This window comes from Pseudorhizobium flavum (genome assembly GCF_044142885.1).
Taxonomy (GTDB): domain Bacteria; phylum Pseudomonadota; class Alphaproteobacteria; order Rhizobiales; family Rhizobiaceae; genus Neorhizobium; species Neorhizobium flavum.
In genome coordinates this window covers 7,501-122,015 of the sequence record NZ_JBIOKZ010000003.1, presented here as the reverse complement: position 1 = coordinate 122,015, position 114,515 = coordinate 7,501, and the positions used below count along the sequence as shown (strand labels likewise).

The window sequence follows — 114,515 nt, the reverse complement described above, 5'->3', positions numbered from 1 at the left end:
GGCGCGAAGTCGGGGTTCTGGAGCGGTACTCGAACGGACTCGACGATCTCGCCGCCTTCCTTCTTGTACTGGTCGACGAAGCCCTTCTCGATGTCGTGGCCGGGGCCGTAATCGGTGACGAGCGTGACGACGCGCTTCAGCCCGTTCTCAACGGCCCAAGTTGCCACTGGCAGTGCGGACTGCGGGCCGCCCATGCTGGTCCGGACGAAGTAGTCGGACTGCGTCATGATCGCCGAGGTCGTTGCGGATGTGATGATTGCCGGGATCTTCGCCTGGTTCAGGACAGGAGCCACGGACATGGCAAGCGGCGTCAGACCGAAGCCCATCAGCATACTCACGCCTTCATTGACCACGAGTTCCTGCGCGATCCGGCGCGTCTGGTCGGCAGTTCCGGCATCATCCCGCAGGACGACCTCCACTTTCTTGCCGCCGGCCGTATCGCCGTTGATGGCCATGTAAGCCTTCACACCGGCTTCAACCTGCCGCCCCGTCGAGGCGAAGGGACCGGTCATCGGCAGGACGAGGCCGATCTTGACGACCTCCTGCGCATAGGCCGGCAGCACGGCCATCGCGCCTAAAGCGACGCCGGCTGCGGCAACGAATGTTCTTCTCGTGATCATGCCTTCTCCTCCTCTGGATCATGCGCGCGCCGGTGCGGCTGCTGCGAGCGGTTCACCTGTGTATGTCATCTGCCATGCGCACTCCTCCTGCACAAGGCAATGCACGTCCTGCAACTGCGGTCGGTCAGGTTGCCAACCCTTCCTCGATTTCGTGGCGGGGCTGGATGTATACAAAAGGTGCTGTCAGGATTTTCGTCGGGCGAACAGGGGTCCGCCGTCATTCTGTCAGCTTTACCTCCCAGCCAGCTGCCATTTCGCCGTCCCCAGCAATGCCCGACCTCCCGGGCCGGATCTGTCAGGGAAGGATTCAAACGTAGTTTCTGTATACAGCTGCTGTCAATATGGAGCTGCATCAGGCATCGTTCATCTTAAGGTGTATACGGAGGCGTCAACGGCTCCAGCCGCCGTATGCCATCGGGGCAGGCAGCCTGGCAGCCTTCCCGCGAGAACAGGAGCCGGGTCCCAGGCAGGTCTGTTGGTTGCAAGTTCGATTTCCTTGACGGCAAGTCGTCGGCAGCGATTGGGCGGGGGATCAGTTGCGAGAGGTGTATAGGCCCGCGTAGGTATCTCTCAACACATTCTTCTGGACCTTGCCCATCGTGTTGCGCGGCAGCTCATCGACGAAGATGACCTGCTTTGGCTGCTTGTACCGCGCTAGCCGATCCCCGAGCCCGTCCAGAATATCCCGCTCGGTGATATTTGCATGAGGCTTCCGTACCACGATGGCCGTCACGCCCTCGCCGAAATCGGGATGAGCCACGCCGATGACCGCGCTCTCAAGCACCCCGTCCAACTGGTCGATCTCGGTTTCGACCTCCTTGGGATAGATGTTGTATCCGCCGGAGATGACGAGATCCTTCCCCCGGCCGACGATGTGGACATAGCCTTTCTCGTCGATCCTGCCGAGGTCACCGGTGATGAAGAAGCCGTCGCTACGAAATTCCGCTGCTGTCTTCTCCGGCATCCGCCAGTAGCCCTGGAAAACATTCGGGCCCTTCACCTCGATCATCCCCGTATCGCCGTCAGGAAGGATCCTGCCCGTTTCCGGGTCAGTGATCCGCAGCTCGACGCCAGGGAGCGGGAAGCCAACCGTCCCCGCGATCCGCTCGCCTTCGTAAGGATTGGAGGTATTCATGTTCGTCTCGGTCATGCCGTAGCGCTCGAGGATGGCATGGCCGGTGCGCTCGAAAAAGCTTCGGTGGGTCTCCGCAAGAAGTGGCGCCGAGCCGGAAATGAAAAGACGCATTCCGGCCGTCGCCTCCTTTGTCAGGCCCTCGTGCTGCAGGATGCGGACATAAAAGGTCGGCACGCCCATCATCACGGTGGCCCGCTGCATGCGCCGCAGCACCTCGTCGGGGTCGAACTTCGGCAGGAAATCCATGGAGGCGCCCGAAAGGAGAACGACGTTCGACGCCACGAAGAGCCCATGAGTGTGAAAGATGGGCAGCGCATGGATCAGGCGGTCGGATGAGGTGAAGCGCCAATAGTCGCAGAGGGTTCGTGCATTCGACAGGAGATTGTCATGGGTAAGCATGGCGCCTTTGGAGCGGCCGGTCGTCCCGGACGTGTAAAGGATCGCAGCCAGATCATCCGGTCCCCTTTCGGAATCGCTGAACGCACTGCTTTCCGCCTTGGCGCGTTCCATCAGCGTTCCATTCCCCTTGTCATCCAGCGTCTCGACCAGCGCTCCATGCGCGTCGGCGACCTTCGCCATGCCTTCCCGTGTCCGTGGATCGCACACGACGAGTCGCGGCTCCGCATCGCCGACGAAGTAATCGATCTCAGCCAGTGTATATGCCGTATTGAGCGGAAGGTAGATCGCTCCCGCGCGGACGCACGCGAGATAGAGCATCAGTGCCTGCGGGCTCTTCTCCACCTGAACGGCCACCCGATCTCCCGGGCGCACGCCGAGCTTGTCGAGGGCGGACGCAATACGGCCTGACTCCTCGAGCATGTCTCCATAGCTCCACGTCCGACCATCGAGCGCTTCCAGGAAGAGGGCATCGGGATCAGCGGCTGACCGGATGGCGTCGAAGAGGTGATTGGTCATGATGCGGACTCCGTCGGGGCCTTGTGCTGTTTTTCATGCTCGTGCGGGTTGGAAGAAGCCCCCGGGGCTGGAAGGAGGCCGCGGGATCCGCGATCAGCGGGGATCATCCGCCGTATCGCAGGCGTCGTGACGACCTCGCCTCTGGCTGCGAACGCCTCGTGGTTGGTCTCGATCTCGTCGAGCTTGTAGAGATAGTTCACCATGAGGCCGCGGGCTTGGCGCATGGCGCGTGGGGACCGGTCCGCCAGATAATTGATGCGCTCCAGTCTGGCGCCGTTGCCGAGGTGGAAGCGGGCAACAGGATCAACGACTCTTCCCTGGGGATCACGGGCACGCAGGAAGTAAGAGGCCGCGGCAGTGGTGAGTGCCGCCTCCAGGACATCTGCCCCCTGCTCTCGCTCTTCCCATCCGGGCTCCTCCGTCTGGCGGAGAACCTCCCGGGCGGCATCCGGCAGCGCGTCGGACACTTCATTGCGAAGCTCTCCGGAGAGCCATCTCGCAAAGCCCGGAACGGGTGAAAGCGTGACGAAGGTCTGGAGCCTGGGATGATCCCGCCTCAGGTCCTCCACGACCTGCTTGATTAGGAAGTTGCCGAAGGACACGCCGCGAAGGCCCGCCTGGCAGTTGGAGATTGAATAGAACACTGCAGTCGTCGCCTCTCCGGCGGGAAGAATCGTCCGATCCTCGCGCAGAAGCGAATCGATGCTTGAGGGCATGTCGCGGGTCAGGGCGACCTCGACGAAGATTAGCGGATCGTTCGAAAGTTGCGGGTGGAAGAAGGCGAAGCAGCGGCGATCTTCCGGCTCCAGCCGCCGCCGCAGTTCATCCCAACCACCGATGTCGTGAACCGCTTCGTATCGGATGATCTTTTCCAGGACATTGGCCGGCGTCGACCAGTCGATCGGCCGCAGCAGCAGGAAGCCGCGATTGAACCAGGAGCCGAAGAGATGGGCAAAATCCGCATCGACAGCCGCGAGCTCCGGAGCAACATCCTTGAGCTTGAGAAGGGCTTCGCGCATTTGCACGAGTGTCCGGATACCGTCGGGCGCGAGGTTCAGCCGGCGGATCAGTTCCTGCCGGCGGGGCTCGGCAGCAAGATGAAGTTCGAGCAGGGCCTCCGGTCCCTGGTCTCTTCTATACTCCTCGATTGCCCGTTCCAGCCTCCCTAGGTCGGGGCCGAAATCTTGAAGCAGCAGCAGCATGAATGCGCGCTGCTCTTCCTGCGAAAATCCCTGCCAGCGTCGCAGGATGTTCTGCGCCAGTGCCATGCCGGAGGCTTCTCCCCGGCTTGACAACAGGGTCTCACAAAGGCTTGTCGTGCCCGCCACCGGGTTCTCGTCATCGCGGGGGGCGAGCGACAGGAAGCGCCGCCCCCTGTCGGCAATCGCCTGCAGCATGTCGGCGAACTGGAATGTTCCGGTCATTCCACCACTCCAAGCATCTGGTTGGGAAGCCAGGTCGCGATATCGGGGAAGAGGCACAGGATGAGGATGGCGAGGAACATCACGAGGACATAGGGGAGCGAACCCCACAGGATGTCCCTGGTCGGCACTGTCGGCGCGATTGCGTTGATGACGAACAGGTTAAGCCCGATCGGCGGGGTAATCAGCCCTACTTCCATGTTGATGGTCAGGACGATGGCGAACCAGTAGGGATCGAAGCCCGCCTGGGTGACGATCGGAAACAGCATGGGTGCGGTCATGACGATGACTGCCACCGGCGGCAGGAACATGCCGCACACGAGCAGGAAGACATTGATGATCGCCATCAGCACCCAGCGGTTGACGTCCATGTCCGCGATCACCGTCGCGATCGTCTGCGTGATGAAAAGCGACGAGAGCGCAAAGGCAAAGAGCTCGGCGGCGGCCATGATCATCATGATCATGACGCTCTCCCGCATGGCCGAGGCGAAGATGCCGCTCACGGCGCGGAACCTGAAGAGCCGGTAGGCGATGATCACTACGAGGAGGGTAAGAAGAGCGCCTGCACCCGCGGCTTCCGATGGCGTAGCGATGCCCCCGTAGAGCACGTAGAGCGTGCCCGCGATGATCAGTAGGAACGGCAGGATGCGCGGCATCGCCGACAGCCGCTCCTTCAGGGTGTAGCGGACCGAGCGGGCTGCGAATTCGTAGCCCTTGCGCTTGCAGTCGATGATGGCCCAGACCATAAACATCACCGTCAGCATGATCCCGGGAATCACGCCCGCCATGAACAGCCGCCCGATTGAGGTCTCCGTAGCAATGCCATAGACGATTAGGGTGACGGACGGCGGAATGAGTATCCCGAGCGTGCCGCCCGCAGCAATCGATCCGGTAGCGACGGAATTCGGATAGCCCCGCCGCAGCATTTCCGGGATGCCCATTTTCCCGATCGCGGCGCAGGTTGCTGGCGAGGATCCCGTCATTCCGGAAAAGATCGCGCAGGAGCCGATGTTCGACAGGACGAGGCCTCCGGGAACTCGGTTCAGCCAGCGGTCCAGCGAGGTGTAGAGATCAGACCCGGCTGGCGAGGAGGCCACGGCTGCACCCATGAGGACGAACATGGGAATCGAGACATAGGCAAGGTTGGCGATCCCGGAAAACATCGTGTCCCCGAGAATGTAGAAGATATTGAAACCGTCCTGCAGGAAGAGCGCCACGAAGGCGGCAAGACCAAGCGCGAAGGCGATAGGCATTCCTGTCGCGAGAAGACCAAACAGCAAGGCGATGATCAGAAGACCGGCACCGGTGGCGCTCATGGAAGGTGTCCCTTCTCGTTGGCTCCGGCGCTTGTGGCCGGAAGGGGAAGTTCGGGACTGGGGATACTGCTTGTGTCGACCGGCTGCTCAGCCAATCCCAACAGGACCAGGATGTTGGCTGTGTATTGAAGGCACAGCAGGAAGAAGCCTATCGGGAGAGCGGCCAACGGTATCCAGAGCGGTGGGGCCCATACGCTGGAGTGCTTCCAGTTACCGGTCCAGGCCTCCTCGAATTGCACCCAGGTCGCCGCCAGCATGACGATGCAGAATACGAGGCCCAACATGGCTCCCAGGATCCGCAGCCTCTTGCGGTTTTGCTGGCCGAGCAGCAGCTCGACGACATCGACACCGACATGACCGCCCTTGAGGAGCACGTAAGGAGCACCCAGAAATATGGCGGCGGTCGCGGAAAAGATGACGAAGTCCGTCTGCCAGATGGTCGGCAGACGGAAGACGTATCGCATGAGGATCATCTGGCAGACGACCAGCATGGCGATTACGATCAACGCGGTGGCCATCACCGCGAACAAGCGGGACACCCTGCCCACCCAGAGGATATAGGGGTTCAGCATCGCAAGAATCTCCAGTGGAGACGGACGGCGCGCCAGTGCGCGCCGTCTTTTACTCATTCGACTGCGAGCGCCTTCTCGATCAGCTTGTCGCCTCCGGAGACCTTCTCGGCAAAGTTCTTGTAGGAGGACTCCTTGGCGAGGGCGAGCCAGGCGTCATAGTCTTCCTTGGACATCTCGACCACTTCGACACCCGCCTTCTTGTAGGTATCGATCATCAGCTGGTCGCCCTTGCGGACTTCGGCGTCGAAGAAGGCTTCCGATTTCTCGCCTGCAGCGAGGATGGCTTTCTGTTGTTCCTCGTTCAGCCCCTCAAAGACCTTCTTGGACATCAGGACCGGTTCGTACATGAACCAGAGCGCGTTCTCCCCGGGGGCGGTGAGGCATTTGGCATGCTCAAAGAGTCGATAGGAGACGAAGCTCGCCGAGGATGTGTTGGCGGCGTCGAGAACCCCTGTCTGCATTCCGCTATAAATCTCGGACGAAGGCATCGAGGAAATTGACGCCCCCGCGGCGACCAGCATTTCCTCGAAGGCCGGGCCGGCGGCGCGGATGACCTGCCCCTTGACCGTCTCAGGCGAGGTAATGCAGTTCTTCTTTGATGCAAATGCGCCCGACAGCCAGGCATCGGCGATCACCATGGCGCCGGCATCCTCGATCACCTTCTTGATATCAGTCATGAACTCGGAATCGTTCAGCCGCTTGGCGCGGTCGAAATTGCCGACGAGTCCGGGCATCAAGGTCGCCGAGAACTCCGGATGCCGCCCCGACGCATAGTCCAGGGGGAAGGATGTCATGTCGAGAATCCCGCGCGTCACGGCGTTCCACTGATCGTTCGGCTTGTAGAGCGACGATCCGGGATAGACCTGGATTTCCAACCCGACGTTTGCGGCAGCGACTTCGCGGGCGATGATCTGGACCATCTCGTCACGGATGTCTCCCTTGCCGCCGGGGAACTGGTGCGATGCCTTCAGGACAGTCTGTGCCGATGCGGTCGATGCGACCAAGCCGCCGATCAGCACTGCAGCTGAGAACCTCAGCGCTCTGGTGAACCTAATCATTTCATTCCTCCCTTTGCCTCGACCCTCCTGTCGAAGCCTTGGAATGATGAAATCAGCTTGCGCACAATGTCAACTATTTTGTATACAAGAATGAAGATTGTGCATGAGGTGGGACGTGAGTGCCAATACGCATCAGAAGCTGAGGGATGAGATCGAGAACTGCATCCTGACCGGCGAGTTTCATCCCGGCGAACGTCTTGACGAGGTTCAGTTGGCTGGTCGGTTCAACGTTTCGCGGACACCCATTCGCGAGGCGCTGCTACAGCTAAGTGCGATCGGGCTCGTGGAGATCCGCCCGCGGCGCGGCGCCATCGTCGTCGATCCGGGACCGGAGCGGGTGTTCGAGATGTTCGAGGTCATGGCCGAGCTGGAAGCCATGGCCGGTGCTCTTGCGGCTCGTCGACATCAGGAGCAGGACCGGTCCGCAATCCTGGAGGCGCTTGAACGCTGCCAGGAAGCTGCAGAAAGCGACGATACCGATCGGTATTATTACGAGAACGAGGTCTTCCACCGGGCCATCTACGCGGCCAGTCACAGCGGCTTCCTTGAGGAGCAATGCACAAGCCTGCACCGGCGCCTGCGGCCCTACCGCCGCCTGCAGTTGAGGGTGCGCAACCGGATGACCGTGTCGCTTGCCGAACACAGGGAGATCGTTGAAGCCGTCTTGGCAGGGGATGCGGATGCTGCCCGCATGAGCCTGCGCCAGCATGTTGCGGTGCAGGGCGACAGGTTCGGGGACCTGGTCTCCGGACTTCAGAAGATGGAGCGTAGACGAGCCTGATCGAACCCACTCAATGGATCCGGTCCCATCGAAACACCGGCGCACCCTCGGAAGGAGGCGTCGCCCGGAATGCCATGGGGCTCCGGGCGCCGGATTGCTTTACTCGGCGGAGTCCGCGGACTCGGCATTGAGGAGGCCATAGCGCTCCTCGCCGATCTTTCCAAGCAGATCAAGCTGGGTCTCGAGGAAGTCGATATGACCTTCCTCGTCGGCCAGCAGTTCTTCGAAGAGTTTCATGGAGACATAGTCTCCAGCGGCATGACAGACATCGCGGGACGCCTTGTAGGCGGTGCGAGCGTCGTATTCGCCGGCAAGATCTGCCTCGAGCACTTCCTTGACGTTCTGGCCGATGCGCAAGGGAGCGACCGTCTGGAGATTGGGGTGGCCTTCCAGGAAGATGATCCGATCGATCAGCTTGTCGGCGTGATGCATCTCCTCGATGGATTCTTCCCGCTCTTTCTTGGCAAGCTTGGTGTAGCCCCAATCCGATAGAAGACGGTAGTGGAGCCAGTACTGGTTGACGGCGCCGAGTTCGAGGAACAATGCCTCGTTAAGCCGCTCGATGACGCTGCTGTCGCCTTTCAATGTCCGCTCTCCTGTTTTCTTCGTGGAACTGTTTCAGGCGGGACATATAATCGATTACCTCAGCCGTCGTCGAGTGCCGCTCGGCGTGATAATCCTCGGTGGTCTTGATGATGATGTCGACGACGTTGGGGAAGCAGCCACAGCAACGACCGCGCTTGCCCATGGCATGATAGACTTTCGCGGGAACGATCAGCTGCCAGCAGTCCTCATTGAGAAGCTCGACGATGACTTCGCGGATTTCGTTGTCAGTGATGTAATTGCAGCTGCAGACTAGCATTCTCGGTCGACCCGTCAAACATGACCAGTAACGTCCGCTTTTTGCGAAACAGGATGGCTTCTGTCAAGATAGAATCATCCGGCTATTAGCGTTCGCTTGCGCTCGCGACCCGACTGCGCCGACTTGCCACACCTCCTGCGACCGCGCCGGTTAGTGGAAGTTGCGTCCCTTTGGCATGACATCCTGTGGGCGTGGCTCCTCGGAGAAAAGGCTGCTCCCCTTTCCTTTCGTGATATCGCGTCCGTCCCGCTCAGGTCCCCTTGGTTTGCGATAGCTGCCGCAGCCTGAACCCAATGTCTCGTCCGAGCCCGGGCGAGGCCCGCCGAACCGCCGCACCTCCTTCTGGAGCAGACCGAGCATATGCGTGATATCCTCGATATGCTCCACGACCGTATGAATGACACCCTGGGCGCTCTGCAGCCGGCCACGGATCTTCACCATGCGCGCGCCCATCACCACGGGGCGATATTGCTCGAACACCTTCGGCCAGACGATGGCGTTGGCCACCCCTGTTTCGTCTTCCAGCGTCATGAAGATCACGCCTTGCGCCGATCCCGGGCGCTGGCGCACCAGGACCAGCCCGGCAATGATGACCTTCCGCCCGTTCGGCACCGAAAGAAGGTCCACGCTGCGGCTGACACCCATCCGGACGAAATCCTCGCGAAGGAAGGACGTTGGATGGGCCTTCAGGGAAAGCGTCAGATGGCGGTAGTCTTCGATAACCTCTTCTCCCGGCAGCATGTCGGGCAGCTTTGCAGCCGGCTCCACCTGGAGTTCTCCCTGCTTCACCTGATCGAACAATGGCAGCTTGTCGGCAGCCTTCCGAGCATCGAGGCCGCGCACCTGCCAAAGCGCGGCGCGGCGCGAAAGGCCGATTGAGCCGAAGGCATCGGCATCCGCAAGCCGCTCGAGATCCGCCTTGTCGAGGCCGGAGCGTAGCCACAGATCGCGAACGGAAGCATAGCCGCTGCCGCGGTTCTCGAGCAGCCGGTCGCGAATGGACCGCTCAGACAGGCCCTTGATCTGGCGAAAGCCCAGTCTCACAGCCGTGTGGGTGCGGATCACCCGGCGCATCTCGCTATGCCTCGGATCGATATCCTGCGGCCGGAACGGCGCCTCCTCCAGGCTGCTGTCCCAGTCGGACAGGTTGATGTCTACCGGCCGGACCTCGACTCCATGTTCCCTGGCATCGCGGACGAGTTGGGCCGGCGCATAAAACCCCATGGGCTGGGAGTTCAGAAGGGCAGCACAGAAGACATCCGGATAATAGGTCTTGATCCATGAGGAAGCGTAGACCAGCAGCGCAAAGGATGCGGCATGGCTTTCCGGAAAGCCGTATTCGGCAAAGCCTTCGATCTGACTGAAGCAGCGCTCGGCAAATTCCCGGCTATAACCGTTTCTGGTCATTCCGGAGACCAGGGCCCTCTTGAACTCCACCACCCGGCCCGATCGCTTGAAGGTCGCCATGGACCGGCGCAGCTTGTCGGCTTCCGATGGCTTGAACCCTGCCGCAGTGATAGCAATCTGCATCACCTGCTCCTGGAAGAGCGGAACGCCGAGCGTCCGCTCCAGAACCACCCTGAGCTCCGGCTTCTCGTAACGGATCTCCTCGCCCTTGAGCGCCTTCTCACGGCGCTTCAGATAGGGATGCACCATGTTCCCCTGGATCGGTCCAGGCCGGACGATCGCCACTTCAATGACGAGATCGTAGAAGCGCCGCGGCCTCAGCCGCGGCAGCATGCTCATCTGTGCCCGGCTCTCGATCTGGAAGACGCCGATCGTGTCGGCGCGGCAGATCATGTCGAAGACATTCGGGTCGTCTCCCTTGGTCAGCAGGCTCGCCAGCGTTTCCTCCTGCCCGTAATGATCCTGCAGGAGCGCCAGACCTCTCCTCAGGCAGCTCAGCATCCCGAGCGCCAGCACGTCGATCTTGAGGAGCTTCAGCGTATCGAGGTCATCCTTGTCCCATTCGATCATGTAGCGACCGGGCATGGCGGTCTTCATGATCGGGACCACCTCGTCAAGCCTGTCGCGCGTGATCAGGAAGCCGCCGACATGCTGGGTCAGGTGGCGGGGAAAGCCCATCAGCTCCCTGGCATGGGCAATGACCTTCTGGGTAGTGGGATGGGCAAGGTCGAGGCCGGCCACCTTTGCTTCCCGCTCCGAAAGCCCTTCTTCAGACCAGCCCCAGACGGTGCTTGCCAACGCCGCCTGCACGTCTTCGGAAAGACCGAAGGCCTTGGCCACTTCCCGCCCTGCCATGCGGGTGCGGTAGCTTGTCACCGCTGCCGTCAGCCCCGCATGGCGGAAGCCGTAATGTTCGTAGATATATTGAATGATCTCCTCGCGCCGCTCGTGCTCGAAATCGACATCAATATCCGGTGGCTCGTTCCTCTCTGTCGAAATGAAGCGCTCAAACAGAAGCGTGCTGTGCTGGGGATCGACCTCGGTAATTCCAAGGCAGTAGCAGACAGCGGAATTGGCCGCCGAGCCCCTCCCCTGGCAGAGGATGTTCAGCTTGTGGCGGGCATGCCAGACGATGTGGCGCACGGTGAGGAAATAAGGCTCGTACTGCATCTCCTTGATGAGATCGAGCTCATAGCGGATCAGATCGGCAACCTTCTCCGGCACGTTGTGGGAATATCGCTTCTCGGCTCCCTCCCAGGTCAGGCGCTCCAGCGTTTCCGCCATGGTCTCACCCGGCACGCTCTCGTCCGGATAATTGTGCTGCAACTCGTCCAGAGAAAAATGAAGCTGGCTAAAGAATTTTCCCGTATTGGCCATAGCCTCGGGATAATTGTTGAAGAGGCGTGCCATCTCCCGTCCCGTCTTCAGGTGCCGCTCACCGTTTGGCGCCAGTCGGAAACCGGCTTCGGCAATGGCTACATGTTCACGGATTGCAGTCACCACGTCGGAGAGGGAGCGCCTTTCCGGAAGATGGAAAAGCGGCTGGTTGCTGGCCAGAAGCGGGACGAGGTGCGTGGCGGCGACGGCCGCAAACGTGGCGAAGACAAACCTGTCCTGTCCGTCATAGCTGGGAGACAGTGTCAGATAGACGGTCTTGCCGAACGTCTGGCGAAGCAGCTTCAGAACCTCTCCGAGCTTTTGCAGATAGGCATGATCGGAAGCGCAAGCGGGATCAGGCGTCACCGCCAGCATCATCTCGTGCCCCCATTCCACGAGATCCCATTCCTCCAGGATGCAGTTTCCCTTTTCCGTCCGAAGGTTGCCGCGGCTGAGGAGGCGGCAGAGATTGCCCCATCCCTTCCGGCTCACCGGATAGGCCAGGACGTCAGGCGTCGCGTCGGAGAAAACGAGCCGCGCGCCGGGCTGCATGCGGCAAGGAGACGGAACCTCCTTGTCGTCGTCAGGCCCTTCCTTTCCTCGCTGATGCCGTTCGGAAAGATCCCTGACATGGCTGTGGGCACGCACCACCCCGGCCACCGAGTTCCGGTCGGCAATACCAAGCCCCCCCAGCCCGAGCAGGGACGCTGCCAGCACCATCTCCTCCGGCTTCGATGCCCCTTCCAGGAAGGAAAAATTGGTCCGGGCGCCGAGCTCGAAGAAAGCGGGATCCGACATCACGCGAAGATCCCATGCATGTGCCATGTGGGGCGATAATCGGAACTGTAATGACCCTGGCGATAGACCCAGAACCGGTGTCCGGATGCGACTTCAAGTTTGAAGTAGTCCCGCTCCTGCCCCGCTTCCTGGTCCAGCCACCATTCCGGCGAGATACGCTCCGGTCCTTCCGCCCGCGCGACATCGTGAAGAACGCGGCGCCAGCGGAAGCGGCTCGGCGGCCCGTCCGGAACGATTGCGGCAAAAGCCTCCACGGGCTCCGGTCTTGGAAGCAGCCGCAGTGGCCTTTCCCGTCCCGTCGTGACAGCTGGGTTCTGCCTCCCCTCATTTCTCGCATCATGACCAAGAGCGGGGTACGCGAAAACGGCGCGTTCAGGGATATGGCTTTCCCGGAACTGGAATGCCTGGAGCACGTCGTCCCCCAGCCTGGCCGATACCCGGTCGATCAGATCCGCCAGGGGCGCTTCTCCAGACGCTTTTCCCAGAAGATTGTCCTGGCTCGCCTCGTAAGGATCATGCTGAAGGACGTTGAGCCGCAGAAGCTCGAAGCCAAAGCCTGCATCCAACTCGTCATGAACGGATTTCAGTTTCTCCGCGAATAGTCCGGCGATCCTCTGCGGATTCCGCAGAGGGCGGGATGCGCCGGCGACGATGCGGAACACGCGGCCATCCACCCGAAAGAGTACTAGTTCGAAGACCCGTCCTCCCGCCCCGCGCGCCTCCAGACTGGAACAGAGCGACTGGGCAATCCGTGAAGCCAGTTCCAGTATGTCCTCTTCCGCCTGGATCGCTTCCGCCAGCTTACGCTCGACCGACAGGAAAGCGACCGGACGCCGGGGGGAGATGGGCTCCTCCTCATGCCCGAGCGCCTGGTCGAGGCGAAGCAGGACTTGGCTGCCGAACCGGCGGGCCAGTGGCGCCCGTGGCATGGAGATGAGATCTCCCACCCGCTTCAATCCGAGCTTGTTCAATGCGGCTATGGTGTCGGCCTCGATACGCAGACAGGCCACGGACAGCGCCTCAAGCACTTCCTGCGCCGCACTATCAGCAATCACCCCGCCGGCTCCGAAACGGGATGCAGCCCAGGAGAGGCCTGGGGATCCCGAAATCGCTCCCTGAACCTTGAACCCCATCTGGAAGAGGCGCAGCAGGATATCGTCGAGCAGAACCTGCTCCCCGCCGAACAGATGCGCGCAACCGGTGATGTCCAGGAACAGGCCGTCACTCCCGTCAAGGGCCACCAGCGGCGTATAGCGATCGCACCAGTCGGCAATTGCCTCCAGGAGTGCCCTGTCGGCGGCGGGATCTTCCTCGGCGACATCGATTGCCGGATGTATGGCTCGCGCCTCGGCAAGACCCTGACCCTGCCGCAAGCCCATTTCCACCGCCAATTCATCCAGCGCCGTGAGGCGCACGGCATTGTCGCGCCGGCCCGAGCAGAGCAGCGGAGGATGGTCAGGACGCCCGGCCAAACGCCACGAGCCGCCCCAGCGCCGGCGTGCGATCCGGTCCGTCGGCAGGTGCGGGAAGACCAGTGCCAGAATGCGTTGGCCCGCTGATGGAAAGGCGAGACGGCTCTGGTGGCTGGGCAAGTAAGAATAGGCGGTCACGGGAATTCCACTCCAGGGTAAAAGAGAGCGGAGCCGGGTTGCGGCTCTTCTCAAGCGTCAGACGGAAGACTGGAAAGCCGATGCTGCCGCCAAGCATGGCTCCATTGGGAAGGACCCGCTCCGAAGCGGAACCCGGTTCGGCACGGAAGCGGAATACGGCGCTGCTCGCCTCCTCCTCGCCCGCATGCCGCAAGAGCAAGATCGGCCGCCTCGCCGCCTTTGCCCGCAAGCTGAGCCTCCGGCTCTCGGACAAGCCGAATGCAGAAGGATTGCCTCTGATTTCGAGAATGGTCGCGGCCAGCGCACCGCTCGCCGCCGCCGTTTCCGCCAGCCACAACGCCTCCTCCAGCTTTCGAGGCGTGGCCTGGAGGAAGTGCTTTATCTTGAGACCATATTGCGCAAGCCCCACCGGATAAGGCAGTCCAGTCTCGCCATTGGAGAACCTGTCGCTGATCCACAAAAGGGCAGAGGCTTCAGCCTGCCGCTGGATAAGAGCCGCCAGCGCCAGAACAAAACCACTGCCTGCTCCGGCATTGCGCATGGCAGATGTCCGAATCTCCGTTATCCCATCCAGGGGCAAGCCACCCTCCAGTGCTGCATCCATGTCTGGAAGGCCGATCTCAAGGCGATGGGGAAATCTGATATGGTGGATTTTCTGTTCACCCCGCGCCTGCTCCTCGCCTACCAGCGTGGGAGCCTTGCCTTCCAGTTTGGCAATCGTCTTACGCAGGGCAAAAAGTCTCTCCTGCGCCGTGGCATGCTTGGCCATGGCGTCAGCTCCATTTCAATGTTCACTTTATGTTCTAATGGATTCCAGAGCTCTCCAGAAGAGTCAACAGCCATTTTAAGAGAAGAGCCGGCTTCCTCGGGAGCTCTATGAATCCTCTCGAAAATTTCCGGAAATGGATTATATGAGCTTCAACAAGGAGCATCTATGGCCCGTATAGACCAAACCGACGATTGGCGAGATCGCCACGCGCCGACCCTCAGCGCTTTTGAATCGTTGGCCATCGAAGCCTATGGCAACCTGCCGGAAGAATTTCGGGCGCTGACGACCAATCTGACCATCGAGATCGAGGATTTCCCGGATGACGAGATCTTCGAGGACATGGCGCTGGAAACGCCCTTCGACCTGCTCGGCCTCTTCGAAGGGCGCGGCATTTCCGAGCGCTTTTCCATGGAGACCGGCGAGTTGCCGAACCGCATCCGGCTCTATCGCCGTCCGATCCTGGACTACTGGGCCGAGAACGAGGAAACGCTGGGCGATATCATCACCCATGTGCTGATCCACGAGATCGGCCACCATTTCGGTCTGAGCGACGACGATATGGAGCGGATCGAGGCGAGCGCCGAAGAGGCGACGGATCGCTGATCCGCCCCTCTTCTTGAACCGGCTCTACTGCTCGCCGAGCTTCATGTCCGGATGATAATCCTTCCCTTCGACGGTCTTCGTGACCGCCTGCCCGCAATACATCCTGTTTTCAGAGGCATTGAAGCTGTGGCTGGGTGATCCATGCAGTTCCCAGCCCTTGTTCAAGGCATCGGTCACACGGTGGCAGAAGGAGGCGTCGTCGGGTCCGGTCAGGAAGCGGTAGAGTTTCATGCTTTCATCTTTCTCTCAGAGATCTGTCGTGCCTTGGCCATGAGCCGTTCGGCCTGTTCCAGGTGAAGCCGCTCGACCATTTTCCCGTCCATGTTGATGACGTTGAGGCCCTCCGCGGCCGGATCGGCAAAGGCGTTGATGATTGCTTCGGCCTCCGTGACCTCCTCATCCGACGGTCCGAAAGCACGGTTAGCAGCCTCTATCTGAGCGGGATGGATCAGCATCTTTCCATCGAAGCCCATGGCGCGGCCTTCGGCGCATTCGACCGTAAACTCCTCGGTATCGCGGAAATCGTTGAAGACGCTGTCGATCACATCCAGGCCGTGGGCCCGAGCCGCCAGCACCACCTGCATCATCCACGGCACCAGATAGGCTCGCCCAGACTGGGGCAAAACGGCTGTTTCCTTGCGCAGGTCGTTGAGGCCAAGCACGAGACAGTCCAGCCGCGCATCGGCCGCGGCGATGGCCGCCGCGTTCAGCACGCACCCTGCCGTTTCCATCATCGCCCAAAGCCTTACGCCCGGCGAGGTTGCGGCAAGAGCACCCGCAGCTTCATGGATATCCTGCGGACCCTCCACCTTGGGAAGAAGCAGTGCATCCGGCTTGAGCTCAAGGATCAGGTCTAGATCCACTATCCAAAAATCAGAGCCTGGGGCATTGATGCGGATTATGGTCTCCCGCCCCTCAAGTGGCGCCTCCCGAAAATGGCGGCGCAGGTTTTCCCGCGCTTCCGCCTTCTTCTCCGGGAAGACCGAATCCTCCAAGTCGAAGATCACCCCGTCGCAGTTCAGGTCCTGAACCTTGTCGAGAGCCCGCTGGTTGATGGCAGGGACACTCAGTAGGGAACGTCTCGGCGGCGAATGCTTCGGGGAAGTGCTCATCGCGATTTTGTGACAAGCTTTTGCATGCGCCGCAATACGCCAGCCATCGAAAAGCCTTGCAAGCCTGATGTTGAACGACCACATTTCCTGGAGAGAAAGGTTCGGCCCATGCAAAACATTCGTTCATTCGTCCTGTTCACCAGCGGTGTCGCCCTCTTTGCGCTGGCTGCGCTGTTGACCGCTTCGCTCACAGTGGCCTTTGCGGGTATTCTCGGCGTGCTGGCAGCTGGACGTCTCCTGTCGGCACGTCTGAAGCCGATCCCGGTGAAGACGAAAGCCCGCAAGGATGACATGCGGGTCTGGAACGACGGTCGCGGCACGATCATCGATCTCTGAACCTCGCATCTCCATCGACGCGAGCGCCTGATTTTTCGGGCGCCTGCCGTACCGCGCAAAGCCAAACGGTTCTTCAAATCCACCTGGATTTGCGTTAAGGGCTTCCGCAGATAATCCGTGCGGAGGCAGATCATGGAAAAGTTTACCAAGCTCACCGGCGTGGCAGCGCCGCTTCCGGTCGTCAATGTCGACACGGACATGATCATTCCGAAGGACTACCTGAAGACGATCAAGCGCACGGGCCTCGGCAAGGGACTTTTCGCGGAAGCCCGCTACAAGGAAGACGGATCGGAAAATCCGGATTTCGTGCTGAACAAGCCCGCCTACCGCAACGCCAAGATCCTCGTGGCTGGCGACAATTTCGGCTGCGGCTCCTCCCGCGAGCACGCGCCTTGGGCACTCCTCGACTTCGGCATCCGCTGCGTCATCTCCACGAGCTTTGCCGACATCTTCTACAACAACTGCTTCAAGAACGGCATCCTGCCGATCGTCGTCAGCCAGGACGATCTCGACAAGCTGATGGACGATGCTTCGCGCGGTTCGAATGCCGTCCTGACCGTTGACCTTGAAGCTCAGGAGATCACCGGCCCCGACGGTGGCTCAATCCATTTCGACATTGATCCGGCGCGGCGTCATATCCTTCTTGAAGGCCTGGACGACATCGCCAGCACGTTGAAGAACGAATCCGTCATCGGCAGCTTCGAGCAGAAGGTCAGCGCCGAGCGGCCCTGGCTCTGATCGGGCCCGCCGGTGATGGTCAGGCGCGTCTCGTCCGGGTCCCCTTTCGAAGCCAGCATCGGCTATTCCCGCGCCGTCGTAGATGGCGACATGGTCTATGTCTCCGGGACCACTGGTTACGACTATGCGCGGATGGAAATGCCCGAGAATGTGGCCGATCAGACGCGCAACGCTCTGGCGACGATCGACCAGGCCTTGAGGGAGGCGGGAAGCGGGCTGAACGACGTTCTTCGTGTCCGCTACTACCTGACCGACATGGCCGACTACGAGCAGATCGTTCCGGTTCTTGGGGCGGCGTTCGGTAAAATCAGACCAGCAGCCACCATGGTGGTTTGCGGCTTGATCGCGCCCGAAATGAAGGTCGAGATCGAGGTAACGGCACGCATCGGCGCCGGTACATCCTGACAAAACTTGGCGGCCTTCTCCTCTCGGCAGGCTCGGAGGAGGTCTCGTAGCACGATGGTCGTGCGGAGGTGAGCCTGCCACCGAGAGGAATAACGAATGACGAAGTCTCTCTTCCTGCTTCCCGGCGACGGCATCGGCCCGGAGGCCATGGGCGAGGTCCGCAAGATCATCGCCTATATGAATGCCGAGCAGGGCGCAGGCTTCGAAACCGATGAGGGGCTTGTCGGCGGTTGCGCCTACGACGCCCACGGCGCGGCAATCTCGGAAGGGGACATGGCCAAGGCGATGAATGCCGATGCGGTGCTGTTCGGTGCCGTCGGCGGCCCGAAGTGGGACGACGTGCCTTACGAGGTTCGTCCCGAGGCCGGCCTGTTGCGCCTGCGCAAGGATCTCGAACTCTTCGCCAACCTTCGCCCGGCAATCTGCTATCCGGCACTGGCCAACGCCTCCTCGCTCAAGCCCGAGCTTGTCGAAGGCCTCGACATCCTGATCGTCCGCGAACTGACCGGCGGCGTCTATTTCGGTGAGCCGAAGGAAATCATCGATCTCGGCAACGGCCAGAAGCGCGGCATCGACACCCAGGTCTACGATACCTATGAAATCGAGCGGATCGCCTCGGTGGCGTTCGAGCTTGCGCGCACCCGCAAGAACCGCGTGTGTTCCATGGAAAAGCGCAATGTCATGAAATCCGGCGTGCTCTGGAACCAGGTGGTGACCGAAACCCATAAACGCGCATTTTCGGACGTCCAGCTCGAGCACATGCTTGCTGACGCAGGCGGCATGCAGCTTGTGCGGGCGCCAAAGCAGTTTGACGTCATCGTCACCGACAACCTCTTCGGCGACATGCTGTCCGACGTGGCCGCCATGCTCACCGGCTCGCTTGGCATGCTGCCCTCCGCCTCCCTTGGTGCTCCCGACGCCAAGACCGGCAAGCGCAAGGCGCTCTACGAACCTGTCCATGGCTCCGCACCGGACATTGCCGGCAAGGGCATCGCCAACCCGATTGCCATGATCGCCTCCTTCGCCATGTGCCTGCGCTATTCCTTCAACATGGTCGCAGAAGCCGAGCGGCTGGAGAAGGCGATCGCCAATGTCCTCGACCAGGGCATCCGCACCGGCGACATCATGGCCGAAGGTTGCCGACAGGTCGGGACGTCCGAGATGGGCGATGCCATCCTCAAGGAATTCTCCGACCTTTCTGCCTGAAAAGATCTCAGTGGCGCTTCAAACGGAGCGCCACTGATTTGAGGACTCCGGCTTCCGACAGGACGGCCTCAACAGCGGTCGGCGCTTGACTCCACATCAGAATCTTCTAAACACCACGTCGAACGGGAAAGCATCCTATGAACCGCCGCGAGTATTACATCGCTGCAGACTTCCAGCCGGCACATGGTGCTGGGCTGCATTCATGCTTTTCCGCCTCCAGCAAAACCACGGCCAAAACGACGACGAAAACCGTCTGACGTCTCTGGCCCGCCGCTCTCTCCCCGGTTAGGCCGGGGACAAGGAAACCCGCGATCCGTCGCGGCTTCCCCCTCAACGGATCGAGGAGAGGCAGAAAGAGAGCAAAATCATGGGTTTCAAGATTGCAGTCGTCGGTGCTACCGGCAATGTCGGGCGCGAGATGCTCAACATCCTGTCGGAACGGGGCTTCCCGGCTGACGAAGTGGTGGCACTTGCCTCCGCCCGCTCGCAGGGCACGGAGGTCTCCTTCGGAGACAAGGTTCTGAAGGTCCAGAACCTCGAAAACTACGACTTCTCCGATACCGATCTCTGCCTGATGTCAGCGGGCGGCGAGATCTCGAAGAAGTGGTCTCCGAAGATCGGCGCGCAGGGCTGCGTCGTCATCGATAACTCATCGGCTTGGCGCTATGACGCCGAAGTTCCGCTGATCGTTCCCGAAGTGAATGCGGATGCTGTCGAGGGCTTCCGCAAGAAGAACATCATCGCCAACCCCAACTGCTCGACCGCCCAGCTCGTCGTTGCGCTGAAGCCGCTTCACGACGTCGCCAAGATCAAGCGCGTCGTCGTGTCGACCTATCAGTCCGTTTCCGGCGCCGGCAAGGAAGGGATGGATGAACTCTTCACCCAGACCCGCGCCGTCTTCGTCGCAGACCCGGTCGAGTCGAAGAAGTTCACAAAGCGCATCGCTTTCAACGTCATCCCCCATATCGATAGCTTCATGGAAGACGGCTACACGAAGGAAGAGTGGAAGGTGCTGGCCGAAACGAAGAAGATGCTCGATCCGAAGATCAAGGTGACCTGCACCGCAGTTCGCGTTCCCGTCTTCATCGGTCACTCCGAATCCGTCAACATCGAGTTCGAAAACGAGATCACCGCCGATCAGGCACGAGATATCCTGCGCGAGGCGCCGGGCTGCCTCGTCGTCGACAAGCACGAAAACGGCGGCTACGTCACCCCCGTCGAATGCGCCGGCGAAGACGCGACCTACATCTCGCGCATCCGCGAAGACGCGACGGTAGAGAACGGGCTGAACATGTGGGTCGTCTCGGACAACCTGCGCAAGGGCGCAGCGTTGAACGCCGTGCAGATTGCAGAACTCCTCATCAACCGGGGCCTGATCAAGCCGCGCAAGCTCGCGGCCTGAAGGGAATGAGAACACTACCGGCGTAGATCGCGCCGGTAGCCAGCTTCGACCTTCACGAAGAATTTTAGTGAGGACGAGTTGAAGCGGGCGGCAAGAGTCCCATAAAGCTCCACTCAATGGAAATAGGGCAACCAGCCCCTCGGAACCGGATCAACCATGCTGAACACCTTGCGTCTCGCCACTTTTGCGGCTGCCTTCATGTCCTTGGCCATGCCTGTTGCGGCAGCTCAGTGCGGCAACGACAGTTCCGGCTTCTCGAACTGGGTCCAGGCGTTCAAGCCTCAGGCGGTCGCCAATGGCATAAGCCCGCAGGTCGTGGAAACTGCGTTCGCGAACATTTCCTATAACCGAGAAACCATCCGCGCCGACCGAGGCCAGAAGAGCTTCAAGCTCTCCTTCGAGCAATTCATGGAAAAGCGCGGCGGCGCAACGATCATTGCGCGCGGCAAGAAGATGAAAGCAGGCAATGCCCAACTCTTCGCCGCAATCGAGCGCCGCTATGGAGTACCGGCCGGGCCGCTCCTCGCGATCTGGGGAATGGAAACGGGCTTCGGCAACTTCCTGGGAAATCAGCATACGTTGTCGGCTGTCGCCACGCTCGCCTACGACTGCCGCCGCTCTGCCTACTTCACCGAACAGCTCTACGCTGCGCTGACGCTTGTGCAAAGGGGAGACCTGAGCCCTGCCGCGAAGGGTGCCGCCCATGGCGAGATCGGGCAGACGCAGTTCCTTCCGGTCAACGTCGTGCGCTATGGCGTGGATGGCGACCGTGACGGACATGTCGACCTTGTGCGCTCACGCGCCGATGCGCTTGCCTCCACCGCCAACTTCCTCGTTGGCCATGGTTGGCGACCCGGCGCCGGTTATCAGCCGGGTGAACCGAACTATGTGGCGATCCAGGGCTGGAACGCAGCAACCGTTTATCAGAGGGCGATCGCCCACATAGGCGCGGCAATCGACGGCCAGTAGACGTCACCCCTCAGGCGGCAGGTTCGGAATCTTCCAGCGGCGCAGCCGATCGATCGCTTGGCCGGACGAAATCCCCGGTCTTTGCGTCCATGATCCAGAGTTCGCCAGTCGAGATATCGAACCACGCGCCGTGAAGAAGCACCTTCCCCTGCTCTTCCAGTGCACGGACATAGGGAAACGTCCGAAGGTTGCTGATGGAATTGCGGATCGACACCCGCTCCAGTGCCGTCTGACGTTCGCTCGCGGTCATCAGGTCATTGCTCTGGATCTGATCCGCAGCGGGGCGAACCAGCCCCATCCATTTTCCGATGAAGTCGCCGGGCGACAGCGGCTCCATGTCGGGGTCGAGCGCCGCCTTGATGCCGCCGCACCGCCCGTGACCCATGATGACGATGTTCGGGATCTTCAACGCCTGCACGGCAAACTCGATCGCTGCGGAGGTCGCATGATACTGGCCATCCGGTTCATAGGGCGGGACCATGTTGGCGACATTGCGCACGACGAAGAGTTCCCCGGGCCCGCAGTCGAAAATCGTCTCTGGCGCCGCTCGTGAATCGCAACAGGCGATCACCAGGGTGTGCGGATTCTGCCCAGCTTCCGCCAAGGTCCGGTAGCGGTCGCGTTCATCGTTGTAACGGCCGCTCATGAAGTTGCGGTAGCCGCTCAGGAGGTGCTCGGGAAATTGCTGCATGGCTTGGGATTCTCCTGAAAGTGCTGCGGGATCTGTAACCGCGGATGTCATCGTCTTACCCGCTGAAGCGGATGGATCAGCCGGCGCATGTGCACCATTGCCATGGGACTGGTCAAACTGGCAGCATCGGTCTCTAGCGTAAGCTCGTCGCTGCCGCGCTTGGCCGTCCGGGCGAGGATCTCATAGACGCTCGCCGTTGCCAGCTGCAATGCCCTCTCCTCGTCTGCTCCCGTCATCAGGCGGGCGAGGAAAAGCGCCGAAAGAAGATCACCCTGCCCGTTCGGCGGATTGTCAATCAGGCGGTGTTCAGCAAGAAGAGCATGTGTGCCGGTGAGATAAAGATTGCCGGTCCCACCGGCCATCATCGGTATGGCGGAGGTCACTAACATCCGCGATGGACCGAGCGCCAGCGCCGCCTCCATGATCGCGGCATTGCTGTCGAGCTCGCTTCCGGCGAGCCATGCAAGCTCGTATCGGTTCGGGGTTGCGACACTGGCCAGTGGCAGGAGCTCGTCGCGGATTGCCTCCGCAGTCGACTGCGGGATGTAGAGCCCACCGACGTCACCTATGACGGGATCGCAGACGTAGAGGAGGTTTGGATTTCTCTCCTGTAGCGCGCGGACGAGCCTCGCAACCGCCTTCGGTTGCCGCTCGTTTCCGAAATAGCCTGTCAGGACGGCACTGACCTCGCCGAGCCAGCGCGCGTTGATGAGATCATCTATCGCCTTGTCGAACTCGTCGGCAGCAAATGTCAGGCGAGTCGAAGGACCGTGGCCGGGATGCCAGGGCAAGACAACCGTTGGCAGCGCCCAGACTGGAAATCCCAAAGTTTCCAACGCGAAGACAGCCGCGCGATTCCCGACGGAACCGCGTACAACATGGCTGGAGATGACGATGACGGCGCCGGAATTTTGCATGTTCTTGCGTTTCCGTTTTGCCTAGCTTGATGGTTTCTTCGCGCCTGCTTGTCAATAACAGGCTTTGGAGGCGTCGATGCAAGATTGGTTGCCACACGGGTCGGCACGGTCGCGCACTGTTGACGGATCGGGTTTGGCGACAGCATGGTGGCGGCATCATATGGAGAGTGACATGGGCAGGCAGAATCCGAAGCGGGACAAGCAGATCGAGATGGCGCACAAGGTGGCAGCCGAAGGCAAGGGCGCCTTCCTGGACCCGGCTATCCTGTTCGGCCGCGCCAGCTCCGACGATCTCGAGCACTACACGCCCCGCATGCTCGCAGCCTCTGCGGTTCACGCGGCAGAATGCCTCAAGAACTGGACCAGGGTCCGTCCCTCCATAACTCTCCAGCCGGTGGAAGGCGTCGACCCGCAGGGTGCGACAGCGCATGTGTTGATGGTTATCGATCGGAACATGCCGTTCCTCTTCGATTCAGTCATGGGAGAGGTCACAGCCTCCCATCGTGAGCTCTACCTCGCCGTCCACCCGATCCTGCTTCTGGAGCCCGGGAAGGATCCGGCCCTCCGCTCGGCGGACCAGCCGAGCGATCCCGCGCACCATGTCAGCCTGATCCAGGTTCACCTCCCTCCGCTTCCCGACGCCGATGCAGAGGCCCTTGTCGCGCGCATCCGCTATGTTCTGGACCAGGTCCATCTCGCAATCGCCGACTGGCGACCGATGCTCGATCTCCTTGAAGGTGCGGCAGAGCAGTTGCGCACCTACTCCGCAAGCCGGAAAAAAGCAGACAGGGATGAATCACTCGCCTTCCTCGACTGGCTCCGGGGTGACAACTTCACATTCCTCGGCATGCGGGAGTACGTCTATTCGGGAAAGGGAGACGACGCCAAGGTGGAGCGCAGCAAGGGGCGGGGGCTGGGCATCCTGTCGGACCCGGATGTCCTCGTCCTGCGCCAAGGCAAGGACGCGGTGACCACCACACCGGAAATCCTTGAATTTCTGGACGGCCCTGACTTTCTGATCGTCACGAAGGCGAATGTGAAGTCGGTCGTCCATCGCCGCGCCTACATGGATTATGTCGGGATCAAGCGCTTCGACGCGGACGGCCGGGTGACCGGAGAACTGCGCGTCGTCGGCCTCTTCACCGCCACGGCCTATACCCATTCGGTACGCGATATACCCCTGCTTCGCGCCAAGGCGCAGCGGGTCGAGGAACAACTGGCCTTCGACCCGAACAGCCATTCGGGCCGGATGCTGGCGAACACGCTGGAATCCTACCCGCGCGACGACCTCTTCCAGATCGACGTGCCGACACTTGCGCGCTTCTGCGAACAGATCATGGAGCTGAGCGAGCGCCCCCGGGTGCGGGCTCTCCCACGTATCGACCACTTCGACCGTTTCGTTTCCGTAATCGTCTACGTCCCCCGCGAGGATTATGATTCGCAGGTGCGAGAGAAGGTAAGCGAGTACCTTGCGCACGTATACGAGGGCCACGTGTCCGCCTACTACCCCGCCTTCCCCGAAGGGGGGGTTGCACGCGTCCATGTCATCATCGGACGCCGCGGTGGGCGTACCCCACGCATTCCCCAGCCGAAGCTGGAGGAGGCCATCCGAGCCATCTCTACGCCTTGGGAGCAGAGCTTCGCAGCACTTGCTGGCAGGCAGACCGGCCTTACCGTCAACAAGGCCTTCCAGGAGGCTTTTGCGCCCGAGGAAGCCTACGCGGATCTTCATGACATCTCGGCCTGTGCGGAAGGAGCCCCGATCCGCATCGCGTTCTACACCCGCCCGGAAGATCCGGCTGAGACCCTGCGGCTGAAGATCTTCCATCAGCCGCAACACCTGTCGCTGTCACGCCGCGTACCGCTTCTGGAGAATCTCGGCTTTCATGTCGTCAGCGAGCAGACCTTCGACATTGATGTCCAAACCGACGACCACACTACGCCTGTCGCGTTGCACGACATGGAGCTCGAACTCCATCCCGGGACGCCCTTCAATCTCGAGCGTGATGCCGATCGTTTGGAGGAGGCCTTCCTCGCCGCCTTCCATGGCGGGTCGGACAATGACAGCTTCAACCGGCTTGTGCTCCTGTCGGGTCTGAGCGTCCGGGAAACGACGGTATTACGGGCCTATGCACGCTATCTCCGGCAGGCCGGAATCGTCTACTCCCAGGCGCTGATCGCCGATACGCTTGCCCGTTACCCGGCGATTTCGCAGGCGATCTGGCGGCTTTTCCACGACAGCCTTGATCCCGAACTGGGTGAGAGGGCGCGGGTGAAACGCCTCTCGGCTCACCACGTCGCGCTGGAAGAGGCCCTTGCAGACGTTCCCAGCCTCGACGACGACCGGATCTTCCGCCGCTACATCAACGCGGTGGATGCGACGCTCCGCACCAATTATTTCCAGCGCGATGAAGAGGGCCAGCCTCGCGCAACACTCGCGTTCAAGTTCGACCCCAAGCTGCTCGACGGCCTGCCGCAGCCACGTCCATTCCGGGAAATCTTCGTTTACGGCACCGAGGTAGAGGGTGTGCATCTTCGCTTCGGCAAAGTGGCGCGTGGCGGACTGCGTTGGTCCGATCGCGCCGAGGACTACCGGACGGAGGTGCTTGGCCTGGTGAAGGCGCAACAGGTTAAAAACGCCGTCATCGTCCCTGTCGGGGCCAAGGGCGGGTTCGTGCCCAAGGCGCTTCCGTCTGGCGGTTCGCGCGACGAGATCTTCGCTGCAGGCCGGGACGCGTACAAGACCTTCATACGCACGCTGCTCTCCATCACCGACAACATCGTCGATGGGGAGGTCGTGGGACCCCGGAACACCGCCCGCCCCGATGGCGACGACCCCTATTTCGTCGTCGCTGCGGACAAGGGGACGGCAACTTTCTCCGATACCGCCAATGCGCTGGCCCAGGAAGCGGACTTCTGGCTCGATGACGCCTTTGCCTCTGGGGGATCGGCCGGCTACGACCACAAGAAGATGGGCATCACAGCACGCGGCGCCTGGGAAACCGTCAAGCGACACTTCCGTGAACTGGACATCGACATCCAGACCACGCCCTTCACAGTGGCGGGAGTTGGCGACATGTCGGGCGACGTCTTCGGCAACGGGATGCTGCTGTCGAAGCACATCCGGCTCGTTGCTGCTTTCGACCATCGGGATATTTTCGTCGATCCCGATCCGGATACGGCGCGCAGCTTCGCCGAGCGCCAGCGCCTCTTCGCGCTGCCGCGATCAAGCTGGCAGGACTACGATCGCACCTGCCTGTCCGAAGGCGGCATGATCATTTCCCGCACCGAAAAATCGGTGAAGCTCACGCCACAGGCGAGGACAGCCATCGGTCTAGACAGGGATATCGCGAGCCCCTTTGAGATTATGACCGCCATCCTGAAGAGCCCGGTCGATCTGCTCTGGTTCGGCGGCATCGGCACCTACATCAAGGCCGCTTCCGAGACCGATGCCGAGGTTGGGGACCGGTCTAACGACCCCATCCGTGTGGTCGCCGCCGATGTACGGGCCCGGGTCATCGGCGAAGGCGCCAACCTCGGTGTGACCCAGAAGGGACGCATCGCCTATGCCATGCATGGTGGCCGACTGAATTCGGATGCGATCGACAATTCCGCCGGAGTGAATTCTTCCGATGTCGAGGTCAACATCAAGATCGCCTTCAGTTCCGCCATGCGCTCCGGCCGCCTGACGCGCGACAAGCGGAACCAGATCCTGTCTTCGATGACCGACGAGGTGGCGGAACTCGTCCTGCGCAACAACTATCTGCAGTCGCTCGCCATTTCCCTGACGGAGCGGAAAGGCGCCGATAACCGAGAAGAGCTGTCGCGGCTGATGTCGGTTCTGGAGACGCAGGGGCATCTAAACCGCACGGTCGAAACCCTCCCTTCCGATACCGAGCTCGCAGAACGCTATCTCGCCGGGAAGCCGCTTACCCGGCCGGAGATCGGCGTCCTGCTTTCCTACGCCAAGCTGACCCTCTTCGACGAGATCCTTGAGAGCGCACTTCCGGACGACCCCTACTTTGCGGAGGTCCTCCGGAACTATTTCCCGTCGAAGATGCAGAAAGGGTTCGCCGCCGACATAGAGGGCCATCGTCTGCACCGCGAGATCATTTCGACCGTCCTGGCAAACGAGGTCATCAACCGGGGTGGGCCGGGCTTCATCCAGGCGATGATCGACGCGACGGGAGCCTCTCCATCGGAAGTAGTCAAGGCGGCCTATCTCGCCCAAGAAGGTTTTGAACTGTCCCGCCTGTGGGCTGCCACCGATGCCTTGGACGGAAAGCTCCCAGGCGGGACCCAGAACAAGCTTTATGCCCGAATCGGAGAGATATTTACGGACGCGACGCACCTCATCCTGATCACGCGATCGGGCTTAGGGCCAATGGACACGGCGATCTCAAGCCTCAAGGCGGGTGCAAACAAGCTGCGCGGAGCGATGGATACGCTGGGCTTGGCCTCCGAACTTCGTGAACGTGCCGAGGAGATGGAGGCAGAAGGTGTGCCTACCGCTCTTGCGAGGGACATCAGCCGCCTGCCGACGCTTTCCCTCGTCCCGGAGATCCTGTTGATCGGCAGCCGTACGGAGAGTGATCTCGGCCGTGTTGCTCAGACATACTTTGCGGCGACCGACACCTTCAGGATAGATCGTCTGCTGAGGCTCGGGGAGGCGGTCAGTCCTGGAGACCATTATGAAAGCGTCGCGCTTGGCAGAAGCCTTGCACAGATCTCTTCAGCCCGTCGCGACATCGTCTGCTCCGCGCTCACGTCGCATCCGCGCGACAAGAAACCCCTGGAGCTCTGGTACGGCGACAGGCGTCAGCAGGTGAACAGGCTCGTCAACGAAATCCTGGCCTTGAGCGAGGCGAGCGACTTCAACCTGGCAAAACTGACGGTGGCCGCAGGCCTGCTTGGAGATCTTGCAGCCTCGAGGCCGACGAGTTGAGTGCCGGGTTCATTCCGGGAGAATACCGGTGACCGGTCGCGCGCCGTCCGAAATCCTGCACCTACCCGGCGCGTCTCGGCTTGGCGTCCGCGGTTGGATGCTCTTTGACTGGGCGGCACAACCTTTCTTCACCGTCATCGTGACCTTCGTATTCGGCCCCTATTTCGTCTCCCGGCTGACGGAGGACCCGGTTTCGGCGCAAGCGGCCTGGGGCAGTATGGCCACCATTGCATCGATTGTTATTGCGGTCCTGTCACCGGTGCTCGGCTCGATCGCCGACCAGTCCGGCCCGCGCAAGCCATGGATCGCAGCCTTCGCCGCCGTGAAAATCCTGTGCCTCTCGCTGCTCTGGTTTGCAGCCCCGGGCACAGTCATGGTCTGGCCCCTTCTGCTGATGACGTTCGCGATGATCTCGGCCGAGTTCTCCATCGTCTTCAACGATTCGATGATGCCCCGGCTGGTGAGCCAGCAGGAGGTCGGCAGAGTATCGAACACCGCCTGGGGTCTCGGCTATCTCGGCGGCATGCTGGTGCTGATCCTCGTCGTCGCCTTTCTTGCCGGCAGCCCGCAGACCGGGCTGACCCTGATCGGCATCGAGCCGCTGTTCGGCCTCGACCCTTCTCTCGGAGAAGATGCACGCATTACTGGGCCGATAGCAGCGGGCTGGTACCTAGTCTTTATCCTGCCGATGTTCCTCTTCACGCCGGATGCTGCCCGAGGCCTTCCAATGAGAGCGGCAATCCGATCCGGTCTGGGGGAGTTACGGGGGACGATCCGGGAACTTAGGCAAAGACCCGGCATCACCCGATTTCTCATTGCGCGGATGCTCTATCAGGATGGCGTAAATGGCCTGCTGATCCTGGGTGGCGCCTTCGCGGCCGGCATGTTCGGGTGGGCGACCATTGAGATCGGCGTCTACGGCATCCTCCTGAACGTCGTCGCCATATTCGGCTGCCTCGTCGCCGGCCGCCTGGATCTGAGGCTGGGCTCGCAGATCGTCGTCCTGGTGGGGCTGGTCCTGCTCATAGCCGCAACGGCAGGGATCATCTCCACCGGTCCCGGCTTCGTCTTCTTCGGTCTCGTGCCTCTTGCCATTGAAGACAGCGGCGGACTTTTCGGGACGGCGGCGGAAAAGGCCTACGTGTTCTTTGGCCTCTTGATCGGCCTCGCCTTCGGCCCTGTACAGGCGTCGTCACGCGCCTATCTCGCCCGCAGCGTCGATATTGCCGATGCCGGACGCTACTTCGGAATCTACGCGCTTTCCGGACGCGCAACCAGCTTCATGGCAACGCTGCTGTTTTCGCTGGTTACCTATGCCACCGGCTCTTCACGCATCGGCATGGCGACGCTCATCCTGTTCCTGGCGGCTGGGCTCGTGCTTCTCTTGAGGACGCCCTATCCAGCCAACCGAACGGCCGGATGACACCTAGTGGCGGAAGTGGCGCATGCCGGTGAAGACCATGGTGACGCCATGCTCGTTCGCGGCATCGATCACTTCCTGGTCCCGCATCGAGCCACCGGGCTGGATGACTGCGGTAGCCCCGGCAGCAATCGCGGACAGGAGACCGTCCGCGAAGGGAAAGAAGGCTTCGGAGGCGACCGCAGATCCCTTCGTCATCGGCTCGGACCATCCCATTGCCTTGGCCGCTTCCCCCGCTTTGATCGCTGCAATGCGAGCGGAGTCGATGCGGCTCATCTGCCCTGCCCCAATACCGGCCGTCTGGCCGTCCTTCGCATAAACGATCGCGTTGGATTTGACGTGCTTGGCCACCTTGTAGGCGAACTTCATGTCTTCCAGCTCCCGGTCGGTAGGAGCCCGGGTCGTGACGACGCGAAGATCGATGTCCTCGATCATCCCGTTGTCGCGTGTCTGGACCAGCAGGCCGCCGGCCACGGTCTTCGCCGTGATGCCGCGGGAGCGCGGGTCAGGCAGGCCGCCGGTTTCGAGAAGCCGCAGGTTCGGTTTCTTTGCGATCACCGCCTTCGCCTCTTCGGAGACTTCAGGTGCAATGATTACTTCCGTGAACAGCTTGACGATCTCCTCGGCCGTTTCTCCGTCCAGTAACTGGTTGAAGGCTATGATCCCGCCGAAGGCGGAGGTGGAATCGCAGGCAAGCGCGCGAAGGTACGCTTCCCTCAGCGAGGCTCCTGTGGCGACGCCGCAGGGATTGGCATGCTTGATGATCGCACAGGCAGGACCCTGCTCCGGAGCGAACTCCCCAATAAGTTCGAACGCGCCGTCCGTGTCATTGATGTTGTTGTAGGAGAGCTGCTTGCCCTGCAGGAGCCTTGCGGTGGCTACACCCGGGCGGTTCTCGCCGGTGATGTAGAACCCCGCACTCTGGTGCGGGTTCTCGCCATAGCGCATCTCTTCCTTCAGAACGCCGCCGATCGTCCGGTAGCACGGGATCTCGATATCGAGCGCTTCGGCGAACCAGTTGGAGATTGCTGCATCATATGCGGCGGTCCGTGCATAGGCCTTGGCTGCCAGTTTCTGGCGGAAGGAATAGCTGGTCTGGCCATCATTGGTGCGCAAGGCCTCTATCAGGGCAGCGTAGTCGGACGGGTCGACGACGATGGTGACGTAAGCATGGTTCTTGGCCGAGGCACGGATCATCGCCGGTCCGCCGATATCGATGTTCTCGACGGTCGTGGGATAATCTCCGCCGACAGACCTTACCTCCTCGAACGGGTAGAGGTTAATGACCGCGAGGTCGATCGCCTCGATCCCGTGCGCCTTCATCGCCTCCACGTGCTCCTGATCGTCGCGGATAGCCAGGAGACCGCCGTGGACGTTCGGATGCAGGGTCTTGACCCGCCCGTCCATGATCTCCGGAAACCCCGTGATGTCGGACACATCCGTCACCTCGAGCCCGGCGGCGGAGAGCGCCTTGTGGGTTCCACCCGTCGAAAGGAGCCGGACGCCCTGCGACGCAAGACCGCCTGCCAGTTCGACGATGCCGGTCTTGTCGGAGACCGAGAGAAGCGCCGTGCGGATCTTGACGTTGTCGGGAGCGGGGATCTTTTTGGAATCGACGGCCATCGGGCTCTCCTGCGAACGCGCGCTTCAGGCGCTGGGGCGGTTGCGGCCCGTTAGCACAGCTTCGCCAGAGAGGAAACGCCTATTCGACCCGCTTCAGCATCCATCTGATTTCTGAAGTCTCGGGCAACGAGAAGTGGAGAACGAGCTGCCGGCTGGCACGCATGCCTGAGACATCGGCGAAGAAGATGTCGTCCTCGATCTCCACCGCGTGACCCGGCACGTTGAACTCCCAGGCCTCGCCATCCGGTGCTACGAGCAGCACCCTTTCTCGATCTTCCCTGGACATAGTGATGGCCGGATGAATGTGGAACCGGGCGGCGGCCGATACGGGTGCGCGAGGCGGCTTCGCATCCTCCGGCACGAACAATCTCTCATGGCCCTTGATCTTGTTGCCCTTGCCGCTCAATCCGATCGATCGTTCGTGGCAGTAGCCGAACGGCTTCAGATATCCGTCATGGACCGCACGGACCCAATCGCCGCCGTGCTGGTCATCCCATCGTTCGACATCCACCTCGTTCACCCCCGCGAGGATCGACGAGCGGCAGAGGTGTGACCGCAGAAGGCGGCTCGAGGAGGTCTCGTTGATCGTGATCGTCGAGTGGGCCGCCGTCGAACGGGCGAGCCCTCGGAAATCCCCGGAGGCAAATTTCGGTGCGCCGCAGTTGACGATGAAGCGATGGCGCCCGGACGACATCTCGAATGCCAGGCATCCCGCATGGCTTCGCCGCGAGAGCTCGGCCGAACGTGGCTTGCCGGTATCGACAATGACCGTGGCCCCCTCGGCCGATAGCCGGTGGTATCGCATGTGAGGGAGCGACTTGAACGGCTGGCCCGCTGTTTCGTCGTAACGCAGGACGGACATCAACTCGCTTGCCGGGGTGGAGGTGGCACCGTTGAAGAGCGCCAGGTCTCCGTCCTGGTGGCGGAAGAATCGCAGCGCCGGATACATGCGGTCGATGGTCGGAATCAGCTTGGCCGGCACGTCGTGCCCAAGATTGATATAGGTCTGGCGTAGCGGCAGAAGGTCAAGCAGCAGGTCGAGCAGGATGCGCGGATTGCGAGAGACATGCCCTCCGTCCGGCAGGATCTGGCGCTCGAGTTCACGGTCAAGACGGCTGCCTTCGCGACGAATGAAAGCGTTGCGCGTCGGCATCGCGACAGAGGCCATGGCAAGGGCGATCCGGATGCGGAGACGCGTTTCGTCCATCGGCAGACCGCGAACGATCCGGCGCAGGTATCGCACCTGGTAGGTGAGGCTTCTCATGAACCGGCGGTAGAAGCCAGCCTCGGCGCCCTGCAGGACGATGGTGGAGTGTGAGAGCCAGGCGATCACCCGCTCCGCTGCGACATGCGGTCGCCAAGCCAGACCTCGCGCCCTGCGCCCGTGATTGTTTATCCAGCTTGAGGTGATCGCCCGGGCCCTGGCACAGGCCTCTGCGCTGCGGTCCGCCCGGATGTGACGGAGCCAGGCAAAGGAGTGCAGCCGTTCGGCTAGCGCCTCCGTCGGCGCTTCCACCTCAAACGGCGAGTAGCCTTCGGTATCGAAGGACGTACCGGCAAGCGGGAACCGGCCTTGGGCGATCTCCTCTGCCACGAAGGGGTCGATGGCACGAAGATCGGTCGGTGCAACGATCAGCCGGTCGGCCACGCCGGAAGCGGACGAGGTCAATGCAAGCCGCAAACCGGCTGTGCGCCGGTAGAACCGGCGGCCGATTTCCCGCAAGCCGAAGGCCACAAGCCGTCGACGATCCGCGAGTTGCATGATCAATCTGGAACACTCCGCAGGAGCAGTCGCCCGCCAGTGCAGACGGATCGCCCTTTAGTCAATTCGAATACAATCTGCTGGGACGGTAAAGAAAATCTTACCGGCGGCGCAGCACGCTCGCGAAGAAGCCATCGAGCCCGCCCGTCATGCCGTCGCTCGCGGGCAGCATGGCAGGCGTGGTCCGGAATTCGCCCAGTGGAGAAATGGCATCTTCCAGTCCCGGCCAATCGGACGGCGAGACTGGAACCCGCTCCAGTCCGGGATCCTGCGAAAGAAGCTCGGCGACGACCTGCTCTCCCTCGAGCGGATCGAGCGAGCAGTTTGAGAACACGATCAGGCCGCCGGGCTTCACCAGCGAGACGGCATGGCGCAGCATCTTCGCCTGGAGTGCTGCGAGCTTGGCGATATCGGCCGGTCCCTTGGTCCACAACACATCGGGGTGGCGTCGTGTCGTTCCGGTGGAGGAGCAGGGTGCGTCGAGGAGAACACCGTCAAGCGGCTCCGCCGGCTTGAACGCAAACAAGTCCCGTTGCACCAGATCCGCCTGCAGTTTCAGCCTGGCCAGGTTCTCCTTCAGGCGCGCAATGCGGTTGGAGGACTGCTCGACCGCCACCACGTGTGCGCCGGCCGCCACAAGTTGCGCGGTCTTGCCTCCGGGCGCGGCGCAGAGATCGGCGATATGCCGGCCCCTGACGTCGCCGAACAGACGCGCCGGGATGCTGGCGGCTGCGTCCTGCACCCACCATTCGCCCTCCTCGAATCCCGGGAGGGAGGAAACTGCCCCCTCGAAGGAAGGAAGACGAACGCTGCCGGTCGGGAGCAGTCTGCCGTTCAGCTGTTCAGCCCAATTAGCCGCCCCGGATTTGACGGTCAGATCGATTGCAGGCGGCGTGAGCTGAGCCTCCGCGATGGAGCGTGCCGCATCAGCGCCGTAAGTCGCGGTCAACCGTTCCAGAAACCAGCCAGGAACTGGCGAAACGGAGCGGGTGGCATCGAGAACCTCCTGCTTTTCGCGCACCAGCCGCCGGAGGACCGCGTTGACCAGTTTTGCGAAGCGGCGATTGCGGGGGTCACGATTGGCCTGCTCGACGGCAACATCCACCGCCGCATGTTCGGGCACATCGAGGTGCAGGATCTGTGCAGCAGCGACGATCAGAACATGATGGAGGGCACGCGCCCCTTCCGGCAACGGAGTATCCAGCATGGCAGCCAGTGCCGCCTCGAGGCGGGGCAGGTGGCGGAGAGCGGTCACGAGAATGGCCCGGACAAGCGCCCGGTCGGGCTCGCTCAGCTGCTTGTAGGCCGGATTCCCGTGAGCAGGGTCGAGAATGCCATCCAGCGAGATCTTTCTGTCGATCACCGCCGCAAGCAGCTTGGCTGCCGTCGTGCGCGCCTCAAGGCCTGCCTTGGGTGCGCCTCCCGGATGTTTCGTTTTGTCGGTCGCGGATTGCTGCGGCCGCTTGCCGTTCTTTCTTCCTTGGCTCAACTCCAGGGCCCCTTGCGCGGTTCGGATGAACCGCGACCCCACCCGGTTTCGGGGACGGAGCGCGCGGTGCGCGTCGGTCTAGCAGCACCGGGCACGGTCGTCGACCCGCTACCGAACTCGCCAGCCATCTGCTGAAGCGCCGAAATACGGTTTGCTGTATTGGGGTGGGTGGAGAATAGATTATCCATCCGCTCGCCCGACAGCGGATTGATGATGAACATATGCGCGGTGGCAGGGTTGCGCTCGGCGTCATCATTGTGAACCACCTGAGCTGCGCCGGCGATCTTGCCAAGCGCCGAGGCGAGCCACAGCGGATTGCCGCAGATTTCCGCGCCGCGTCGGTCGGCGGAATATTCCCGTGTCCGGCTGATCGCCATCTGCACGAGCATCGCCGCAAGGGGCGCAACGATCATGGCAACCAGCACGCCGATGAATCCCAGCGGGTTGTTGTTGTCGCGATTGCCGCCGAAGAAGAACGCGAAGTTACCCAGCATGGAGATGGCGCCGGCAAGCGTCGCGGTGATCGTCATCGTCAGCGTGTCGCGATTCTGGATATGGGCGAGTTCATGCGCCATCACACCCGCCACTTCCTCCGGCGTCAGGCGTTGCAGCAGACCCGTGGACGCGGCAACCGCTGCATTCTGCGGATTGCGGCCTGTGGCGAAGGCATTCGGCTGCGGGCTATCGTAGACATAGACCTTGGGCATGGGCAGCCCCGCATTGGCGGAAAGCTGCCGGATCATCTGGAAAAGCTCCGGAGCGTTACGTTCGTCCACCGGCTGGGCCCGATAGGCCGAGAGCACCATCTTGTCCGAATTCCAGTAGGAGAACAGGTTCATGCCCGCCGCGAGCAGAAAGGCGATCATCATCCCGCCTCGGCCTCCGATCAGAAATCCGACCCCCATGAACAGGGCCGTCATGAAGGCAAGAAGCATGGCGGTGCGAATCATGTTCATGGTCGGTCTCCAAACGGCTTTATTGCCGGGGTTGAACGCCCTATGATGTGGTCTATCACCCTTTTCTTTTCAATATTCCGCACAGGCGGAGCGAATGATGCAGCACTCGGATAACGACAACAGCAATACAACGCCGGAAGATATGGCAGCCAGGAAACCGCTTTCCCCGGCCGCGAAGCGGGCGCTGGAGGAGGCTGAGCAACGCCGGCAGGGCGCAAAGGAGAAGGATATGCCCACCGAGATCGGCGGCCGTGGCGGCGCCGATCCCGCTCGGTTCGGGGACTGGGAGATCAACGGCCGCGCAATCGACTTCTAGAGGCAGATAATCCTATTGACTACAGCATCGAGAAGGAATTTATTCCTTTTATGCGCTACCTGCTTCTCTTCATCGTCCTGATCTTGTTCCCGTCGTCTGCTAATTCGGCCGGTAGCGAGATAGCAGGTCCTGTGGAGGCTGAGGTTCTTCGCGTCATCGACGGGGATACGCTGCTTGTCGAGGCAAGGCCTTGGCCGCAGCAGAAGGTTGAGGTCTATGTCCGCATCCGCGGCATCGATACGCCGGAGCTTCGTTCCTTCTGCCCGAGCGAACGACAAGCAGGAGAGGCGGCCAGACGGGCTCTCGAGTCGTTGACGGAGCATGCGGCCTCGCTTCAGCTGAGCCGGATCTCCGGCGACAAATACTTCGGTCGTGTTGTGGCTGACGTGACAGTGCCCGGAGGAGGCAACGTGGCGGATCACCTTCTCCTCGCGGGCCTCGCCGAGGGCTATGATGGCGGCCGGAAAGCGGTCAGGTCCTGCGCGGTACCCTAGCACCTGCCAGGCCTCGGAGGGTGGAGGAGCGAATGATCGACAATCTCTGGACGATCGAGGAGAGCCTGTGGCTGGACGGTCCCGAGACCTACCGGCGACAGCTCCATCCCGACTGCGTCATGGTGTTTCCATCGCCGACCGGCATTCTTTCCGTCGAGCGGGTACTGGCAAGCCTGGAGGGCGTACCACGCTGGAAGAACGTGGAGATGAAGCAGCGGACCGCTAAGCAAATGCGGCCTGATATGGCGCTTCTTAACTATGAGGCGCTTGCAGAACGTGAGCAAGGCCCGCCCTACCACGCATATTGCAGCTCGGTCTATTGTCTTGAGGACGACCGCTGGCGCATCCTATTTCACCAGCAGACTCCGGTTTAGGAGAAAGGCCCGCCATAGCTTATGCGGCGGGCCTTATTTAAGGCCTCAGGGCGCCTTGTTCTGGCGGTTCTCGATCAAGTCCTCGACCACGCCCGGATCGGCGAGCGTCGAAATATCCCCGAGCGCACCAAAATCGTCCTCGGCGATCTTGCGCAGGATGCGGCGCATGATCTTGCCCGAGCGCGTTTTCGGCAGGCCCGGAGCGAACTGGATCTTATCCGGCGTGGCGATAGGTCCGATTTCGCTTCGGACGTGCTTAATGAGCTCCTGGCGGAGCGCATCGTTGCCCTCGTGGCCCGACATCAACGTCACGTAGCAGTAGATGCCCTGCCCTTTGACGTTGTGCGGGTATCCGACGACCGCCGCCTCCGACACATGGTCATGCGAGACGAGGGCGGACTCGACTTCCGCCGTACCCAGCCGGTGGCCCGACACGTTGAGCACGTCGTCGACGCGGCCGGTGATCCAGTAGTAGCCGTCCTCATCGCGGCGGCAGCCGTCACCGGTGAAGTACTTGCCCTTGTAGGTCGAGAAATAGGTCTGGATGAAGCGCTCGTGGTCGCCATAAACCGTTCGCATCTGGCCCGGCCAGGAGTCGGCGATGCAGAGGTTGCCATCCGCCGGTCCTTCAAGGACGTTTCCTTCATTGTCGACGAGTTGGGGCTTGATCCCGAAGAACGGCACTGTGGCAGAACCCGGCTTCAGCGCCGTGGCGCCCGGCAGCGGGGTGATCATGTGCCCACCGGTTTCGGTCTGCCACCACGTATCGATCACCGGGCATCGGCTATCGCCAACCACGCGGTAATACCACTCCCAGGCTTCCGGGTTGATCGGCTCGCCCACCGTTCCGAGCAACCGGAGGCTCGAACGGGAGGAGCGTTTCACGTACTCGTCGCCGGCCCCCATCAGCGAGCGGATCGCCGTCGGAGCCGTATAGAAGATGTTCACGTTGTGCTTGTCGATCACTTCCCAGAAGCGTCCCTGGTCGGGGAAGTTGGGCACACCCTCGAACATCAGCGAGGTCGCGCAGTTCGCCAATGGACCGTAGACGATGTAGGAGTGGCCGGTGACCCACCCGACATCGGCCGTGCACCAGTAGACGTCGCCGTCGTGGTAGTCGAAGACGTATTCATGCGTCATTGCCGCATAGACGAGGTAGCCGCCTGTCGTATGCAGAACGCCCTTCGGCTTGCCCGTCGAGCCGGAGGTGTAGAGGATGAAGAGGGGATCCTCCGCCTTCATCTTTACGGGTTCGCAGTGGCCCTTCACGCTGGCGATTTCCTGATGGTACCAGAGATCGCGGCCAGGTGCCCATTCGATCTTGCCGCCGGTGCGACGCACGACCAGAACATTCTTCACCGTCGCATACTGGCGCGCAGCGATATGGATGGCCTTGTCGGTATTTTCCTTCAGCGGCACCGGCTTTCCGCCGCGCACGCCTTCGTCACAGGTGATCACGAAGCAGGACTGGCAGTCGACGATACGGCCAGCCAGGGCCTCCGGCGAGAAGCCGCCGAACACGACGGAATGGACGGCGCCGATACGAGCGCAGGCCAGCATGGCATAGGCCGCTTCCGGGATCATCGGCATGTAGATCGTAACGCGATCGCCCTTCTTGACGCCGTGCTTCTTCAGGACATTCGCCAACCGGCAGACCTGGTCGTAGAGCTGGTTGTAGGTGATCTTCTTGTCGATATAGGGGTTGTCGCCTTCCCAGATCAGCGCCGTACGTTCGCCATGGGTCTTCAGGTGGCGATCGATGCAGTTGTAGGAGACGTTCGTCAGCCCGTCCTCGAACCACTTGATCGAAACCCTGCCCTTGAAGGAGGTATTCTTGACCTTCGTGTAGGGCTTGAACCAGTCGATGCGCTTTCCGTGCTTGCCCCAGAACTTGTCTGGATCCTCGACGCTCTCCTCGTACCACTTCTCGTATTTGTCCTTGTCGATCAGCGCCATGCTCTTGGTTGCGCGTGACACAGGATATACCTTCTCGGACATGGTCTCCTCCCCATTACGTCGCGAAAGCCGGATCAGCTAATCCGGATCATGTTCCCTTCATACCAGTTGAAACAGGCCCATCAATTAGACAAACGGTTCATGCTGCGCGATATTTGCAATTTGACCGCTTTCCGGTTATAGACGCATCGAATTTCCGGAAATTGTGGTTGATACCCACGGCCCGCGACCCCGGCGCGGACGGACAGAGGAACTATATCCATGGCTCAACAATTGCTCATGCCGAAGGCGACGGCTGTCTGGCTGGTCGACAATACGGCGCTTTCCTTCGACCAGATCGCGCAGTTCTGCAAACTGCACCCGCTCGAGGTCAAGGCTATCGCCGACGGCGAGGCGGCACAGGGCATCAAGGGTCTTGACCCGATCGCGACCGGGCAGCTCTCTCGCGATGAGATCAAGCGCGGCGAAGGCGACGTCAATTACAAGCTGAAGCTGCAGGAGCCGAAGGTCCGGGTTCCCGAATCGAAACGCCGCGGCCCACGCTATACGCCGGTTTCGAAGCGCCAGGATCGTCCGAACGCCATCCTCTGGCTCGTGCGCAACCACCCGGAACTGAAGGACGCACAGATCTCGCGTCTCGTCGGCACGACGAAGTCGACGATTGAGCAGATCCGGGACCGCACCCACTGGAACTCGGCCAACCTGACCCCGATGGATCCGGTTACTCTCGGTCTCTGCAGCCAGATCGACCTGGACCTCGAAGTCGAGAGGGCCTCGAAGGGTCGCCCGCTTCCGACCGCCGAGGAACTGGGAGCAACGCTCCAGTCGGCGACCGAGACCGAGAACCTCGGCTTCGACTATCGCACGGAGCGCGAGGAGGAAAAGGAGATCGACGCCGACGCCGTCTTCGCCAAGCTGAGCTCGCTCAAGTCCGCACCACGCGACGAAGAAGAAGACGATCAGTACTAATCCTTCGGCCATTCAAAGTTCTGCTGATGCTAAGAAGCCCGCCGGATCAGCGGGCTTTTTCTTTGCATCGCGGACAGTTCAGGCCGCCTTCAATGAAGCACCCAAGGGAATTTCGACATCGATCTCGAGCATCGAGAATGTCTCCTCCCGGTCAACCTTGATCTTCACCCGGTCGGAATCGAGATCGACGTGCTTGGCAATCACTGCAAGTATTTCCTCGCGGAGCACGGCAACAAGGTCGGAACTCGTGGACGCACGCTCATGAGCGAGAAGTACCTGCAACCTCTCCCGCGCCATCGGCGCAGAACGCTGCTTGCGGAACAGATCGAAGATGCTCATGCCGCCTTCCTTCCAAAAATCTTGCCGAAGAGGCCACGCTTCTCACCCGGAACGGTGATTGGAAGCGCCTCCCCGCAAAGCCGTCGGGCGGCATCGAAATAGGCCTGAGCCGGGGCGCTGCGAGCATCGGCCAGGGTCACCGGGGCCCCGATATTCGAAGCGCGAAGGACGTCCATGCTCTCCGGAATGATGCCGATCAGCGGAATGGATAGGATTTCCAGGACATCATCGACCTTGAGCATGTCGCCGCGCTCGGCACGGAGAGGATCATAGCGCGTCAGGAGAAGGTGTTTCTCCATCCGCTCTCCGCGCTCGGCCTTCAGCGTCTTGGCGTCCAGAAGCCCTATGATGCGGTCGGAATCGCGAACAGACGAAACTTCCGGATTGGTAACCACTACGGCTATGTCGGCATGGCGCATGGCAAGGGTCGCACCGCGCTCGATGCCGGCAGGGCTGTCGCAGATCACCCAGTCGAAGACGCGCTTCAGTTCGGTGATGACAGTTTCGACGCCCTCCGGCGTCAATGCGTCCTTGTCGCGAGTCTGCGATGCAGGCAGCAGGAACAAGGTCTCCAGCCGCTTGTCGCGGATGAGTGCTTGCGGAAGCTTGGCATCACCCTGTATCACGTTGACGATATCGTAGACGACGCGACGTTCCGCACCCATCACCAAGTCGAGGTTGCGCAGTCCGACGTCAAAGTCGACGACCACAACCTTTTCGCCCTTCTGGGCCAGGGCCGCGCCGAGCGCCGCAGACGATGTCGTCTTGCCGACACCGCCCTTGCCCGACGTCACTACGATGACTTTCCCCATTGGTTTTCTCCTGTATTTCCGGCCTTTAGGCTCAGGCGAGTTTCTCTGCCATTATTGTATCGTTTTCGAGCCAGAGCTGTACGGGCTGGCCCTTTAGGTTGGCTGCCATATTCTCGGCAACCTGGTAGATGCCGTCGATCGCAAGCAGTTCTGCATCGAGCTTGCGGCAGAAGATGCGCGCCGAGGAATTGCCGACCGATCCCGCCATGACCCGGCCGCGAAGAGTGCCGTAGACGTGCACGGAACCGCCCGCGATCACTTCCGCGCCCGAGGCGACGGATCCGATCACAGTGACATCACCTTCCGGGAAGATGACGGACTGTCCGGACCTGATCGGCTCCCGGACGATCATCGACTGTAGCGCGGGACGAACGTCCCGGACGACTTCCGGGGCGGCACTAGCGGCGGGTAGCTCGACGGCTGGCTCCCTCGCCATGCTGTCCTCGGAAACGGGGCGGCCGCCCTTTAGAGCAGGCGGCATGCCCGGGCCGAGCAGCGAGGGCCGTGCGCCCTCGATGCCCATTATGCTGACATTGCGTTCGGCGAATGCGGCAAGCAGTTCCTTCAACTGCCCGCGATCAATGTCGAGATCCGTGACGTCCAGGACCACCGGACGCCCGAGGAAGAACCCGGCGGAACGCGCGGCGAGGTCGTCGAGCCGCGTCAGCCACTCCTCAAGCGGCAGGTCGGGCGACAGGACGACCGCAAGAAAGGAGCGGCCCTTGATTCGGATAGAGCGAGCGTCTGTTATCACTTTGGTCATCTACGTAAAGAAATGGTTAGATCGGTGTAGCGTCGGCATGGTTAACAATATGTTAACTGGCTGGTGCGGAGCTTAAGATGCGCACATGCTGAAATGCGAAAAGCCCCCGCTTTCGTGGGGGCTTTTCTGCAAATGGCTAGGTTGCGGTCAGGCTGCCGTCTCGGCAGCGCCCTTGGCATATCCCTTGGACTTGAGGATCTCGATGATCTCGTCGAGGATCACCGGGTCATCGATGGTGGCAGGCATCTTCCACGGCATACCGTCGGCGATCTTCTGCATCGTTCCACGGAGGATCTTGCCCGAGCGTGTCTTCGGCAGTCGTTTCACGACCATCACGGTACGGAAGGCGGCAACTGGCCCGATCTCGTTTCGGACAAGGTCGACGACCTCCTTCTCGATAAGCTTCTCGTCGCGGGTGACGTTGTTCTTGAGGACGAGGAAGCCGCAGGGGATCTGCCCCTTGAGGGAATCCGCGACGCCGACCACGGCACACTCCGCGACATCCGGATGCATGGCGCAGACCTCCTCCATCGCACCCGTGGAAAGCCGATGGCCGGCGCAGTTGATGATGTCGTCCGTCCTCGCCATCACGAAGAGGTAGCCATCGTCGTCGAGCATGCCGGCATCCGCCGTCTTGTAGTAGCCGGGGAACTCCTCAAGGCACCCCTGCCGGAAGCGCTCGTCCGCATTCCAGAAGCTGACGAGGCAACCGGGCGGCAAGGGCAGCTTCACGACGATATTTCCGAGCGTGTTGGCCGGAACCGGATGACCCGCATCATCCAACACTTCGATCAGATATCCTGGCATAGGCTGCGTCGGCGAACCTGGCTTGAACGGCAGGAGCCCTAGGCCCACCGGATTGCCGACCATCGGCCAGCCCGTTTCGGTCTGCCACCAGTGGTCGATCACGGGAACCTGCAGCACCTGCTCGGCCCATTTCAGCGTCTCCGGATCGGCCCGCTCGCCTGCGAGGAAGAGGGCACGCAAGCCGGATAGGTCGTATGTTTCGACAAGCTTTCCCTCCGGATCGTCCCGGCGGATGGCCCGGAACGCCGTGGGGGCCGTGAAAAGGACCTTCACGTCATATTCGGACACGATTCGCCAATAGGTTCCGGCATCGGGAGTTCCGACCGGCTTTCCTTCGAACAGGACGGTCGTGTTTCCAGCAAGAAGCGGGCCATAGACGATGTAGGAGTGCCCGACGACCCAGCCGATGTCGGAGGCGGCCCAGAACACCTCGCCGGGTTCGACCCCGTAGAGGTTCTTCATCGTCCAGTTGAGCGCCACCATGTGCCCGCCATTGTCCCGGATCACTCCCTTGGGTTGACCCGTGGTTCCAGACGTGTAGAGCACATACAGGGGATCGGTTGCCGCTACCGGCTCGCAATCGACCACCGTGCCGTTGACCTTCTCGATCTCGACCGCCTGGCGGAAATCGACGTCGCCATGCTCATAGCGTAGCGCCGCATGCAGTTCGTCCCGTTGCAGGATAAGGCAAAAATCCGGCTTGACCTTTGCTATATCGAGCGCGTGATCGAGCAGGGGCTTGTAGGCGACCACCCGGCCGGGCTCCAGTCCGCAACTGGCGCTGATCACTACCTTGGCACCGCAGTCGTCGATCCTGGCGGCAAGCTCATGCGCGGCAAATCCCCCGAATACCACGGAATGGACCGCCCCGAGGCGCGCACAGGCCAGCATCGAGAAGACAGCTTCGGGAACCATGGGCATGTAGATGACGACCCGGTCGCCTTTGCCCACGCCGTGATTGCGCAACACGGCGGCGATTGCCTGCACCTCGACGAGCATCTCGTCGAAGCTGTACTTCCTCTTGTCGCCGTTCATCGCGCTGTCGTAGATCAGCGCCGTCTGGTCGCCGCGTCCCTCGCTCACGTGCCGATCTATGCAGTTGTAGCAAGTGTTCGTCTCACCGCCGACGAACCAGCGTCCATAAACGCCCTGGTCCTTGTCGAAGACCTTTTCGATTGGCTTGAACCAGTGAAGCTTCTCCGCCTGACGGCGCCAGAACTCCTCCGGAGCCGCCTGCCATTCCCGATAGATGTCGAAGTATGTGCTCTGCATCTGCTCCTCCCGTGGTCCCAGCGCAGCATTTGGAACCAGTCTAGGATGATGCAGACGGCGACGGAAAGCCAGACTAAAGCTCTAAGGGAACCTTAACGATTGCCAAAAATGGCCGATCCCACCCGAACGCTGGTAGCGCCGAACTCAATCGCCGTCTCGAAGTCTCCCGACATCCCCATCGAGAGCTTCTGCAAGCCGCATTGCTCGGCCAGCGTGGCCAGAAGTGCAAAATGCGGACCGGGATTTTCGTCCGCGGGCGGTATGCACATCAAGCCTTCGATCGAAAGCCCAAGCTTGTCCCGGCAAAATTCCACGAATGCCGCCGTCTCCCTCGGAGCGATACCAGCCTTCTGGGGCTCCAGCCCTGTATTGACCTGCACATAGAGACGGGGTTGGCGGCCCTGCGTCTGCATTTCGTCGGCAAGCGCCCGTGCGATCTTCTCGCGGTCGACGGTCTCGATCACATCGAAGAGTGCCACGGCATCGGCGGCCTTGTTGGATTGCAGCGGACCGATCAGGCGAAGTTCAAGGTCCGCGAACTCTTCCTTCAATGCCGGCCATTTCCCCTGGCTTTCCTGGACGCGATTTTCACCGAATACGCGCTGTCCTGCGGCGATGACCGGACGGATCGTATCCGCATCGAAGGTTTTCGACACAGCCACCAGAGTCACTGACTGCGGCTGCCGCTTTGCCCGTCGCTCTGCGTCCCCGATCCGTGCCAGCACATCCTGCAGCCGTTCCTCTGATGTCATCTCATTTCCCTCGCGCTCGCTATCAAGGTCGCACACCGCTTAACGGGCCCCCAGCCGCCTGCCAAGCCGCGCTTGTGCTCGGCGCCAAACTTTACCAGGCGAGATGCCCGGAAAACTTGACGCTTGCAGGGTTTCATGATGAAGGTCTGACCAATCCCAGTCTGCATTTATCCCGGAATATCATAGAAATGGCGAGTGAACGTTATAATCCGCGCGACGCCGAGCCGCGCTGGCAGAAGATCTGGAGCGAGGCCAAGGTCTTCGAGACCGACAACGCCGACCCGCGCGAGAAGTATTACGTCCTCGAGATGTTCCCCTATCCGTCGGGCCGCATTCACATGGGCCATGTGCGCAACTATGCCATGGGCGACGTGGTGGCGCGCTACAAGCGGGCGAGGGGCTACAACGTCCTCCATCCTATGGGCTGGGATGCCTTCGGCATGCCCGCCGAGAACGCCGCGCGCGACAACAAGGTTCACCCCAAGGAATGGACCTATCAGAACATCGCGTCCATGAAGGCCCAGTTGAAGGCAATGGGCCTTTCGCTTGACTGGTCGCGCGAGTTTGCTACGTGCGACGTCGACTACTACCACCGGCAGCAGCATCTTTTCCTCGACATGATGGAGAAGGGGCTCGTCTACCGGAAGCTCTCCAAGGTCAACTGGGATCCCGTCGACCACACCGTGCTTGCCAACGAACAGGTTATAGACGGGCGCGGCTGGCGATCCGGCGCTCTCGTCGAGCAGCGTGAGCTGGTGCAGTGGTTCTTCAAGATCACCGACTTCAGCCAGGATCTGCTGGACGCCCTCGATACGCTCGATCAGTGGCCCGAGAAGGTCCGCCTGATGCAGAAGAACTGGATCGGCCGGTCGGAGGGAATGACGATCCGTTGGGAGCTGGTGGCCGACACCGCACCGGCAGGCCAGTCCGAGGTCACGGTCTACACGACCCGTCCCGACACCCTCTTCGGCGCGTCCTTCCTGGCGATCGCTGCAGATCATCCGCTGGCAAGGGAAGCAGCGGCCGGGAATCCGGCTATCGAGGCCTTTGCCGACGAGTGCCGCAGGCAGGGTACTTCGCTGGCAGCGCTGGAAACGGCCGAGAAGAAGGGCATGGACACCGGCATCCGGGTCAGGCATCCGCTCGACCCAAGCTGGGAGCTACCTGTCTACATCGCCAACTTCGTGCTGATGGACTATGGTACCGGCGCGATCTTCGGCTGCCCCTCGGGTGACCAGCGCGACCTGGATTTTGCACGCAAGTACGATCTCCCCGTAGTGCCGGTCGTCATGCCGGCAGGCGACGACGCAGGGAGTTTCAAGATCGGTGACACCGCCTACGATGGCGATGGCGTGATGATCAACTCGCGCTTCCTCGACGGCCTCTCAACGGAAGAAGCGTTCGAGACGGTCGTCAGACGGTTGTCGGAGACGATGCTTGGCAACAAGCCTCAGGGCGAGCGCAAGGTGAACTTCCGCCTGCGGGACTGGGGCATCTCGCGCCAGCGTTACTGGGGCTGCCCGATCCCCGTGATCCATTGCGAGGTGTGTGGTGTCGTCCCGGTGCCGAAGAAGGACCTGCCGGTCCGGCTTCCCGACGACGTAACCTTTGACCAGCCCGGCAATCCGCTGGACCGACATGCCACATGGCGCCACGTCGCCTGCCCGCAATGCGGCGGTGACGCCCGTCGTGAGACCGACACGATGGACACCTTCGTCGATTCCAGCTGGTACTTCACCCGCTTCACGGCACCTTGGCAGGATGAGCCGACGGATCCGAAGGCGGCTAACCATTGGCTGCCGGTGGACCAGTATATCGGCGGCATCGAGCACGCCATCCTGCATCTTCTCTACTCGCGGTTCTTTACCCGCGCGATGAAAGAAACAGGTCATGTCGAAGTAAAGGAGCCATTCAAGGGTCTTTTCACTCAGGGCATGGTCGTCCATGAGACCTACCGCCGCGGCAGCGGGCCGTCGGGGGAATGGGTTGCGCCCGCCGATATCCGTATCGAGGAAACCGACGGGAGGCGCCGGGCAACATTGCTCGCGACGGGCGAGGAAATTGCGATCGGCTCGATCGAGAAGATGTCGAAGTCGAAGAAGAACGTGGTCGATCCGGACGACATCATCGCGTCCTACGGGGCCGACACCGCCCGCTTTTTCGTACTCTCCGATTCACCGCCGGACCGCGACGTCATCTGGTCGGAAGCCGGCGTGGAGGGCGCACACCGCTTTACTCAGCGTCTTTGGCGTCTGATCTCGGAAGCTGCCGACATTCTCAAGGGAGTGGCGCCAGCACCGGCTCGTGAAGGCGAGGCGCTGCCCGTTTCCCAGATCGCCCACAGGACGCTGAAGGCGGTCCAGGATGATTATGACAAGCTGTCCTTCAACAAGGCCGTCGCGCGTATCTACGAACTTGTGAACGCGCTCGCAGCACCCTTGGCGCGGGTCGCCGCTGGCGAAGGTGACGCCTTGTTCCGTGGCGCCGTTCGGGACGCCGCAGAGATTCTCGTTCAGATCGTCGCGCCAATGACACCACACTTGGCCGAGGAGTGCTGGGCAGTGCTCGGCAACGCCGGAATGCTGTCGCAGGCCGCATGGCCACGCTATGATGATTCACTGGTGGTCGAGAACGAGATCATGCTTCCGGTGCAGATCAACGGCAAGAAGCGGGCAGAATTGACAATCGCTCGTGACGCAGAACAAGATGCCGTCCAGGCAGCGGTTCTGCAACTGGATGCGGTGCGCTCCGCCCTGGATGGCCGGCAGCCGAAGAAGATCATCGTCGTTCCACAAAGGATCGTGAACATTGTCGTCTGACATCCTACGCACCCTTCGCCGGATCGGCACCGTCGTTTCGGGCATCATCCTCGTAGCCGGGTTGACCGCCTGTCAGGTGCGTCCACTCTATGGTGAAGCGTCCGGCAGCGGCGCCGCACTTGCAGGTGTCGGCTTCTCCGATGCTGGAACGCGGGTAGGGCAGGTTGTTCGAAACCATCTCATCTTCCTCACATCTGGAGGCAGTGGGGAAGCAGCGAATCCCTCGTATCAGGTAGAGCTGAGTGTTTCGTCTAGCTACAGTGATATTTTAGACGATGAAGACGCTGGACAGCTTCAGCCAGGGCGTGTCATCGTGGCAGGATCCTACACCTTGTCCCGCGTTTCTGATGGAGAGATCCTCAAGAGAGGCAGCAGGACGGCCACTGCGCTGCTGGACGTCTCGCGCCAAGAGTTTGCTGAGCTCCGTTCAGTTCGGGATGCGGAAAACCGGGCAGCACGAGAGGTGGCCGAGTTCATCCGCGCCGATCTCGCCATTGCCTTGGCAAACCAGCCGCCACCGCAGGTGACATGGCAGAAATAAAGTCACACGAGTTCGATCGTTTCGCCGAAAAGGCGCATGAACTTTATCGCGTGTTCGTCATCTACGGCCCCGATCGCGGCCTTGTATCCGAGCGTGCTGCGCTGCTTGCCCGCAAGACTGGAATCGTTCACGACGATCCCTTTGCGACGCTAAAGCTCGACGTTTCAGACCTGCAAAGCGATCCGGGCCGCCTGCTCGACGAAGTGAACTCCCTTGGTCTCTTCGGCGACAAGAAGCTTGTCTGGCTTCGAAATGCCGCCAACGAGAAGGCGGTGGTCGATGCTCTCGCTTTTCTTGCCGGGGGGAGTCCCCCCGCCAATACCCTGATTATCGAGGCAGGCGACCTCAAGAAGGGCAGCGGCTTGCGGAAGATTGCAGAGCCTGCAAAGACGATCGCGATAACACCCTGCTACCCCGACGACGTCAAGGCGCTGAACGCCCTCATCGATACTTTGCTGGCGGAGGATGGCCTGTCGATCTCGCCTGCAGCACGGCATCAGCTGCTCGATTTGCTGGGCGGCGACCGCGTAGCGTCGCGCAACGAGGTCCGGAAACTTGCGCTCTACTGCCGGGGAAGGGGCATGGTCGAGGAGGAAGACGTGACTGCGATTATCGGTGACGCGAGTGGCGTATCACCGGATGAGGCGGTCGACGCCGTCCTTGCAGGTGATCTGGCAGCGCTCCGTCATGCGCTGCAGAAGATCGAAACCTCGCGAACACCGGTGTTTCTCGTCCTGCAATCCTGTCTGAAGCAGTTCCAGATGATGGAACTCATGCGCACCGAAATGGACGATAAGAAAGTCCAGGCATCTCAGGTCATGATGACGCTCGGGCGGCACATCCACTTCAAGCGCAAGCCGCTGATCGAAAGGGCGCTTGGACGCTGGCGCGCGGAAGCGCTGTCTCGAGAGGGACATCGCCTCCAGTCTGCGATCCTGCATTCCCGCCAGAGGCAAAGCTTGGAGCAGAGCATCGCGTTTCAAACGCTGATGGCGATTGTGCTACAGTCTGCTCGCCAGCAGAGATAATCAGCGCCGCTCCAGGAGTCGGCAGATCTCTTCCAGTTGATCGAGCGTCCGATAATTGATGCGGATCTGGCCAGGCCCACCCTTGTGGTTAATCCTGACCTCCAGGCCAAGCGAGTCCGATAACGTCCGCTCCAGTGCGAGTGTATCGGAATCCTTTTTCTCTACCTTGGATTGATTGGGCTGAGACTGTGCCTTGATGTCATTCTGGGCTAGCCGCTCCGCATCCCGAACCGACATTCCCTTGGCTACGATGGTACGAGCTAGGGAAACCGGATTGGACGTCGTAACAAGGGCCCTAGCATGGCCGGCAGACAATTCGCCGGAGGCGAGCATGTCACGAACAGGCTCCGGGAGCTTCAGGAGCCTTAGGCTGTTGGCCACATGGCTGCGGCTTTTGCCGATGATCCCGCCGAGGTCATTCTGAGTATACCCGTATTCTGCGATCAGTTGATCGTAACCCAACGCCTCTTCCAGGGGATTGAGGTCGGCACGCTGGACGTTCTCGACAATCGCGATCTCCAAGGCCGTCCGGTCATCGACGTCCCTCACAATGACGGGGATCTCGTGAAGCCCAGCGAGCTGTGCAGCGCGCCAACGCCGCTCCCCAGCGATAATCTCATACCGGTCGCCGGCCGGCCGAACGACCACCGGCTGAACGATCCCATGCTGGCTGATCGAACTGGCGAGATCCTGGAGCTCCGCCTCATCGAAGTGGCGCCGCGGGTTTCGCGGGTTTCGGCTGACATACTCTATCGGGACCATCCGGTCGGGACTGATCTCCTTTGGCGCGGCGTCGACTGGCAGCGGCTGATCCATCTGACCGATCAGGGCAGCAAGACCCCGACCAAGGCGACGCTTCGAAAGATCATCACTCATACTTGGTCCTTCCGTTAGGCCGCTTTTCGCCGACGCTCACGCTGAATCACTTCCGACGCCAGCTGCAGATACGCTTGGCTGCCGGCGCATTTCAGATCATAAAGGATCGCAGGTTTTCCATAGCTTGGAGCTTCGGAAACGCGGACGTTGCGCGGGATTAGCGTATGATAGACCTTGTCCCCCAGATAGGTACGGACGTCGTTCACCACCTGCTGCGCCAGATTGTTCCGGGAGTCGAACATGGTCAGCACGATGCCCTGGATGTCGAGGGTGGGATTAACCGTCTGGCGAACCTGATTCACCGTCTCAAGTAGCTGGCTCAAGCCCTCCAGTGCAAAGAACTCGCACTGCAGCGGAACGAGAACGGATTGCGCTGCGGCCATGGCATTCATGGTCAGCAGGTTGAACGACGGCGGGCAATCGACGATTATGTAGGTATAGGGCAACATTGCGGCCGAGAGTGATCGCTTGAGCCTGAACACCCGATCAGTTTCTTGCGATATCTCCATCTCAAGCCCGAGGAGATCCATGGTCGAGGGGACGATGGAAAGGTTGGGCACAGCCGTCGGCAAGACGGTCTGTTCGACGGAATGAGTACCCATCAGAAGGTCGTAGGATGACAATTCCCGATCTCTTCGATCTATTCCAAGGCCCGTACTAGCATTTCCCTGTGGGTCCAAGTCGATGATCAAGACGGTTTCACCGATCGCAGCAAGTGCCGTGGCGAGGTTGATGGCAGTCGTGGTCTTGCCCACCCCACCCTTTTGGTTGGCGATTGTGATGATACGATTGCCGTTAGTCATGCCGCACCTGACGAGGCTAGATCAAACCTTTGGCCGGAGTCCGCTGATCTCGAGGATCACCGAGTCGTTCTCGACGGCGCTGGGATGTATTATCAGATCAAAGTCCCAGTCGCTACGCGCTTTCTCTACCTCGCGCTGGTAATCCCGGCCTTTATGAAAAAGGGCGCGGCAAGATTTGTCGATCATCCAGGAGGAGGAGTAGCGAAGCAATAGGTTGAGCTCCGCCAGTGCGCGGGCGGATATCATGTCGCAGTGGAGAATCTCTTTCTGAGCCTCTTCGATCCGGACGGGATGGGCAGAGCCCCGTGCCTCGCACTCCAGGAGCGCCACCCGTAGGAACGCCGCCTTCTTCTGATTGCTTTCGACCAGATGCACGAAGCCCTCATTTCGCTCAGCAAGCATAATGGCCGTCACTATGCCAGGGAATCCACCGCCCGAGCCGAGATCGACCCACTCGGCTGACTGCGGATTGATGTGAAATACCTGGGCACTGTCTGCTATATGACGGCTCCAGAGTTCTTCCAGGGTCGATGGCGCAACGAGATTGATGCGCTTTGCCCACTTTCGGAAAAGCTGTGCGAAATGCTCTAGCCGCTGATGCGTTTCACGTGAAACAGGTCTGCCGTTCAGCAACATTATGATACGCGGCCTTCTTTCCCCTGCCTACGAAGATTGGCAAGCAGAAGGGCGGACGCGGCTGGAGTCATACCCTCAATTCGGGAAGCTTGCGCCAGATTCGCTGGTCTTTTGCTCGATAGCTTCGTCTTCAACTCATTCGAGAGACCAGACAGTACATGGTAGTCGAAGTCTGGTGGTATGGAAACCCCTTCCTCACGCCGGAGAGCCAGGATATCGCTCTCCTGCCGCTCAAGATAAACTGCATAACCGGCTTCGATCTTAAGAGCAGCCGCAGTGCGTTCCGACATCGCATGCAGTTCCGGCCAGATCGCGCGGATCCTGTCGGGATCGATATCAGGATACGCAAGAAGGTCCATGGCCGTGCGGCGTTGTCCATCCCGGTTAAGGTTTATACCGAATCGTTCCGCTTCGTTTGGCGTCAGCGAAACACCTGCCAGCTGGCTCCGCCAATCCGCAAGATCCTTCCGGTACCTCTCAAATCGTTCCTTTCTTGCTGTCGACACCAGGCCGAGCTCAACACCCACCGGCGTAAGCCGCTCATCAGCATTGTCTGCTCGCAGCGAAAGCCGGTATTCGGCGCGCGAGGTGAACATCCGATAGGGCTCGGTGACCCCTCGGCTAGTCAGGTCGTCGATCATGACGCCGATATAGGAGCTGGAACGGCTGAAGGTATGCGGATCTTGGCCACCTGCGAGACGAGCGGCATTCAGCCCCGCCACAAGCCCCTGCGCGGCGGCTTCCTCATACCCTGTTGTTCCGTTTATCTGCCCGGCAAGGAAGAGTCCCGGCATCTTCCGGAGTTGCAGAGACGCCGAGAGTTCCCTGGGATCGACATGGTCGTACTCAATAGCGTAGCCCGGCTGCAGGATCCGAGCATGTTTGAGACCCGGTATGCTATGAATGAATGCTTCCTGCACGTCGGCCGGCAGGGAAGTGGAAATGCCGTTGGGATAAACGATATGGTCGTCAAGTCCCTCTGGCTCCAGGAAAATCTGATGACCGTCCCGCTCGCCGAAGCGAACGATCTTGTCTTCAATTGACGGGCAGTAACGCGGTCCCACACCCTCGATCTGCCCGGAATACATAGCCGACCGGTGTATATTTTCTTCTATGATCCGATGGGTGGCGCTGGTCGTTCGGGTGATACCGCAAGCAATCTGCGGCGTCACTATCGCTTCCGTGAGGAACGAGAAGGGGACAGGATCCTCATCTGCCTCCTGGCGCCCGATACCGTCCCAGTCGATTGTGGTTCCATCGAGCCGGGCGGGCGTGCCGGTCTTAAGCCGACCAAGGCGTAAACCGAGTCGTTCGAGGGTTGCCGATAGCCCGACTGACGGTCCTTCCCCCATTCGCCCCGCCGGAACGCGTTCAGATCCGATATGAATGAGGCCGCGCAGGAAGGTGCCGGTTGTCAGAACGGCCGCCGCACATGCGTATCGTTGACCATCCGAGAGGATCACGCCCGCAACTTTCCCTTCCGTGACGTCCAGGTTAAAAACATCGCCCTCGACCACATCAAGATTGACATGATCGAAAATCTCGCGTTGCATTGCTTCACGATATAGCTTCCGATCAGCCTGTGTACGCGGCCCACGAACAGCCGGGCCCTTGCGCCGATTCAGCATGCGAAACTGGATACCGGCTGCGTCTGCGACGCGACCCATCAGGCCATCCAGCGCATCCACTTCCCGAACCAGATGGCCTTTGCCGAGACCGCCAATAGCGGGATTACAAGACATCACGCCGATCGTATCTCGGCGATGGGTCACAAGCGCCGTCCGCGCTCCTATCCGTGCTGCGGCGCTGGCCGCCTCGCAACCGGCGTGGCCCCCGCCAATTACAATCACGTCATATCGCTTGTTCATGGTCCACCTGCGGTGAGTGTTTCACGTGAATCACGTTACTTGCCGATACAAAACTGTGAAAATATGACGTCGAGTAGCTGCTCCACGTCCACCTGGCCCGTAATCCGCCCCAAAGCGGTCGCTGCTCGCCGCAGATGCTCTGCTCGCAGCTCCAGCTCAGTTTCCTTTAGCGCTGATCGGAGATGAAGGGAAGTATCTCGCAGCAACGCTATCTGTCGTCCGCACATCGGTGCAACCGAGCCGTCCCAAGCGGACTGAATCCGGCTAATGATAGCTTTACGAAGTAATCCGACTCCTTCACCCGTCACGGTTGACAGGCATATGTCATAGCTAGGCGCGCGCCGGTGAATGTCGAGCTTTGTCCCGACACGGAGCGCATGCGGCGACAGAGGAGCCTGCAAAGATTCCCAACCGATTTCCTCAAGGTACAGAACCAGATCAGCCGTGTCGATCAACTGCCGCGCTCGGCGGATGCCCTCTTGCTCGATTACGTCCGAGGATTCGCGGATACCGGCCGTATCAAACACGCGCACCAGATATCCCTCGAGATCAAGATCAACGTGCAACACATCGCGGGTGGTTCCCGCCAAACCGGTGACGATCGCCACGTCTCGCTGCGCCAGGTAGTTCAGCAGGCTCGATTTTCCCGAGTTCGGCGGCCCGACGATCGCGACCTTGAAACCATTGCGAACAATCTCCCCTCCTTTTGCCGATTCCAGATGCTTCTCCAATTCAGTGTGAACTGCGGCGATGTCCGCCGTGACGCGTTCTCCAACGGAACCGGGTACGTCGTCTTCGTCGGCGAAATCGAGTTCTGCTTCGATCATTGCCCGTGCATGGGTCAGCCTGAGGGTCCAGTCCTCATACAGATGAGACTGCCGACCGAAGCTCTGTTCCACCGCGAGGCGACGTTGCATCTCGGTCTCTGCCGCGATTAGTTCCGCCAGGCCTTCCGCCTCTACCAGGTCTAGACGCCCGTTCTCGAAGGCCCGTCGCGAAAACTCACACGCTTCCGCCAACCTCAAGCCGGGTAACGCCGCAAGTTGCGAGCATACAGCGTTTACCACAGCTCTGCTTCCATGCAGTTGGAGTTCGACGACGTCCTCGCCGGTGAAGGAATGCGGTGCTGGAAAGGTCAAGACAAGCGCTTCGTCGATCAGTTGCTCTTCCCGGTCCAGTATCTTTCGAAGTGCCGCCTTGCGTGGGGGAGGTTGTGTCCCTCTCGTCAACTGCATCAATGCGGGGAACGCCGCCGGGCCGCTGATACGCAGGACAGCGACGCCGGCTGGCAAGCTACCGCTGGAAAGCGCGAAGATCGTATCTGTCGTGACACTCATCCTGGCTGCCTCGACCGGAAAGCCAAAAGCGCCCGGCCGGGCCGAGCGCTTCGTAAGCGTGAATCCGGCTAAAGATTAGGTGTTCATCGAGTCGAAGAAATCGCCGTTGTTCTTCGTCTGCTTCAGCTTGTCGATAAGGAACTCGATCGCATCGGTGGTCCCCATGGGCGCAAGGATGCGGCGAAGCACGAAGATCTTCTGCAGGTCCTGGCGCGGCACGAGGAGGTCTTCCTTGCGTGTACCGGACTTGAGAATGTCCATGGCAGGGAAGATGCGCTTGTCGGCAACCTTGCGGTCCAGGACGATTTCGGAGTTGCCGGTTCCCTTGAACTCTTCGAAGATGACTTCGTCCATACGGCTGCCGGTGTCGATCAGCGCCGTCGCGATGATCGTCAGCGATCCACCTTCCTCAATGTTACGGGCGGCACCGAAGAAACGCTTCGGGCGCTGCAGCGCGTTGGCGTCGACACCACCGGTCAACACCTTGCCGGATGACGGTACCACGGTGTTGTAGGCGCGGCCGAGACGGGTGATCGAATCCAGCAGGATGACGACGTCGCGACCGTGTTCCACAAGGCGCTTTGCCTTCTCGATTACCATTTCGGCAACCTGAACGTGGCGCACAGCCGGCTCATCGAAGGTGGAGGAGACAACCTCGCCCCGGACCGATCTCTGCATGTCCGTCACTTCTTCCGGACGCTCGTCGATGAGGAGGACGATCAGATAGCATTCCGGATGATTGGCGGTGATGGAATGCGCGATATTTTGCAGCAGTACCGTCTTGCCCGTCCGCGGCGGGGCAACGATCAGGCCGCGCTGACCCTTGCCGAGCGGTGCCACGAGATCGATCACACGCGCCGACAGATCCTTTGATGTCGGGACATCGAGTTCCATCTTGAACCGCTCATTAGGATAGAGCGGTGTCAGGTTGTCGAAGTGGACCTTGTGACGGATCTTCTCCGGATCGTCGAAATTGATCGTGTTGACCTTCAGAAGCGCGAAATATCGCTCGCCTTCCTTCGGGCCGCGGATCGGCCCTTCGACAGTATCGCCTGTCTTCAGCGAAAACCGGCGGATCTGGGAGGGTGAAATGTAGATGTCGTCTGGACCAGGAAGGTAGTTGGCGTTCGCCGAGCGAAGGAAGCCGAAGCCATCCTGCAGGACTTCCACCACGCCTTCGCCGATGATTTCCACATCCTGGCTGGCCAGAACCTTCAGGATCGCGAACATAAGCTCCTGCTTGCGCATCGTGCTAGCGTTCTCGACCTCGAGCGATTCGGCAAAGGTCAGTAGGTCGGTTGGCGACTTGCTCTTAAGTTCTTGAAGCTTCATTTCAGCCATGAAGGGACCACGTTAAAGGCGATGAGGGGAAAGGGCGTGCCGGTGAAAATCTCGCCGCGGAGGTTTCCGGGGAGGAGTGGGATTACGAGCATGCCACGAGATGAGATGGCAGGAAAATAGCGAGTCATGCCGGCCCTCGCAAGGGGAAACGTGCAGGTAGCGGCAGAAACCCACAATCAGAAGGGCTTCACGACGACCAGTATGACGATCGCGATCATCAGCAGGGTAGGCGCCTCGTTCATCATTCGCCAATAACGGGCGGTACGACGCGGCCCGTCGGCAGCAAAGGCACGCACTGCGCGGCTGAACATGACGTGCACTACCGTCAGGAGAAGCACCAGCGCGATCTTGGCGTGCAGCCAACCTCCATGGAAGGCAAAGCTCTCCCAGGCGAGGTAGAGGCCCAGCAGCCAGGTAATCATCATCGCCGGGTTCATGATCACCTTCAGCAGGCGACGCTCCATCACCTTGAAGGTCTCCGACTGGACGGAACCCACCTCGGCGTCAGTATGGTAGATGAACAGGCGCGGAAGGTAGAACAGGCCTGCCATCCAAGAGATCACCGCAATGATGTGCAGGGCCTTCATCCAGAGCCCGAAACTGTCCGGCTGAAGAACATAAAGGACGGCGATCAGCGCGACGAAGACGCCGATCGCTACAAGGGCTTTCCGTGACGCTCTCCGTCCGACAGCTTCACTCGTTTGCCTATCCACATCCATCATGGTTTGTATCCTCGGACCCGATGGACCAGATCGCTCACATGCGCGGGATCCGCCTCCGGCGTAATGCCGTGGCCGAGATTGAAGATGAGCGGCCCATTTCCGAGTGCCTGCAGGATCGCATCGATACCCTCCTCGAGGGCCCTACCACCCGCGACAACACGCATCGGATCGAGATTTCCCTGTACGGGACCATCCTTCTGCAACTCCGCGGCAAAGGAGAGGGGAACGCTCCAGTCGAGACCAATGGCATTCGCATCGGTATCTTGGCGATAAGACCTCAAGTTCACGCCCGCGCCTTTGGCGAAGGCAATGATCCTAGCCCCAGGACGCGCTGCTCGCACGGTTCGGATCATGCGCGCCACCGGCCGAACTGCATAGGCCTTGAACTCACGTTCACCGAGAACTCCCGCCCACGAGTCGAAGATCTGCACCGCATCCGCACCGGCATCGATCTGCGCTATCAAGTACTCCGCCGAAACATCGGCAAGAAAGTCCAGAAGCCGCAGAAACACGTCCGGATTGCGGTAGGCGAATAGCCGCGCCGGCGCCTGGTCCGGCGTCCCATGGCCCGCGATCATGTAGGTGGCCACCGTCCATGGCGCACCACAAAAACCCAGAAGCGTCGTCGCCTCCGGTAATTCGCAGCGAAGGCGCCGGACAGTTTCAAGCACCGGGGCAAGATGCGAGAGCACGCCCTCCGCATCCAGCTTCTCGATGCCTGCGACATCGATCGGGTCCATCTGCGGCCCCTCGCCCTGCACGAAGCGGACATTGCGATTCAAGGCATCCGGAATGACGAGGATATCGGAGAACAGGATTGCCGCATCGAAACCATATCTGCGGATTGGCTGTAGGGTCACCTCGACCGCATAGTCCGGAGAATAACAGAGATCCAAAAAGCTTCCGGCCTTCGCTCTCGTTTCCCGGTACTCGGGGAGGTAGCGGCCTGCCTGCCTCATAAGCCAGATGGGAGGAGGCGTGACCGTTTTGCCTTCCAGCACGTCGACAATCTTCCGGGATGGGCCGGGCACGTGTTTCTCCTAAATGATAAAGATCTTTATAGGGTTTCTATTTCTTAGAGTCGGTGGGTATCAAGGATTAAACGTCATCCACCATTGCCGCGACGATCCGCCGCCGACCATGAACGACCGGAAGAGACTCGTCCACATTAGACGCCCAGCGCGTGGATAAACGGATTCGTGATATGAAATCAGGATGATGCCAATCTCACAGAATAACCTTGCCTGTGGAAAACCTGTTGACTTTCTTCATCGAACCAAGGCTTGTCCACATTGCCCACATACAACCGCGGACGTTCTTCATACGCCATCGAGGTGTGAATAAAACGGAGGTTATCCCGCGCCTCGGGCTCCGCCTGGCTGAACCCCACCCGCTCTCCCGGTTTATCAACAGAGGGACAAGAACAGCGTGGAGAACCGCAAAAACTACTTTCATCTGCACCTGATTTCTGACTCGACGGGGGAGACTCTGATGTCGGCGGGCAGGGCGGTCTCGGCGCAATTTCAGGCCTATGCGGCCATCGAGCACATCTACCCGCTGGTCAGAAGCCGCCGCCAACTCGCCTCCGTATTGGAATCGATCGACCGCGAACCTGGCATCGTTCTCTATACGATCGTGGACGAGGAACTCGCCCGCCTGCTCGACCTCCGCTGCCGCGATCTCGGCACCCCGTGTGTCAATCTGCTCGAACCGGTAATGACGACCTTCCAGACCTATCTCGGCTCCCCCTCCCGTCGGCGGGTCGGGGCTCAACATGCCCTCGACGCCGATTATTTTGCTCGGATGGACGCGTTGAACTTCACCATGGATCACGATGATGGCCAGTTGCCGGAGGATTATGATCAGGCAGACGTGGTGCTGATCGGCATAAGCCGGACGTCGAAAACGCCCACGAGTATCTATCTCGCCAATCGCGGCATCAAGACAGCGAACCTGCCTGTCGTCCTCGGGTTGGAGCTTCCGGACAGCTTGCTTAAGGCAACGCGACCGCTGGTCGTCGGCCTCATCGCGACGTCCGACCGCATTGCCCAGGTGCGTGAAAACCGCGAGCTCGGTGTGACGCAGGGCTTCGATCGTCGGGACTACACCGATCGGGCCAATATCCAGGAGGAGCTGAAATATGCCCGCAGCCTTTGCGCCCGCCACGGATGGCCGTTGATCGACGTCACCCGGCGATCGATTGAAGAGACAGCGGCGGCTATCGTTGCGTTGCGACCCCGCCTCAGGTAAGCGAAACGAACGATACCCGGACCCCTCTTCCATGACGTCTCTCATTCTCGCCTCGGCCAGCCCCTTTCGCCGCATGCTGCTGCAAAATGCCGGGCTTGCATTCGATGCTCACGCGGCAACCATTGATGAGCGAGCCATTGAAGAGCGTCTGCAGGAGATACATGCTACCCCGGAACATGTCGCTGTGGAGCTTGCAAAGGCGAAGGCGCTCGATGTTAGCCGCCATTTCCCGGGGATGCTGGTCCTGGGCAGCGACCAGACCATGTCGCTGGGAGAGCGCGTTTTCCATAAACCCGCCGACCTTGACGAAGCCCGCAGCCACATCGCCACCCTTGCGGGAAAGACCCATAGGCTGAACAGCGGTATTGCGTTGGTTCAGGACGGAGTGGTGCTCTGGGAGCACGTCTCTCGCGCAGACATGACGGTCCGCCCCCTGAGCGAAGCATTCATCGAACGTTACGTCGAGCGGTGCGGCGAGAAGCTCCTGTCGAGTGTCGGGGCATACCAACTCGAGGGGGAGGGTATTCATCTCTTTTCGGCAATCGACGGCGACTACTTCACAATCCTAGGGCTTCCCATGTTGCCACTCCTCGCAAAGCTGCGGGAACTTGGAGCCATCGATGGCTGATTCACGTGAAACAGAGATCACGGCTTTCGTCGCCGGTTGGCCCGTGAAGCATTCACGCTCGCCGCTTATCCATCGGCACTGGCTGAAGACCTTCGGCATTGAGGGCGACTATCGGCTGGAGCCCGTAAAACCAGAAGACTTTCCGGCTTTCGTTGCAAAACTGAAATCCGGCGGTTCGATTTATGCAGGCGGAAACGTCACGATCCCCCACAAGGAGGCAGCCAGCGCGCTGGCGGACCGTTGCGATACCGTCGCCGAGGAACTGGGAGCCGCCAATACGCTCTGGATGGAGGACGGACAGCTCTGGGCAACCAATACCGATGTCCACGGCTTCGCTGCGAACCTAGATGAGCGCCATCCCGGATGGGATAGGGTCTCCAGGGCGGCCGTTCTCGGTGCAGGCGGCGCCAGCCGAGCTGTCATTCGAGCACTTCGTGATCGCGGCATCTCCGAAATCAACGTCGTCAACCGCACGCTCTCGCGGGCTGTCGAACTTGCAGATCGGCTTGGACCGACCATCCATGCCCATTCTATGGCGGCGCTACCGGAAGTTATTCAAGGCGCTGGTCTCTTCATCAACACGACGTCCCTCGGCATGGACGGACATGATGTTCCCCAGATCGACTTTTCAGCCATGTCGACTGGAGCACTCGTCACCGACATCGTCTACGTTCCGCTACAGACACCGATCCTGGAACAGGCCGAAGCCCAGGGCATAGCAACGGTGGACGGACTGGGAATGCTGCTTCATCAGGCTGTGCCTGGCTTTGAACGGTGGTTCGGGATCAGGCCTCAGGTCGACGAGACCTTGCGTTCAGTGATTATCGCCGACATGGAAAGGCAGCCATGATCGTCGTCGGCTTGACAGGCTCCATTGGAATGGGAAAGTCGACCACGGCGAGGATGTTCGCGGAAGCGGGAGTCCCGGTCAACGACGCCGACGCTGTAGTTCATGATCTCTACCGGTCCGAGGCCGTCACGCCGATCGGCGACGCCTTTCCGGGAAGTATTAGAAACGGTATGGTCGACAGGCAGGAGCTTGCTCGGCAACTCGTGGAGAATCCGGCTAAGTTTCGTAGTCTGGAGGCGATCGTCCATCCTCTTGTTCGCAGGCGGGAAGGTAAGTTCGTTGAAGTCAATCGAGTAGCGGGCGCCGAGATGGTGGTGCTCGACATCCCCTTGCTCTTCGAGGTCAGGGGTGAGGATCGAGTAGATGTTGTGGTGGTCGTGACATGTGATCCACAGATACAAAGGGCGCGGGTTCTTGCGCGACCTGGCATGACCGAGGAAAAATTGGACATGATTCTGTCCCGGCAGATCCCGGATCAGGAAAAGCGCCGTCGAGCGGATTTCCTCATTGATACCGGAAGGGGACTGGAAGCAGCCCGGCAGCGCGTCGACGAAGTCATCGCAGCCCTGCGATCCGGAAAGAGAAGCGAGACAGCCAGTGCGTGAAATCATCTTCGATACGGAAACGACCGGTCTGGAAACCAAGCTCGACCGTATCATCGAGATCGGCGGGATCGAACTCATCAACAATTTCCCGACCGGACGATCGTTGCATCTCTACATTAACCCCGGTGATCGCAAGGTTCACCCGGACGCGCTGGCGGTCCATGGGATCACCGATGAATTCCTGAAGGACAAGCCGAGTTTCGCCGAGGTGGCAGAACAGATCCTCGAGTTCTTCGAAGGCGCGAAGTGGATCGCCCACAACGCGAACTTCGACATGGGCTTCATCAACGCCGAGTTTGAACGCTTGAAGCTTCCGCCGGTGTCCATGGAGCATGTTGTCGACACGCTTGCACTCGCACGCCGCAAGCATCCGATGGGGCCCAACTCGCTGGATGCGCTCTGCCGCCGATACGGAATCGACAACGCTCACCGCACCAAGCACGGCGCACTGCTCGACTCAGAACTGCTTGCGGAAGTCTATATCGAGATGACCGGGGGCCGGCAGGCGGCGCTCGGCCTCGTCGGCATCGAAACCTCGGCGACGATCATTGAGATCGAGGAGCATGTGGTCGGGATCTCTGGTCGTCCCCGGCCACTGCCGTCGCGCGTGAGTGCGGCCGAACTTGCGGCGCACCGTGTCCTGGTCGGTTCGCTTGGCGCAAAGGCAGTCTGGGCACGCTATGAATCAGAAAGCCCGGACATGGCGATCCGGGCTTCATGAATTACGAACTTCAGCGCGATTAGCTATTGAGCGGCTGGACCTGCGACTTCGCGCGTTCGGCGGCCATGCGCTGGGCGAACATCTGGGCGAAATCGATCGGATCGATCATCAGCGGCGGGAAACCGCCATTGCGGGTCACGTCGGCGACAATCTGGCGAGCGAACGGGAAAAGCAGGCGCGGGCACTCGATGAAGAGAACCGGCAGCATGTGTTCCTGCGGGAAGCCGGCAACGCGGAAGACACCACCGTAGACCAGTTCGGCCGCGAACACCACCTTGTCGCCGTCCTTGGCTTCCACGTTCAGTGACAGCACGACGTCGAAATCCGTCTCCGACAGCGGATTGGCGTTGACGTTGACATTGATGTTGATGGCGGGAGCCTTGTCGCGCGACTGAAGCGAGCGCGGTGCACCGGGGTTTTCGAAGGAAAGGTCTTTGGTGTACTGGGCCAGAATGTTGAGAGACGGGCTCTGAGCACCCTGTTCGTTTTCGGTTACCATGGGTTTCCCTCGGATATTTGAACGGTTGCTGGCGTCTAGCACTTAGACCGGAGCCTTACAACCCTGGCCCCGGGAGCCATACCAGAGGCTAATCCTCGCCCAGACGACGGTCAGACCAAGGCGACCCTGGCTTCGGCTCGCGGTGGAAATCCTCTTCGTCGAGGTCGACCACTCGTTCATCCCGCGCGGGATCCCTTCGACGGGTATAGGTACGCCACTCGGTGTAGGATGCCGCGTTAACCACCACGAAACGGCGGCCGATGAATGACCAGAGCAAGCGACGGATCGAGGGAATGAAGAGGGCGATCCCGATGATATCGGTTATGAAGCCGGGAATGAGCAGCAGGACCGCAGCAACGACGATCATCGCACCTTGCACGATTGCATCCCCCGGAACCCGTCCGTCGCGACCTTCCTCCGTAAGTCTCCTGAGCATCTGCAGACCCTGAAGACGCAGGAGAATCAGCCCCGCGAGGCAGGATAGCAGGACAAGGCCGAGTGTGCCCCAGACACCAACCATTTGGCCTACGACGACGAAGCCCGCAATTTCCGCGAGCGGCAAGAGGAGGATGAGTATGCTGATGAAGGGTGTTCGCATCTACGCTCGATCTGCGCGGCGTCCGCTCGCGCCTTCGCTATTTGAATGATCCGGCCTTGCGGACTATATGAGAACTTGCAACAAGAATTTAAACGGCATTGCGGGACAAGATGGGCTCCAACGACTTCATAACCTTGTTTTTCCTCGTCGCTGCAATCCTCATATTTCTGCAATTGCGGAGTGTGTTGGGCCGGCGGACGGGTAACGAGAAGCCGCCCTTTGATCCCTTCAGTGCGCGTGAGGCCAACAAGGCACCCGCGAGCGATGACGGCAAGGCCGTGACACTGCCGCGCCGGGAGGTCTCCGACGAGGACCGGTTCGCAGAGGTCGACGCGGTCGCCAAACCCGGTACCCCGGTCAACGACGGTCTGCGTCAACTGTTGGAAGCAGACCCATCCTTCCGGCCACGCGAGTTTCTCAACGGCGCCCGTATGGCCTACGAAATGATCGTGATGGCCTTCGCTGACGGGGACCGAAAGAGCCTCAAGAACCTCCTCTCCAAGGAGGTTTACGAGGGCTTCGACGCCGCCATCTCCGACCGTGAGTCGCGCGGGGAAGTGGTCAAGTCGACCTTTGTCGGCATCGACAAGGCCGATATCACCCAAGCGAGCGTGCGGGGGAATGAGGAGCAGGTGACGGTTCGCATCGTCAGCCAGTTGATCTCCGCAACCTATGACAAGAGCGGTGCAGTCATCGATGGTGACCAGGAAGCTGTCGCGGAAGTCATAGACATCTGGACCTTTGCTCGCGACGTCCGCTCCCGGGATCCGAACTGGAAGCTTGTCGCGACCGAATCCGAGCAATGAACGAGGGCTCGTCGGGTTTTTCGCTTCGGCGGGTCGCCTTCTCTGATCTACCCCGGTGGAGCGAGGACCATCCCGGCCTGCTGCTGGAGGGTATCCGCAACTGCCTGATCCACATCCGCTCGGGCAAGTCCTACCGAACAGGAGACCTGGGGCTGTCATGCGACGACATCCTGCCTGTCTATGAAGCGGCTCTCCGTGCCGATCTTCTTGACGCCGGGTCTGCTCGGCAATTCTTCGAGCAGCATTTCGAACCGTTCAGGATCTGCCGCGACGACGGCTCGCAGGGTTTCGTCACCGCCTTCTACGAGCCTGAGGTTGAGGTTTCGGACACCCCGTCAGGCGAGTGGGCCTTTCCGTTTTACCGTCGCCCGGCGGATTTGATCGATCTCGATGCCGCCAACCGTCCGGCGGGCATGGACGCTTCCTACCGGTTCGGCCGGTCCGCTCCCGCAGGGATTGCGGAGTATCCCGACAGGCGTGCAATCGACCAAGGCTGCCTGAGCGGACAGGGATTGGAAATCGCGTGGGCCCGCTCCAAGGTCGATGTCTTCTTCGCCCATGTTCAGGGTGCTGCACGCTTGAAGTTTCAGGATGGCAGCATCAAGCGGATAACCTATGCGGCTAAGGCAGGCCATCCCTTCAGCGCCATCGGCAAGCTGCTGATCGAGCGTGATGAAATCGATGCGGCAACGGTCTCCATGCAGACCATCCGCGCCTGGCTGGAAGCAAATCCGGATCGGACGGACGAGGTCCTCTGGCACAACCGTTCCTACATCTTCTTCAGGGAGGCGGATGTTTCGGATGACCGGCTCGGTCCGATCGCAGCTGCGAAGGTGCCCCTCCTTCCCGGGCGCTCGCTTGCCGTCGACCGGCTCATTCACACCTTCGCATACCCATTCTTCATCCACGCGCCGTCACTGACCCATCTCGACGGTGGGCAGGCCTTCGCTCGGACCATGTTGGCGCTCGATACCGGCAGCGCCATTGTCGGACCGGCGCGAGGTGACATCTTCACAGGTTCCGGTTCCGCTGCAGGAGAACTGGCTGGAACCGTGCGAAACAAGGCGGACTTCTATATTCTCGTCCCGCGCTCCGCATCAGCGAGGATGGCTGGATGAGTAGCGGTCGAAGGCTCAGTCCGGAAGAGCGGATACTTTGGGGGAAGGTGGCGAAGTCGACGCGCGCCTTGCCCGGTCGACAGGCGGATGCTCGGGAGTTCGCGGAGGAGATCGCTGCCATGCTGGCGGCGGAGGAGGCAGCGCTGGCGCAGCCTCTGCCGACAAAATCCACCTCCGATGCCCGGGCAACCGACCATCGGCCGGCGGACGCTCCACGGCCGCCGCCGAGCCATCAACCACTGGAAAAGCCTGTCCATCGCAAGCTGGCGAAAGGGCGTTTGCCCATCGAGGCCCGGATCGATCTCCATGGGCTGTTTCAGGACGAGGCGCATGATCTTCTCCTTGATTTCCTCTATCGCGCCCATGATCGCGGCATGCGTCACGTGCTGGTGATCACCGGCAAGGGCAGTTCCCTCGGTAGCGAAGGGGCGCTGCGACGTGCAGTACCTCTCTGGTTCTCCAAACCCGAGTTTCGCTTCCTCATCTCGTCTTACGAGTGGGCAGCTCGTCACCACGGTGGAGAGGGGGCCCTCTACGTCCGTCTCAGCCGCCCGAGGCGCCATCCATGACACCCTTCGCACAGGCCCTTTGCGAACTGCGCCGGCGCAGGGGCGTGACCCAGAGGGACCTTGCCGCTGCAATCGGGGTCTCGCCTGCCTATCTCTCGGCGCTGGAGCATGGCCGGAAGGGCAAGCCTAGTTTCGATCTTCTGCAGCGGATTGCCGGCTACTTCAATATCATCTGGGACGAAGCCGACGAACTCTTCATGACGGCAGAAGCCTCGCATCCGAGGGCTGTGCTGGATACCGCAGGTCTCCCGCCGCGCTACACCGCTTTTGCCAATCGTCTGGCGCGCGAGATTCGCGCACTGCCGTCGGATGTGATAGAGGCCATGGACAAACTGCTGGACCAGTCTCCGCCCAAGGGTTGATTGTTGCGAAATCCCCTGATTTCAAGCTTTTCCGGCGTGGCATGAGCTTTAGAATCCGTCCCAAACTTCCTATATCTGGGGGTGGATGCGCGGGTGATTCGCAGTGTCCTGCCCGCTGACGGACAATTGGAAAGATCTTTGATGACCGACACACCCGTGAACGAAACCGGCGCGAGTGCAGAATATGGCGCAGACTCCATCAAGGTCCTGAAGGGGCTGGATGCGGTTCGCAAGCGGCCTGGCATGTATATCGGCGACACGGACGATGGTTCCGGGCTCCATCACATGGTCTACGAGGTGGTCGACAATGCGATCGACGAGGCTCTGGCGGGGCACGCCGATCTGGTAACGGTCACGCTCAATGCCGACGGTTCCGTTTCGGTCACCGACAATGGCCGCGGCATTCCAACCGACATCCATACGGGTGAGGGGGTCTCCGCCGCTGAAGTCATCATGACGCAGTTGCATGCCGGCGGAAAGTTCGACCAGAACTCCTACAAGGTCTCCGGCGGTCTCCACGGCGTCGGCGTCTCGGTGGTCAACGCGCTGTCCGTCTGGCTCAAGCTCCGCATTCGTCGGAGCGGCAAGGTGCACGAAATCTCCTTCACACATGGCGTGGCGGACGCGCCGCTGAAGGTCGTGGGAGACTACGAGGGTCGGTCCGGCACGGAGGTGACCTTCCTCGCCAGCCCCGAAACCTTCACGATGACCGAGTACGACTACAACACGCTCGAACATCGGCTTAGGGAGCTTGCCTTCCTGAACTCCGGCGTCAGAATCCGGCTAACGGATCGGCGCAAACCCGATGTCCGCGAAGAGGAGCTTGTCTATGACGGTGGCCTCGAAGCCTTCGTTCGCTATCTCGACCGCTCGAAGAAGCCACTCGTCGACAAGCCGGTGGCCATCCGTGGCGAGAAGGACGGTATCAGCGTGGAGGTGGCTCTCTGGTGGAACGACAGCTACCACGAGAATGTCCTCTGCTTCACCAACAACATTCCCCAGCGCGACGGCGGCACGCACATGGCCGGGTTCCGCGGTGCCCTGACGAGGCAGGTCACCTCCTATGCCGACACATCCGGCATCACCAAGAAGGAAAAGGTCTCGCTCACTGGCGAAGATTGCCGCGAGGGCCTGACTGCGGTCGTTTCCGTCAAGGTTCCCGATCCCAAGTTCTCGTCCCAGACCAAGGACAAACTTGTCTCGTCCGAAGTCCGGCCGGTGGTTGAGAGCCTCGTCAACGAAGCACTCGGCACCTGGTTCGAGGAGCATCCGACGGAAGCCAAGGTCCTTGTGGGCAAGGTGGTGGAGGCGGCCGTCGCCCGCGAGGCTGCGCGCAAGGCTCGCGAACTGACGCGTCGCAAGGGCGCGCTCGACATCGCCTCGCTTCCCGGCAAGCTTGCCGACTGCTCGGAAAAGGATCCTGCCAAGTCTGAGCTTTTTCTCGTCGAGGGCGACTCCGCCGGTGGCTCCGCCAAGCAGGGCCGCTCACGTGAAACCCAGGCGATCCTCCCGCTGCGCGGCAAGATCCTCAATGTCGAGCGCGCTCGCTTCGATAAGATGCTCTCCAGCCAGGAGATCGGCACGCTGATCACCGCGCTGGGTACCTCAATCGGCAAGGACGAGTTCAATGCCGAGAAGCTGCGCTACCACAAGATCATCATCATGACCGACGCCGACGTAGACGGCGCCCACATCCGTACGCTGCTGCTCACTTTCTTCTTCCGTCAGATGCCGGATCTAATCGAGCGTGGCCACGTCTATATTGCCCAGCCGCCGCTCTACAAAGTGACCCGCGGCAAGTCGGTACAGTATCTCAAGGACCAGAAGGCGTTCGAGGAGTACCTGATCAGCAGCGGCCTTGAGGATACGAGCCTGAGGCTCGCGTCCGGTGAGGTCCGCACGGGCCAGGACCTGCGGGAAGTGATCCATGACGCGATGCGACTGCGCAACCTCCTCGACGGGTTGCATTCGCGTTACAATCGCGCGGTGGTCGAGCAGGCCGCCATCGCCGGCGCGCTGAACCCCGATCTGACGGACAATCCTGAACGCGCACAACAAACCGCGGATGAGGTTGCACGTCGCCTGGATGTCATCGCCGACGAGACCGAGCGTGGCTGGAGCGGCCATGTCACGGATGAGGGTGGTCTTCGTTTTGAACGCATGGTGCGTGGCGTCAAGGAAGTTGCGGTGCTGGATGTGGCGCTGATCGGCTCGGCGGATGCCCGTCACATCGACCAGATGACACCCCGCCTCAACGAGATCTACGCGACGCCCCCGATCCTCCGTCGCAAGGAGGAAGAGACCGAGATGTCGGGCGCGCTGGCGCTGCTCGAAGCGATCTTCGCCGCTGGTCGCAAGGGCATCTCGATGCAACGCTACAAGGGGCTGGGCGAAATGAACGCCGAGCAGCTTTGGGAGACGACATTGGACCCGAATGTCCGCTCCCTGCTGCAGGTCAAAGTCAACGACGCAACCGATGCCGACGGGCTCTTCTCCCGCTTGATGGGCGATGAGGTGGAGCCACGCCGCGAGTTCATTCAGGACAACGCGCTGAGCGTTGCGAACCTCGATATCTGAGAAGATGCTGTTTCACGTGAATCGCCGCTTGCGCTGATTCACGTGAAACTATTCTTGCCCGACGAAGCGTCCTTCGAACGCCACTTCCGAGAGCGGCTTGCGCTGGCTCTGGACCTCCCGCTCACGCAGGTCGTCTGGAAGCGTCTCCTTCGCAGCGAGCCGCCCGATCGCGCAGGCAGCCTCCACCCGATAGCCATCGGGTATGCTGAGAACCCGCACTGCCTTCTCGCGGTCCATGCCTTCCATCCCATGGGCGTGGTAGCCGAGCTTCATTGACTGGCACGCGATTGAGAACCACGCCGAACCGGTATCGAACGAATGGGTGTATGCCAGCTTTCGCTCGCCATCCTTGGAAATCCGGTAGGTGCGTGAGACAAAGATGATCAATGCCGATGCGTTCTGCGCCCAGCGCTGGTTTCCCGGTGACAGGATATCCAGGAGCACAGGCCAGCTGGCTGTCTCCCGCAAGGCATAGATGAAGCGCCAGGGTTGATTGTTGCCGGAAGAGGGCGCCCAGTGACCTGCATCCAGAATGGTCAGCAAGCCATCCCGGCTCATCGCTTCGCCGGTGAAGGCGCGTGGTGACCAGCGGTCGAGAAAGAAGGCATCCACCGGGTGTTCGGACTGACGGTTGTTGCTTTGGGTCATGGGCGCCGGCTCCGCTGCAAATGACGATCTTAGAAACATAGGGTGAGCGGCGGGCAACACAACGCAGACTGTGGGCAAAGGGGATGACAATGAGCCTGCCATCCTCCATAAGGCAGTTGTCAGACAAGTGGAGGCATATCCGTGAAACTCATGCGTGTTGGTCAGCCGGGCCAGGAAAAGCCGGCAATCCTCGATGCGACCGGCAAGGTCAGGGACCTGTCGCAGCATGTCGCCGACATCAGTGGTGCGGCCATCTCGCCGGAGGGTCTTGCCAGGATCGCAGCTCTCGACCTGCAGAACCTGCCCGAGTTGCAGGTTGACCGTATCGGCGCGTGCGTTGCCGGCACCGGCAAGTTCATCTGCATCGGCCTGAATTTCTCCGACCACGCTGCCGAGACAGGCGCCGCCGTCCCGCCGGAGCCCGTCATCTTCATGAAGGCCACCTCCGCCATCTGCGGCCCCAATGATGATGTCGTCATCCCCCGCGGCTCGGAGAAGACCGATTGGGAAGTGGAGCTCGGCGTCGTCATCGGCAAGACCGCCAAATATGTCAGCGAAGCCGAGGCCATGGAGTATGTGGCCGGCTACTGCGTCTCGCACGATGTATCGGAGCGCGGCTTCCAGACGGAGCGCGCTGGTCAGTGGACCAAGGGCAAGTCCTGCGACACCTTTGGTCCGATCGGCCCGTGGCTGGTCACGAGGGACGAGATCGCTGACCCGCAGAACCTCGGCATGTGGCTGAAGGTCAACGGCGAGACCATGCAGAACGGCTCGTCGAAGACCATGGTCTATGGCGTGGCATTTGTCGTCTCCTATCTCAGCCAGTTCATGTCACTGCAGCCCGGTGATGTCATCTCCACCGGCACGCCGCCGGGCGTGGGCATGGGCATGAAGCCGCCGCGCTACCTGAAGGCCGGCGACGTCGTCGAACTTGGGATCGAGGGGCTGGGTACGCAGCGCCAGACCTTCGTGGCAGATCGTTAACCAGCCGAACGGACGGAACCTTAAGGCGCTTCATGCCATTCTTGATGCCAGGCCTTCGCGCCTGGCATCTTAATTGGTTAATGAATGGTCCCGCCTGATGTTGCACTGCAATCCAAACATGGTAGCCTCTCCCATTGCTCCCGAAGCAGCCGGTCGGCTCCGACCGCCGGTGCCGGTAGCCACGAAAGGCGGCGCATCGATGATCTACCAGTTTTACGAGATGAACCACGCGGCGGTCGCACCTTTCCGTGCCGCTGCCGACGCCATGAGGCTGTTCCACACCAACCCGCTCAATCCGCTCTCCTATACGGCCATGGGGCGGAGCATGGCGGCTGGCCTCGAGCTTTTCGAGCGGGTGACGCGCCGCTACGGCAAGCCGGAATTTGGTCTGCCGACCACTGTCATTGATGGGACTACTGTCCGCGTCACCGAGGACATTGTCTGGTCTAAGCCGTTCTGCAACCTGATCCATTTCCGCCGAGACCTTCCAGCCGGTCGTGCACCTGACCAGAAGCTCCTTCTCGTGGCCCCGATGTCGGGCCACTACGCGACATTGCTGCGCGGCACGGTTGAGACGCTGCTCCCCAACGCCGAGATCTATATCACGGACTGGATCGATGCGCGTGTGGTGCCGGTGACGGACGGTCGCTTCGACCTTGATGACTACATCGATTACCTGATCGAGATGGTCCATCACATCGGCCCGAATACGCATGTGATCGGCGTTTGTCAGCCATCTGTCCCCGTCCTGGCTGCGGTTGCTCTGATGGAGTCGGCTAAGGATCCGCTGGCGCCAGCCTCCATGATTCTCATGGGCGGACCGATCGACACGCGCAAGAACCCGACGGCGGTGAACCAACTGGCCCAGGAGAAGCCGCTCGAATGGTTCCGCGACAATGTCATCATGAACGTCCCGTGGCCGCATGCGGGGTTCATGCGTCCGGTCTATCCGGGCTTCCTGCAGCTTTCGGGCTTCATGTACATGAACCTCGACCGCCATATTACGGCACACAAGGAATTCTACGAGCATCTGATCAAGAACGATGGTGACTCGGCCGAGAGACACCGCGATTTCTACGACGAGTACCTGGCGGTCATGGACCTCACCGAGGAATTCTATCTGCAGACGGTCGACACGGTCTTCATCAAACACGCCCTGCCTGAAGGCAAGATGATGCATCGCGACCGCCTCGTCGACACGAAGGCGATCCGCAATGTCGCGCTGTTGACGGTGGAAGGGGAAAACGACGATATCTCCGGCCTCGGCCAGACCCAGGCTGCGCATAAGATCTCGCCGAACATCCCGGATCATATGCGGATGCATTACATGCAACCCGACGTCGGCCACTACGGCGTCTTCAACGGCTCGCGCTTCCGTCGCGAGATCGCCCCGCGGATTCTGGAGTTCACTGCACGCCACGCCCGTGGTGATGAGCGCCCCAACCCGGTGAAGCGCGTCATCAAGGGTGGCAAGGCGGGATGAATTCCCGCCGCTAATTCAGGTGGTTCTTGAAAACCGGATAGGTTCTTCTTGAAGCGGCCCGGCCGACTCCCCAAATCGATTCCGACGGGCTGGCATGTGGCTGCCCGCGGAAACGAAGGGTATGTCATCGATGAACCAGTCAGCATTGATCCGTCCGGATTGGACGCCGGCCACCATCGCATTGATGGTGCTGGGCTTCGTCGTCTTCTGGCCGCTCGGCCTTGCCATGCTCGCCTATATCCTCTTCGGCGAACGGCTCCAGGGCTTCAAGCGCGATGCCAACCGCAAGGCAGATGGCATGTTTGCCGGCTGCCGCCGGGCCAAGTCGCGCTACAACACGCATTTCTCCACGGGAAATGTTGCCTTCGACGATTGGCGCAAGGCCGAACTTGATCGCATCGAGGAAGAGCGCCGCAAGCTCGACGAGATGCGGGAGGAGTTCGACAGCTATATGCGCGAATTGCGCCGTGCCAAGGATCAGGAGGAGTTCGACCGCTTCATGCGCGAGCGCAAGAACCGCTCCACCGGCCAGGGCGACGTCGTAGATCTCTGAGGATTCACGTGAAACATCGGACCGGCGCCGTCAGGCGCCGGTTTTTCTGTCTCTGCGTTTCCGCGAATCGGCTAGATAAAGCCTATGTTCGCGCTCCTCAAGAAACCGGTCCGTCCGCGCCGCAAGCCCTTGGCTCCGGAGACGCGAACGCTTGAGGTCGGCAGCCGCGCCATGCCGCTCACAATCCGGGAACATCCGCGCTCGACCCGTATCACCCTTCGGATCGAGCCGGGCGCGCGTGGGCTCAGCCTGACAGTTCCCGTCGGCCTGCGTCGGTCCGAGATCGACGATTTCCTTGATCGCCATCAGGGCTGGCTCCTCACCCGGCTCGCTCGCTTTCCGCAGTCCGAGCCGTATCTTCGTCCGGGCTCCGGCATCATGCTGCGCGGCGTGCGCCACGATATCGAACACACGGGCAGCCTGCGCGGCGTGACGGAGGCTGTCCTTCGTGAGGGGAGGGCGGTTCTGCGTATCAGCGGCATGGAGGAACATACCGGTCGGCGCATCGCAACCTTTCTGAAAAAGGAAGCTCGTCGCGATCTCGAAGCAGCGGTCCGGCTGCATGCGCAGGGCGTGCGGAAGCCGGTCAGGTCGATCGCCATGAAGGACACCCGATCCCGCTGGGGCTCCTGTTCATGGGACGGCAATCTGAGCTTCTCCTGGCGCATCGTCATGGCACCACCTTTTGTCATCGATTACCTCGCTGCCCACGAGGTCGCTCATCTGGACCAGATGAACCATGGGCCGGAGTTCTGGGCGCTTTGCCGTCGTCTCTGCCCGCGCACTGACGAGGCCAAGGCCTGGCTGAAGCGCCACGGCTCGCAACTCCACGCAATCGATTTCGGCTGATCTGCGAGCGTCGAACATCGACGAGCAACGGAGAAGCGCTTTTATCTCGACTCCGCCATGATTTCATGCGAACTCGCAGGGCATGAAGCCGGACATCAAGATTTGCGGGTTGAAGACGTCAGAGGCCGTCGACCGGGCGCTCGCACGCGGTGCGACCCATATCGGTTTTATCTTCTTCCCCAAGAGCCCCCGCCATGTCGATCCCGAGATCGCTGCCGAACTGGCCGAGCCGGTGCGCGGCCGGGTAAAGATCGTCGCGGTTACGGTGGATGCAAACGACGAGGAGCTGGACGACATCGTCCACCTGCTGAAACCGGACGTCCTCCAAATGCACGGCCATGAGACGCCGGAGCGCATCCTTCAGGTCAAGGCGCTGTACGGGATACCTGTAATGAAGGCCTTCTCTGTTCGCGAAGCCTCCGACCTCGAGCGCATCGACCCCTATGTCGGTGTCGCCGACCGGTTCCTGTTCGATGCAAAGGCCCCCGCCGGGTCAGAACTGCCCGGTGGCAACGGCGTGTCATTCGACTGGAACATCATGGCCTCGCTTGACGCAAGCGTCGATTACATGCTTTCCGGGGGCCTGAACAAAGACAATGTCGGTCTTGCGCTCGCCTCCACCCGGGCCCGCGGAATTGATGTGTCCTCCGGCGTCGAAAGCGCGCCGGGCATCAAGGACATCGTCATGATCGACGCCTTCTTTGACGCTATCGCAGAGGCCCGCTCCGTCGGAGCCTGAGGGAGTAGAGAGTGAATCAGACGCCGAAACCCAATTCCTTCCGCTCCGGGCCCGATGAGGATGGCCGCTTCGGCATCTTTGGCGGCCGGTTCGTCGCCGAGACCCTCATGCCTCTGATCCTCGACCTGCAAGCCGAATGGGAAAAGGCGAAGACCGATCCGGAATTCCAGGCAGAGCTCCAGCATCTCAACACACACTATACGGGTCGTCCGAGCCCGCTCTATTTTGCGGAGCGCCTGACGGCCGAACTCGGCGGCGCCAAGATCTACTTCAAGCGCGACGAATTGAACCACACCGGGTCTCACAAGATCAACAACTGCCTCGGCCAGATCCTGCTCGCGCGCCGCATGGGCAAGACCCGCATCATCGCGGAAACCGGCGCCGGCCAGCACGGGGTCGCCTCGGCCACCGTCGCCGCCAGATTCGGCCTGCCCTGCGTGGTCTACATGGGTGCCACCGACGTCGAGCGTCAGGCACCGAACGTGTTTCGCATGAAGCTTCTGGGCGCCGAAGTCAGGCCGGTTACGGCCGGCCACGGCACGCTGAAGGATGCGATGAACGAGGCCCTGCGCGACTGGGTCACCAATGTCGACGACACCTATTACCTGATCGGCACGGCTGCGGGCCCGCATCCGTATCCGGAACTGGTTCGCGAATTCCAGTCGGTGATCGGCAAGGAAACCCGCGAACAAATGATGGCGGCGGAAGGCCGCCTGCCGGACATGCTGGTGGCGGCCGTTGGTGGTGGCTCCAACGCCATTGGTCTCTTCCATCCGTTTCTCGATGATGAGTCCGTCAAGATCGTCGGTGTCGAAGCAGGCGGCAAGGGTCTGGATGGCGAGGAGCACTGTGCCTCGCTGACAGCCGGCTCGCCGGGCGTCCTGCACGGCAACCGCACCTATCTACTGCAGGACGGTGATGGGCAGATCAAGGAAGGCCACTCCATCTCGGCCGGCCTCGATTATCCGGGCATCGGCCCCGAGCATTCCTGGCTGAAGGATATGGGCCGCGTCGAATACGTCCCGATCATGGATGACGAGGCGCTTGCCGCCTTTCAGATGCTGACCCGCACCGAAGGCATCATCCCGGCACTGGAGCCGAGCCATGCGCTCGCGGAAGTCATCAAGCGCGCGCCGAAGATGGACAAGGACCAGATCATTGTGATGAACCTCTGCGGCCGGGGCGACAAGGACATCTTCACCGTCGGCAAGATTCTCGGAATGGGCCTCTGACATGACCGCACGCATGGACAAGAAATTCGCTGACCTGAAGGCCGAGGGCCGCCCGGCGCTCGTCACCTATTTCATGGGCGGCGATCCGGACTATGATACGTCGCTCGCGATCATGAAGGCGCTGCCGGCGGCCGGCGCCGACGTGATCGAACTCGGCGCGCCATTCTCCGATCCGATGGCCGATGGCCCGGCGATCCAGCTGGCGGGCCAGCGGGCGCTCAAGAATGGCCATTCGCTGAAGAAAACGCTGCAGATGGCCCGCGATTTCCGCGAAGGCGACGACACGACGCCGATCGTCATCATGGGCTACTACAACCCCATCTACATCTACGGCGTCGACCGCTTCCTGGAAGACGCGCTGGAGGCGGGGATCGACGGTCTTATCGTCGTGGACCTTCCGGCGGAAATGGACGATGAGCTCTGCATCCCAGCGCGCAAGAAGGACATAAACTTCATTCGCCTGACGACACCGACCACCGACGACAGGCGCCTTCCGAAGGTGCTGACCAACACCTCCGGCTTCGTCTACTATGTCTCGATGACCGGCATTACCGGCTCTGCTCTGCCTGATCCGTCGAAGATTGCAGGTGCCGTTGAGCGTATCAAGAAGTCCACCGACCTGCCGGTCTGCGTCGGATTCGGCGTCAAGACAGCCGAGCATGCGCGGCTGATCGGTGCCTCGGCGGATGGGGTCGTGGTCGGTACGGCGATCGTCAACCAGGTCGCCACGTCGCTCGACAAGGATGGCCGGGCCAGTGCCGACACGGTGGAATCGGTCACGACTTTCGTTCGAGGCTTGGCAACCGGCGTGCGGTCAGCGCGACTTGTAGCCGCCGAATAGTTTCCCACATAGGGCGCAGTTTATCAGGAGTAACCCACGTGAACTGGATCACCAACTACGTCCGGCCGCGGATCAATTCTATGCTTGGCCGCCGTGAGGTTCCGGACAACCTCTGGATCAAGTGCCCGGAAACGGGTGAGATGGTCTTCCACAAGGACCTGGAAGAGAACAAGTGGGTGATCCCCGCTTCCGGCTATCACATGAAGATGCCGGCCAAGGCGCGCCTGACCGATCTCTTCGATGGCGGCGTCTTCGAATCGCTTCCCCAGCCCAAGGTTGCCCAGGATCCGCTGAAGTTCCGCGACTCAAAGAAGTACATCGACCGTCTGAAGGACAGCCGCCTGAAGACCGAGCAGGAGGACACGATCCTCGCCGGCCTCGGCCAGGTGCGCGGCGTGAAGCTCGTCGCGGTGGTTCACGAGTTCAACTTCATCGGCGGTTCGCTCGGCATGGCAGCGGGCGAGGCGATTGTGAAGGCGTGCGAGCGTGCAGTCGCTGAAAAATGCCCGCTGGTGATCTTTCCGGCCTCCGGCGGCGCCCGCATGCAGGAAGGCATCCTGTCGCTGATGCAGCTGCCGCGGACCACAGTCGCGGTCGACATGCTGAAGGAAGCTGGCCTGCCGTACATAGTCGTGCTGACCAATCCCACCACCGGTGGCGTCACTGCATCCTACGCCATGCTCGGCGACATCCATATTGCCGAGCCGGGTGCCGAAATCGGCTTTGCCGGCAAGCGCGTCATCGAGCAGACGCTCCGCGAAAAGCTGCCGGAGGGCTTCCAGACGGCGGAATACCTGCTGGAGCACGGCATGGTAGACATGGTCGTCAACCGCCATGATCTGCCGGATACGCTTGCCACGCTTCTGAAGATCCTGATGAAGGCGCCCGCAGCCAACGATGATTCGGCTGAAGTCCTGGCGCTTGCCCCCGTGGCAGCGAGCGCCTGAGTCGATAGAGACGCTGGATCGGCGGGATGAGTGCAATGAATATTCCCGCCGTCAGCGCGGCCGAGCAAGAGATCGAGAAGCTGATGACCCTTCACCCGAAGGGTTTCGACCTGTCGCTGGACAGGATCAGGCGGCTTCTGGAGGTGCTGGAAAACCCCCACCGCAAGCTGCCGCCGGTGATCCATATCGCCGGTACGAACGGCAAGGGCTCTGCAACGGCCTTCTGCTCCGCCCTCCTGGAGGCGGCTGGTCTTGCCGTCCATGTCCACACCTCTCCGCACCTCGTCAACTGGCATGAGCGCTATCGAATCGGCGTCAAGGGCGGCCGGTCGCAAATCGTGGAAGACGAGATGTTTGCCGAAGCCCTGCAGCGGGTGGCGGCCGCCAATGCCGGCCAGACCATCACCGTTTTTGAGATTCTGACCGCGGTGACCTTCCTGCTCTTCTCCGAGCAACCGGCCGATGCCGTCATTCTCGAAGTTGGTCTCGGCGGTCGCTTCGACGCCACCAACGTCGTCGAGAGACCGGCGGTTTCGGTGATCATGCCCATCTCTCTCGATCATCAACCCTATCTGGGAGACCGGGTCGAACTCATCGCTGCGGAGAAGGCCGGCATCATGAAGCGCGGCTGTCCGGTCGTGATCGGCAAACAGGAATACAGCCCGGCGCTGGACGTGCTGGTCGAGAGCGCCGAACGGCTTTCCTGTCCCATGGCTGTCTACGGGCAGGACTTCTCAGCCCACGAAGAGTTCGGTCGCCTGATCTACCAGGATGAGTTTGGTCTCGCCGACCTGCCGCTGCCGCGGCTTCCGGGGCGTCATCAGATCGCCAATGCAGCCGCCGCCATTCGCGCGGTGAAGGCAGCGGGTTTTGTACTCACGGATGCGATGATCGAGAAGGCCATGGCAACCGTCGAGTGGCCGGGCCGCCTGCAAAGGCTCACAGAGGGCCGGCTCCTGGAACTGGCGCCGAAGGATGCGGAAATCTGGGTTGATGGTGGCCATAACCCCGGTGCCGGCGAGGTCATCGCCGAGGCGATGGCAGGACTCGAGGAGCGGCGGGCGCGCCCCCTCTATCTCGTCACCGGCATGATCAACACCAAGGATCCCGTCGGCTATTTCCGTGCCTTCGCCGATATTGCCGAGCATGTCTTCACCGTTCCGATCCGTGGCTCCGATGCCGGCCTCGATCCGGTGGCGCTCGCTGAATCTGCCTTTGATGCGGGATTGGTGGCAGAGCCTGCCGGATCGGTAGCAGAGGCATTGGCAGAAATCGTGCGCCGCCAGCTGCCGGAGGCGGTACCGCCACGAATCCTAATCGGTGGCTCGCTCTATCTAGTCGGCAATGTCCTTGCCGACAACGGCACTCCGCCAAAATGAAGAAAGCCCGGCGCGACGGCCGGGCTTTCTTCATTTTGAACCGATTTCCCTGCCTCAAGCGGCGCCGGAGATCCAGGCGGAGAGAGCAGTCTTTGGGGCGGCGCCAACCTTGATGTCAGCCACTTCGCCACCCTTGAACATGGCGAGGGTCGGGATGGAGCGGACGCCGAATTTCGCGGCAAGCTCCGGGTTTTCGTCGATGTTGAGCTTGGCGACCTTCACCTTGCCGGCCATCTCGTTGGAGATTTCCTCAAGGCTCGGACCGATCATCTTGCACGGGCCGCACCATTCTGCCCAAAAGTCCACGACCACGGGTTGGGTCGAGTCCAGAACCTCGGCCTGGAAATTGCTGTTGTCGACTTTCACGGTCGCCATAGGGCTCTCCTTGTGAAGAATGTGTTGCGCACAATGTGAGGCTGCGGCCGCCTCTTTTCAATACTGCTATCTCACTTTGGCCGAAGCTCGGCAAGCGAACGGTCGAGGATCTCCGGCGACAGCGACACCACGCCGCCCGTCTCCGTATAAGCGAGGACGCAGCGAAAACGGTGCCTTGGATAGAGTGGCCGCAGGATCTCGCGGTAGAGGGCGAGCTGTGCCCGATGGACGAGGGGCACATCCTCTTCGCGATCCGGCGGCTTCCGGTTCGTCTTGTAGTCGAGGACCGTAACCTCCTCGTCATCCACCGCCATCCGGTCGATGCGGCCCGAGATGGCATAGTCCTGCCCGCCCAGGCGGAGCGTCCCCATGATCGATACCTCCGCCTGGCTGTGGCCGGAAAACACAGGCTGGAGATCCGGATGGTCGAGCACAGAAAGCACGCAGTGAACCAGGGTCTCGCGCTCCGCCGACGGCCAGAAACGTGCCGCCCGCTCCGCATATCGCCGCGCCGCCTCGGCCCGTTCGCCTGCCGGGAAATCCGGAAGAATTTGGAGCATGCGGTGCACCAGCCGGCCCTTCTGGAGGGACAAGCCATCTGCGGTCCTTTCCCCAAAAAGCGGCGAGGCCGTCAGAAGATCGTCTGCCTCGTCTTCGACCATGGTGCCGGCGCCGGACGGGCTGAGGGGGCGTGGAAGCGAGACCTGTGGCGGAAGGGCACGGCCGAGTGCCGCCGGCAGAGACTGAGCCTGATCCGGGCGTTCCTTCGCATCATCCGCACGCGTGGCAGTATAGACCCCTGCCGGAAGGCGCCAGCGGAAGCCGCCCCATTCCCCGTCCGGGCCGGAAAAACGAGCGGCGCTGCAATGCTCGGGGTGGCCGCAGAGGGCGTTTGCGATCATGCTGTTCCAAGTGTCGGGATTGGCATTCTTGCCGCGATAACCGCAGACGATCAGCCGGTCTGCAGCTCTCGTCATGCCGACATAGAGTAGCCGCCGATACTCCTCCTCGGTCGCCTGCCTCAGCCGTTCGTCATCGGCACTCGTCAAGGAATTGGCGAGCGTCTTTGTCGGCACCCATGCCGGAACTTCCAGCCCATCCTGCGGCAGAAGGCGCAGTTTCGGCACATGCGAGGAAATGAAGGCCTTCGACCCGCTGTCCACTAGGAAGACGATCGGCGCCTCCAGACCCTTGGAGGCATGCACGGTCATGATCCGCACCTCGTTACGGCCGCTGTCCTGTTCGCGCTTGATCTCCGGTGATTCGATCTCCAGCGTCGAAACGAAGGACTGAAGGCCTGGCAAGCCCTTGGCTTCGTGATCGAGGGCGAACGTCAGGAACTCGTCCAGGATATCGCCCGCTTCTGTGCCCAGTCTCCCCAAGAACTGGCGACGGCCCCCTAGTTGCCCGAGAACCCGCGCATAGAGATCGTGTGGGCTCATCTGACGTGACATCGACAGGAGCTGCTTCAGTTTCTCTGTCGCCGTTGCAAACCGCAGCGGCTGCTCGTCTGCAAGCCGGCACAGGTGCTGCCAGACGCCGCTTCCCTCCGGCCGGAGTGCTGCCACTTCGAAAACGTCTTCTTCCGACAGGTTGAACAGCGGGCTCTTGAGCAGGGCTGACAGCGACAGGTCGTCCTGGGGCAGCACCAGGAAACGTCCGAGCGACAGGAGGTCCTGAACCGCAATGTGACTGGTGAGGCGAAGTCGGTCGGCACCGGCGACAGGGATGTTGCCGCGCCGCTTGAGGGCCCGGGTCAGCGCATTCACGAAGGCGTCGCGCTTGCGTACCAGGACGAGCACGTCTCCCGGCTCGATCGGTCGTTCGATGCCCTTCTCGATGATGGTCTCGCGTCCAATCATCTCGCCGATCGAATGGGCGATGCGCGCCGCCAGGATCGCCGATGGCGCCTTGTCGGGCGTCGCATCGAACGGCGCCGTCCAGTCGTCGCCTGCATCGGCCACCTCCGGCACCACCACGTCCCACAGGTCGACGGCGCCAGGATGACCAATCCTGTTCGAGCGGTGGACGATAGCCTCGTCCTCGAACGTCAGTCCACGTGCGTTCTCGGGCAGCGAGAAGACCTGATCCACCGCCGACAGGACATCGGCGGTGGATCGGAAGGACAGCGGCAACCGCACCGGATGGAAGCGTTGGCCGCTCGCTTCCACATCCTCGCGTGTACGAGTACGCTCCGCCGCGAAGCGTTCCGGCTTCGCGCCCTGGAAGGAGTAGATGGACTGTTTCGCGTCTCCGACGGCAAAGATCGTCCGTCTCGTCGTCCGGGCACTGCTGCCGGAATAAAAATCCTCGGCCAGCGACTTGATGACCTCCCACTGTACGGGACTGGTGTCCTGTGCCTCATCCACGAGGATGTGGTCGATCCCCTGGTCGAGCTTGTAGTGCACCCAGGCCCCGACGCCGTCCCGGGTCAGAAGATCTGCCGTTCGCGCTATGAGGTCTTCAAAGTCGAGCAGGCTGCGCTGCTTCTTCAGATCCTCGTAGTCGTCGTTCAGCCGCTCGGCGAGCACCAGTGCGGCCGCCGTTGCCCTTGCCATGCGCATGACGCGCAGCCGATCGCGGCAAGTGAGAACGTGGTCGCGGGCGAGATCGACGGCGCTGGCGAGCGCGGGCGCTGCGTCGAGCATCTTCTTCGCCAACAGAGAACTGTCCGCCTTCGGCTTGCCGACGCTGGTGAGAAACAGACCTTCAAGAATCTGGACGCGCCGATGCGCGTCGCTCTCCGTTTGGCAAAGACGCAGACCGTAGGCGACCTCCTGCACCTTTGAGCCTCCCTTCTCGTCCGCAAGCTGCAGATATGTCGCCAATGTCCCTCCCGAAAGGCCGGGAAGTGGCCAGTAGCTTTCGACGACGGAGGCTTCCGTCGCGGCTTCTGGCAAGCCGAAGGCCTGCCGCAGGAGGCGATCGACGCCTCCTTGCCGGTCTGCATGGGCGAGAAACTGCCGGATCGCCGTGCGGTGTGCGACAATCTCGCCGAGTAGGTTCTCCAGCCCGAACTCATCACCGAGGTCAAGCACATGGGCAAATGCCTCTGCCAGCACCGGGTCGTCTTCCGCCGAGGTCGCGGTCAGCAGCGAACGGCGCGCCTCGGCAAGGAGGGCCGAGGCAGCACGATCATCCAGGACGGAGAAATGCCCGGCCACATTCGCCTCCAGCGGAAACTGGTGGAGGAGCGCTTCGCAGAAGGCATGGATTGTCTGGATCTTCAAGCCGCCCGGTGTCTCAAGCGCCCTTGCAAACAGCCGCCGAGCCTCCGCAAGCTTCAGCGCATCCGGCTCCGCACCCTCGATCGAGGCGATCCGCTGCTTCAGGTCGCGGTCATTGAGGACGGCCCATTCCGCCAGCCGCTGGAAAACGCGGTTCGACATCTCAGAGGCCGCGGCCTTGGTATAGGTGAGGCAGAGGATGGAGGAAGGGCGGCAACCCGAAAGCAGCAGCCTGATCACCCGCTGGGTCAGCACATGCGTTTTTCCGGAGCCGGCATTCGCCGAGACCCAGGCGGAACTCGTAGGGTCGGAGGCGAGCGACTGTCGCATCGCTGTCCAGTCCAGCCAGTCGCGGGGATCGTCCCCCTGGGGCAGGGCGTCATTCATCGGCCTCGACCTCCTCGGCATCGGCGGTCGACCATTCGGCGACACGGGCGAGATGGTCGTAATCGCCGCCATAGTCGCTCTGCATGAAGGGTACGAGGCGAGAGGCAAATCCCATCCTGCCGCTCCGCAGATGCGTCACGAATTTCGTCAACTGCTCGATCGACTCGTCGGCAAGGTCCGTGGCCGACTTGCCGTCCTTCTTGGCTTCGTTGTTGACGCATTCCGGCTTGAAACGGTCGCCCGGCTTCAGTCGGACGTAAAGAAGCTCGTCTACGTCGACCGCGCCGACGGATTTGAAGGCACCGGCGCGTAGCGCGGCTGCCTCCAGCGCCAGTTGCGGGTCGAGAAGCGAACGCGCCTGCGAGCAGGATGGGCTCGAACCGGTCTTGTAGTCGATGATGGTGGCCAAGTTAGAGCCCTTGATATCGATACGGTCGGCGATACCCGTCAGCCGGACGTCCAGGCCAGGAATGTCCCAGCCGGCGCCGCATTCGGTGGCCGTCGTCCGGATGTCGGGCGCGCGGCGTGCCTCCCATTCAAGGAAGGCACGGCCGACCTCCACGAAACGAGGCCGCCAGACACGGTCGATATGCGGCGGCAGGCGCTCCGCGTCGAAAAGTTCGTCAGTGATCCGGCGCATCGCCTCCAGAGATGCCGGTGTGCCGGCGACGTGCTTTTCCCTTGTATAGCGGTCGATGATGGCGTGATAGAGCGTGCCGCGGTCGGCTGCGCCGGGATCGGCGTTGAACGGCGCGACCGGATCGAGCCTCAGGATTCGGCGGGCATAGATCGCATAGGGGTCTCGTCGCAACCGTCCGACTTCGCTGAAGGAATAGCGCCTTGGCTGCAGGTCTGCCGGCGGTTTCGGCGCGGGACGTTTCGCCGGCGCCTGGTTCTCGCCGGCATCGATCTCGCTCGCCCAACGCCGGTACTGATCGCCACGCGTTCGGAGCTGCCGCGCGAGGTCCTCCCCTCCGAGCGCCAGCAGTCGCTGCAGCCACCGCGAGGCAACGGTTGGCGTGGACCCCTGTCGAAGCGAGCGCGAATAGATCAACTGCCGCGTACCGCTGGCCATGACGAAGTCATGCGCCAGTTGCCCGATCCGCCGCTCCGGCGGCTCCAGTCCCATCTCCGTTTTCATCGTCCGCGAGAGGAAGGGGTTGTTGACGGTCTGCCCCGGCCACGAGCCTTCGTTCATTCCCCCGAGGATCATCGTGTCCACGGTCTGCAGCCGGGCTTCCAGCGTGCCGAAGATGAACACCCGCGGATGGCTCAGGGAACGCGGCTTGACGGCCTCGCCGGTCGTCAGAGCCTGCATGATGTCGATCCACTGCGGGCCATCCGCCTCCATCTGTCCGTCGGTGTCGATCACCTCGCCGAGAAGGGAGGTGAGCCGCTCTCCCGCTTCCCCCGACCAGAGGGAGGAGAGGTCGCCTCCTTCATCGGCGCAGATGGCTTCCAGCGCCCGTCCGGTGCGGGTTGCCCAATCGGCGAGGCTCAGTTTGGACGTCAACCCGCGCCCATCGGCCCGACGGGCGAACAGTGCGCTGGCAAGCGGTTCAACGGCTTCACCCAGTCGCTCTGCCAGCTCGAGTGCCTCGGCGAAGGCCGTCTCAGAGAGGGTGGAACGCCATGCTGGCGGATGGCGATTCTCCCGCTGTGCCTCCCGCTGCTCCTCGAGAAGGGGTGCAAGCGCCGAGATGTCCATGTCCCCCCGACCACCCCTCAAGGCGATGAGCTCAAGCGCTTCCGCCGCCTCACGAAGCGTTTCCCTCTCCATGCCGAGGCGCATCAACGGATGCTTCAGGAGCGAGGTTATCGCCACCGGATCGCCGGGCTGCAGCGTTGCCTCCAGGAGAAGCTGGAGCAGGGTTCCCTGCGGCGTCGCGGAAAGGGGTGTACCTGCCGTGTCGTCGGCCGTGATTCCGAAGCGCGCAAGCTCCGCTGTCACCCGCCGCGCAAGTGCGCGGTCGGGCGTGATCAGCGCCGCTTGTGACTCACGCCCCCCCTGTCCCGGCTGTTCAAGTGCGAGACGCAGTACGATGGCGATCGCCACGGCCTCTTCCCGCTCGTTGGCCGCTTCGATGAGGGCCACGCCCTTGAAGGCATCCTCAAGATCCTGAGGGCTCGTCTCGCTGCGCCAGGTGCTCCATTCATCCGTTGCAGCCGACGGAGCAAGCGCTTGGGAAATGGTCCGGTTGCGAAAACCGAGGTCGGCCGATGGTGGCTCCAGCACGGTCACCTCGTCCCGATCGACGCCGAGCTTGAGGAGCAGGCGGGACAGTGCGAATTGCGAATGACTGCGGCTTGCCGGCTCTATCCGGCCCGACGGGGCTTCGTTGCTGATCGCCTGCCAATGGTTGGAGGGCATGGCGCAATCCAGCCCGGGCAGGACGACCGCCCCTTCTGGGAGGCCTGCGATTGCAGCAATGAGATCCGCGGCGGCCGGGATGGAGCCAGTCGATCCGGCGACAATCACCGGTCCCTTGTGCTGGCGCTCGCCAATCCGTCGTGCTTCGCCGCGCAGGAGGGCTGCCTGGTGGCGGGCGGGTGAGGAGCGGCGCAGTTCCTCAAGCCGCCCGGGCCAGAACTCGCTGGCGATGCGAAGAAACTGGGCGGTGAGCTGCCACCAGATTGCAAGGTCGGCGGTCCCGAGCTTATCCAACTCCGCCCAGTCCCGCTCCTCCGTTTCAACGGAATCGATCAGTTCGGCCAGCGATCGCGCAAGCCAGATGGCATCCGCCGGACTCGCCGGCGCAATCAGCGGCGAGTCCGAATGGATGTCGATTACCACCTGCGGTAACCTGTTGCGCCAGGCGAGGATCAGCCGGCCGAGTTCCAGAAGCCGAGCCACCCCGCCGATCGGCGTTGCGAGGTCCATCTCTTCAGGCGCAGCGAGATCGAAATAGCCACTGTCGTCCTCCGTCTCGCCAAGCGGTCGGATGACGGGAAGAATGGCGGAACCTCCACCCAAAAGGTCCACAAATTCAGAGCGTAGCACGCGGGCCGCGCGTCGCGTCGGGACGAAGATGGTGACATTGGCGAGCGACAGCGGGTCCCGTGGGTCGTGATGGAACCCCTCGTGCAGTCGGCCGCCACAAAGTGCGGCGGCGACTGTCCTCAGGAACGGCGTGCCCGGCGGGATGGTGAAAACCCGCTTGTGACGGCGGCCCTCCATGGTCACGCCTCGGCGTGGAGACGGGAGAGAACCTCTTCCGCCTCGACGAGCGCGTCGGGTGTTCCGACCGTCAGCCAGTGACCTTCGAGCACGAGGCCGAAGAGCCGGCCCGCGGCAATGGCTTTGTCGAAATAGAGATTGAGGTTGAAGGCTTCGTGTGGCGCGTCGTCCAGAAGGGAAGCGTGCATCGCAATGGCTCCTGCATAGACGAGCGGCTGGGCTCCGTCGCGATAGCGCGTCAGGCGTCCGTATTCGTCGAGCTCAAAATCCTTCTTTCCGTTATGGCCCGTGGTCCGCTCCAGAGGTACGCAAAGGAGTACCATATCCATCACGGCAGGGTCGAAGAAGGCGGCAAGACGTTCCAGGTTCGTGGGCTGACCCGATTTTTCCTCTACCCAGAACAGATCCGCATTCATCACGAAGAGCGGGGCACGGTCCAACAGTCGGACGCCCTTGGCGAGTCCGCCGCCCGAGTTCATCAACTCATCGCGTTCGTCAGAAATCACCACGTCCAGCCGCGGATAGGCCTTCAGATGCATCTCCATCTGGTCAGCGAAATGATGGACGTTGACAACTGCCCGACGGACCCCTGCATCGGCGAGCGCATCCAGCGCGTAGTCGATCATCGCCTTGCCGGCGACCGGCACCAGGGGTTTCGGCATGGTATCGGTGATTGGGCGTAAGCGGGTTCCAAGACCCGCTGCGAGCACCATGGCCTGGGCGATCTTCATGTCCTGCTTTCTAAAGCAGGGCTCATGATTCGGGTAGCTCTATTCCGGTCTCCAGGCACCAGTGGCGAAGCGGAGCGAGCGCTTCGTGCTTTAGGGCTTGCGCGAGGTGGGCGAGGGTGCGCGGCATATGCTTCATATAGCCGGGCTTGCCGTCGCGCTTCCACAGCCGCACCCAGAGCCCGGCAAGCTTGCAATTGCGCTGCGCCGACATGATCGCGAACGCCTTTAGGAAGACAGCTTCATTGAACGGCCCGAGTGACCGGCGCAGGGCGAAGTAGTCACGCATCATCTGCTCGGCTAGTTCAGGGGGAACATCGACCCTGGCATCCTGGACAATCGAGGCGAGGTCATAGGCGGTCGGGCCGATCATGGCATCCTGGAAGTCGATGATCCCGACCCGGCGGACGCCGGATTCGTGGGCGCGCCAGATGATGTTTGGGGAGTGGAAGTCGCGCAGCAGCAGATTTTTCTCGGCGGGCGCGAGTTCGGCAATCAGATCGTCCCAGACGGCCAGATAGGCCTGCCTTTCCTCCTCGGTGGGGTCGGTGCCGCGCTTCCAGGGAAGGTGCCAGTCGAGCAGGAGGCGGGCCTCGATCTTCATCGCGGTCGTGTCGAAGTCGGGGACATGATGGACGCGGCCATCCACCGGAAGATCCTGGCGCGGCGGGTGGCCGTGCAGATAGGCGAGGCAGACGACGCTTTCCCGATAGCGATCCGGAATCGGCCGGCCGTTGTCGTCAAGGACGCCTTCCTGCCCGAGGTCCTCAAGGAGGAGGATCCCCTGGTCGTAGTCGACCCGCAGGACCTCCGGCGCAGCGAGGCTGAGCTCCCGGAGGTACCGGGAAATCGCCACGAACGGGTACGCGTCTTCGGCAAGGTGGACAACTTTCGGATAGGGCTTCCCGTCGTGCACCGGCGGCCCGTCGGGCTGGCGAGGCCAGTTCATCAGGATGAGCGAGCCGCCCTGATCTAGAGCAACAGTTTCGTAGGCACGCACCGAGGCATCGCCGGTCAGGTACCGCCGCCTCGCGTCTAGGTATCCCCACTTGATCAGCGTTGTGCGAATGGCGAGGGATCGCCGAATCCGCTCCAGCGCCGGCGCTGGCCCCGAAATTCTTGCGGTTCGGCCGGCACCATCGTGCTCCAGCCGCATCGTCAGCCGATCCGGAGGGAGAAGATCCCAAGCCATCTCCGGCCATTCGACCAATGCGATGCCCGTGGCGAGGGTTTCGTCCAGGCCGAGTTCATCCAGCTCGGATGGGTCTCCAAGCCGATAGAGGTCGAGATGGGCAACGGGAATGCGCAGTTCGTAGTTCTGCACCAGTGTGAAGGTGGGCGAGGGAACCTCGAGGGCGTCCTCATCCGCCATGGCGCGCAGCAGGGCGCGTGCGAATGTCGACTTGCCGGCTCCGAGATCCCCCGATAGCGCCAGGCAGTCCCCCTGCCGCAGCGCAAGCGCGAGGTCTTCGCCGAGCCGGATCGTCGCCGCTTCGTCCGCAAGGGTGACGACGATCGCCGGATTGTCGCTCATTCTGCGGCGGCGATGGTACGCATGGCTGATCCGGTCGGGATGCGGCAGGTAACGGTCGTTCCGCCACCGGGGCGGCTGTCGATACGCACATCGCCGTGATGGAGGGTGACGAAGCTCTCGACGATGGAGAGGCCGAGGCCCGCGCCGCTGCGCTTGCCGCCTTGCGGGCTGGAGGAGAAGCGGTTGAAGACGCTATTCAGCATCTCCGTCGGGATGCCGGGACCATTGTCCGAGACAGAGAAGTAGACGTCCTGGTCGTCCCGCCGGCAGGTCAGGGTGATGGTGCTGCCTTCGGGCGCGAAATTTGTGGCGTTCGTGAGCAGCTTCAGAAGGATCTGCTTCAGTCGCTGCTGGTCCGCAATGATGCTCCCCAGGCCTCTTGGAGCTGTGATCTCCAGCGTCACGGCATTCTCGTGCAGACGGTCGGCGATCTGCATCGCCACGTCGTCCAGGAGGTCGTCAAGACCAAGCTCCGTGTAGTTGAGCTCCATGATACCGGCATCGACCGTGGCAAGGTCGAGGATGTCGTTGACGATGGTGAGCAGCAGCGAGGAAGAGGTCGAGATGTGCTCGACATACTCCGCCTGGCGTTCGTTGAGGGCCCCGACGCCGGGGGTCTTCAGCAGATCGGTGAAGCCGATGATGTTGGTGAGTGGCGAGCGAAGCTCGTAGGATACGTGCTGGACAAAATCGTTCTTGATCTCGTCTGCCTTGCGCAGCGCCTCGTTCTTCTCCATCAGCGCACGCTCGGCGCGGGCACTGGCGGTCATGTCGACGAAGGTGAACATCGTCTGGGCATTGGGCAGCGGCGTTACCGCATAGTCGAGGATCAGGCCGGAATAAAGCTCGAACGTCCCCTGCAGCGAGGGGCGCGCATCGTCGCCGCTGGTCAGCATCTGGCCGAAACGGCGCCAGCCGTCAGGCTTGTCGTAGGAGGGGCTGCAGGCTTCCTCGATGGCCCTGATATGCGTGCCCGGCTTTGCCTGCTCTGCCGTGATTCCCCAGAGCGCGCGGAATGCCGGGTTGGAAAGCTGGATGCTGCCGTCGGGGCCGAACACCGCCACACCTTCCGAAAGGTGATCGATCGTCTCCCCCTGGACCTGCAGAAGCGTGTTGTAGCGCGTTTCCAGGTTGACCTGCTCGGTCAGGTTCTCGAAGACCCAGGTGGCGCCACCCTGCGGATGAGCGGTGGCTACCACGCGCAATGTCTCTCCGTTCGGCAGATGCCAGAGCTCATCCTTGGCATCGAGCGCCTGGTAGATGGAAAGCGCCGACTCCTTCCAGCTCCGCCAGTTGAGCGGTTCGGGAAGCTTGTTGCTGCTGCGCAGGCGGTCGAGGAGCTCGCTGTTGTCCGGGCGAGAATCAAGGAAGCCGAGATCTAGGCCCCAGAGTGTTACGAAGGCCTGGTTATAGAATTGCAGGCGGCGGTCGCGATCGAAGATCGCCACCGGCGTCCCGAGATTGTCGAGGGTTTCGGCATGGCTACGAAGCGTTCTCTTCAGCTCCTCCCGGACCGATTCGGCCTCGGAGACGTCGAGCGCCATGCCTGCTGACCCTCCGGCGGCGACGACGTCAACGATCTCGTAGATCGTCCTGTTGCCGTGAACAACGGTGGAAACACGATCGTGGAAGGGCGAGGCCGGTGTGGCGTTCGCACGGATGCTCTCGCGGGTGATGGTCCCGAGAAACTCCCGAGCCTCGCCGACCGCTTGATCCGGGCTCGCCGTTTCGACGGCTTCGCTATAGGCGTGGTTGACCCAGACGAGCTTGCCGTCGCTGTCGCGGCGCCACACCGGCTGTTCCAAGGCGTCGAGTAGGGACTGGAACAGGGTGATGGAGCCCCGAAGCCGCTCCCGCTCTATCTTCAGTTCGGCAAGTTCGGCACGCAGGTTGTTGAGCGCGATAAAGCGCACGAAGGCCTTGCCGCCGGAGACCCGACCCTGAACCTCGAGGATTTCGTCCCGGACGGTTTCCGCCACCATGTCGAAGGTGCAGGCGTCGCCCCGAAGTGATTCGACAGCTCGTTCCAGTTCAGCCGCTGATTTGGGTCGCAGCCAGCGCCCGAAGGCCAGAAACTCGCGGTCGTTTTGCGGTGCGCCAGTATCGGCCGGCAGTTGTCCAAGGACCTCGGGACGAGCGATCGAGCCGTCCCAGATGATGATCCTGCGGTTCTTTTCGGCGATCAGGGCCTCGTATTTCGAAATGCGTTGCTGCGCGTCGGAGAGCGCGTTGCGCATCTCCTGGCTTTCCGCCTCCATATTCCCCTTCTGGCGCACCAGCCAGAGAACCGAAAGCAGGGTTGCACCGAGTGCACCGATGACGAGTGAAGAGATGGCGACTTCGGATGAGGAAAACAGCCTGACTGCCGCAGGTGCTTGCTGCTGGGCAAGTGCAGTGCCAGCAAACGCTGCCAGGGTACTGCCCGACAGGAGAGCGGGCATGAGGGAGCGTTTCAGGCTCTTCGACCGCGAGGATATGCGGCGAACCTGCGAAGCGTTCCCGCCCTCGCCGAGGGAGAGCGAAGCACGGCCATCGCAACAGCAAGCCGCCCCTTCCGCTGGGTTCTGTTCGTTCACCGCCATTCCCGGTCTGTCTCCGTCCTTTGCCGCATCTCGACAAGACATCCCACATCGCCCTTGCCCGAAGCAGGAGCGAATCGATGCCTAAGACATTACTTGCTTCGGGAATCGGCGGGAAGGGTGGCGCCAAAAAAGAAGGTCGCGATCCGTCAAGACCGCGACCATCAATATCTTGTGGATCAATTTGCTAAAATCAGTACCTGTAGTGTTCTGCCTTGAACGGTCCCTGCGGAGAGACGCCGATATAAGCGGCCTGTTCTTCCGATAGCTCCGTGAGCTTGACCCCGAGCTTGCCGAGATGCAGGCGGGCGACCTTCTCGTCGAGGTGCTTCGGCAGGATGTAGACCTCCTTCTTGTACTGATCCTGCTTTGTGAAGAGCTCGATTTGCGCAAGCACCTGGTTGGTGAAGGACGCCGACATGACGAAGGAAGGGTGCCCGGTGGCGTTGCCGAGGTTCAGCAGGCGGCCTTCCGAGAGAAGGATGATCCGGTTGCCCTTGGGGAATTCGATCATGTCGACCTGGGGCTTGATGTTGGTCCATTTCAGGTTGCGCAGTGCAGACACCTGAATTTCGTTGTCGAAATGGCCGATATTGCCGACGATCGCCATGTCCTTCATGGCGCGCATGTGATCGATGCGGATGACGTCCTTGTTGCCGGTGGTGGTGATGAAGATGTCCGCACTGTCGACCACATCCTCCAGCACGACCACTTCGAAGCCGTCCATTGCGGCCTGCAATGCGCAGATTGGATCCACTTCCGTGACCTTCACGCGGGCGCCGGCACCGGCAAGCGACGCGGCCGATCCCTTGCCGACATCGCCGTAGCCGCAGACAACGGCGACCTTGCCGGCCATCATCACGTCCGTGCCGCGGCGGATACCGTCGACCAGCGATTCCTTGCAGCCATACTTGTTGTCGAACTTCGACTTGGTCACCGAGTCGTTGACATTGATGGCGGGGAAGGGAAGCAGGCCCTTCCTGGATAGCTCATACAGACGGTGGACGCCGGTCGTGGTCTCTTCGGATACGCCCTTGATCGCGTCACGCTGCCTGGTGAACCAGCCCGGCGAAGCCTGCAGGCGCTTCTTGATCTGCGCGAACAGGATTTCCTCTTCCTCGGAGGTCGGGTTGGACAGCACATCCTCGCCCGTCTCGGCGCGGGCGCCAAGCAGAATGTACATGGTCGCATCGCCGCCATCGTCGAGAATCATGTTGGACAGGCCACCGTCGGTCCACTGGAAGATCTTGTCGGTGTACTCCCAGTACTCGGTGAGCGACTCGCCCTTTATCGCGAAGACGGGAATACCGGACTCGGCGATCGCCGCGGCGGCATGGTCCTGCGTGGAGAAGATGTTGCAGGAAGCCCAGCGTACTTCGGCACCGAGCGCCTTCAGCGTCTCGATCAGGACCCCGGTCTGGATTGTCATGTGCAGCGAGCCGGAGATCCGGGCACCCTTCAGCGGCTTGCTTTCCCCGAACTCCTCGCGGCAGGCCATGAGGCCGGGCATTTCCGTTTCTGCGATGTCGAGTTCCTTGCGGCCATAGGCGGCAAGCCCGATATCGGCTACGATGTAGTCTTTGTCCGTGCTCATGAAGCTCTCCAGCTGGGTTTGCGCGCCCTGAGGCGTCACCTTCCGCATTCTGGAGGCTGGTGTAGCAGGCTTGCCCTTGGGAAGCAACGACACATAAAGAAGTGCTTATGTCTTTATGTGTTGCTAGATCTCTTCGCCGAACCTGTCGGCTACCAGGCTCTCCAGCGCGCTGAGTACCTCCGCCGCCTGCGGCCCGGCCGCGGTGACCTCGACGCTGCAGCCGGGACTGGCGGCCAGCATCATGAGCCCCATGATCGACATCCCGCCGACGGTCGTACCGTCTTTGGTAACTGTGACTTCGGCGTTGAACTTGGCAACCGTCTGGACGAATTTCGCTGAGGCGCGGGCGTGCAGGCCGCGCTTGTTGACGATGAGGAGCTCACGGGAATGGACTGACATGCTGGGTTTCGCTTACTTGCCGCTCAGGACACGACTTGCGACATTGATGTACTTCCGCCCGGCCTCACTGGCCTCCAGTAGCGCCCGGTTCATGTCGTTTTCGCTGCGGACGCCGGCGAGCTTGATCAGCATTGGAAGGTTGACACCCGCGATGACCTCGATCCGCCCGCCGTCCATGACGGAGATGGCAAGGTTGGATGGCGTACCGCCGAACATGTCGGTGAGGATGATGACACCATGCCCATCATCGGCAACGGACACCGCATCGACGATGTCCTGACGCCGCTGGTCCATGTCGTCTTCGGGCCCAATGGAGACCGTTTCAATGTATTTCTGCGGACCGACGACATGCTCAAGCGCGTGTCGAAATTCCTCCGCCAGCTTGCCGTGGGTGACAAGCACAAGTCCGATCATCAATTCCCCCTGCTCTGGCAACGCGCAGCCCATATCGCACTGCAAAAGAGGCGTCCAGCGGTGGGAAGCCATCTTCGCCATGTAGACATCAAGTGCAAGTCAAAAATCCGTAGCTTTCAGCACGGAAAGGGCGGCGGCAGGCCGATATCGGGGAAAAACACACCGATTATCGCCAGCGGATCGGCGACATGTGCCGCCAACCGGAGCTGCGGCAGCGTACCGACGCCGTCGATGGAGAAGCGTTCGGCTTCCGGAGGTAGCCGCTCCATCCTTTCCACCGGGCCAACCCTGACGGCAAGATGAAGCGGTGCGGAAGGCACATGGGGAACGCGGGCAATGCCGCTGCCACGTATCTCGATCAGCCCGGCGATGGCATCCGGGCATCTTCCCATCAAACAACCGTCTTTTGGCGACAGCAAGACCCGGTCATCGGCAAGTAGCATCGCGGAAATGCCGGCACGCCAGGCGGCCGCAAGGCAGGTGAAGGCCGTCAACGACTTGCCGGCTCCCGACGGACCGATAAAGAGCAGGCCCGTCGTTCCGACCACGATCGCGGTGGCGTGAATATTGACCTGGCCACCTGTCATGCTGGCTCTCCAGCCGGCAGGGAGAGCACAAAACGGGCTCCTTTGACCGTGCCGTTTGTATCAACAATGTTCTCGGCCCTGAGGGTACCGTTGTGAGCTTCGGCAATCTGACGGCTGATCGAGAGGCCGAGGCCTGAGTTCTGGCCAAAGCTCTCCCCTTCGGGCCGGTCCGTATAGAAACGCTCGAAAATGCGGTCGATATCCTCCGCTTGGATGCCGGGGCCATTGTCTTCGACGGTGACATTGACGCGGCCGCGAGACTGGGAGAGGCGTATGGAGATGCGACCGCCGTCGTCGGGTACGAAGGAACGTGCATTCTCGATGAGGTTGGTGATGATCTGACCGAGCCGCAGGTCGTGTCCGTTGACGATGAAGTCTTGCTTGGCCCCCTTGGCATCCACTGCAAGATCGATCTCCACCGGCTTGCGGCCATTGCGGATCTGCCGCGAGATGTCGACGAGATTGCCGAGCAGCACGCGCAGGTCCACCGGCGTGGAATCGGTACGGGCTAGTTCCGCGTCGAGGCGCGATGCGTCGGAAATGTCGCTGATCAGGCGGTCGAGACGGCGTACGTCATGGAAGATGATCTCCGTCAGGCGCCGCTTTGCATCGTCCGATTTCGCCAGCGGCAGGGTTTCCACGGCGCTACGAAGCGAGGTCAGCGGGTTCTTCAACTCGTGGCTGACATCCGCGGCGAAGCTCTCGATCGCATCGATTCGGTCGTAGAGCGCCGTGGTCATCTCCCGAAGCGCGATGGAGAGGTTGCCGATCTCATCCTGGCGATAGGCGAAGTCGGGAATTTCCTCGCGCTGTTTGGCGCCGCGGCGGACGCGGATTGCCGCTGCCGCCAGACGCCGAAGGGGATTGGCTATGGTTGAGGAAAGGAGGAGCGACAGGAGGATGTTCACGAGCGTCGCAACGCCGAAGACCCGCATGATCGCAAGCCGTTCGGCGTGGACGATCTTGTCGATGTCGCCGGCCTGGGTCGACAAAAGCAGCACGCCGAGGACGGCGCGGAAGCGCTGCACCGGAACCGCGACCGAAACGATCAGCTCTCCCTTGTCATTGATCCGGACGACCGCGCCCCGCACGCCCGTAAGGGCATTCATAACCTCCGGATAAATCGACCCGTCGCCGCCGGGCGCTTCCCTGTAAACCGGCAGGTTGCGCTGCTGGAGCATGCGGTTGAACAGGCCGACGATTCGGTCGTTCCAACTCATCGACTCCTGCTCAACCGGCGGCAGGTCGAACCGGAGCACCTGGCCGCGGGAATAGAGATGCCGGGAGTCGAGAAGGAGATTTGCATCCGCATCGAAAAGCCGGGCCCGCGTTCGGGTCGGAGAGATCAACCGCCGCAGGACAGGTGCAACGCGGTCCGGATCGATCGGAAAATCGAGGTCCTCGTCATTGGGAACCGGCGTGATGCTTTGCCCGGCCTGCAGCTCGAGCAACTTCTCCGGATCGATGGTGATGGAGTTCGTATCGACCGAAGCGGAGGCCGAGATCGCTCCGGCGATGATCTCGCCCTGGGTCAGCAGGCTCTCGACGCGTGCGTCGATCAGCCCTTCGCGGAACTGGTTGAGGTACAGGATACCACCCACCAGCACGACCGTGGCTGCAATGTTGAAGAACAGGATCCGCCTTGTCAGGCTGGAGAAGACGGCGTGACCGAAGACACGTCGGATGAGAATGAACGGACGCGACCAGATGCGCCTAGGCTTCCGGCGCATCTCCGCATCGGAGGCGTCAAGCATATCATCGTCGAGCAGTTGGTCTGCCACGCATCGTCCTTTCAAGGGACAGGCCGATCTCCCGTCCTGGCGCGGCTCCTACGGTGAGGCGTTGCCCTGGTCAGGCGGCCTCGCGGAAGCGATAACCCACCCCATAGAGCGTCTCGATCATGTCGAAATCGACGTCGACCATCTTGAACTTCTTTCGCAAGCGCTTGATGTGACTGTCGATCGTGCGGTCGTCGACATAGACCTGTTCATCGTAGGCCGCGTCCATGAGCGCGTCGCGGCTCTTCACCACGCCGGGCCTCTGGGCGAGCGAGTGAAGTATCAGGAATTCGGTCACGGTCAAGGTGACGGGCTCGCCCTTCCAGGTACAGGTGTGACGCTCCTGGTCCATCAGGAGCTGCCCGCGTTCCAGCGTACGGGCCTGCTGGGCCTCTGTTCCCGCCTTGCTACCGACTACCCCCAAGGTCTCCCTGGCGCTCGCCCGGCGAAGAATGGCCTTGACGCGCTCCACCAGCAGACGCTGGGAGAAGGGCTTGGTGATGAAGTCGTCGGCGCCCATCTTGAGGCCAAACAATTCGTCGATCTCCTCGTCCTTCGACGTGAGGAAGATCACCGGTATGTCCGACTTCTGCCGGAGCCGGCGCAGTAGTTCCATGCCATCCATGCGGGGCATCTTGATGTCGAAGATCGCCAGCTGCGGCGGCCGGGCAAGAAGCCCGTCGAGTGCGGATGCGCCGTCCGTGTAGGTCTCGACCTTGTAACCCTCGGCCTCCAGTGCAATCGACACTGACGTGAGGATGTTGCGGTCGTCGTCCACCAGGGCGATTGTCTGCATGCTCTCTGTCTCCACTACCATTCGTGCGCATCTCCAGGAGTATCCCAGCCGCGTCGGTGTTCCGACGATGCGCGTCTTGAGTATAAAGGTGGAACAAATTGTGGCAAGGCAAGGGATCGAGGGGAGGGAGTCACAATCCCTCTATTCAAATGAGGGGGTTTCAGGCCGAGGTTAAAACGCGACCTAAACCGATTTAAGAAGAAATAAATTTTTTTAAATCGATTAATTTATTGATATCGTTGGATTATCGCCCTCCACCCTACTTGCTCTTTATGAAGCCCGGCGCTAGTTGAGGGCCACATCCAACGCCAAGGGAAGGAAGGCGCGCATGCAGGAGCTCGGACTTTACAATCCGTCCAATGGGATAGCGGCGATCGGCTTCCAGGACGTTTCCCGCGTCAATTACAACCTCTCGGAAACGGAACTTTACGAAGAAGCGATCCGCAACCGGGAAGGCGACCTGACGGCGGACGGCGCGCTGCGAGCCGTCACCGGCCAGCACACGGGTCGCTCGCCGAAGGACAAGTTCATCGTGCGCGATGACACGACCGAGGATGTCATCTGGTGGGACAACAACCGGCCAATGTCTTCGGAACGCTTCGAGATCCTGCATCAGGACATGCTGGCTCATGCGGCTGGCAAGACCCTCTATGTGCAGGACCTGATCGGCGGTGCCGACCCGGAAAACGCGCTTCCGACACGGGTGGTGACCGAACTGGCCTGGCACGCGCTGTTCATCCGCAACCTCCTCATCCGGCCGAGCCGCGCTTCGCTCGAGACCTTCGTGCAGAAGCTGACCATCATCAACTTGCCGAGCTTCCGCGCCGACCCGGCCCGTCACGGCTGCCGGACCGAAACGGTCATCGCCTGCGACCTGACCCGCGGCATCGTGCTCATCGGTGGCACGTCATATGCCGGGGAAAACAAGAAGTCGGTTTTCACCGTCCTCAACTACCTGCTTCCGCCAAAGCATGTCATGCCGATGCACTGCTCGGCCAATGTCGGTCCGGGTGGCGATGCGGCCGTCTTCTTCGGCCTCTCGGGCACCGGCAAGACCACCCTGTCGGCCGATCCGAGCCGCACATTGATCGGCGATGACGAGCATGGGTGGGGCGAAAACGGCATCTTCAACTTCGAGGGTGGCTGCTACGCCAAGGCAATTCGTCTTTCCGCCGAAGCGGAGCCGGAAATCTATGCCGCGACCCGCCGCTTCGGCACCGTGCTGGAAAACGTGGTGCTGGATGAAAACCGTGTTCCGGATTTCGACGATGCGTCGCTGACGGAGAACACCCGCTCGGCCTATCCGCTGCATTTCATCCCGAATGCGTCGGCGACGGGGATCGCTCCCCATCCGAAGACGATCATCATGCTGACGGCCGATGCTTTCGGGGTCATGCCGCCGATCGCCCGGCTGACGCCCGAGCAGGCCATGTACCACTTCCTCTCCGGCTACACGGCCAAGGTCGCGGGCACGGAAAAGGGCGTGACCGAGCCGGAAGCGACGTTCTCCACCTGCTTCGGAGCGCCCTTCATGCCGCGCCATCCCGCGGAATACGGCAACCTGCTGCGCGACCTGATTGACCGCCATAACGTCGATTGCTGGCTCGTCAACACGGGTTGGACTGGCGGTGCCTATGGCGTCGGCCGTCGCATGCCGATCAAGGCGACGCGCGCGCTCCTGACGGCGGCTCTGACCGGAGACCTCAAGACCACGCAGTTCCGCACCGACCCGAACTTCGGCTTTGCGGTCCCGGTTGCGGTTGAGGGTGTCGACGCCGCCATTCTCGACCCGCGCTCGACCTGGGCCGATGGTGCTGCCTACGACCAGCAGGCGAAGAAGCTTGTCTCGATGTTCATCGCCAACTTTGAAAAGTTCGAGGACCATGTCGACAGCCGGGTGCGTGATGCCGCCCCCGTGCTATTGAATGCGGCCGAGTAAGCCACTCGAACTGACAGAAATTGACCGCCGGGCCCCAACGCCCGGCGGTTTTCTTTGTCCGTTCTTTATGGGATAGAGGCCACCGGAGGCGAACCATGGCCAGCAACCCGCTCTATATCAACGATCGCATCACCATTGCCGGCTGGGAATTGACAGAGCAATTCGTGCTGGCTGGCGGCGCGGGCGGCCAGCACGTCAACAAGGTCTCGACTGCCGTCCAGCTCTTTTTCAATCTCGCCGATTCTCCGTCGCTGCCGGACCGTGTCAAAGCGGCTGCCATTCGTCTGGCCGGGCGCCGGATGTCGAAGGATGGCGTGCTGATGATCGAGGCTAACCGGTTTCGCAGCCAGGACCGCAATCGCGAGGATGCGAGGGAGAGGCTGAAGGAGCTGATCATCAAGGCATCCGAACCGCCGCCGCCGCCACGACGGGCGACCAAGCCCACCAAAGGCTCCGTCGAACGGCGTCTGAAGGCCAAGGCCGGCCGATCGGAAGTAAAGAAGATGCGTGGAAAGCCGGCGGGAGACTGATCGGATGACAGCTCTGCCCGACGGAGTTCGCTACCTCCCTGAATATCTTGACCGAAAAGGTCAGGAGGCTCTTGTCGACGAGATCAGGCAGGTGGTGACTGAAGCCCCGCTCTATGTTCCCGAAATGCCGCGCACCGGCAAGCCGATGTCGGTCCGAATGACGAATTGCGGCCCCCTCGGCTGGGTGACGGACAAAGGGCGCGGCTATCGCTACCAGGCCTCCCATCCCGTGACCGGTTGGCCGTGGCCCGCGATTCCGTCACGGCTTCTGGAACTGTGGGCGAAAGTCGCCGACTACCCCAAGCCGCCGGAGGCGTGCCTCGTCAACTTCTACGACAATCAGGCACGCATGGGTCTGCATCAGGACAAGGACGAAACGGATCTTACCGCCCCCGTTCTCTCCATCTCGCTCGGAAACACCTGTCTCTTCCGGATCGGCGGAACGGAACGCAACGAACCGACGCGCTCATTCCGCCTGACGAGCGGAGACGTGCTCGTCCTCGGAGGAGCGGGGCGTCTCTGCTTCCACGGCGTGGACCGGGTCTACCCGGAAACCTCGACATTGCTGAGGAACGGCGGACGCATCAATTTGACCTTGAGACGGGTCAATCCCTGATCAGAGCTTGCGCAGTGCGACCGTCTCGACCAGGTGGTTCGAGCCTTTCCGCAGGATCAGGTCCGCACGCGGGCGGGTCGGTAGGATGTTCTGCCGCAGGTTCTTCAGGTTGATGTTCTCCCACAGCCCCTCGGCGATCGCGCGCGCCGCATCCTCGCTAATGGTTGCATAGCGGTGGAAGAAGGAATTCGGATCACGGAAAGCCGTGTTGCGAAGCTTCATGAAGCGCTCGACATACCAATTATGGATCAGCGCCTCGTCCGCGTCGATATAGATCGAGAAGTCGAAGAAGTCCGAAACCATAGGCACGAACTTGCCATCCGCCGGCAGATCGCGGGACTGCAGCACGTTGATGCCTTCGAAGATCAGGATGTCCGGGCGATCGACGACAGTGAACTCGTCAGGCAGCACGTCATAGGTGAGGTGGGAATAGCGCGGCGCCTTGACGTTCGGCTGACCGGCCTTGATCGCCGAGAGGAAGCGCAACAGCGCGCCGATGTCGTAGCTTTCCGGAAAGCCCTTCCGTTCCATCAGGTTCTCGCGCCTGAGCACGGCATTGGGGTGGAGAAAGCCGTCGGTGGTGATCAGGTCCACCTTCGGGCTGGACGGCCAGCGGGCCAGTAGCTCCTTCAGGATACGCGCCGTCGTGGACTTGCCGACCGCCACGGAACCCGCAATGCCGATGACGAAGGGCGTCTTTGTGACGTCGGACAGGCTGAGGAACCGGTTGCGCTGCTGGAACAGCAGCAGCGAAGCCTCCACATGCGCCGAAAGAAGCCGTGACAGCGACAGGTAGATGCGCCGGACCTCGTCGAGATCGATCGGGTCGTCGAGGGAGCGCAGCCGTGCCACCTCGTCGAAAGTCAGCGTCAAAGGCGTATCCGCTCGGAAACGCGCCCACTCAGCCGATGTGAAGACGTGGTAGGGCGAGTAGGTCGCGGAAGAGGATTGCTCGGTGCCTTCAGCCGGTTGCGCTGCCGGGGTCATGATGGACGGTTCGCCTTTTCCTGCAGGCCGGACTGGGTAGTCCGCCGCTGAAGTTCGTCCAGCACATCCTTGAGCGGAATCCCGGCGATATTCAATACGACCATTAGGTGATAAAGGAGGTCCGCGCTTTCGCTGACCAGCTCCGGCCGCCCCTGCGAAACCGCGGCGATCACCGTCTCGACGGCTTCCTCACCGAGTTTCTTGGCGGCCTTTGTTTGGCCGGCGGCCACAAGCTTCGCCGTCCAGGACTCATCGGTTGAAGCCCTGGCACGGATTTCGACGATCCGCTCGAGGTCGCTGAGGGAGAAATCGCTCATCTTCTGTCTCCAGCGACGTCAGTACAGCCGCATCGCGATGCCGTGCTCGGCCATGTAGCGCTTGGCTTCGCCGACGGTATAGGTCCCGAAGTGAAATATCGAGGCCGCCAGAACGGCGGTCGCATGACCGTCCCGAATGCCGGCCACGAGGTCATCGAGCGTGCCGACGCCTCCGGAGGCGACGACCGGAACCTTCACGCTGTCGGCAATCGCTTTGGTCAGCGCAATGTCGTAACCGCTCTTGGTGCCGTCGCGGTCCATCGAGGTGACCAGCAACTCGCCGGCGCCCTTTTCGACAACCTTCGCGGCGAATTCCAGCGCATTGATGCCCGTGGCCTGGCGACCGCCATGGGTGAAGATCTCCCAGCGATCCAGTTCTCCGGTCGAAGAGACCTTTTTGGCATCGATTGACACGACGATGCACTGATTGCCGAATTTGTCGGCGGCCTCGGCAACGAAATCCGGGCTTTTCACGGCGGCGGAATTGATCGACACCTTGTCGGCCCCGGCAAGCAGAAGCCTCCGGATATCGCCGACGCTGCGTACGCCGCCGCCGACCGTCAGCGGCATGAAGCAATGGTCTGCGGTTCGGGCGACGACATCGAAGATGGTCTCGCGATTATCCGACGACGCGGTGATGTCCAGGAAGCAGAGCTCGTCGGCTCCGGCGGCGTCATAGGCCTTGGCCGCCTCGACTGGATCGCCGGCATCGATCAGGTCGACGAAATTGACACCCTTGACGACGCGACCGTCCTTGACGTCCAGGCATGGGATGACGCGGGCCTTGAGGCTCATGCGGCCTCTCCTTTCTGCTTGCGGATCAACCCAAGCGCCTCGTTCGGATCGATCCGGCCGTCATAGAGCGCGCGACCGGATATCGCGCCTTCCAGACGTGCGGCATCAGGCTGCAGCATGCGCCGTATGTCCTCGATCGATGCAAGACCTCCGGAGGCGATGACGGGGATCGAGACCGCATTCGCGAGTTCAAGCGTCGACTCCCAGTTGATGCCGGTCAGGATGCCGTCGCGGTCAATGTCCGTGTAGATGATCGCCGAGACGCCAGCGCCTTCGAACTTCTGGGCGAGCTCGATGACGCCGAGTTCGGAAGCCTCGGCCCAGCCCTCAACGGCAACCTTGCCGCCCTTGGCATCGATACCGACGGCGATCTTGCCGGGAAACTCTTTGCAGGCTTCAATGACCAGTGCGGGATCGCGCACCGCCACGGTGCCGAGGATGACGCGCGCCAGTCCTCGCGACAGCCAGTTCTCGATATGTGCGAGCGTGCGAATGCCGCCACCGAGCTGCACCGGGTTCTTCGTTGCCTTCAGGATCGCGTCCACGGCCGCGCCGTTGACGCTTTCGCCGGCGAAGGCGCCGTTCAGGTCGACCACATGCAGCCACTCGAAGCCCTGGTATTCGAAGGCTTTCGCCTGGGCTGCCGGGTCAGCATTATAGACCGTGGCCTGCTCCATGTCGCCGAGCTTGAGGCGCACGCACTGGCCGTCCTTGAGGTCGATGGCGGGAAAGAGGATCATTCTTCAGGGCTTCCATCGCAGAAAATTGGCGATCAGGGCGAGACCCAGGGTCTGGCTCTTCTCCGGGTGGAATTGCGAGCCGGCCATGTTGTCGCGAGCCACGAAGGCGGTCATTGGTCCACCGTAATCGGTGGTCGCCACGACGTCCTGCGGGTTCCTGGCCGCCAGATGATAGGAGTGGACGAAATAGGCGTGCAGTCCATCCGGTCCGGTCGGGATTCCATCGAAGAGAGGGTGAGGGCGCTTCAGGTCGAGCGTGTTCCAGCCAATCTGCGGGATCTTCAGGTTCGGATCGGAAGGCTCCATTTCCCTGACGTCGCCTTCGATCCAGCCAAGGCCCTGCGTGACCGTCTTCTCGAGCCCACGGGATGACATGAGCTGCATGCCGACGCAGATGCCGAAGAAGGGCCGGCCATTCTTCTCGACCGCCTGAACCAGCGCATCGTGCATTCCGGGAACCGCGTCGAGACCGGCGCGGCAGTCCGCATAGGCACCAACGCCCGGCAGGACAATCCGGTCGGCCGCGGCAACGACATCCGCCTTGTCGGTGAGCTCGATCGTGGCGTTCAGGCCCGCCTCGTGCGCGGCACGTTCGAAGGCCTTGGTCGCAGACCTGAGATTGCCGGAGCCGTAGTCGATGATCGCGACGCGCATCAGCGTCCTCCTTGGTCGAAGAGGCCTATCCCGCCACGGTCCCACCCTGCTGCGGAGGGGGTGCGAACGGAATTCGCCCAGTTGGCAACGGCGACCGGGGCCGTCGAAGCCTGAGGCAGGCCTGCAAAGTAAATTTCCTCGGCGGTATCGAGGTCCGCTGCCATGACAACGTCCTTCAGCGTCCACCCGCGCCGGATGAGGCTCTCGCTATAGAAGTGCCGTCCTTCCAGCGCAACGAGAAGATTGATGGAAACGGCGGCGAGGAAGCCCACCACCGCAAATCCGGAAACCTGCATCAGCTGGCCGGCGGCGATCTGCGCAAGGAAGACAGCCAGTGCCGCAAGCCACAGCCGCTTTGTCAGGAGCCAGATCCAGGGAAAGAATAGCGCAAGCCAGGAGAAGCGATCGGCGAGGATCACGGTCTTCTCGTGATCCGGATCTGTGCCCGGAGGGGTGAGAACAAGATAACTCTTCAACTTTGCTCCTTGGCCGCTCAGACCAGCGTTCCCTTCGTGGAGGGGACACGGCCTGCCTGGCGCGGGTCGATCTCGGTTGCCGTGCGAAGGCAACGTGCCACCGCCTTGAAGCAGGTCTCGGCGATGTGGTGGTTGTTAGCGCCGTAGTAGTTGAAGATGTGCAGCGTGATGCCGGCATTCTGGGCGAACGCCTGGAAGAATTCACGCACCAACTCCGTATCGAAGCTGCCGATCTTCGGGGAGCTGAACTCGACATTCCAGACTAGGAAGGGTCGGCCCGACAGGTCGACCGCTGCCTTGGTCATCGTTTCATCCATGGCGAGATCGAGCGAGGCATAGCGCGTGATCCCGCGGCGGTCGCCGAGGGCCCGGGAGATCGCCTGGCCGATCGCGATGCCTGTATCCTCCACCGTGTGGTGGTCATCGATATGGAGGTCCCCCTCGACCGCGATCTCCATGTCGATCAGCGAGTGGCGGGCCAACTGGTCGAGCATGTGATCGAAGAAGCCTACGCCCGTCGAAATCTGCGAAGCTCCCGTTCCGTCGAGATTGACGGTGACGGAGACCGACGTCTCGTTCGTCTTGCGGGAAACCGAGCCCGTACGTGCGGCGATTTCGGCCATTTTGTGCTCCATGCGAGTGTTGTGCGCTCCATAACAGGCGGACCGCCAAATATCCAGCAAAAGCAGGCATGCATTCGGATACGGTCGGCTTGATTTGCAATCATGCGATCCCCGCTTACATAGGCATCAAAAGGGCGCAAAGCCTCCAACGCAAGGAGCCTTCGAGGCAAACGGGTAAAGAATGACAACGATTATAACAGTCCGGAAGGGCGGCAAGGTCATCATGGCTGGCGATGGCCAGGTGAGCCTCGGCCAGACAGTGATGAAGGGCAATGCCCGCAAGGTCCGCCGCATCGGCAAGGGTGAGGTGATAGCCGGTTTTGCCGGCGCAACGGCGGATGCCTTCACGCTGCTCGACCGGCTGGAGAAAAAGCTGGAGCAGTATCCTGGCCAGTTGATGCGGGCTGCCGTGGAGCTCGCCAAGGACTGGCGGACCGACAAGTATCTTCGCAATCTCGAGGCGATGATGCTGGTGGCTGACAAGACCATCACGCTCGCCGTCACCGGTAATGGTGATGTGCTGGAGCCCGAGCACGGGACGATCGCCATTGGTTCTGGTGGGAACTATGCGTATGCCGCCGCGCGGGCACTGATGGACAGCGACAGGTCGGCGGAGGAAATCGCCCGCACCGCGCTCGATATCGCCGCCGAGATTTGCGTCTACACGAACCATAATCTCGTCGTCGAGACGCTGGACGCCGAGTAACGACATTCAGGAATGGGTCCCCGCCCGGGCTTTCGTGAGTCGGGCGGCAGGAACGCCAAGAGGACATCATGACAAATTTCTCCCCCCGCGAGATCGTCTCCGAACTCGACCGTCACATCATCGGGCAGCACGATGCCAAGCGCGCCGTGGCTATCGCCTTGCGTAACCGCTGGCGTCGTCAGCAGCTCGACGAGAGCCTGCGCGACGAGGTGATGCCGAAGAACATCCTGATGATCGGCCCGACGGGCGTCGGCAAGACCGAGATCTCGCGGCGTCTGGCAAAGCTTGCCGGTGCGCCCTTCATCAAGGTCGAGGCCACCAAGTTCACCGAGGTTGGCTACGTCGGCCGCGATGTCGAGCAGATCATCCGCGACCTCGTCGAGGTCGGCATCGGCCTGGTGCGCGAGAAGAAGCGTGCCGAGGTGCAGGCGAAGGCGCATATGAGTGCCGAAGAACGTGTCCTCGATGCGCTGGTTGGCCCAACCGCGTCGCCGGCAACCCGCGACAGCTTCCGCAAGAAGCTCCGCAATGGTGAGATGGACGACAAGGAGATTGAGATCGAGGTGGCCGACAGCGGTTCAGGCATGCCCGGTTTCGAAATCCCGGGCATGCCCGGCGCCAATATCGGCGTCCTGAACCTCTCCGAAATGTTCGGCAAGGCCCTCGGAGGCCGTACCAAGAAGGTACGAACCACCGTCTCCAAGTCCTATGGCGAACTCATCCGAGATGAATCCGACAAGTTGATCGACAACGAGGTCATTCAGCGGGAGGCCGTACGCGCGGTGGAAAATGACGGCATCGTCTTCCTCGACGAGATCGATAAGATCGCAGCCCGTGACGGCGGTCTGGGCGCCGGCGTCTCGCGTGAGGGCGTGCAGCGCGACCTCCTGCCGCTGGTCGAAGGAACGACGGTCGCAACCAAGTATGGGCCGGTCAAGACAGACCATGTGCTCTTCATTGCCTCCGGCGCCTTCCATGTGGCGAAGCCTTCGGATCTCCTGCCGGAGCTGCAGGGCCGTCTTCCGATCCGTGTCGAACTGCGCCCGCTGACGAAGGAGGATTTCCGCCGCATCCTGACCGAGACGGAGGCAAGCCTTATCCGCCAGTACAAGGCGCTGATGGAGACAGAGCAGCTAAGCCTGGACTTCACCGAGGACGCCATCGATGCGCTGGCCGATGTCGCTGTCCATCTGAACTCATCGGTCGAGAACATCGGCGCCCGCCGCCTTCAGACGGTCATGGAGCGGGTGCTGGATGAAATCTCCTTCAACGCACCTGATCGAGCTGGCAATACTGTGATGATCGATGCCGATTATGTGCGGGAGCATGTAGGAGATCTCGCAGCCGATACGGATCTGTCACGCTATATCCTGTAGCGCGGCAGCAACGCAGGCGAGGGATCTAGTGCATTTGACGTCAAGTTGATGTACACCGCCTCGACATGACGCCGGCCGATCGCTTAAAGGCTGGCGTCAACTCCGATGAAGCGAGCGAGTCGGGCGCGCCGGTCCTGCCGACATGGCCTGCCACGATTGCCCGAGTCTGCAGGTCCGACATCTTGAAACGACTTCTACTCGCCCTTGTCCTGGCGCTGAGCACTATACCGGCGGCTGATGCTGCTGGTCTTCGTGCGGTCCCGGAAGGCAATCGCCACGCCGAACAGCCGAAGGTGCCGGGCGCATCCGTCCGTCGCACCCAGGCCGGCCGCACCACCTTCGACCTCAAGTACGAGAAGATCCGTGACCTGCTGTCCGGAGATCGTGCGTTGATCGCCAAGATCAAGGCCACTGCGGCCGACTACCGGCTGGACCCGATCCACATGATCGGCGCGATCGTCGGTGAGCATACTTACAATGTCGACGCCTACGACCGGCTCCAGTCCTACTACATCAAGGCGGCTGCCTATGCCGGAGATCGCTTCCGCTTCGGGCACGGTGACGAGTCCATCAGCGAGTTCGTTGCCCGTCCTGAATTCCGTCAATGCGAAGGCAAGGCGGATTCCTACAGTCTGTGGACCTGCCGCGAGGTTGTGTGGGAGAAGGAGTTCCGTGGCCGTACGGTCGGCGGCATCGCCTTCCCGGACAACCGTTTCAGCGCCGTCTTCTTTCAACCCTTCTACGCCGGGCAGACTTTCGGCCTCGGACAGGTGAACCCGCTGACCGCGCTGATGCTGTCGGACATGGTAGCCAAGTCGTCCGGTTATCCGAAGCTCGACGAAAACGATGCGGCGGGGGTCTACGAGGCGATCATGGATCCTGACAAGTCCCTGGCCTATATGGCTGCGGCGATCCGCAGGTCCATTGATGATTATGCATCCATAGCGCGCGTGGACATATCGACCAATCCCGGCATAACGGCGACCCTCTACAATACGGGCGGTTCGGCACAGCGTGCCGCGGCGCTGAAGGCGCGCGGCGGATTGCCGGAAGAAAACTACTATGGCTGGCTCGTCAACGATAAGCTCGAAGAGTTGAAATCACTGCTCTGAGTCCTGATATTCCTGGTTTGCCACCAGTTTCAGGAGGGCTTCGATGGATATGCGCCCCGAGCCGTTCGTTCCGCCGGCCCCCATTCCCCGTACGGTACCGCCATCCCGGCTGGAGATCATCCGGACCGTGTTCAACAACCCCCTGGAACTATGGGGGGAACCGTCCTACACGCTGCCATGGATCGAGACGAAGTTCCTCAAAGAACGAACGATCATCGTCAACGACCCGGGCCTGATCCGGCATGTCTTGGTCGACAACGCAGCTAATTACGAGATGTCGGAGATACGCCAGCTCATACTGCGGCCGATCCTGAGGGATGGCCTGCTGACGGCGGAAGGGCCTGTCTGGAAGCGCTCCCGAAAGGCCATGGCGCCGGTGTTCACGCCGCGGCATGCCCGCAGCTTTGCCGACCAGATGCTCCGCAAGTCGGAGGACTACGTCAGTAAGTATTCAGGGGTAGGCGAAGAGGGAGAGGTTTTCGACATCTCGGTCGACATGACCGAGATCACCTTCAACATCCTGTCGGAGACGCTTTTCTCGGGCGAGATCGTCACCGAGAGCAACGACTTTTCGGAGGATGTGGACAGCCTGCTCCACCGTATGGGCCGCGTCGATCCCATGGACCTTCTGCGTGCCCCGCCATGGGTGCCGCGGTTGACGCGGATCGGCGGAAAGCGTGTCCTCGGCAAGTTCCGTGAAATCGTCGCGAAGACCATGGCTCTCCGCCAGAAGAAGATGCGCGAGAACCCCGATCACGTGCCGCAGGATTTCCTCACGCTGCTGCTGGAGCTTGCCGGCCCCGACGGTCTCACCATGAACGAGATCGAGGACAATATCCTGACGTTCATCGGCGCTGGCCACGAGACAACGGCAAGGGCGCTGGCATGGACGCTCTACTGTGTCGCCAACAGCCCGCAGATCCGCGAGCGGATGGAAACCGAGATCGACGAGGTCCTGGCGTCCGGCGCTGAGCCGGTCGAGTGGATGGACCGCATGCCAATGGTGAGAGCCGCCTTCGAAGAGGCCCTGCGGCTCTACCCGCCGGCTCCATCGCTGAACCGTGCAGCAATCGCCGATGATGAATGGACCAGTCCGGACGGAAAGACCGTTCGGATCAGGGCCGGGGTGACGGTTCTCATCATGCCTTGGACGCTTCACCGCCACCAGCTTTACTGGGATAATCCGCGCGCCTTCATGCCGGAGCGTTTCCTGCCTGAGAACCGCGGCAAGATCGGGCGCTTCCAGTACCTCCCCTTCGGCGCGGGGCCCAGGGTCTGCATCGGCGCCACGTTTGCGATGCAGGAGGCAGTCATCGCGCTTGCCGTCCTGATGAGCCGCTACCGTTTCGACATGACACCCGATACGAAGCCCTGGCCGGTCCAGAAGCTGACGACCCAGCCGCGCGACGGCCTGCCGATGCGGGTCACGCGGCGCGTTCGCCCATAGGCGCATTGACAGCGGCGGCTGCCCGCGCAAATTGGCACGGATAATCCAACAAAAATGGCACAGGAGGAGGCCTGCATGGCACGCATCGACAAGAACGGGATCGCAATCGACGAGAAGCTGCACGACTTCCTGGTGCAGGAGGCGATCCCGGGCACCGGTGTCGATGTGGAGCGCTTCTTCTCGCAACTCGCACAGATCATCCACGACCTGGCGCCGAAGAACCGTGCGCTGCTCGCCAAGCGCGACGAGATGCAGGAAAAACTCGACGACTGGTACCGCCAGAACGGCGCGCCGGCCGACCTCGCCGCCTACGAGGCGTTTCTGCGCGAGATCGGCTACCTCCTGCCGGAAGGTCCAGCTTTCACGGTCTCCACCAGCAATGTCGATCCCGAGATTGCGGAGATTGCCGGACCGCAGCTCGTCGTTCCCGTGATGAACGCCCGGTACGCCCTCAACGCGGCGAACGCCCGCTGGGGTTCGCTCTACGATGCGCTTTACGGCACGGATGCCCTTCCTGAGACGGATGGTGCCGAGAGGGGTAAGGGTTACAATCCTGCCCGTGGAGCGAAGGTTATCGCCTGGGCGCGGTCCTTCCTGGATGAATCTGTCCCGCTTTCAGGCGCCAGCTGGAGCGACGTGACTGGGCTCGTCGTGACCTCGGGCAGATTAACGGCGGCGGGACCGGAGGGGCGTACGGTCGAGCTCTCAGACCCCGCTCAGTTTGCCGGCTACACGGGCGAACCGTCACAGCCTCAAAGCCTGATCCTGCGCCGCAACGGCCTTCATGTTCAGGTGCTGATCGATCCGACCACCGCGATCGGCAAGGAGGATCCGGCAAAGATCTCGGACGTGCGGCTGGAATCGGCAATCACGACGATCATGGATTGCGAGGATTCGGTCGCCGCCGTCGATGCCGAAGACAAGGTGCTGGTCTATCGTAACTGGCTCGGCTTGATGAAGGGTGATCTCCAGGAGGAGGTGACCAAGGGCGGCAAGACGTTCGTCCGCAAACTTGAGCCGGATCTTGCCTTCACGGCGGCCGAAGGCACGTCGGCAAGCCTCAAGGGCCGGTCGCTGATGCTGATCCGCAATGTGGGTCATCTCATGACCAACCCCGCCATCCTCGACCAGGAAGGTCGTGAGGTGCCGGAAGGCATCATGGACGCCATGGTCACTGCGCTCATCGCCCTGCACGACATCGGTCCGGAAGGTCGCCGCCAGAACTCGCGCCTCGGCTCCATGTATGTGGTGAAGCCGAAGATGCATGGCCCGGAGGAAGTGGCCTTCGCCTGCGAGATCTTCGCACGCGTCGAGGAGGCGCTCGGCATGCCTGCAAACACGATGAAGATGGGCATCATGGACGAGGAACGACGCACCACGGTGAACCTCAAGGAATGCATCCGGGCGGCCCGCGAGCGCGTGGTCTTCATCAATACCGGCTTCCTCGACCGGACCGGCGATGAAATCCACACCTCCATGGAGGCTGGTCCGATGATCCGCAAGGGTGACATGAAGCAGGCGGCCTGGATCAGCGCTTATGAGAACTGGAACGTCGACATCGGTCTCGAATGCGGTCTTTCCGGCCATGCGCAGATCGGCAAGGGCATGTGGGCCATGCCGGACCTGATGGCGGCCATGCTCGAACAGAAGATCGCGCATCCCAAGGCGGGCGCCAATACGGCCTGGGTTCCGTCTCCGACCGCCGCGACGCTGCATGCAACGCATTATCACAAGGTCAACGTGGCGGAGGTGCAGGCAGGGCTGAAGAGCCGGAGCCGCGCCAAGCTTTCCGACATCCTCTCCGTTCCGGTGGTGCCCCGTCCGAACTGGACGCCGGAGGAGATCCAGCGCGAGCTCGACAACAATGCCCAGGGCATCCTCGGCTATGTGGTCCGCTGGATCGATCAGGGCGTCGGCTGCTCGAAGGTGCCGGACATCAACGACATTGGGCTGATGGAAGATCGCGCGACGCTGCGCATCTCGGCCCAGCACATGGCTAACTGGCTCCATCACAAGGTGGTAGGCGAGGAGCAGGTTATCGAGACCATGAAGCGCATGGCGGCGGTCGTCGACGGCCAGAATGCCGGCGATCCGCTCTATCGCCCGATGGCGCCGAACTTCGATGATTCGGTAGCCTTCCAGGCGGCCCTCGATCTGGTGCTGAAGGGACGCGAGCAGCCCAACGGCTACACCGAGCCGGTGCTGCATCGGCGCCGGCTGGAACTGAAGGCAAAGCTGCAGGGATAAAAAGAGAAGAGGCCGCCGGATCGCTCCGGCGGCCTCTTCGATTAAGACGTGGTCGTTCCTTACTGGATCACGACGACCTTCGAGTTCCGGCCGGGCCGCACGCGATTGTAGAGGTCGATGACGTCCTGGTTCATCAGGCGAATGCAGCCGGAGGAGGCCGCCGTGCCGATCGAGGACCATTCCGGCGTGCCGTGCAGACGGAAGAGCGTATCCTGTCCCTTCTCGTTGAAGAGATACATTGCCCGGGCACCGAGGGGGTTGTTGAGGCCCGGTCCCATGCCGGCCTCCACATAGCGGGCGACGTCCGGCTTGCGCTCGGCCATTTCCTTCGGCGGATGCCAGGTGGGCCATGCCTGCTTCCAGGCGACATAGGCCTCGCCGGACCACGAGAAGCCCTGCTTGCCGACGCCGATCCCGTAGCGGACGGCCTTGCCGCCCGGCAGGACGTAGTAGAGAAAACGTTCTCGCGTGTTGACGACGATCGTGCCTGGCTTCTCCTGCGTGGAATAGGATACGATCTGCCGGTGGAACTTCTTGTCCAACCGGCTGATCGGGATGGCCGGAAGAGCATACCCGGCATCAGTCACCGTGCCGTAGGAATCGGTGAAGATCTTGCTGGTTTCGATGCGGGTAACTTCTGTGGTGTCGGACGTCGTGGAGCATCCGGCCAGGGCAAGGCTTGCCAGGAGGCCGAATACCATCATGCTTGTGCGGCTGCGCATGGAGTTCCCTTGAAAATGGGTGAGCGACGCAGACGAAAACCGTCTTTGTTCCCGCGTTATTTTCGAATAGGTTTGCCTTGGCAAGCCGCGCCGCGCGTTGGAGGGCAGCCAACGCCACGATTGGCGGCGACACTGCCTTTTTTGCAACAAGTTCACCTGCCTAAACGGACCGCATGACCCTCGTCAGCATAGCCAACGACAATCCGCTCATTGATGGCCGTCAATCGGCACGGGCCATGATGGTCCGTCGGGGCCTGCAGATCCTGCTTGACGAGATGCGCCACGCGACGCTGCCGGAACTGGTATTGGCGAACGGACGCCGTGCCGACCTGGTGACGGTATCGGAGAAGGGCGAGATCTGGATCATCGAGATCAAGACGTCGGTCGAGGACTTCCAGGTCGACTGCAAATGGCCAGACTACCGCGCCTATTGCGACCGGCTGTTCTTCGCCACCCATCGGGAAGTGCCGCTCGACATCTTCCCCGAAGAATGCGGGCTCCTCCTCTCGGACGGCTACGGCGCGCACCTCATGCGCGACGCACCTGACCACCGGCTGGCGCCGGCGACACGAAAGTCGTTGATGCTGAACTTCTCCCGCGCCGCCGCCCGGCGGCTTCTGATGGCGGAATGGGCCACCGGCACGAATTTTTACGAGACCTAGTCTCTATTTCGGTGCCCGCTTGGCGAGGATCCGCTGCAGCGTCCGCCGGTGCATGTTCAGCCGACGCGCCGTCTCCGAAACGTTGCGTTCGCACATCTCGTAGACGCGCTGGATGTGCTCCCACCGCACCCGATCTGCGGACATCGGGTTTTCGGGAACATCCGCCTTCTCGCCGGGCCGCTGCGTCAGCGCATGAAAGATGTCGTCCGCATCGGCTGGCTTGGCAAGATAATCGAGAGCGCCAAGCTTCACCGCGGTGACGGCCGTGGCGATATTGCCGTAGCCGGTCAGGACGATTGCCTTGGTGTCCTCCCTGAGTTGCCGGATGGCCTCGATCACATCAAGACCGTTGCCGTCGCCAAGGCGGAGATCGACGACCGCATACTTGGGAGGCCGCGCCTTCGACTTGGCAATGCCTTCGGCCACCGATTCGGCGACCTCGACCGCGAAGCCTCGCCCCTCCATGGCCCGTGCCAGGCGCCGCAGGAACGGGCCGTCGTCATCCACGATCAGAAGCGTCGGATCAGAGCCGATCGCCTCGTCTGGATTGGCAACTGAAGGGGGTGTCTCTCTTTCCATCTCTTCTCTCCAGAAGCGTCACACCGTCATAACGCCTGCAAGCGCGTTACGGACCACGTGCCGCTGCTAACCTTCCTCGAGCATGGCGCGCGGCCATTCGATCCTGATCCGCGCTCCCGGCTCGTTCCCGCTGCGGTTGTCGAATGTCAGTCGGGCGCCGGACCGTTCCAGCAATGTCTTGGCAATGAACAGACCAAGCCCCAGGCCGCCCGCCCGTTCAACTTCCTTGTTTCGTTTTGTCATATAGGGTTCGCCGATGCGAGATAGAATATCCGGCGAATAACCGGTCCCATCGTCCTCGATGATCAAGACGACCCGCTCGCGGTCATGCTCGACCGTCAGCGTCACCTGGCTGCGGGCATAGTCGACCGCGTTCTCGACGAGATTGCCAAGGCCGTAAAGAATGCCCGCGTTGCGCAGGCAGACGGGCTCCGTCGCACGGTCGCCGCGCTCGTCGAGCGCAATCTCGATGCCGAACTGGCGGTGCGGAGCGATCACCTCCTCGATCATGGAGGAAAGCGGCAGGCGCCGCATGTGCTCTTCGCTCGCCGCGGAAAGGGAGGTCAGCCGCTGCAGGATGTCGCGGCATCGCTCGCTCTGGCTGCGAAGCAGCTGGACATCCTCGCGCAGGCGCTCGTCGGTGCCGAACTCCCGCTCCATCTCCTTTGCCACGACGCTGATGGTGGCAAGCGGCGTGCCCAGCTCGTGGGCGGCTGCCGCCGCAAGTCCGTCGAGCTGCGACAGGTGCTTTTCCCGCTCGAGTACCAGTTCGGTCGCTGCCAGAGCGTCGGCAAGCAGCGTCGCTTCGTTGGAGACGCGATAGGCATAGAAGGCCGCAAAACAGGTCATCGAGACGATAGCGCACCAGATGCCGACCAGCATGACCGGCTGGAGCCGAAGGGTCTCGCCTGGATACCAGGGGAGGGGATAGGGGGAGAATGCCAGCGCCGTCGTGCAGGCCAGCGCCAGAAGCAGCAGCGGGATCGCGTGTCGAAGCGGCTGCGAGGCGAAAGAAATGATTACCGGCACGCAGATCAGCGGAGAGAACGGATTGGCGAGGCCGCCGGTGATGAAGAGCAGCGATGCCATCTGCAGGAGGTCAAAGCTCAGCAGTGCGAGTGCCGCCTTCGGCCCCAGACGATGCGTCGAGGGGAACCAGAGCGACAGCATGATATTTGCGAGCGCCAGCGCGCCGATCAGGAATGCTGCCTGCAGCAAGGGCAACGGGAAGGCGAGAAGCAGGTCAACGGCAAGCACGGTCACTGTCTGCCCCGCCACTGCCAGCCATCTGAGCCGCACCAGCGTCTCCAGGCGGAACTTGCGGCTGATGGGTCGCGAGTTGAAATCCCGCGGCGGGGAAATGTCCAGATCCTTGCGGCTTACCGTCGTTGCTGCTTTTCGAATGGTCATCTGCGGCCTTTACGATCTCGCTGCGTCACCGCAGAGGCGGCATACTGTCACGTCCCGCGCGGTTTGGCACGATGGGTAGGCTTCGCTTCGGAAGGATCTTCGGGCCAGGAATGCTTCGGATAGCGACCGCGCATCTCGGCCCGGACATCCTTCCAGGAGCCTCTCCAGAAGCCGGGCAGGTCACGGGTGGTCTGGATCGGACGGTGCGCTGGCGAGGTCAACTCCAGCAGAAGCGGCAGGCGTCCGCCTGCGACCGCCGGATGCGTCTTCAGGCCAAACAGCTCCTGAACGCGGATTGCCAGCACCGGCTCGTCACCGTCATAGCGGATCGGATGCCGCTGCCCGCTCGGGGCCTCGAAATGGGTGGGTGCCAGCGCATCGATCTGACGTTGCAGATCATGCGGGATGAGCGAGCGCAAACCCTCCGTCAGGTTGCCGGGACGGATGTCATCCAGGCCGGTGGTGTCGCCCTGGAAGGGGACGAACCACGCCTCCAGGTGCCCCAGCAGGCCTTCGTCCGAGACATCCGGCCACGGTTCGCCAATCGTCCGGTGCAGGAAGCCGAGCCGCTGGCGAAGATGCCGGGCATCCTTGGAGAAGGGAAGGGCCGCAAGCCCCAGTTCCCGCACGCCTTGTGCCAAGGCCAGCGCGGCCTCCTCTCCTGACGGCCGAGGAAGGGGTGCCTCCTCGAAGATGATTGCTCCGAGACGCGTGACCCGCCGCGCGCGTACCTGCCGGCTCTGCCGGTCGAAGAAGCATTCGTCGTCGCGTATGATGGAAGAGCCGAGGCCCTCCATGACCTCCTTCCGGCTCACGGCCGCCGCAGAGAGGATCCGCCCCCGCGCAGCCCGCCCGGTGAGGTCGGCAACGACCAGCATGGACTCGCCCGCAAGCCGCTCGATCTCCGGCAGCTCCGCACCTCGTCCGCTTGCCATCACGAACCGTCCGCGCCCGCCGCGCTGGAGTGCCACCCGATCCGGATAGGCATACAGGAGCATCCTCCCCGCGGTGGTGGAGGTTTCTATCCTTTCGCCTTGCGGCAGGCTGCCTGCTATGCGAGACGCCAGCCCCCGCGCGGCCTGCGCCCTTGGGCTCCGGTCATTGCGGAAGCGCCGGAGACGCTCGTCGAGATCGATGTCGCTGCCGCCGAGCCCCTGCTCGGTAAGCAGGACAGCCAGTTCGCTCGCCTCCCGCCCCAGACCGTCGCCGGCCGCAGAGATCACCATCGACGCAAGACGCGGCGGCAGGGAAAGCCGGCGCATCAGCCTTCCTTCGTCCGTCAGCGAATATCCTGCATCGATGGCGCCCAGTTGCGCCAGTAGCGTGCGGGCTTCCAGGAGTGCTGCGGCCGGTGGCGGATCGAGGAACCGCAATGTCCCGGCGTCCTTCACCCCCCAGTGGGCTAGGTCCAAAGCCAGTTGCGAGAGATCGCTGGAGAGGATCTGCGGTGGCGTGAAGGCGGGCAAGGCCGCCGTCTGGCCAGCATGCCAGAGCCGGATCGCGATGCCAGGCTCGGTGCGACCGGCTCGCCCGGCCCGCTGGTCGGCCGAAGCACGTGAGACGCGCACCGTCTCCAGCCTGGTGATTCCCGCGGAAGCCTCGAAGGCCGGAAGGCGCTGCAGCCCGCTGTCGATGACGATCCGCACCCCGTCTATGGTGATCGACGTTTCCGCGATCGAAGTTGCGAGCACGATCTTACGGTGACCTGCAACACTTGGACGGA

Annotated in this window: 104 protein-coding genes (2 of these 104 only partly in view); 45 read left to right on the top strand and 59 right to left on the bottom strand. The window is 61.5% G+C overall.

Translation table 11 applies throughout. The annotated features are described in order from the left end of the window. The 6 genes from ACEPP2_RS07510 to ACEPP2_RS07485 all read right to left on the bottom strand — a co-directional run. A protein-coding gene (locus ACEPP2_RS07510; protein WP_395516214.1) for an ABC transporter substrate-binding protein crosses the window boundary here: on the bottom strand, nt 1-620 show its 5' portion. 553 nt of this gene lie to the left of the window's left edge; only the first 620 of its 1,173 coding nucleotides appear in the window; its start codon is at nt 618-620; its stop codon lies off the left edge, out of view. Nucleotides 621-1,152: 532 nt separating this feature from the next. Beyond that, the gene (locus tag ACEPP2_RS07505; protein ID WP_395516213.1) at nt 1,153-2,670 is read right to left on the bottom strand and encodes a malonate--CoA ligase; all 1,518 of its coding nucleotides are present in this window, start codon (nt 2,668-2,670) and stop codon (nt 1,153-1,155) included. Further along, nucleotides 2,667-4,094 (bottom strand): malonyl-CoA decarboxylase, encoded by a 1,428-nt coding sequence (locus ACEPP2_RS07500; RefSeq protein WP_395516212.1) that lies wholly within the window; start codon nt 4,092-4,094, stop codon nt 2,667-2,669. The genes ACEPP2_RS07505 and ACEPP2_RS07500 overlap by 4 nt, the downstream gene beginning before the upstream one ends. Further along, nucleotides 4,091-5,407, bottom strand: a complete 1,317-nt coding sequence (locus ACEPP2_RS07495) for a TRAP transporter large permease (RefSeq protein WP_395516211.1) — start codon at nt 5,405-5,407, stop codon at nt 4,091-4,093. The genes ACEPP2_RS07500 and ACEPP2_RS07495 overlap by 4 nt, the downstream gene beginning before the upstream one ends. Then, entirely contained in the window at nt 5,404-5,979 is a 576-nt protein-coding gene (locus ACEPP2_RS07490) for a TRAP transporter small permease subunit (RefSeq protein ID WP_395516426.1), read from the bottom strand. The genes ACEPP2_RS07495 and ACEPP2_RS07490 overlap by 4 nt, the downstream gene beginning before the upstream one ends. A gap of 53 nt (nt 5,980-6,032) precedes the next feature. Further along, complete coding sequence (locus ACEPP2_RS07485) at nt 6,033-7,037, bottom strand: TRAP transporter substrate-binding protein (RefSeq protein WP_281977009.1); 1,005 nt, start codon at nt 7,035-7,037, stop codon at nt 6,033-6,035. A gap of 103 nt (nt 7,038-7,140) precedes the next feature. Here ACEPP2_RS07485 and ACEPP2_RS07480 point away from each other — a divergent pair, with 103 nt between their 5' ends. Next, nucleotides 7,141-7,818, top strand: a complete 678-nt coding sequence (locus tag ACEPP2_RS07480) for a GntR family transcriptional regulator (RefSeq protein WP_281977008.1) — start codon at nt 7,141-7,143, stop codon at nt 7,816-7,818. A 99-nt stretch (nt 7,819-7,917) separates the two neighbouring features. Here the strand turns inward: ACEPP2_RS07480 and bfr are convergent, their stop codons facing one another. The 5 genes from bfr to ACEPP2_RS07455 form a co-directional block, all read right to left on the bottom strand. Further along, nucleotides 7,918-8,403: a bacterioferritin gene (gene bfr / locus ACEPP2_RS07475; protein ID WP_077548797.1), complete on the bottom strand. Its 486-nt coding sequence runs from the start codon at nt 8,401-8,403 to the stop codon at nt 7,918-7,920. After that, the gene (locus tag ACEPP2_RS07470; protein ID WP_281977007.1) at nt 8,369-8,680 is read right to left on the bottom strand and encodes a (2Fe-2S)-binding protein; all 312 of its coding nucleotides are present in this window, start codon (nt 8,678-8,680) and stop codon (nt 8,369-8,371) included. Before ACEPP2_RS07470 ends, bfr begins: the two co-directional genes overlap by 35 nt. A 150-nt stretch (nt 8,681-8,830) precedes the next feature. Further along, nucleotides 8,831-12,265 carry an error-prone DNA polymerase gene (locus ACEPP2_RS07465; protein WP_395516210.1) on the bottom strand — a complete coding sequence of 1,145 codons (3,435 nt, stop codon included), beginning with the start codon at nt 12,263-12,265 and terminating at the stop codon, nt 8,831-8,833. Next, complete coding sequence (locus ACEPP2_RS07460) at nt 12,262-13,677, bottom strand: Y-family DNA polymerase (RefSeq protein WP_395516425.1); 1,416 nt, start codon at nt 13,675-13,677, stop codon at nt 12,262-12,264. The genes ACEPP2_RS07465 and ACEPP2_RS07460 overlap by 4 nt, the downstream gene beginning before the upstream one ends. 40 nt (nt 13,678-13,717) lie before the next feature. After that, nucleotides 13,718-14,641 (bottom strand): ImuA family protein, encoded by a 924-nt coding sequence (locus ACEPP2_RS07455; RefSeq protein WP_281977005.1) that lies wholly within the window; start codon nt 14,639-14,641, stop codon nt 13,718-13,720. A 165-nt stretch (nt 14,642-14,806) separates the two neighbouring features. On the opposite strand from ACEPP2_RS07455, the gene ACEPP2_RS07450 reads away from it, so the two are divergent. Beyond that, nucleotides 14,807-15,244 (top strand): metallopeptidase family protein, encoded by a 438-nt coding sequence (locus tag ACEPP2_RS07450; RefSeq protein WP_052640745.1) that lies wholly within the window; start codon nt 14,807-14,809, stop codon nt 15,242-15,244. Nucleotides 15,245-15,268: 24 nt separating this feature from the next. On the opposite strand, the gene ACEPP2_RS07445 is transcribed toward ACEPP2_RS07450, so the two are convergent. Together ACEPP2_RS07445 and ACEPP2_RS07440 are read right to left on the bottom strand one after the other, a co-directional pair. After that, a complete protein-coding gene (locus ACEPP2_RS07445; RefSeq protein WP_281977004.1) occupies nt 15,269-15,475 on the bottom strand; it encodes a DUF1737 domain-containing protein in 207 nt (68 codons plus the stop codon). Next, complete coding sequence (locus ACEPP2_RS07440; protein WP_395516209.1) at nt 15,472-16,356, bottom strand: HpcH/HpaI aldolase/citrate lyase family protein; 885 nt, start codon at nt 16,354-16,356, stop codon at nt 15,472-15,474. Before ACEPP2_RS07440 ends, ACEPP2_RS07445 begins: the two co-directional genes overlap by 4 nt. 108 nt (nt 16,357-16,464) lie before the next feature. Here ACEPP2_RS07440 and ACEPP2_RS07435 point away from each other — a divergent pair, with 108 nt between their 5' ends. From ACEPP2_RS07435 to ACEPP2_RS07410, 6 genes are all read left to right on the top strand, one after another. Further along, a complete protein-coding gene (locus ACEPP2_RS07435) occupies nt 16,465-16,692 on the top strand; it encodes a hypothetical protein (protein ID WP_077548792.1) in 228 nt (75 codons plus the stop codon). Nucleotides 16,693-16,824: 132 nt separating this feature from the next. Then, nucleotides 16,825-17,430, top strand: a complete 606-nt coding sequence (gene leuD, locus ACEPP2_RS07430) for a 3-isopropylmalate dehydratase small subunit (RefSeq protein WP_281977002.1) — start codon at nt 16,825-16,827, stop codon at nt 17,428-17,430. Nucleotides 17,431-17,445: 15 nt separating this feature from the next. Next, on the top strand, nt 17,446-17,835 hold the full coding sequence (locus ACEPP2_RS07425; protein WP_395516208.1) for a RidA family protein: 390 nt from the start codon (nt 17,446-17,448) through the stop codon (nt 17,833-17,835). 96 nt (nt 17,836-17,931) lie between these two features. Continuing rightward, entirely contained in the window at nt 17,932-19,041 is a 1,110-nt protein-coding gene (gene leuB / locus ACEPP2_RS07420; protein WP_281977000.1) for a 3-isopropylmalate dehydrogenase, read from the top strand. Nucleotides 19,042-19,408: 367 nt separating this feature from the next. Beyond that, nucleotides 19,409-20,443 carry an aspartate-semialdehyde dehydrogenase gene (locus ACEPP2_RS07415; protein ID WP_052640759.1) on the top strand — a complete coding sequence of 345 codons (1,035 nt, stop codon included), beginning with the start codon at nt 19,409-19,411 and terminating at the stop codon, nt 20,441-20,443. A 156-nt stretch (nt 20,444-20,599) separates the two neighbouring features. Then, the gene (locus tag ACEPP2_RS07410; protein WP_395516207.1) at nt 20,600-21,412 is read left to right on the top strand and encodes a lytic murein transglycosylase; all 813 of its coding nucleotides are present in this window, start codon (nt 20,600-20,602) and stop codon (nt 21,410-21,412) included. Nucleotides 21,413-21,422: 10 nt separating this feature from the next. Here ACEPP2_RS07410 and ACEPP2_RS07405 read toward each other — a convergent pair whose 3' ends face one another. Both ACEPP2_RS07405 and pdxY read right to left on the bottom strand, forming a co-directional pair. Then, on the bottom strand, nt 21,423-22,103 hold the full coding sequence (locus ACEPP2_RS07405) for a carbonic anhydrase (RefSeq protein WP_281976998.1): 681 nt from the start codon (nt 22,101-22,103) through the stop codon (nt 21,423-21,425). Between the two features lie 47 nt (nt 22,104-22,150). Next, nucleotides 22,151-23,020, bottom strand: a complete 870-nt coding sequence (gene pdxY / locus ACEPP2_RS07400) for a pyridoxal kinase PdxY (protein WP_395516206.1) — start codon at nt 23,018-23,020, stop codon at nt 22,151-22,153. Between the two features lie 172 nt (nt 23,021-23,192). Between pdxY and ACEPP2_RS07395 the strand changes: the two genes are divergently transcribed. Next, nucleotides 23,193-27,965 carry an NAD-glutamate dehydrogenase gene (locus ACEPP2_RS07395; RefSeq protein ID WP_395516205.1) on the top strand — a complete coding sequence of 1,591 codons (4,773 nt, stop codon included), beginning with the start codon at nt 23,193-23,195 and terminating at the stop codon, nt 27,963-27,965. Between the two features lie 22 nt (nt 27,966-27,987). Then, nucleotides 27,988-29,388: an MFS transporter gene (locus ACEPP2_RS07390; RefSeq protein WP_395516424.1), complete on the top strand. Its 1,401-nt coding sequence runs from the start codon at nt 27,988-27,990 to the stop codon at nt 29,386-29,388. 3 nt (nt 29,389-29,391) lie between these two features. Here the strand turns inward: ACEPP2_RS07390 and purH are convergent, their stop codons facing one another. From purH to htpX, 4 genes are all read right to left on the bottom strand, one after another. Further along, nucleotides 29,392-31,008 (bottom strand): bifunctional phosphoribosylaminoimidazolecarboxamide formyltransferase/IMP cyclohydrolase, encoded by a 1,617-nt coding sequence (gene purH / locus ACEPP2_RS07385; RefSeq protein ID WP_395516204.1) that lies wholly within the window; start codon nt 31,006-31,008, stop codon nt 29,392-29,394. Nucleotides 31,009-31,087: 79 nt separating this feature from the next. Next, nucleotides 31,088-32,770 carry a heparinase II/III family protein gene (locus ACEPP2_RS07380; protein WP_395516423.1) on the bottom strand — a complete coding sequence of 561 codons (1,683 nt, stop codon included), beginning with the start codon at nt 32,768-32,770 and terminating at the stop codon, nt 31,088-31,090. Nucleotides 32,771-32,870: 100 nt separating this feature from the next. Continuing rightward, nucleotides 32,871-34,259, bottom strand: coding sequence for an RsmB/NOP family class I SAM-dependent RNA methyltransferase (locus ACEPP2_RS07375; RefSeq protein WP_395516203.1), 1,389 nt, complete (start codon nt 34,257-34,259; stop codon nt 32,871-32,873). Further along, nucleotides 34,256-35,215 (bottom strand): zinc metalloprotease HtpX, encoded by a 960-nt coding sequence (htpX, locus tag ACEPP2_RS07370; protein WP_142586674.1) that lies wholly within the window; start codon nt 35,213-35,215, stop codon nt 34,256-34,258. The genes ACEPP2_RS07375 and htpX overlap by 4 nt, the downstream gene beginning before the upstream one ends. 97 nt (nt 35,216-35,312) lie before the next feature. On the opposite strand from htpX, the gene ACEPP2_RS07365 reads away from it, so the two are divergent. From ACEPP2_RS07365 to ACEPP2_RS07355, 3 genes are read left to right on the top strand one after another with little or no spacing between them, the layout of a single operon-like run. Beyond that, nucleotides 35,313-35,531 carry a DUF1674 domain-containing protein gene (locus ACEPP2_RS07365; RefSeq protein WP_077548780.1) on the top strand — a complete coding sequence of 73 codons (219 nt, stop codon included), beginning with the start codon at nt 35,313-35,315 and terminating at the stop codon, nt 35,529-35,531. Between the two features lie 50 nt (nt 35,532-35,581). After that, nucleotides 35,582-36,025: a thermonuclease family protein gene (locus ACEPP2_RS07360; RefSeq protein WP_395516202.1), complete on the top strand. Its 444-nt coding sequence runs from the start codon at nt 35,582-35,584 to the stop codon at nt 36,023-36,025. 32 nt (nt 36,026-36,057) lie between these two features. Continuing rightward, a complete protein-coding gene (locus tag ACEPP2_RS07355) occupies nt 36,058-36,399 on the top strand; it encodes a DUF4440 domain-containing protein (protein ID WP_395516201.1) in 342 nt (113 codons plus the stop codon). A gap of 45 nt (nt 36,400-36,444) precedes the next feature. Here ACEPP2_RS07355 and acs read toward each other — a convergent pair whose 3' ends face one another. Continuing rightward, the gene (acs, locus tag ACEPP2_RS07350; RefSeq protein WP_152341561.1) at nt 36,445-38,397 is read right to left on the bottom strand and encodes an acetate--CoA ligase; all 1,953 of its coding nucleotides are present in this window, start codon (nt 38,395-38,397) and stop codon (nt 36,445-36,447) included. Between the two features lie 219 nt (nt 38,398-38,616). Here acs and ACEPP2_RS07345 point away from each other — a divergent pair, with 219 nt between their 5' ends. Beyond that, entirely contained in the window at nt 38,617-39,324 is a 708-nt protein-coding gene (locus tag ACEPP2_RS07345; protein ID WP_077548776.1) for a DUF1013 domain-containing protein, read from the top strand. Nucleotides 39,325-39,402: 78 nt separating this feature from the next. On the opposite strand, the gene minE is transcribed toward ACEPP2_RS07345, so the two are convergent. The 5 genes from minE to ACEPP2_RS07320 all read right to left on the bottom strand — a co-directional run bounded on the left by minE (nt 39,403) and on the right by ACEPP2_RS07320 (nt 44,069). Further along, a complete protein-coding gene (minE, locus tag ACEPP2_RS07340) occupies nt 39,403-39,663 on the bottom strand; it encodes a cell division topological specificity factor MinE (protein ID WP_395516200.1) in 261 nt (86 codons plus the stop codon). Next, on the bottom strand, nt 39,660-40,475 hold the full coding sequence (gene minD / locus ACEPP2_RS07335; RefSeq protein WP_077548775.1) for a septum site-determining protein MinD: 816 nt from the start codon (nt 40,473-40,475) through the stop codon (nt 39,660-39,662). Before minD ends, minE begins: the two co-directional genes overlap by 4 nt. A 31-nt stretch (nt 40,476-40,506) precedes the next feature. Next, nucleotides 40,507-41,238: a septum site-determining protein MinC gene (minC, locus tag ACEPP2_RS07330; RefSeq protein ID WP_395516199.1), complete on the bottom strand. Its 732-nt coding sequence runs from the start codon at nt 41,236-41,238 to the stop codon at nt 40,507-40,509. 147 nt (nt 41,239-41,385) lie between these two features. Continuing rightward, a complete protein-coding gene (locus ACEPP2_RS07325; RefSeq protein WP_395516198.1) occupies nt 41,386-43,317 on the bottom strand; it encodes a propionyl-CoA synthetase in 1,932 nt (643 codons plus the stop codon). 92 nt (nt 43,318-43,409) lie between these two features. Continuing rightward, the gene (locus tag ACEPP2_RS07320; protein ID WP_395516197.1) at nt 43,410-44,069 is read right to left on the bottom strand and encodes a YggS family pyridoxal phosphate-dependent enzyme; all 660 of its coding nucleotides are present in this window, start codon (nt 44,067-44,069) and stop codon (nt 43,410-43,412) included. 188 nt (nt 44,070-44,257) lie between these two features. Here ACEPP2_RS07320 and leuS point away from each other — a divergent pair, with 188 nt between their 5' ends. The 3 genes from leuS to holA are packed head-to-tail and all read left to right on the top strand — an operon-like array spanning nt 44,258 to nt 48,457. Beyond that, nucleotides 44,258-46,888 (top strand): leucine--tRNA ligase, encoded by a 2,631-nt coding sequence (leuS, locus tag ACEPP2_RS07315; RefSeq protein WP_395516196.1) that lies wholly within the window; start codon nt 44,258-44,260, stop codon nt 46,886-46,888. After that, nucleotides 46,878-47,429 (top strand): hypothetical protein, encoded by a 552-nt coding sequence (locus ACEPP2_RS07310; RefSeq protein WP_077548771.1) that lies wholly within the window; start codon nt 46,878-46,880, stop codon nt 47,427-47,429. Before leuS ends, ACEPP2_RS07310 begins: the two co-directional genes overlap by 11 nt. Continuing rightward, nucleotides 47,417-48,457 (top strand): DNA polymerase III subunit delta, encoded by a 1,041-nt coding sequence (holA, locus tag ACEPP2_RS07305; RefSeq protein WP_395516195.1) that lies wholly within the window; start codon nt 47,417-47,419, stop codon nt 48,455-48,457. Before ACEPP2_RS07310 ends, holA begins: the two co-directional genes overlap by 13 nt. Here holA and ACEPP2_RS07300 read toward each other — a convergent pair whose 3' ends face one another. From ACEPP2_RS07300 to hemE, 8 genes are all read right to left on the bottom strand, one after another. Beyond that, on the bottom strand, nt 48,458-49,333 hold the full coding sequence (locus ACEPP2_RS07300) for a ParB/RepB/Spo0J family partition protein (RefSeq protein ID WP_395516194.1): 876 nt from the start codon (nt 49,331-49,333) through the stop codon (nt 48,458-48,460). It lies immediately after the preceding gene. A 14-nt stretch (nt 49,334-49,347) separates the two neighbouring features. Then, nucleotides 49,348-50,136 (bottom strand): ParA family protein, encoded by a 789-nt coding sequence (locus ACEPP2_RS07295; protein WP_395516193.1) that lies wholly within the window; start codon nt 50,134-50,136, stop codon nt 49,348-49,350. A 21-nt stretch (nt 50,137-50,157) separates the two neighbouring features. Beyond that, nucleotides 50,158-50,772: a 16S rRNA (guanine(527)-N(7))-methyltransferase RsmG gene (gene rsmG / locus ACEPP2_RS07290; protein ID WP_395516192.1), complete on the bottom strand. Its 615-nt coding sequence runs from the start codon at nt 50,770-50,772 to the stop codon at nt 50,158-50,160. Beyond that, complete coding sequence (gene mnmG / locus ACEPP2_RS07285) at nt 50,772-52,640, bottom strand: tRNA uridine-5-carboxymethylaminomethyl(34) synthesis enzyme MnmG (RefSeq protein WP_395516191.1); 1,869 nt, start codon at nt 52,638-52,640, stop codon at nt 50,772-50,774. The genes rsmG and mnmG overlap by 1 nt, the downstream gene beginning before the upstream one ends. A gap of 35 nt (nt 52,641-52,675) precedes the next feature. Then, complete coding sequence (gene mnmE / locus ACEPP2_RS07280) at nt 52,676-53,977, bottom strand: tRNA uridine-5-carboxymethylaminomethyl(34) synthesis GTPase MnmE (RefSeq protein ID WP_395516190.1); 1,302 nt, start codon at nt 53,975-53,977, stop codon at nt 52,676-52,678. Between the two features lie 75 nt (nt 53,978-54,052). After that, nucleotides 54,053-55,318 (bottom strand): transcription termination factor Rho, encoded by a 1,266-nt coding sequence (gene rho / locus ACEPP2_RS07275; protein WP_139346276.1) that lies wholly within the window; start codon nt 55,316-55,318, stop codon nt 54,053-54,055. A 176-nt stretch (nt 55,319-55,494) separates the two neighbouring features. Further along, entirely contained in the window at nt 55,495-56,037 is a 543-nt protein-coding gene (gene hemJ, locus ACEPP2_RS07270) for a protoporphyrinogen oxidase HemJ (RefSeq protein WP_395516422.1), read from the bottom strand. Further along, nucleotides 56,037-57,071 carry a uroporphyrinogen decarboxylase gene (gene hemE, locus ACEPP2_RS07265; protein ID WP_395516189.1) on the bottom strand — a complete coding sequence of 345 codons (1,035 nt, stop codon included), beginning with the start codon at nt 57,069-57,071 and terminating at the stop codon, nt 56,037-56,039. Before hemE ends, hemJ begins: the two co-directional genes overlap by 1 nt. Before the next feature lie 397 nt (nt 57,072-57,468). Between hemE and ACEPP2_RS07260 the strand changes: the two genes are divergently transcribed. From ACEPP2_RS07260 to dnaQ, 5 genes are read left to right on the top strand one after another with little or no spacing between them, the layout of a single operon-like run. Further along, entirely contained in the window at nt 57,469-58,290 is an 822-nt protein-coding gene (locus tag ACEPP2_RS07260) for a pyruvate, water dikinase regulatory protein (protein ID WP_281976978.1), read from the top strand. Between the two features lie 31 nt (nt 58,291-58,321). Further along, a complete protein-coding gene (locus ACEPP2_RS07255) occupies nt 58,322-58,918 on the top strand; it encodes a Maf-like protein (protein WP_281976977.1) in 597 nt (198 codons plus the stop codon). After that, nucleotides 58,911-59,768, top strand: coding sequence for a shikimate dehydrogenase (locus ACEPP2_RS07250; protein WP_395516188.1), 858 nt, complete (start codon nt 58,911-58,913; stop codon nt 59,766-59,768). The genes ACEPP2_RS07255 and ACEPP2_RS07250 overlap by 8 nt, the downstream gene beginning before the upstream one ends. Continuing rightward, nucleotides 59,765-60,373, top strand: coding sequence for a dephospho-CoA kinase (coaE, locus tag ACEPP2_RS07245; protein ID WP_077548760.1), 609 nt, complete (start codon nt 59,765-59,767; stop codon nt 60,371-60,373). The genes ACEPP2_RS07250 and coaE overlap by 4 nt, the downstream gene beginning before the upstream one ends. After that, nucleotides 60,366-61,094, top strand: coding sequence for a DNA polymerase III subunit epsilon (dnaQ, locus tag ACEPP2_RS07240; RefSeq protein ID WP_077548759.1), 729 nt, complete (start codon nt 60,366-60,368; stop codon nt 61,092-61,094). The genes coaE and dnaQ overlap by 8 nt, the downstream gene beginning before the upstream one ends. Nucleotides 61,095-61,113: 19 nt before the next feature. On the opposite strand, the gene secB is transcribed toward dnaQ, so the two are convergent. Together secB and ACEPP2_RS07230 are read right to left on the bottom strand one after the other, a co-directional pair. Next, nucleotides 61,114-61,593 carry a protein-export chaperone SecB gene (gene secB, locus ACEPP2_RS07235; RefSeq protein WP_077548758.1) on the bottom strand — a complete coding sequence of 160 codons (480 nt, stop codon included), beginning with the start codon at nt 61,591-61,593 and terminating at the stop codon, nt 61,114-61,116. An 88-nt stretch (nt 61,594-61,681) separates the two neighbouring features. Next, the gene (locus tag ACEPP2_RS07230) at nt 61,682-62,191 is read right to left on the bottom strand and encodes an FxsA family protein (RefSeq protein ID WP_395516187.1); all 510 of its coding nucleotides are present in this window, start codon (nt 62,189-62,191) and stop codon (nt 61,682-61,684) included. A 110-nt stretch (nt 62,192-62,301) separates the two neighbouring features. Here ACEPP2_RS07230 and ACEPP2_RS07225 point away from each other — a divergent pair, with 110 nt between their 5' ends. From ACEPP2_RS07225 to gyrB, 5 genes are all read left to right on the top strand, one after another. Beyond that, nucleotides 62,302-62,997 carry a Tim44/TimA family putative adaptor protein gene (locus tag ACEPP2_RS07225; protein ID WP_395516421.1) on the top strand — a complete coding sequence of 232 codons (696 nt, stop codon included), beginning with the start codon at nt 62,302-62,304 and terminating at the stop codon, nt 62,995-62,997. After that, on the top strand, nt 62,994-64,115 hold the full coding sequence (mltA, locus tag ACEPP2_RS07220; protein ID WP_395516186.1) for a murein transglycosylase A: 1,122 nt from the start codon (nt 62,994-62,996) through the stop codon (nt 64,113-64,115). The genes ACEPP2_RS07225 and mltA overlap by 4 nt, the downstream gene beginning before the upstream one ends. Further along, entirely contained in the window at nt 64,112-64,684 is a 573-nt protein-coding gene (locus tag ACEPP2_RS07215) for a Smr/MutS family protein (RefSeq protein ID WP_077548755.1), read from the top strand. Before mltA ends, ACEPP2_RS07215 begins: the two co-directional genes overlap by 4 nt. Then, nucleotides 64,681-65,046, top strand: coding sequence for a helix-turn-helix domain-containing protein (locus tag ACEPP2_RS07210; RefSeq protein WP_077548754.1), 366 nt, complete (start codon nt 64,681-64,683; stop codon nt 65,044-65,046). Before ACEPP2_RS07215 ends, ACEPP2_RS07210 begins: the two co-directional genes overlap by 4 nt. Nucleotides 65,047-65,187: 141 nt before the next feature. Continuing rightward, a complete protein-coding gene (gyrB, locus tag ACEPP2_RS07205) occupies nt 65,188-67,623 on the top strand; it encodes a DNA topoisomerase (ATP-hydrolyzing) subunit B (RefSeq protein ID WP_077548753.1) in 2,436 nt (811 codons plus the stop codon). Between the two features lie 48 nt (nt 67,624-67,671). Here gyrB and ACEPP2_RS07200 read toward each other — a convergent pair whose 3' ends face one another. Further along, nucleotides 67,672-68,271 carry a nitroreductase family protein gene (locus tag ACEPP2_RS07200; RefSeq protein WP_142586701.1) on the bottom strand — a complete coding sequence of 200 codons (600 nt, stop codon included), beginning with the start codon at nt 68,269-68,271 and terminating at the stop codon, nt 67,672-67,674. Nucleotides 68,272-68,412: 141 nt separating this feature from the next. On the opposite strand from ACEPP2_RS07200, the gene ACEPP2_RS07195 reads away from it, so the two are divergent. From ACEPP2_RS07195 to ACEPP2_RS07155, 9 genes are all read left to right on the top strand, one after another. Next, nucleotides 68,413-69,255, top strand: coding sequence for a fumarylacetoacetate hydrolase family protein (locus ACEPP2_RS07195; RefSeq protein ID WP_077548752.1), 843 nt, complete (start codon nt 68,413-68,415; stop codon nt 69,253-69,255). 199 nt (nt 69,256-69,454) lie between these two features. Next, on the top strand, nt 69,455-70,738 hold the full coding sequence (locus ACEPP2_RS07190; protein ID WP_077548751.1) for a polyhydroxyalkanoate depolymerase: 1,284 nt from the start codon (nt 69,455-69,457) through the stop codon (nt 70,736-70,738). A 130-nt stretch (nt 70,739-70,868) separates the two neighbouring features. After that, nucleotides 70,869-71,291 (top strand): DUF2852 domain-containing protein, encoded by a 423-nt coding sequence (locus ACEPP2_RS07185; RefSeq protein WP_077548997.1) that lies wholly within the window; start codon nt 70,869-70,871, stop codon nt 71,289-71,291. A gap of 84 nt (nt 71,292-71,375) precedes the next feature. Further along, nucleotides 71,376-72,140 (top strand): M48 family metallopeptidase, encoded by a 765-nt coding sequence (locus tag ACEPP2_RS07180; protein ID WP_077548750.1) that lies wholly within the window; start codon nt 71,376-71,378, stop codon nt 72,138-72,140. Between the two features lie 82 nt (nt 72,141-72,222). Next, a complete protein-coding gene (locus ACEPP2_RS07175; RefSeq protein ID WP_395516185.1) occupies nt 72,223-72,879 on the top strand; it encodes a phosphoribosylanthranilate isomerase in 657 nt (218 codons plus the stop codon). 11 nt (nt 72,880-72,890) lie between these two features. Next, nucleotides 72,891-74,111, top strand: a complete 1,221-nt coding sequence (gene trpB / locus ACEPP2_RS07170) for a tryptophan synthase subunit beta (RefSeq protein WP_052640847.1) — start codon at nt 72,891-72,893, stop codon at nt 74,109-74,111. Nucleotide 74,112: 1 nt separating this feature from the next. Then, the gene (trpA, locus tag ACEPP2_RS07165; protein WP_395516184.1) at nt 74,113-74,952 is read left to right on the top strand and encodes a tryptophan synthase subunit alpha; all 840 of its coding nucleotides are present in this window, start codon (nt 74,113-74,115) and stop codon (nt 74,950-74,952) included. 38 nt (nt 74,953-74,990) lie between these two features. Further along, a complete protein-coding gene (gene accD, locus ACEPP2_RS07160; RefSeq protein ID WP_077548747.1) occupies nt 74,991-75,899 on the top strand; it encodes an acetyl-CoA carboxylase, carboxyltransferase subunit beta in 909 nt (302 codons plus the stop codon). Nucleotides 75,900-75,925: 26 nt separating this feature from the next. Beyond that, a complete protein-coding gene (locus ACEPP2_RS07155; RefSeq protein ID WP_281976968.1) occupies nt 75,926-77,278 on the top strand; it encodes a bifunctional folylpolyglutamate synthase/dihydrofolate synthase in 1,353 nt (450 codons plus the stop codon). A 54-nt stretch (nt 77,279-77,332) separates the two neighbouring features. Here the strand turns inward: ACEPP2_RS07155 and trxA are convergent, their stop codons facing one another. From trxA to ACEPP2_RS07095, 12 genes are all read right to left on the bottom strand, one after another. Further along, on the bottom strand, nt 77,333-77,653 hold the full coding sequence (gene trxA, locus ACEPP2_RS07150) for a thioredoxin (RefSeq protein WP_052640853.1): 321 nt from the start codon (nt 77,651-77,653) through the stop codon (nt 77,333-77,335). 71 nt (nt 77,654-77,724) lie between these two features. After that, on the bottom strand, nt 77,725-81,267 hold the full coding sequence (addA, locus tag ACEPP2_RS07145) for a double-strand break repair helicase AddA (protein ID WP_395516183.1): 3,543 nt from the start codon (nt 81,265-81,267) through the stop codon (nt 77,725-77,727). Continuing rightward, a complete protein-coding gene (addB, locus tag ACEPP2_RS07140) occupies nt 81,260-84,445 on the bottom strand; it encodes a double-strand break repair protein AddB (RefSeq protein ID WP_395516182.1) in 3,186 nt (1,061 codons plus the stop codon). Before addB ends, addA begins: the two co-directional genes overlap by 8 nt. Before the next feature lie 2 nt (nt 84,446-84,447). Next, entirely contained in the window at nt 84,448-85,176 is a 729-nt protein-coding gene (locus ACEPP2_RS07135; RefSeq protein WP_395516181.1) for a nucleotidyltransferase family protein, read from the bottom strand. Nucleotides 85,177-85,198: 22 nt separating this feature from the next. Further along, nucleotides 85,199-86,707: a tRNA (adenosine(37)-N6)-threonylcarbamoyltransferase complex ATPase subunit type 1 TsaE gene (gene tsaE, locus ACEPP2_RS07130; RefSeq protein ID WP_395516180.1), complete on the bottom strand. Its 1,509-nt coding sequence runs from the start codon at nt 86,705-86,707 to the stop codon at nt 85,199-85,201. Then, nucleotides 86,704-89,148, bottom strand: coding sequence for a PAS domain-containing sensor histidine kinase (locus tag ACEPP2_RS07125; protein WP_395516420.1), 2,445 nt, complete (start codon nt 89,146-89,148; stop codon nt 86,704-86,706). Before ACEPP2_RS07125 ends, tsaE begins: the two co-directional genes overlap by 4 nt. A 331-nt stretch (nt 89,149-89,479) precedes the next feature. Further along, nucleotides 89,480-90,880: an adenosylhomocysteinase gene (gene ahcY, locus ACEPP2_RS07120; protein WP_395516179.1), complete on the bottom strand. Its 1,401-nt coding sequence runs from the start codon at nt 90,878-90,880 to the stop codon at nt 89,480-89,482. Nucleotides 90,881-91,003: 123 nt separating this feature from the next. Beyond that, nucleotides 91,004-91,279, bottom strand: coding sequence for an HPr family phosphocarrier protein (locus ACEPP2_RS07115; protein ID WP_052640867.1), 276 nt, complete (start codon nt 91,277-91,279; stop codon nt 91,004-91,006). A gap of 12 nt (nt 91,280-91,291) precedes the next feature. Next, nucleotides 91,292-91,693 carry a PTS sugar transporter subunit IIA gene (locus ACEPP2_RS07110; RefSeq protein ID WP_281976962.1) on the bottom strand — a complete coding sequence of 134 codons (402 nt, stop codon included), beginning with the start codon at nt 91,691-91,693 and terminating at the stop codon, nt 91,292-91,294. A gap of 116 nt (nt 91,694-91,809) precedes the next feature. Next, nucleotides 91,810-92,280, bottom strand: a complete 471-nt coding sequence (locus ACEPP2_RS07105; RefSeq protein ID WP_152341524.1) for an HPr kinase/phosphorylase — start codon at nt 92,278-92,280, stop codon at nt 91,810-91,812. Then, nucleotides 92,277-94,034, bottom strand: a complete 1,758-nt coding sequence (locus ACEPP2_RS07100; protein ID WP_395516419.1) for a stimulus-sensing domain-containing protein — start codon at nt 94,032-94,034, stop codon at nt 92,277-92,279. The genes ACEPP2_RS07105 and ACEPP2_RS07100 overlap by 4 nt, the downstream gene beginning before the upstream one ends. Before the next feature lie 97 nt (nt 94,035-94,131). Further along, nucleotides 94,132-94,854 (bottom strand): response regulator transcription factor, encoded by a 723-nt coding sequence (locus tag ACEPP2_RS07095; protein WP_194478102.1) that lies wholly within the window; start codon nt 94,852-94,854, stop codon nt 94,132-94,134. Nucleotides 94,855-95,182: 328 nt separating this feature from the next. Here ACEPP2_RS07095 and ACEPP2_RS07090 point away from each other — a divergent pair, with 328 nt between their 5' ends. From ACEPP2_RS07090 to ACEPP2_RS07080, 3 genes are all read left to right on the top strand, one after another. Next, nucleotides 95,183-96,793, top strand: a complete 1,611-nt coding sequence (locus tag ACEPP2_RS07090; protein WP_395516178.1) for a phosphoenolpyruvate carboxykinase — start codon at nt 95,183-95,185, stop codon at nt 96,791-96,793. A gap of 95 nt (nt 96,794-96,888) precedes the next feature. Further along, entirely contained in the window at nt 96,889-97,323 is a 435-nt protein-coding gene (gene arfB / locus ACEPP2_RS07085; RefSeq protein WP_077548736.1) for an alternative ribosome rescue aminoacyl-tRNA hydrolase ArfB, read from the top strand. 4 nt (nt 97,324-97,327) lie between these two features. After that, nucleotides 97,328-97,939, top strand: coding sequence for an alpha-ketoglutarate-dependent dioxygenase AlkB family protein (locus ACEPP2_RS07080; protein ID WP_077548735.1), 612 nt, complete (start codon nt 97,328-97,330; stop codon nt 97,937-97,939). On the opposite strand, the gene coaA is transcribed toward ACEPP2_RS07080, so the two are convergent. Genes coaA through hisB form a run of 7 tightly spaced genes read right to left on the bottom strand, consistent with a single transcriptional unit; the run spans nt 97,940 to nt 102,531 of the window. Next, entirely contained in the window at nt 97,940-98,926 is a 987-nt protein-coding gene (coaA, locus tag ACEPP2_RS07075) for a type I pantothenate kinase (protein ID WP_052640881.1), read from the bottom strand. Further along, a complete protein-coding gene (locus tag ACEPP2_RS07070) occupies nt 98,923-99,243 on the bottom strand; it encodes a phosphoribosyl-ATP diphosphatase (RefSeq protein WP_077548734.1) in 321 nt (106 codons plus the stop codon). Before ACEPP2_RS07070 ends, coaA begins: the two co-directional genes overlap by 4 nt. A gap of 18 nt (nt 99,244-99,261) precedes the next feature. Next, nucleotides 99,262-100,038: an imidazole glycerol phosphate synthase subunit HisF gene (gene hisF, locus ACEPP2_RS07065; RefSeq protein WP_077548733.1), complete on the bottom strand. Its 777-nt coding sequence runs from the start codon at nt 100,036-100,038 to the stop codon at nt 99,262-99,264. Further along, nucleotides 100,035-100,778 (bottom strand): 1-(5-phosphoribosyl)-5-[(5-phosphoribosylamino)methylideneamino]imidazole-4-carboxamide isomerase, encoded by a 744-nt coding sequence (gene hisA, locus ACEPP2_RS07060; RefSeq protein WP_077548732.1) that lies wholly within the window; start codon nt 100,776-100,778, stop codon nt 100,035-100,037. The genes hisF and hisA overlap by 4 nt, the downstream gene beginning before the upstream one ends. Nucleotides 100,779-100,781: 3 nt before the next feature. Next, nucleotides 100,782-101,432 carry an imidazole glycerol phosphate synthase subunit HisH gene (hisH, locus tag ACEPP2_RS07055; RefSeq protein ID WP_077548731.1) on the bottom strand — a complete coding sequence of 217 codons (651 nt, stop codon included), beginning with the start codon at nt 101,430-101,432 and terminating at the stop codon, nt 100,782-100,784. Beyond that, nucleotides 101,432-101,908, bottom strand: coding sequence for a DUF2628 domain-containing protein (locus ACEPP2_RS07050; RefSeq protein ID WP_172977869.1), 477 nt, complete (start codon nt 101,906-101,908; stop codon nt 101,432-101,434). The genes hisH and ACEPP2_RS07050 overlap by 1 nt, the downstream gene beginning before the upstream one ends. A gap of 17 nt (nt 101,909-101,925) precedes the next feature. Beyond that, nucleotides 101,926-102,531, bottom strand: a complete 606-nt coding sequence (gene hisB / locus ACEPP2_RS07045) for an imidazoleglycerol-phosphate dehydratase HisB (RefSeq protein WP_077548729.1) — start codon at nt 102,529-102,531, stop codon at nt 101,926-101,928. A 181-nt stretch (nt 102,532-102,712) separates the two neighbouring features. Between hisB and hslV the strand changes: the two genes are divergently transcribed. The 5 genes from hslV (at nt 102,713) to ACEPP2_RS07020 (ending at nt 109,419) form a co-directional block, all read left to right on the top strand. After that, nucleotides 102,713-103,237, top strand: a complete 525-nt coding sequence (gene hslV, locus ACEPP2_RS07040) for an ATP-dependent protease subunit HslV (protein WP_152341515.1) — start codon at nt 102,713-102,715, stop codon at nt 103,235-103,237. Nucleotides 103,238-103,305: 68 nt separating this feature from the next. Then, entirely contained in the window at nt 103,306-104,613 is a 1,308-nt protein-coding gene (gene hslU / locus ACEPP2_RS07035; protein ID WP_142586725.1) for an ATP-dependent protease ATPase subunit HslU, read from the top strand. A gap of 182 nt (nt 104,614-104,795) precedes the next feature. Further along, a complete protein-coding gene (locus ACEPP2_RS07030; RefSeq protein ID WP_395516177.1) occupies nt 104,796-105,725 on the top strand; it encodes a DUF1402 family protein in 930 nt (309 codons plus the stop codon). A 43-nt stretch (nt 105,726-105,768) separates the two neighbouring features. Beyond that, nucleotides 105,769-107,172, top strand: coding sequence for a cytochrome P450 (locus ACEPP2_RS07025; protein ID WP_395516176.1), 1,404 nt, complete (start codon nt 105,769-105,771; stop codon nt 107,170-107,172). A 75-nt stretch (nt 107,173-107,247) separates the two neighbouring features. Continuing rightward, entirely contained in the window at nt 107,248-109,419 is a 2,172-nt protein-coding gene (locus tag ACEPP2_RS07020) for a malate synthase G (RefSeq protein WP_395516175.1), read from the top strand. A gap of 59 nt (nt 109,420-109,478) precedes the next feature. On the opposite strand, the gene ACEPP2_RS07015 is transcribed toward ACEPP2_RS07020, so the two are convergent. After that, complete coding sequence (locus ACEPP2_RS07015) at nt 109,479-110,141, bottom strand: L,D-transpeptidase (RefSeq protein ID WP_281976952.1); 663 nt, start codon at nt 110,139-110,141, stop codon at nt 109,479-109,481. Nucleotides 110,142-110,314: 173 nt separating this feature from the next. On the opposite strand from ACEPP2_RS07015, the gene ACEPP2_RS07010 reads away from it, so the two are divergent. Beyond that, nucleotides 110,315-110,803 (top strand): MmcB family DNA repair protein, encoded by a 489-nt coding sequence (locus tag ACEPP2_RS07010; RefSeq protein WP_395516174.1) that lies wholly within the window; start codon nt 110,315-110,317, stop codon nt 110,801-110,803. A 3-nt stretch (nt 110,804-110,806) separates the two neighbouring features. Here ACEPP2_RS07010 and ACEPP2_RS07005 read toward each other — a convergent pair whose 3' ends face one another. From ACEPP2_RS07005 to hrpB, 3 genes are all read right to left on the bottom strand, one after another. After that, a complete protein-coding gene (locus ACEPP2_RS07005) occupies nt 110,807-111,382 on the bottom strand; it encodes an ActR/PrrA/RegA family redox response regulator transcription factor (RefSeq protein ID WP_395516173.1) in 576 nt (191 codons plus the stop codon). 66 nt (nt 111,383-111,448) lie between these two features. Continuing rightward, nucleotides 111,449-112,792 carry an ActS/PrrB/RegB family redox-sensitive histidine kinase gene (locus ACEPP2_RS07000; protein WP_395516172.1) on the bottom strand — a complete coding sequence of 448 codons (1,344 nt, stop codon included), beginning with the start codon at nt 112,790-112,792 and terminating at the stop codon, nt 111,449-111,451. Between the two features lie 47 nt (nt 112,793-112,839). Beyond that, nucleotides 112,840-114,515 carry the 3' portion of an ATP-dependent helicase HrpB gene (hrpB, locus tag ACEPP2_RS06995; RefSeq protein ID WP_395516171.1) on the bottom strand. Its footprint extends 811 nt past the window's final position, so the window shows 1,676 of its 2,487 coding nt (coding positions 812-2,487); the start codon falls outside the window, past its right edge; its stop codon occupies nt 112,840-112,842.

Bases quoted from the DNA above. Each gene is read 5' to 3' on its own strand.
- ACEPP2_RS07505 (WP_395516213.1), bottom strand. From the start codon at position 2,670: ATGACCAATCACCTCTTCGACGCCATCCGGTCAGCCGCTGATCCCGAT.
- ACEPP2_RS07500 (WP_395516212.1), bottom strand. From the start codon at position 4,094: ATGACCGGAACATTCCAGTTCGCCGACATGCTGCAGGCGATTGCCGAC.
- ACEPP2_RS07495 (WP_395516211.1), bottom strand. From the start codon at position 5,407: ATGAGCGCCACCGGTGCCGGTCTTCTGATCATCGCCTTGCTGTTTGGT.
- ACEPP2_RS07490 (WP_395516426.1), bottom strand. From the start codon at position 5,979: ATGCTGAACCCCTATATCCTCTGGGTGGGCAGGGTGTCCCGCTTGTTC.
- ACEPP2_RS07485 (WP_281977009.1), bottom strand. From the start codon at position 7,037: ATGATTAGGTTCACCAGAGCGCTGAGGTTCTCAGCTGCAGTGCTGATC.
- ACEPP2_RS07480 (WP_281977008.1), top strand. From the start codon at position 7,141: ATGAGGTGGGACGTGAGTGCCAATACGCATCAGAAGCTGAGGGATGAG.
- ACEPP2_RS07470 (WP_281977007.1), bottom strand. From the start codon at position 8,680: ATGCTAGTCTGCAGCTGCAATTACATCACTGACAACGAAATCCGCGAA.
- ACEPP2_RS07455 (WP_281977005.1), bottom strand. From the start codon at position 14,641: ATGGCCAAGCATGCCACGGCGCAGGAGAGACTTTTTGCCCTGCGTAAG.
- ACEPP2_RS07450 (WP_052640745.1), top strand. From the start codon at position 14,807: ATGGCCCGTATAGACCAAACCGACGATTGGCGAGATCGCCACGCGCCG.
- ACEPP2_RS07445 (WP_281977004.1), bottom strand. From the start codon at position 15,475: ATGAAACTCTACCGCTTCCTGACCGGACCCGACGACGCCTCCTTCTGC.
- ACEPP2_RS07440 (WP_395516209.1), bottom strand. From the start codon at position 16,356: ATGAGCACTTCCCCGAAGCATTCGCCGCCGAGACGTTCCCTACTGAGT.
- ACEPP2_RS07435 (WP_077548792.1), top strand. From the start codon at position 16,465: ATGCAAAACATTCGTTCATTCGTCCTGTTCACCAGCGGTGTCGCCCTC.
- leuD (WP_281977002.1), top strand. From the start codon at position 16,825: ATGGAAAAGTTTACCAAGCTCACCGGCGTGGCAGCGCCGCTTCCGGTC.
- ACEPP2_RS07425 (WP_395516208.1), top strand. From the start codon at position 17,446: ATGGTCAGGCGCGTCTCGTCCGGGTCCCCTTTCGAAGCCAGCATCGGC.
- leuB (WP_281977000.1), top strand. From the start codon at position 17,932: ATGACGAAGTCTCTCTTCCTGCTTCCCGGCGACGGCATCGGCCCGGAG.
- ACEPP2_RS07415 (WP_052640759.1), top strand. From the start codon at position 19,409: ATGGGTTTCAAGATTGCAGTCGTCGGTGCTACCGGCAATGTCGGGCGC.
- ACEPP2_RS07410 (WP_395516207.1), top strand. From the start codon at position 20,600: ATGCTGAACACCTTGCGTCTCGCCACTTTTGCGGCTGCCTTCATGTCC.
- ACEPP2_RS07405 (WP_281976998.1), bottom strand. From the start codon at position 22,103: ATGCAGCAATTTCCCGAGCACCTCCTGAGCGGCTACCGCAACTTCATG.
- pdxY (WP_395516206.1), bottom strand. From the start codon at position 23,020: ATGCAAAATTCCGGCGCCGTCATCGTCATCTCCAGCCATGTTGTACGC.
- ACEPP2_RS07395 (WP_395516205.1), top strand. From the start codon at position 23,193: ATGGGCAGGCAGAATCCGAAGCGGGACAAGCAGATCGAGATGGCGCAC.
- purH (WP_395516204.1), bottom strand. From the start codon at position 31,008: ATGGCCGTCGATTCCAAAAAGATCCCCGCTCCCGACAACGTCAAGATC.
- ACEPP2_RS07380 (WP_395516423.1), bottom strand. From the start codon at position 32,770: ATGCAACTCGCGGATCGTCGACGGCTTGTGGCCTTCGGCTTGCGGGAA.
- htpX (WP_142586674.1), bottom strand. From the start codon at position 35,215: ATGAACATGATTCGCACCGCCATGCTTCTTGCCTTCATGACGGCCCTG.
- ACEPP2_RS07365 (WP_077548780.1), top strand. From the start codon at position 35,313: ATGCAGCACTCGGATAACGACAACAGCAATACAACGCCGGAAGATATG.
- ACEPP2_RS07360 (WP_395516202.1), top strand. From the start codon at position 35,582: ATGCGCTACCTGCTTCTCTTCATCGTCCTGATCTTGTTCCCGTCGTCT.
- ACEPP2_RS07355 (WP_395516201.1), top strand. From the start codon at position 36,058: ATGATCGACAATCTCTGGACGATCGAGGAGAGCCTGTGGCTGGACGGT.
- acs (WP_152341561.1), bottom strand. From the start codon at position 38,397: ATGTCCGAGAAGGTATATCCTGTGTCACGCGCAACCAAGAGCATGGCG.
- ACEPP2_RS07345 (WP_077548776.1), top strand. From the start codon at position 38,617: ATGGCTCAACAATTGCTCATGCCGAAGGCGACGGCTGTCTGGCTGGTC.
- minE (WP_395516200.1), bottom strand. From the start codon at position 39,663: ATGAGCATCTTCGATCTGTTCCGCAAGCAGCGTTCTGCGCCGATGGCG.
- minD (WP_077548775.1), bottom strand. From the start codon at position 40,475: ATGGGGAAAGTCATCGTAGTGACGTCGGGCAAGGGCGGTGTCGGCAAG.
- minC (WP_395516199.1), bottom strand. From the start codon at position 41,238: ATGACCAAAGTGATAACAGACGCTCGCTCTATCCGAATCAAGGGCCGC.
- ACEPP2_RS07325 (WP_395516198.1), bottom strand. From the start codon at position 43,317: ATGCAGAGCACATACTTCGACATCTATCGGGAATGGCAGGCGGCTCCG.
- ACEPP2_RS07320 (WP_395516197.1), bottom strand. From the start codon at position 44,069: ATGACATCAGAGGAACGGCTGCAGGATGTGCTGGCACGGATCGGGGAC.
- leuS (WP_395516196.1), top strand. From the start codon at position 44,258: ATGGCGAGTGAACGTTATAATCCGCGCGACGCCGAGCCGCGCTGGCAG.
- holA (WP_395516195.1), top strand. From the start codon at position 47,417: ATGGCAGAAATAAAGTCACACGAGTTCGATCGTTTCGCCGAAAAGGCG.
- ACEPP2_RS07300 (WP_395516194.1), bottom strand. From the start codon at position 49,333: ATGAGTGATGATCTTTCGAAGCGTCGCCTTGGTCGGGGTCTTGCTGCC.
- ACEPP2_RS07295 (WP_395516193.1), bottom strand. From the start codon at position 50,136: ATGACTAACGGCAATCGTATCATCACAATCGCCAACCAAAAGGGTGGG.
- rsmG (WP_395516192.1), bottom strand. From the start codon at position 50,772: ATGTTGCTGAACGGCAGACCTGTTTCACGTGAAACGCATCAGCGGCTA.
- mnmG (WP_395516191.1), bottom strand. From the start codon at position 52,640: ATGAACAAGCGATATGACGTGATTGTAATTGGCGGGGGCCACGCCGGT.
- mnmE (WP_395516190.1), bottom strand. From the start codon at position 53,977: ATGAGTGTCACGACAGATACGATCTTCGCGCTTTCCAGCGGTAGCTTG.
- rho (WP_139346276.1), bottom strand. From the start codon at position 55,318: ATGGCTGAAATGAAGCTTCAAGAACTTAAGAGCAAGTCGCCAACCGAC.
- hemJ (WP_395516422.1), bottom strand. From the start codon at position 56,037: ATGGATGTGGATAGGCAAACGAGTGAAGCTGTCGGACGGAGAGCGTCA.
- ACEPP2_RS07255 (WP_281976977.1), top strand. From the start codon at position 58,322: ATGACGTCTCTCATTCTCGCCTCGGCCAGCCCCTTTCGCCGCATGCTG.
- ACEPP2_RS07250 (WP_395516188.1), top strand. From the start codon at position 58,911: ATGGCTGATTCACGTGAAACAGAGATCACGGCTTTCGTCGCCGGTTGG.
- coaE (WP_077548760.1), top strand. From the start codon at position 59,765: ATGATCGTCGTCGGCTTGACAGGCTCCATTGGAATGGGAAAGTCGACC.
- secB (WP_077548758.1), bottom strand. From the start codon at position 61,593: ATGGTAACCGAAAACGAACAGGGTGCTCAGAGCCCGTCTCTCAACATT.
- ACEPP2_RS07230 (WP_395516187.1), bottom strand. From the start codon at position 62,191: ATGCGAACACCCTTCATCAGCATACTCATCCTCCTCTTGCCGCTCGCG.
- ACEPP2_RS07225 (WP_395516421.1), top strand. From the start codon at position 62,302: ATGGGCTCCAACGACTTCATAACCTTGTTTTTCCTCGTCGCTGCAATC.
- mltA (WP_395516186.1), top strand. From the start codon at position 62,994: ATGAACGAGGGCTCGTCGGGTTTTTCGCTTCGGCGGGTCGCCTTCTCT.
- ACEPP2_RS07215 (WP_077548755.1), top strand. From the start codon at position 64,112: ATGAGTAGCGGTCGAAGGCTCAGTCCGGAAGAGCGGATACTTTGGGGG.
- ACEPP2_RS07210 (WP_077548754.1), top strand. From the start codon at position 64,681: ATGACACCCTTCGCACAGGCCCTTTGCGAACTGCGCCGGCGCAGGGGC.
- gyrB (WP_077548753.1), top strand. From the start codon at position 65,188: ATGACCGACACACCCGTGAACGAAACCGGCGCGAGTGCAGAATATGGC.
- ACEPP2_RS07200 (WP_142586701.1), bottom strand. From the start codon at position 68,271: ATGACCCAAAGCAACAACCGTCAGTCCGAACACCCGGTGGATGCCTTC.
- ACEPP2_RS07190 (WP_077548751.1), top strand. From the start codon at position 69,455: ATGATCTACCAGTTTTACGAGATGAACCACGCGGCGGTCGCACCTTTC.
- ACEPP2_RS07185 (WP_077548997.1), top strand. From the start codon at position 70,869: ATGAACCAGTCAGCATTGATCCGTCCGGATTGGACGCCGGCCACCATC.
- ACEPP2_RS07180 (WP_077548750.1), top strand. From the start codon at position 71,376: ATGTTCGCGCTCCTCAAGAAACCGGTCCGTCCGCGCCGCAAGCCCTTG.
- ACEPP2_RS07175 (WP_395516185.1), top strand. From the start codon at position 72,223: ATGAAGCCGGACATCAAGATTTGCGGGTTGAAGACGTCAGAGGCCGTC.
- trpA (WP_395516184.1), top strand. From the start codon at position 74,113: ATGACCGCACGCATGGACAAGAAATTCGCTGACCTGAAGGCCGAGGGC.
- ACEPP2_RS07155 (WP_281976968.1), top strand. From the start codon at position 75,926: ATGAGTGCAATGAATATTCCCGCCGTCAGCGCGGCCGAGCAAGAGATC.
- trxA (WP_052640853.1), bottom strand. From the start codon at position 77,653: ATGGCGACCGTGAAAGTCGACAACAGCAATTTCCAGGCCGAGGTTCTG.
- addA (WP_395516183.1), bottom strand. From the start codon at position 81,267: ATGAATGACGCCCTGCCCCAGGGGGACGATCCCCGCGACTGGCTGGAC.
- addB (WP_395516182.1), bottom strand. From the start codon at position 84,445: ATGGAGGGCCGCCGTCACAAGCGGGTTTTCACCATCCCGCCGGGCACG.
- ACEPP2_RS07135 (WP_395516181.1), bottom strand. From the start codon at position 85,176: ATGAAGATCGCCCAGGCCATGGTGCTCGCAGCGGGTCTTGGAACCCGC.
- tsaE (WP_395516180.1), bottom strand. From the start codon at position 86,707: ATGAGCGACAATCCGGCGATCGTCGTCACCCTTGCGGACGAAGCGGCG.
- ACEPP2_RS07125 (WP_395516420.1), bottom strand. From the start codon at position 89,148: ATGCCCGCTCTCCTGTCGGGCAGTACCCTGGCAGCGTTTGCTGGCACT.
- ahcY (WP_395516179.1), bottom strand. From the start codon at position 90,880: ATGAGCACGGACAAAGACTACATCGTAGCCGATATCGGGCTTGCCGCC.
- ACEPP2_RS07115 (WP_052640867.1), bottom strand. From the start codon at position 91,279: ATGTCAGTCCATTCCCGTGAGCTCCTCATCGTCAACAAGCGCGGCCTG.
- ACEPP2_RS07110 (WP_281976962.1), bottom strand. From the start codon at position 91,693: ATGATCGGACTTGTGCTTGTCACCCACGGCAAGCTGGCGGAGGAATTT.
- ACEPP2_RS07105 (WP_152341524.1), bottom strand. From the start codon at position 92,280: ATGACAGGTGGCCAGGTCAATATTCACGCCACCGCGATCGTGGTCGGA.
- ACEPP2_RS07100 (WP_395516419.1), bottom strand. From the start codon at position 94,034: ATGCTTGACGCCTCCGATGCGGAGATGCGCCGGAAGCCTAGGCGCATC.
- ACEPP2_RS07095 (WP_194478102.1), bottom strand. From the start codon at position 94,854: ATGCAGACAATCGCCCTGGTGGACGACGACCGCAACATCCTCACGTCA.
- ACEPP2_RS07090 (WP_395516178.1), top strand. From the start codon at position 95,183: ATGCAGGAGCTCGGACTTTACAATCCGTCCAATGGGATAGCGGCGATC.
- arfB (WP_077548736.1), top strand. From the start codon at position 96,889: ATGGCCAGCAACCCGCTCTATATCAACGATCGCATCACCATTGCCGGC.
- ACEPP2_RS07080 (WP_077548735.1), top strand. From the start codon at position 97,328: ATGACAGCTCTGCCCGACGGAGTTCGCTACCTCCCTGAATATCTTGAC.
- coaA (WP_052640881.1), bottom strand. From the start codon at position 98,926: ATGACCCCGGCAGCGCAACCGGCTGAAGGCACCGAGCAATCCTCTTCC.
- ACEPP2_RS07070 (WP_077548734.1), bottom strand. From the start codon at position 99,243: ATGAGCGATTTCTCCCTCAGCGACCTCGAGCGGATCGTCGAAATCCGT.
- hisF (WP_077548733.1), bottom strand. From the start codon at position 100,038: ATGAGCCTCAAGGCCCGCGTCATCCCATGCCTGGACGTCAAGGACGGT.
- hisA (WP_077548732.1), bottom strand. From the start codon at position 100,778: ATGATCCTCTTTCCCGCCATCGACCTCAAGGACGGCCAGTGCGTGCGC.
- hisH (WP_077548731.1), bottom strand. From the start codon at position 101,432: ATGCGCGTCGCGATCATCGACTACGGCTCCGGCAATCTCAGGTCTGCG.
- hisB (WP_077548729.1), bottom strand. From the start codon at position 102,531: ATGGCCGAAATCGCCGCACGTACGGGCTCGGTTTCCCGCAAGACGAAC.
- hslV (WP_152341515.1), top strand. From the start codon at position 102,713: ATGACAACGATTATAACAGTCCGGAAGGGCGGCAAGGTCATCATGGCT.
- hslU (WP_142586725.1), top strand. From the start codon at position 103,306: ATGACAAATTTCTCCCCCCGCGAGATCGTCTCCGAACTCGACCGTCAC.
- ACEPP2_RS07025 (WP_395516176.1), top strand. From the start codon at position 105,769: ATGGATATGCGCCCCGAGCCGTTCGTTCCGCCGGCCCCCATTCCCCGT.
- ACEPP2_RS07020 (WP_395516175.1), top strand. From the start codon at position 107,248: ATGGCACGCATCGACAAGAACGGGATCGCAATCGACGAGAAGCTGCAC.
- ACEPP2_RS07015 (WP_281976952.1), bottom strand. From the start codon at position 110,141: ATGCGCAGCCGCACAAGCATGATGGTATTCGGCCTCCTGGCAAGCCTT.
- ACEPP2_RS07010 (WP_395516174.1), top strand. From the start codon at position 110,315: ATGACCCTCGTCAGCATAGCCAACGACAATCCGCTCATTGATGGCCGT.
- ACEPP2_RS07005 (WP_395516173.1), bottom strand. From the start codon at position 111,382: ATGGAAAGAGAGACACCCCCTTCAGTTGCCAATCCAGACGAGGCGATC.
- ACEPP2_RS07000 (WP_395516172.1), bottom strand. From the start codon at position 112,792: ATGACCATTCGAAAAGCAGCAACGACGGTAAGCCGCAAGGATCTGGAC.